The 115,343-nt window shown below is 41.5% G+C and carries 101 protein-coding genes and 3 tRNA genes (2 of these 104 only partly in view); 51 read left to right on the top strand and 53 right to left on the bottom strand.

The window, feature by feature from the left end; translation table 11 throughout:
* The 3 genes in view from MB09_RS11060 to MB09_RS11050 are tightly spaced (each overlapping or abutting the next) and all read right to left on the bottom strand, a layout consistent with a single transcriptional unit that may run on beyond the window.
* Nucleotides 1-134: the 5' end (the start) of an RsmD family RNA methyltransferase gene (locus tag MB09_RS11060; protein WP_045080978.1), read on the bottom strand. The gene continues 400 nt to the left of window position 1, outside the view; the window shows 134 of its 534 coding nt (coding positions 1-134); it begins with the start codon at nucleotides 132-134; its stop codon lies beyond the left edge, outside the window.
* Nucleotides 134-955 (bottom strand): DUF3822 family protein, encoded by an 822-nt coding sequence (locus tag MB09_RS11055; protein ID WP_052671357.1) that lies wholly within the window; start codon nucleotides 953-955, stop codon nucleotides 134-136. Before MB09_RS11055 ends, MB09_RS11060 begins: the two co-directional genes overlap by 1 nt.
* Complete coding sequence (locus MB09_RS11050; protein WP_045080977.1) at nucleotides 933-1,595, bottom strand: hypothetical protein; 663 nt, start codon at nucleotides 1,593-1,595, stop codon at nucleotides 933-935. Before MB09_RS11050 ends, MB09_RS11055 begins: the two co-directional genes overlap by 23 nt.
* A gap of 128 nt (nucleotides 1,596-1,723) precedes the next feature.
* On the opposite strand from MB09_RS11050, the gene MB09_RS11045 reads away from it, so the two are divergent.
* The 4 genes from MB09_RS11045 to MB09_RS11030 are packed head-to-tail and all read left to right on the top strand — an operon-like array spanning nucleotide 1,724 to nucleotide 6,150.
* Nucleotides 1,724-3,145 carry an ATP-dependent DNA helicase gene (locus tag MB09_RS11045; RefSeq protein ID WP_045080976.1) on the top strand — a complete coding sequence of 474 codons (1,422 nt, stop codon included), beginning with the start codon at nucleotides 1,724-1,726 and terminating at the stop codon, nucleotides 3,143-3,145.
* Nucleotides 3,146-3,151: 6 nt separating this feature from the next.
* A complete protein-coding gene (locus tag MB09_RS11040; RefSeq protein WP_045080975.1) occupies nucleotides 3,152-3,730 on the top strand; it encodes a DUF4126 domain-containing protein in 579 nt (192 codons plus the stop codon).
* 52 nt (nucleotides 3,731-3,782) lie between these two features.
* Nucleotides 3,783-5,597 (top strand): 3-deoxy-manno-octulosonate cytidylyltransferase, encoded by a 1,815-nt coding sequence (gene kdsB, locus MB09_RS16620; RefSeq protein WP_084709093.1) that lies wholly within the window; start codon nucleotides 3,783-3,785, stop codon nucleotides 5,595-5,597.
* A 16-nt stretch (nucleotides 5,598-5,613) separates the two neighbouring features.
* Complete coding sequence (locus tag MB09_RS11030; RefSeq protein WP_045080974.1) at nucleotides 5,614-6,150, top strand: 1-acyl-sn-glycerol-3-phosphate acyltransferase; 537 nt, start codon at nucleotides 5,614-5,616, stop codon at nucleotides 6,148-6,150.
* 92 nt (nucleotides 6,151-6,242) lie between these two features.
* On the opposite strand, the gene MB09_RS11025 is transcribed toward MB09_RS11030, so the two are convergent.
* From MB09_RS11025 to gcvT, 5 genes are all read right to left on the bottom strand, one after another.
* Complete coding sequence (locus tag MB09_RS11025) at nucleotides 6,243-6,965, bottom strand: YebC/PmpR family DNA-binding transcriptional regulator (RefSeq protein WP_045080973.1); 723 nt, start codon at nucleotides 6,963-6,965, stop codon at nucleotides 6,243-6,245.
* A 116-nt stretch (nucleotides 6,966-7,081) separates the two neighbouring features.
* Nucleotides 7,082-7,363 carry a 4a-hydroxytetrahydrobiopterin dehydratase gene (locus MB09_RS11020; protein WP_045080972.1) on the bottom strand — a complete coding sequence of 94 codons (282 nt, stop codon included), beginning with the start codon at nucleotides 7,361-7,363 and terminating at the stop codon, nucleotides 7,082-7,084.
* 71 nt (nucleotides 7,364-7,434) lie between these two features.
* Nucleotides 7,435-8,292 (bottom strand): sugar nucleotide-binding protein, encoded by an 858-nt coding sequence (locus MB09_RS11015; protein WP_045080971.1) that lies wholly within the window; start codon nucleotides 8,290-8,292, stop codon nucleotides 7,435-7,437.
* An 18-nt stretch (nucleotides 8,293-8,310) separates the two neighbouring features.
* Nucleotides 8,311-9,225, bottom strand: coding sequence for a glutaminase (locus MB09_RS11010; RefSeq protein WP_045080970.1), 915 nt, complete (start codon nucleotides 9,223-9,225; stop codon nucleotides 8,311-8,313).
* Nucleotides 9,225-10,307, bottom strand: coding sequence for a glycine cleavage system aminomethyltransferase GcvT (gcvT, locus tag MB09_RS11005; RefSeq protein WP_045080969.1), 1,083 nt, complete (start codon nucleotides 10,305-10,307; stop codon nucleotides 9,225-9,227). The genes MB09_RS11010 and gcvT overlap by 1 nt, the downstream gene beginning before the upstream one ends.
* Before the next feature lie 183 nt (nucleotides 10,308-10,490).
* On the opposite strand from gcvT, the gene MB09_RS11000 reads away from it, so the two are divergent.
* Complete coding sequence (locus MB09_RS11000; RefSeq protein ID WP_045080968.1) at nucleotides 10,491-11,852, top strand: NAD-dependent succinate-semialdehyde dehydrogenase; 1,362 nt, start codon at nucleotides 10,491-10,493, stop codon at nucleotides 11,850-11,852.
* 65 nt (nucleotides 11,853-11,917) lie between these two features.
* On the opposite strand, the gene MB09_RS10995 is transcribed toward MB09_RS11000, so the two are convergent.
* Together MB09_RS10995 and MB09_RS10990 are read right to left on the bottom strand one after the other, a co-directional pair.
* Nucleotides 11,918-15,007, bottom strand: coding sequence for a WD40/YVTN/BNR-like repeat-containing protein (locus tag MB09_RS10995; RefSeq protein WP_045080967.1), 3,090 nt, complete (start codon nucleotides 15,005-15,007; stop codon nucleotides 11,918-11,920).
* Between the two features lie 75 nt (nucleotides 15,008-15,082).
* Entirely contained in the window at nucleotides 15,083-15,841 is a 759-nt protein-coding gene (locus MB09_RS10990) for a LolA-like protein (RefSeq protein ID WP_045080966.1), read from the bottom strand.
* A gap of 113 nt (nucleotides 15,842-15,954) precedes the next feature.
* On the opposite strand from MB09_RS10990, the gene MB09_RS10985 reads away from it, so the two are divergent.
* Complete coding sequence (locus MB09_RS10985; protein WP_045080965.1) at nucleotides 15,955-16,842, top strand: DUF72 domain-containing protein; 888 nt, start codon at nucleotides 15,955-15,957, stop codon at nucleotides 16,840-16,842.
* Nucleotides 16,843-16,853: 11 nt separating this feature from the next.
* Here MB09_RS10985 and MB09_RS16415 read toward each other — a convergent pair whose 3' ends face one another.
* From MB09_RS16415 to MB09_RS10970, 4 genes are read right to left on the bottom strand one after another with little or no spacing between them, the layout of a single operon-like run.
* The gene (locus MB09_RS16415; protein WP_240484831.1) at nucleotides 16,854-17,411 is read right to left on the bottom strand and encodes an endonuclease/exonuclease/phosphatase family protein; all 558 of its coding nucleotides are present in this window, start codon (nucleotides 17,409-17,411) and stop codon (nucleotides 16,854-16,856) included.
* A 9-nt stretch (nucleotides 17,412-17,420) separates the two neighbouring features.
* Nucleotides 17,421-17,924 (bottom strand): hypothetical protein, encoded by a 504-nt coding sequence (locus MB09_RS16410; protein WP_240484830.1) that lies wholly within the window; start codon nucleotides 17,922-17,924, stop codon nucleotides 17,421-17,423.
* 24 nt (nucleotides 17,925-17,948) lie between these two features.
* On the bottom strand, nucleotides 17,949-19,232 hold the full coding sequence (locus tag MB09_RS10975; RefSeq protein ID WP_045080964.1) for a mechanosensitive ion channel family protein: 1,284 nt from the start codon (nucleotides 19,230-19,232) through the stop codon (nucleotides 17,949-17,951).
* The gene (locus MB09_RS10970; protein WP_045080963.1) at nucleotides 19,232-19,519 is read right to left on the bottom strand and encodes a DUF3817 domain-containing protein; all 288 of its coding nucleotides are present in this window, start codon (nucleotides 19,517-19,519) and stop codon (nucleotides 19,232-19,234) included. The genes MB09_RS10975 and MB09_RS10970 overlap by 1 nt, the downstream gene beginning before the upstream one ends.
* Nucleotides 19,520-19,624: 105 nt before the next feature.
* Here MB09_RS10970 and MB09_RS10965 point away from each other — a divergent pair, with 105 nt between their 5' ends.
* Nucleotides 19,625-20,548, top strand: a complete 924-nt coding sequence (locus tag MB09_RS10965) for a mechanosensitive ion channel family protein (RefSeq protein ID WP_045080962.1) — start codon at nucleotides 19,625-19,627, stop codon at nucleotides 20,546-20,548.
* Between the two features lie 67 nt (nucleotides 20,549-20,615).
* Here MB09_RS10965 and MB09_RS10960 read toward each other — a convergent pair whose 3' ends face one another.
* Complete coding sequence (locus MB09_RS10960; RefSeq protein ID WP_045080961.1) at nucleotides 20,616-21,356, bottom strand: SDR family NAD(P)-dependent oxidoreductase; 741 nt, start codon at nucleotides 21,354-21,356, stop codon at nucleotides 20,616-20,618.
* Nucleotides 21,357-21,419: 63 nt separating this feature from the next.
* The gene (locus tag MB09_RS10955; protein ID WP_045080960.1) at nucleotides 21,420-22,034 is read right to left on the bottom strand and encodes a M15 family metallopeptidase; all 615 of its coding nucleotides are present in this window, start codon (nucleotides 22,032-22,034) and stop codon (nucleotides 21,420-21,422) included.
* Between the two features lie 70 nt (nucleotides 22,035-22,104).
* Between MB09_RS10955 and MB09_RS10950 the strand changes: the two genes are divergently transcribed.
* A complete protein-coding gene (locus MB09_RS10950) occupies nucleotides 22,105-22,830 on the top strand; it encodes an SDR family oxidoreductase (RefSeq protein WP_045080959.1) in 726 nt (241 codons plus the stop codon).
* 1 nt (nucleotide 22,831) lies between these two features.
* Here the strand turns inward: MB09_RS10950 and MB09_RS10945 are convergent, their stop codons facing one another.
* The 7 genes from MB09_RS10945 to MB09_RS10915 all read right to left on the bottom strand — a co-directional run bounded on the left by MB09_RS10945 (nucleotide 22,832) and on the right by MB09_RS10915 (nucleotide 28,944).
* Nucleotides 22,832-23,197, bottom strand: a complete 366-nt coding sequence (locus tag MB09_RS10945; RefSeq protein ID WP_045080958.1) for a hypothetical protein — start codon at nucleotides 23,195-23,197, stop codon at nucleotides 22,832-22,834.
* A 195-nt stretch (nucleotides 23,198-23,392) separates the two neighbouring features.
* Complete coding sequence (locus MB09_RS10940; RefSeq protein WP_045080957.1) at nucleotides 23,393-24,235, bottom strand: OmpA/MotB family protein; 843 nt, start codon at nucleotides 24,233-24,235, stop codon at nucleotides 23,393-23,395.
* A 132-nt stretch (nucleotides 24,236-24,367) separates the two neighbouring features.
* Nucleotides 24,368-24,751: an HU family DNA-binding protein gene (locus MB09_RS15510; protein ID WP_052671356.1), complete on the bottom strand. Its 384-nt coding sequence runs from the start codon at nucleotides 24,749-24,751 to the stop codon at nucleotides 24,368-24,370.
* Between the two features lie 291 nt (nucleotides 24,752-25,042).
* A complete protein-coding gene (locus MB09_RS16205; RefSeq protein WP_045080956.1) occupies nucleotides 25,043-25,180 on the bottom strand; it encodes a hypothetical protein in 138 nt (45 codons plus the stop codon).
* 34 nt (nucleotides 25,181-25,214) lie between these two features.
* Nucleotides 25,215-26,138, bottom strand: a complete 924-nt coding sequence (locus MB09_RS10925; protein ID WP_045080955.1) for a mechanosensitive ion channel family protein — start codon at nucleotides 26,136-26,138, stop codon at nucleotides 25,215-25,217.
* 12 nt (nucleotides 26,139-26,150) lie between these two features.
* Nucleotides 26,151-27,977: an SLC13 family permease gene (locus tag MB09_RS10920; protein WP_045080954.1), complete on the bottom strand. Its 1,827-nt coding sequence runs from the start codon at nucleotides 27,975-27,977 to the stop codon at nucleotides 26,151-26,153.
* Between the two features lie 100 nt (nucleotides 27,978-28,077).
* Nucleotides 28,078-28,944, bottom strand: a complete 867-nt coding sequence (locus tag MB09_RS10915; RefSeq protein WP_045080953.1) for a sigma-70 family RNA polymerase sigma factor — start codon at nucleotides 28,942-28,944, stop codon at nucleotides 28,078-28,080.
* A gap of 131 nt (nucleotides 28,945-29,075) precedes the next feature.
* Here MB09_RS10915 and MB09_RS10910 point away from each other — a divergent pair, with 131 nt between their 5' ends.
* From MB09_RS10910 to MB09_RS10890, 5 genes are all read left to right on the top strand, one after another.
* The gene (locus MB09_RS10910; protein WP_045081000.1) at nucleotides 29,076-29,276 is read left to right on the top strand and encodes a FeoB-associated Cys-rich membrane protein; all 201 of its coding nucleotides are present in this window, start codon (nucleotides 29,076-29,078) and stop codon (nucleotides 29,274-29,276) included.
* A gap of 82 nt (nucleotides 29,277-29,358) precedes the next feature.
* A complete protein-coding gene (locus tag MB09_RS10905; RefSeq protein ID WP_052671354.1) occupies nucleotides 29,359-30,012 on the top strand; it encodes a hypothetical protein in 654 nt (217 codons plus the stop codon).
* 118 nt (nucleotides 30,013-30,130) lie between these two features.
* Nucleotides 30,131-31,879 carry a thiamine pyrophosphate-dependent enzyme gene (locus MB09_RS10900; protein ID WP_045080952.1) on the top strand — a complete coding sequence of 583 codons (1,749 nt, stop codon included), beginning with the start codon at nucleotides 30,131-30,133 and terminating at the stop codon, nucleotides 31,877-31,879.
* A gap of 16 nt (nucleotides 31,880-31,895) precedes the next feature.
* Nucleotides 31,896-33,404, top strand: coding sequence for an FMN-binding glutamate synthase family protein (locus MB09_RS10895; RefSeq protein WP_045080951.1), 1,509 nt, complete (start codon nucleotides 31,896-31,898; stop codon nucleotides 33,402-33,404).
* 30 nt (nucleotides 33,405-33,434) lie between these two features.
* On the top strand, nucleotides 33,435-33,890 hold the full coding sequence (locus MB09_RS10890) for a universal stress protein (RefSeq protein ID WP_045080950.1): 456 nt from the start codon (nucleotides 33,435-33,437) through the stop codon (nucleotides 33,888-33,890).
* 19 nt (nucleotides 33,891-33,909) lie between these two features.
* Here MB09_RS10890 and MB09_RS10885 read toward each other — a convergent pair whose 3' ends face one another.
* The gene (locus MB09_RS10885) at nucleotides 33,910-34,209 is read right to left on the bottom strand and encodes a hypothetical protein (RefSeq protein WP_045080949.1); all 300 of its coding nucleotides are present in this window, start codon (nucleotides 34,207-34,209) and stop codon (nucleotides 33,910-33,912) included.
* A 136-nt stretch (nucleotides 34,210-34,345) separates the two neighbouring features.
* Here MB09_RS10885 and MB09_RS10880 point away from each other — a divergent pair, with 136 nt between their 5' ends.
* The 3 genes from MB09_RS10880 (at nucleotide 34,346) to MB09_RS10870 (ending at nucleotide 37,271) form a co-directional block, all read left to right on the top strand.
* Nucleotides 34,346-34,630: a DUF1456 family protein gene (locus MB09_RS10880; RefSeq protein WP_045080948.1), complete on the top strand. Its 285-nt coding sequence runs from the start codon at nucleotides 34,346-34,348 to the stop codon at nucleotides 34,628-34,630.
* Nucleotides 34,631-35,323: 693 nt separating this feature from the next.
* Nucleotides 35,324-35,938: a YqaA family protein gene (locus tag MB09_RS10875; protein ID WP_045080947.1), complete on the top strand. Its 615-nt coding sequence runs from the start codon at nucleotides 35,324-35,326 to the stop codon at nucleotides 35,936-35,938.
* Between the two features lie 67 nt (nucleotides 35,939-36,005).
* A complete protein-coding gene (locus MB09_RS10870) occupies nucleotides 36,006-37,271 on the top strand; it encodes an MFS transporter (protein ID WP_045080946.1) in 1,266 nt (421 codons plus the stop codon).
* 2 nt (nucleotides 37,272-37,273) lie between these two features.
* Here MB09_RS10870 and MB09_RS10865 read toward each other — a convergent pair whose 3' ends face one another.
* The 3 genes from MB09_RS10865 to MB09_RS10860 form a co-directional block, all read right to left on the bottom strand.
* Nucleotides 37,274-37,843, bottom strand: coding sequence for a DUF4256 domain-containing protein (locus MB09_RS10865; RefSeq protein WP_045080945.1), 570 nt, complete (start codon nucleotides 37,841-37,843; stop codon nucleotides 37,274-37,276).
* Nucleotides 37,844-37,873: 30 nt separating this feature from the next.
* Nucleotides 37,874-38,050: a hypothetical protein gene (locus tag MB09_RS16200; protein ID WP_165586700.1), complete on the bottom strand. Its 177-nt coding sequence runs from the start codon at nucleotides 38,048-38,050 to the stop codon at nucleotides 37,874-37,876.
* A gap of 86 nt (nucleotides 38,051-38,136) precedes the next feature.
* Nucleotides 38,137-38,682, bottom strand: a complete 546-nt coding sequence (locus tag MB09_RS10860; protein WP_045080944.1) for an ExbD/TolR family protein — start codon at nucleotides 38,680-38,682, stop codon at nucleotides 38,137-38,139.
* On the opposite strand from MB09_RS10860, the gene MB09_RS10855 reads away from it, so the two are divergent.
* Complete coding sequence (locus MB09_RS10855; RefSeq protein WP_317619484.1) at nucleotides 38,642-39,439, top strand: Crp/Fnr family transcriptional regulator; 798 nt, start codon at nucleotides 38,642-38,644, stop codon at nucleotides 39,437-39,439. The genes MB09_RS10860 and MB09_RS10855 overlap by 41 nt on opposite strands.
* Nucleotides 39,440-39,454: 15 nt before the next feature.
* Here the strand turns inward: MB09_RS10855 and MB09_RS10850 are convergent, their stop codons facing one another.
* Nucleotides 39,455-40,330: a pirin family protein gene (locus MB09_RS10850; RefSeq protein ID WP_045080943.1), complete on the bottom strand. Its 876-nt coding sequence runs from the start codon at nucleotides 40,328-40,330 to the stop codon at nucleotides 39,455-39,457.
* Nucleotides 40,331-40,528: 198 nt separating this feature from the next.
* On the opposite strand from MB09_RS10850, the gene MB09_RS10845 reads away from it, so the two are divergent.
* From MB09_RS10845 to MB09_RS10830, 4 genes are all read left to right on the top strand, one after another.
* Nucleotides 40,529-45,631 carry a translocation/assembly module TamB domain-containing protein gene (locus MB09_RS10845; RefSeq protein WP_045080942.1) on the top strand — a complete coding sequence of 1,701 codons (5,103 nt, stop codon included), beginning with the start codon at nucleotides 40,529-40,531 and terminating at the stop codon, nucleotides 45,629-45,631.
* A gap of 35 nt (nucleotides 45,632-45,666) precedes the next feature.
* Complete coding sequence (tamL, locus tag MB09_RS10840) at nucleotides 45,667-47,931, top strand: translocation and assembly module lipoprotein TamL (protein WP_045080941.1); 2,265 nt, start codon at nucleotides 45,667-45,669, stop codon at nucleotides 47,929-47,931.
* Between the two features lie 115 nt (nucleotides 47,932-48,046).
* Complete coding sequence (msrA, locus tag MB09_RS10835; RefSeq protein ID WP_045080940.1) at nucleotides 48,047-48,586, top strand: peptide-methionine (S)-S-oxide reductase MsrA; 540 nt, start codon at nucleotides 48,047-48,049, stop codon at nucleotides 48,584-48,586.
* Between the two features lie 205 nt (nucleotides 48,587-48,791).
* Nucleotides 48,792-49,238, top strand: a complete 447-nt coding sequence (locus MB09_RS10830; RefSeq protein WP_045080939.1) for a cold-shock protein — start codon at nucleotides 48,792-48,794, stop codon at nucleotides 49,236-49,238.
* Between the two features lie 72 nt (nucleotides 49,239-49,310).
* On the opposite strand, the gene MB09_RS10825 is transcribed toward MB09_RS10830, so the two are convergent.
* On the bottom strand, nucleotides 49,311-49,544 hold the full coding sequence (locus MB09_RS10825) for a YtxH domain-containing protein (RefSeq protein ID WP_045080938.1): 234 nt from the start codon (nucleotides 49,542-49,544) through the stop codon (nucleotides 49,311-49,313).
* 330 nt (nucleotides 49,545-49,874) lie between these two features.
* On the opposite strand from MB09_RS10825, the gene MB09_RS16405 reads away from it, so the two are divergent.
* From MB09_RS16405 to MB09_RS10795, 7 genes are all read left to right on the top strand, one after another.
* Nucleotides 49,875-51,014: a GTP-binding protein gene (locus MB09_RS16405; protein WP_240484829.1), complete on the top strand. Its 1,140-nt coding sequence runs from the start codon at nucleotides 49,875-49,877 to the stop codon at nucleotides 51,012-51,014.
* 33 nt (nucleotides 51,015-51,047) lie between these two features.
* Nucleotides 51,048-51,977: a translation factor GTPase family protein gene (locus MB09_RS16400; protein WP_262987128.1), complete on the top strand. Its 930-nt coding sequence runs from the start codon at nucleotides 51,048-51,050 to the stop codon at nucleotides 51,975-51,977.
* Nucleotides 51,978-52,102: 125 nt separating this feature from the next.
* The gene (locus MB09_RS10815; RefSeq protein ID WP_045080997.1) at nucleotides 52,103-53,671 is read left to right on the top strand and encodes an SDR family NAD(P)-dependent oxidoreductase; all 1,569 of its coding nucleotides are present in this window, start codon (nucleotides 52,103-52,105) and stop codon (nucleotides 53,669-53,671) included.
* A 53-nt stretch (nucleotides 53,672-53,724) separates the two neighbouring features.
* A complete protein-coding gene (locus MB09_RS10810; RefSeq protein ID WP_045080937.1) occupies nucleotides 53,725-53,946 on the top strand; it encodes a VF530 family protein in 222 nt (73 codons plus the stop codon).
* 95 nt (nucleotides 53,947-54,041) lie between these two features.
* A complete protein-coding gene (locus tag MB09_RS10805) occupies nucleotides 54,042-55,595 on the top strand; it encodes a DEAD/DEAH box helicase (RefSeq protein ID WP_045080936.1) in 1,554 nt (517 codons plus the stop codon).
* A gap of 179 nt (nucleotides 55,596-55,774) precedes the next feature.
* Entirely contained in the window at nucleotides 55,775-57,121 is a 1,347-nt protein-coding gene (locus tag MB09_RS10800; protein WP_045080935.1) for a DEAD/DEAH box helicase, read from the top strand.
* A gap of 46 nt (nucleotides 57,122-57,167) precedes the next feature.
* On the top strand, nucleotides 57,168-58,100 hold the full coding sequence (locus MB09_RS10795; RefSeq protein ID WP_045080934.1) for an EamA family transporter: 933 nt from the start codon (nucleotides 57,168-57,170) through the stop codon (nucleotides 58,098-58,100).
* Nucleotides 58,101-58,245: 145 nt separating this feature from the next.
* On the opposite strand, the gene MB09_RS15930 is transcribed toward MB09_RS10795, so the two are convergent.
* On the bottom strand, nucleotides 58,246-58,401 hold the full coding sequence (locus MB09_RS15930) for a lmo0937 family membrane protein (protein ID WP_117624777.1): 156 nt from the start codon (nucleotides 58,399-58,401) through the stop codon (nucleotides 58,246-58,248).
* A gap of 228 nt (nucleotides 58,402-58,629) precedes the next feature.
* Here MB09_RS15930 and MB09_RS10790 point away from each other — a divergent pair, with 228 nt between their 5' ends.
* Nucleotides 58,630-59,685: an NAD(P)-dependent alcohol dehydrogenase gene (locus MB09_RS10790; RefSeq protein ID WP_045080933.1), complete on the top strand. Its 1,056-nt coding sequence runs from the start codon at nucleotides 58,630-58,632 to the stop codon at nucleotides 59,683-59,685.
* A 14-nt stretch (nucleotides 59,686-59,699) separates the two neighbouring features.
* Here MB09_RS10790 and MB09_RS10785 read toward each other — a convergent pair whose 3' ends face one another.
* On the bottom strand, nucleotides 59,700-60,134 hold the full coding sequence (locus MB09_RS10785; RefSeq protein WP_045080932.1) for a hypothetical protein: 435 nt from the start codon (nucleotides 60,132-60,134) through the stop codon (nucleotides 59,700-59,702).
* Between the two features lie 167 nt (nucleotides 60,135-60,301).
* On the opposite strand from MB09_RS10785, the gene MB09_RS10780 reads away from it, so the two are divergent.
* On the top strand, nucleotides 60,302-60,991 hold the full coding sequence (locus MB09_RS10780; RefSeq protein WP_045080931.1) for a DUF2461 domain-containing protein: 690 nt from the start codon (nucleotides 60,302-60,304) through the stop codon (nucleotides 60,989-60,991).
* A 74-nt stretch (nucleotides 60,992-61,065) separates the two neighbouring features.
* On the opposite strand, the gene MB09_RS10775 is transcribed toward MB09_RS10780, so the two are convergent.
* A complete protein-coding gene (locus MB09_RS10775) occupies nucleotides 61,066-61,470 on the bottom strand; it encodes a hypothetical protein (protein ID WP_045080996.1) in 405 nt (134 codons plus the stop codon).
* A gap of 188 nt (nucleotides 61,471-61,658) precedes the next feature.
* On the opposite strand from MB09_RS10775, the gene MB09_RS10770 reads away from it, so the two are divergent.
* Entirely contained in the window at nucleotides 61,659-63,209 is a 1,551-nt protein-coding gene (locus tag MB09_RS10770) for a bifunctional ADP-dependent NAD(P)H-hydrate dehydratase/NAD(P)H-hydrate epimerase (protein WP_045080930.1), read from the top strand.
* Between the two features lie 68 nt (nucleotides 63,210-63,277).
* On the opposite strand, the gene MB09_RS10765 is transcribed toward MB09_RS10770, so the two are convergent.
* Nucleotides 63,278-64,645 carry a TlpA family protein disulfide reductase gene (locus MB09_RS10765; RefSeq protein WP_045080929.1) on the bottom strand — a complete coding sequence of 456 codons (1,368 nt, stop codon included), beginning with the start codon at nucleotides 64,643-64,645 and terminating at the stop codon, nucleotides 63,278-63,280.
* 179 nt (nucleotides 64,646-64,824) lie between these two features.
* Between MB09_RS10765 and hutH the strand changes: the two genes are divergently transcribed.
* Together hutH and MB09_RS10755 are read left to right on the top strand one after the other, a co-directional pair.
* A complete protein-coding gene (hutH, locus tag MB09_RS10760) occupies nucleotides 64,825-66,333 on the top strand; it encodes a histidine ammonia-lyase (RefSeq protein ID WP_045080928.1) in 1,509 nt (502 codons plus the stop codon).
* Nucleotides 66,334-66,371: 38 nt separating this feature from the next.
* Nucleotides 66,372-67,259 carry a T9SS type A sorting domain-containing protein gene (locus MB09_RS10755; RefSeq protein WP_045080927.1) on the top strand — a complete coding sequence of 296 codons (888 nt, stop codon included), beginning with the start codon at nucleotides 66,372-66,374 and terminating at the stop codon, nucleotides 67,257-67,259.
* 11 nt (nucleotides 67,260-67,270) lie between these two features.
* On the opposite strand, the gene MB09_RS10750 is transcribed toward MB09_RS10755, so the two are convergent.
* Entirely contained in the window at nucleotides 67,271-67,648 is a 378-nt protein-coding gene (locus tag MB09_RS10750) for a hypothetical protein (protein ID WP_045080926.1), read from the bottom strand.
* A gap of 93 nt (nucleotides 67,649-67,741) precedes the next feature.
* A complete protein-coding gene (locus MB09_RS10745) occupies nucleotides 67,742-70,294 on the bottom strand; it encodes an ATP-dependent Clp protease ATP-binding subunit (protein ID WP_045080925.1) in 2,553 nt (850 codons plus the stop codon).
* 258 nt (nucleotides 70,295-70,552) lie between these two features.
* Here MB09_RS10745 and gyrA point away from each other — a divergent pair, with 258 nt between their 5' ends.
* Nucleotides 70,553-73,084: a DNA gyrase subunit A gene (gyrA, locus tag MB09_RS10740; protein ID WP_045080924.1), complete on the top strand. Its 2,532-nt coding sequence runs from the start codon at nucleotides 70,553-70,555 to the stop codon at nucleotides 73,082-73,084.
* A 10-nt stretch (nucleotides 73,085-73,094) separates the two neighbouring features.
* Nucleotides 73,095-74,354, top strand: coding sequence for a tetratricopeptide repeat protein (locus tag MB09_RS10735; RefSeq protein WP_045080923.1), 1,260 nt, complete (start codon nucleotides 73,095-73,097; stop codon nucleotides 74,352-74,354).
* A 68-nt stretch (nucleotides 74,355-74,422) separates the two neighbouring features.
* Here the strand turns inward: MB09_RS10735 and MB09_RS10730 are convergent, their stop codons facing one another.
* Nucleotides 74,423-75,172 (bottom strand): C40 family peptidase, encoded by a 750-nt coding sequence (locus MB09_RS10730; RefSeq protein WP_045080922.1) that lies wholly within the window; start codon nucleotides 75,170-75,172, stop codon nucleotides 74,423-74,425.
* A gap of 28 nt (nucleotides 75,173-75,200) precedes the next feature.
* Entirely contained in the window at nucleotides 75,201-76,379 is a 1,179-nt protein-coding gene (locus MB09_RS10725) for an acetyl-CoA C-acyltransferase (protein ID WP_045080921.1), read from the bottom strand.
* A 130-nt stretch (nucleotides 76,380-76,509) separates the two neighbouring features.
* Between MB09_RS10725 and MB09_RS10720 the strand changes: the two genes are divergently transcribed.
* Nucleotides 76,510-78,555 (top strand): HD family phosphohydrolase, encoded by a 2,046-nt coding sequence (locus MB09_RS10720; protein ID WP_045080920.1) that lies wholly within the window; start codon nucleotides 76,510-76,512, stop codon nucleotides 78,553-78,555.
* Nucleotides 78,556-78,658: 103 nt separating this feature from the next.
* On the opposite strand, the gene MB09_RS10715 is transcribed toward MB09_RS10720, so the two are convergent.
* The 8 genes from MB09_RS10715 to tsaD all read right to left on the bottom strand — a co-directional run bounded on the left by MB09_RS10715 (nucleotide 78,659) and on the right by tsaD (nucleotide 83,961).
* Nucleotides 78,659-78,732, bottom strand: a tRNA-Arg gene (locus tag MB09_RS10715).
* Between the two features lie 41 nt (nucleotides 78,733-78,773).
* Nucleotides 78,774-78,848: transfer RNA gene (locus MB09_RS10710), tRNA-Pro, on the bottom strand.
* A 60-nt stretch (nucleotides 78,849-78,908) separates the two neighbouring features.
* Nucleotides 78,909-78,992 (bottom strand) — tRNA-Ser (locus tag MB09_RS10705).
* 151 nt (nucleotides 78,993-79,143) lie between these two features.
* A complete protein-coding gene (locus tag MB09_RS10700; protein WP_045080919.1) occupies nucleotides 79,144-80,313 on the bottom strand; it encodes a class I SAM-dependent methyltransferase in 1,170 nt (389 codons plus the stop codon).
* Between the two features lie 3 nt (nucleotides 80,314-80,316).
* Complete coding sequence (locus MB09_RS10695) at nucleotides 80,317-81,411, bottom strand: AI-2E family transporter (protein WP_045080918.1); 1,095 nt, start codon at nucleotides 81,409-81,411, stop codon at nucleotides 80,317-80,319.
* A gap of 80 nt (nucleotides 81,412-81,491) precedes the next feature.
* On the bottom strand, nucleotides 81,492-82,136 hold the full coding sequence (locus MB09_RS10690) for a DUF4159 domain-containing protein (RefSeq protein WP_045080917.1): 645 nt from the start codon (nucleotides 82,134-82,136) through the stop codon (nucleotides 81,492-81,494).
* Between the two features lie 72 nt (nucleotides 82,137-82,208).
* A complete protein-coding gene (locus MB09_RS10685; protein WP_045080916.1) occupies nucleotides 82,209-82,922 on the bottom strand; it encodes a 16S rRNA (uracil(1498)-N(3))-methyltransferase in 714 nt (237 codons plus the stop codon).
* A 16-nt stretch (nucleotides 82,923-82,938) separates the two neighbouring features.
* Nucleotides 82,939-83,961 carry a tRNA (adenosine(37)-N6)-threonylcarbamoyltransferase complex transferase subunit TsaD gene (gene tsaD / locus MB09_RS10680; protein WP_045080915.1) on the bottom strand — a complete coding sequence of 341 codons (1,023 nt, stop codon included), beginning with the start codon at nucleotides 83,959-83,961 and terminating at the stop codon, nucleotides 82,939-82,941.
* Nucleotides 83,962-84,067: 106 nt separating this feature from the next.
* Here tsaD and MB09_RS10675 point away from each other — a divergent pair, with 106 nt between their 5' ends.
* A complete protein-coding gene (locus MB09_RS10675) occupies nucleotides 84,068-88,447 on the top strand; it encodes a translocation/assembly module TamB domain-containing protein (RefSeq protein WP_240484827.1) in 4,380 nt (1,459 codons plus the stop codon).
* Nucleotides 88,448-88,463: 16 nt separating this feature from the next.
* Here MB09_RS10675 and MB09_RS10670 read toward each other — a convergent pair whose 3' ends face one another.
* The gene (locus MB09_RS10670; RefSeq protein ID WP_045080913.1) at nucleotides 88,464-88,844 is read right to left on the bottom strand and encodes a RidA family protein; all 381 of its coding nucleotides are present in this window, start codon (nucleotides 88,842-88,844) and stop codon (nucleotides 88,464-88,466) included.
* Between the two features lie 123 nt (nucleotides 88,845-88,967).
* Nucleotides 88,968-91,679, bottom strand: a complete 2,712-nt coding sequence (locus MB09_RS10665; RefSeq protein WP_045080912.1) for a putative LPS assembly protein LptD — start codon at nucleotides 91,677-91,679, stop codon at nucleotides 88,968-88,970.
* Between the two features lie 218 nt (nucleotides 91,680-91,897).
* Between MB09_RS10665 and MB09_RS10660 the strand changes: the two genes are divergently transcribed.
* The 10 genes from MB09_RS10660 (at nucleotide 91,898) to bshA (ending at nucleotide 102,138) form a co-directional block, all read left to right on the top strand.
* Complete coding sequence (locus MB09_RS10660) at nucleotides 91,898-93,019, top strand: N-acetylmuramoyl-L-alanine amidase family protein (RefSeq protein ID WP_045080995.1); 1,122 nt, start codon at nucleotides 91,898-91,900, stop codon at nucleotides 93,017-93,019.
* 54 nt (nucleotides 93,020-93,073) lie between these two features.
* Nucleotides 93,074-94,024: an MlaD family protein gene (locus MB09_RS10655; RefSeq protein ID WP_045080911.1), complete on the top strand. Its 951-nt coding sequence runs from the start codon at nucleotides 93,074-93,076 to the stop codon at nucleotides 94,022-94,024.
* A gap of 3 nt (nucleotides 94,025-94,027) precedes the next feature.
* Nucleotides 94,028-95,359 carry a (Fe-S)-binding protein gene (locus MB09_RS10650; RefSeq protein ID WP_045080910.1) on the top strand — a complete coding sequence of 444 codons (1,332 nt, stop codon included), beginning with the start codon at nucleotides 94,028-94,030 and terminating at the stop codon, nucleotides 95,357-95,359.
* Between the two features lie 20 nt (nucleotides 95,360-95,379).
* Nucleotides 95,380-95,700 carry a nucleotidyltransferase family protein gene (locus MB09_RS10645; protein WP_052671353.1) on the top strand — a complete coding sequence of 107 codons (321 nt, stop codon included), beginning with the start codon at nucleotides 95,380-95,382 and terminating at the stop codon, nucleotides 95,698-95,700.
* Nucleotides 95,684-96,019 (top strand): HepT-like ribonuclease domain-containing protein, encoded by a 336-nt coding sequence (locus tag MB09_RS10640; RefSeq protein WP_045080909.1) that lies wholly within the window; start codon nucleotides 95,684-95,686, stop codon nucleotides 96,017-96,019. Before MB09_RS10645 ends, MB09_RS10640 begins: the two co-directional genes overlap by 17 nt.
* Nucleotides 96,020-96,022: 3 nt before the next feature.
* Nucleotides 96,023-96,457, top strand: a complete 435-nt coding sequence (locus MB09_RS10635; RefSeq protein ID WP_045080908.1) for an LNS2 domain-containing protein — start codon at nucleotides 96,023-96,025, stop codon at nucleotides 96,455-96,457.
* Between the two features lie 74 nt (nucleotides 96,458-96,531).
* Entirely contained in the window at nucleotides 96,532-97,323 is a 792-nt protein-coding gene (locus MB09_RS10630) for a (Fe-S)-binding protein (protein ID WP_045080907.1), read from the top strand.
* An 81-nt stretch (nucleotides 97,324-97,404) separates the two neighbouring features.
* Complete coding sequence (locus MB09_RS10625) at nucleotides 97,405-97,890, top strand: hypothetical protein (RefSeq protein WP_045080906.1); 486 nt, start codon at nucleotides 97,405-97,407, stop codon at nucleotides 97,888-97,890.
* 13 nt (nucleotides 97,891-97,903) lie between these two features.
* Nucleotides 97,904-100,822 (top strand): glycoside hydrolase family 3 N-terminal domain-containing protein, encoded by a 2,919-nt coding sequence (locus MB09_RS10620; RefSeq protein WP_045080905.1) that lies wholly within the window; start codon nucleotides 97,904-97,906, stop codon nucleotides 100,820-100,822.
* A 179-nt stretch (nucleotides 100,823-101,001) separates the two neighbouring features.
* Nucleotides 101,002-102,138: an N-acetyl-alpha-D-glucosaminyl L-malate synthase BshA gene (gene bshA, locus MB09_RS10615; protein WP_045080904.1), complete on the top strand. Its 1,137-nt coding sequence runs from the start codon at nucleotides 101,002-101,004 to the stop codon at nucleotides 102,136-102,138.
* 3 nt (nucleotides 102,139-102,141) lie between these two features.
* Here bshA and MB09_RS10610 read toward each other — a convergent pair whose 3' ends face one another.
* Nucleotides 102,142-103,596 (bottom strand): amidohydrolase family protein, encoded by a 1,455-nt coding sequence (locus MB09_RS10610; RefSeq protein WP_045080903.1) that lies wholly within the window; start codon nucleotides 103,594-103,596, stop codon nucleotides 102,142-102,144.
* Between the two features lie 133 nt (nucleotides 103,597-103,729).
* Nucleotides 103,730-104,233, bottom strand: coding sequence for a hypothetical protein (locus tag MB09_RS10605; protein WP_045080902.1), 504 nt, complete (start codon nucleotides 104,231-104,233; stop codon nucleotides 103,730-103,732).
* A gap of 132 nt (nucleotides 104,234-104,365) precedes the next feature.
* Between MB09_RS10605 and MB09_RS10600 the strand changes: the two genes are divergently transcribed.
* The 4 genes from MB09_RS10600 (at nucleotide 104,366) to MB09_RS10585 (ending at nucleotide 110,862) form a co-directional block, all read left to right on the top strand.
* Nucleotides 104,366-107,290 carry an FAD-binding and (Fe-S)-binding domain-containing protein gene (locus tag MB09_RS10600; protein ID WP_045080901.1) on the top strand — a complete coding sequence of 975 codons (2,925 nt, stop codon included), beginning with the start codon at nucleotides 104,366-104,368 and terminating at the stop codon, nucleotides 107,288-107,290.
* Between the two features lie 62 nt (nucleotides 107,291-107,352).
* Nucleotides 107,353-108,417 (top strand): chorismate synthase, encoded by a 1,065-nt coding sequence (gene aroC / locus MB09_RS10595; protein ID WP_045080900.1) that lies wholly within the window; start codon nucleotides 107,353-107,355, stop codon nucleotides 108,415-108,417.
* Between the two features lie 44 nt (nucleotides 108,418-108,461).
* On the top strand, nucleotides 108,462-109,907 hold the full coding sequence (locus MB09_RS10590; protein ID WP_045080899.1) for a dicarboxylate/amino acid:cation symporter: 1,446 nt from the start codon (nucleotides 108,462-108,464) through the stop codon (nucleotides 109,905-109,907).
* Nucleotides 109,908-110,058: 151 nt separating this feature from the next.
* Nucleotides 110,059-110,862: a hypothetical protein gene (locus MB09_RS10585; protein WP_045080898.1), complete on the top strand. Its 804-nt coding sequence runs from the start codon at nucleotides 110,059-110,061 to the stop codon at nucleotides 110,860-110,862.
* A 61-nt stretch (nucleotides 110,863-110,923) separates the two neighbouring features.
* On the opposite strand, the gene MB09_RS10580 is transcribed toward MB09_RS10585, so the two are convergent.
* From MB09_RS10580 to MB09_RS10570, 4 genes are all read right to left on the bottom strand, one after another.
* The gene (locus MB09_RS10580; protein WP_045080897.1) at nucleotides 110,924-113,800 is read right to left on the bottom strand and encodes a T9SS type A sorting domain-containing protein; all 2,877 of its coding nucleotides are present in this window, start codon (nucleotides 113,798-113,800) and stop codon (nucleotides 110,924-110,926) included.
* A 23-nt stretch (nucleotides 113,801-113,823) separates the two neighbouring features.
* On the bottom strand, nucleotides 113,824-114,237 hold the full coding sequence (locus MB09_RS16590; RefSeq protein WP_317619483.1) for a response regulator transcription factor: 414 nt from the start codon (nucleotides 114,235-114,237) through the stop codon (nucleotides 113,824-113,826).
* 21 nt (nucleotides 114,238-114,258) lie between these two features.
* Nucleotides 114,259-114,537, bottom strand: a complete 279-nt coding sequence (locus MB09_RS16585; RefSeq protein ID WP_317619482.1) for a response regulator — start codon at nucleotides 114,535-114,537, stop codon at nucleotides 114,259-114,261.
* An 82-nt stretch (nucleotides 114,538-114,619) separates the two neighbouring features.
* A protein-coding gene (locus MB09_RS10570) for a sensor histidine kinase (protein ID WP_045080896.1) crosses the window boundary here: on the bottom strand, nucleotides 114,620-115,343 show its 3' portion. Its footprint extends 638 nt past the window's final position; only the last 724 of its 1,362 coding nucleotides appear in the window; its start codon lies off the right edge, out of view — the gene reads right to left on this strand; the stop codon is at nucleotides 114,620-114,622.

The raw sequence follows: 115,343 nt of genomic DNA, 5'->3' as shown, positions 1-115,343 counted from the left end.
ATTTCATCAAAATAATACCGAACACGCAAAATATTGAAAAGCGCCTCTTTCGCAAAATCGGTCGTGGGACGCACGGGCAAGTTCTTAGGGGCCGTTAATCTTCTTCCTTTATATGTTCCCGAAATGATCCGCATTAAATTACGTTTTTTAGAATGAAATGGTTGTGTGGCCTATCGTTATCCAAGCTTCTTGTTGCAGTATAATTTGAATCCATAAATTCTAGATTGCGGATGTAGGTATACGCAATTTTGAAGTTGTCATCCTCCTTTTCAATTTCGCCACAAAGAATTACCGGGATATTATCTGAATCCAAGTGCAACTGTTCCATACAGAAAAGCGTATAATAGATAAAATCTTCGGGCGTTTTATAGGTATAGCTGTTGCAAAGCTGAAGTTTGCCGTTTTTCAAAACGATACAATCAAAACTGTTTTTCTGAAAGTGGAGGAATATTTTAGGAAGTGAGTAATTTTCCTCCTCTAAAATTGTTTTTAGCATTACGGTAACGGAATGGTAGTAGCTGAAAGAGCCGTACTTTTCAAAAAAGAAATTGTTGATGTTCATAAATGGCACATAAACCACCACGATGTTTTGGTTTTCAACCAAATCGTGCGCCATATAATCATTGGCCAATATTTTTGAATTGAACTTTAAATATTCGCTGGCCTTGGTTTCATCAAATAATGGTGCGGGAACCAAACTATAGACTGGAGTGGAGTAAACGACGGAAACTTCAGCGAATGCAGTATTCAAAATCTCATTTTTGAACATAATGGTTTCTATTTCCATTAACAGCTCCTCAGGTGTAGTGCTGTGGTCCAGCACGTTTTCCAAAAAGAAAACAGGCTCTTCGCTTGCTGGATTTGTCACCAAAAAAGAAAGCCCGTTCAAAGAGATTTGAACGGACAGTCTATTATTAATTGTATTTTGTATGTTAGTTTTCTTTTGCTGCATCATAGATTTTTGGCCAGTTTCCAGAAGTATTAACATCTTCCAGCGAACCTACTTTAATATCCGGTCCATTAACGCCATCAACAGATTGTACCTGCATTTCCTGGGCTAAAAGATCTTTGTCAAGGTCTCCCAATACTACCTTTTTTGAAACCTTTGCCTCAAAAACGGAATACGTGGCGTCGTTTTTAGTGATTTTCCCGGCTTTTAGGTCAAATTTGGCGTCAACACCTTCCACGGGCACATTCATCATTGTTTTGTATCTGTTTGTACTTCCGTAAAGGGAATCTTTAACGGGAGTGAATCCTAAAGTATCTATAAGAGATTCTTCAATAAAATAACCTTCGCTAATTCCAAAAGCCTTGTTCTTTGCAACATCGGCATAACTGGTATCACGTCTTTGGGTAATGGCAAACTTTGCGGTGTCAATAAAATTGATCAAACTGTCCCAATCGCCAGTAAAACTTCCCGTGATCTCTTTGTGGGCGAGTTCTGCGGCCTGAATGTCTTTCAAATTCTGAATTACTTTAACATAACGTGCTTCCTTAATTTTGTTGAATTCCACCGGGCCCATAACCGAGTTCCATAATTTCCAGCCCAAAAAGATGATGACAATCCAAAGAACAATCTGAATTACTAATTTCATTATTGATATTATTTAAGTGTTGATTTTACTAAAAGGTCTATCGCAAATCTACAATTTTTTTTTGTTCACAAAAGTATATTCCGAAAAAATCATACCTATCTTTAAACCCTCATTGACAGCAGCGAATGATGAATGTATCAGAATTTTACAGTTATTTAAAAAATGATTTTCCACATAACACAACCGCAAAGCAGGATATTGCACTTCAATTATTGGCAAAATTTGTGTTGGGTACAAACAAAAATGAAACCTTTTTGTTAAAAGGATATGCGGGAACCGGAAAGACTACGATTGTGGGTTCCTTGGTGAAAAATCTTTCCAAAATAAAAAAGCGTTCGGTGCTATTGGCACCAACGGGACGGGCGGCAAAGGTTATTAGCAATTATTCAAATAGACAAGCTTTTACTATCCACAAAAAAATATATTTTCCGAAAAGCGAAAAAGGTTCCGTTTCCTTCACATTACAGCAGAATAAACATCGCGATACTATTTTTATAGTAGATGAGGCCTCGATGATTCCCGATATAAACCAAGATTCAAAACTTTTTGAAAATGGCTCCCTGCTGGACGATTTGATGCAATATGTATATAGCGGCAATAATTGTAAGCTACTGCTCATTGGCGATTCGGCACAATTGCCACCGGTGCATTTGGATATCAGTCCCGCGCTGGATCCGCTTCTGCTCGAGAACCAATACAACCGCGAGGTAATAAAACTCGAACTGGATGAAGTGGTGCGCCAACAAAAGGATAGTGGTATTTTGGAAAATGCTACCCGAATCCGTGAGCGTTTGGACGACGAACTTTACGAGGCATTTAAGTTTTCGGGAGTAAATTTCGCCGATGTAATCCGCCCCGTTGACGGGCAGGAAATTATGGACGCCATAAACGATAGTTATGCTGCCTTGGGAAACGAGGACACCGTAATAATTGTCCGTTCAAATAAAAGAGCAAACCTATACAATCAAAGCATCCGCGAACGGATTCTCTTTCAGGAATCGGAACTTTCCGCTGGCGATTATTTAATGGTGGTGAAAAACAATTATTTTTGGGTGGACAATACCAGCGAGGTAGGATTTATTGCCAACGGCGATATTGTGGAGGTTTTGGAAATTTTCGCTTTCAAGGAATTGTACGGCTTCCGTTTTGCCGAAGTGAAAATGCGAATGGTGGATTACCCAAACATGAAACCTTTGGAAACAGTGCTTTTACTCGATACGCTTACTTCAGAAAGCCCATCGCTCACTTATGATGAATCAAACAAACTGTATCAAGAAGTGATGAAGGATTACGCGATGGAAAAATCCAAATACAAAAAGTTTTTGGCGGTTAAGAATAATAAGTATTTCAATGCGCTACAGGTAAAGTTCAGTTACGCCATAACCTGCCATAAATCGCAAGGAGGGCAGTGGAATACGGTTTTTGTGGAGCAGCCCTATCTTCCAAATGGCATCGATAAGGAATACTTGCGCTGGCTTTACACAGCCGTGACCCGTGCGCGTGAAAAATTGTATTTAATAGGTTTCAAGGATGAATTTTTTGTAGATTAGTGGCTCATGGAAAATCTGGAAATCCTCATCAGCTTATTTTTGGGCATTGGCTTGGCGGCCGCCGTCGGTTTCCGCGTTTTTTTGCCTCTGCTTGTGTTAAGTTTGGCGGGATATTGTGAGGTTATTACCTTAAATGAAAGCTGGCAATGGCTGGGAAGCCTTACCGCAGTTATAACGATGGGAGTTGCTACCGCTGTTGAAATTTTCGGATACTATATTCCTTGGTTAGATAATTTATTGGACACAATTTCCCTGCCCTTGGCCACATTGGCGGGAACCTTAGTGTTAGTGGCAACCATAACAGATTTAAGTCCCGTGGTTACGTGGTCTTTGGCTATCATTGCGGGCGGGGGCACGGCTGCGGCAATTAAAGGTAATGCTTCGGCCGCACGGTTGACGTCAACCGCCACCACGGCCGGCACCGCGAACCCCATTCTCGCCACGGTAGAAACGGCCATTGCAACCGTTTTGGCCTTTGCTTCCATATTTATTCCTATTTTGGCCTTTATCCTTGTTGTGCTTTTGTTTTTTCTAATATTCAGATTTTATAAAAAGCTTCGCAAAAAAAGATTGCCACCCGCTTAAACTTCTTATTTTTGAAATCATTTTTAAAAACTTCGACTTGAAAATAATAGCAATGATCCCCGCACGATACGGTGCGTCGCGATTCCCCGGAAAACTGATGCAGGACTTAGCTGGCAAGCCCGTAATAGTTAGAACCTATGAGGCTGCAAAAGCAACCAATCTCTTTGATGAAGTTTACGTGGTTACGGACAGTGAGGTGATTTTTCAGGAAATTGAGGCCAATGGTGGCAAGGCCATTATGAGCCAAAAGGAACACGACTGCGGAAGCGACCGTATTGCCGAGGCCGTGGAAAATATGGACATTGACATTGTGGTAAACGTGCAGGGCGACGAACCTTTTACGAGCCGTGAGGGTTTGGAAAAGGTTTTGGCAGTGTTCAATGAACCCGATGCGGATAAAATTGACCTGGCTTCCTTAATGACCGAAATTCATGATTGGAAGGAAATAAACGATCCCAATACCGTAAAGGTGATCGTAGATAAAGACAACTTTGCGCTTTATTTTTCACGGTCGCCGATTCCCTATCCCCGCGACAAAAACGTAGAGATTCAATATTACAAGCACAAGGGCATATACGCCTTCCGCAAACAGGCCATCATGGATTTTTATCACTTGCCTATGCGCTCCCTGGAAGCGGTAGAGAAGATAGAATGCATACGCTATTTGGAATACGGAAAAAATATAAAAATGGCAGTTTCAAACACCGCCGGCGTTGAAATAGATACCCCGGAGGATCTTGCCCGGGCGAATAAATTGCTCAAGGAAACGAAGCCGGATACCGTAAACAATAAATTCCGGAATTTCCCGATGGTGCCTAAAGTGGTATTCGGTGCGGGCTGTTTTGACCAGCTTACGTCCATTCTGGCTTCACAAAAAAAGGAAAATGCCCCGTTTATTTTTTTGGTGGATGATGTGTTTAAAGATAATGCTGAAATTTTAGACCGGATTAACCTTCGCTTTAATGACAAATTGATATTCATTTCGGCGGAAGAAGAACCAAAGACATCACAAGTTGATGATTTGGTAAAGGATATAAAATCCGAATTTACCCATACGCCCTCGGGCATTATCGGCATTGGGGGCGGTACTGTAATGGATTTGGCTAAGGCCGTTTCCATAATGCTAATAAACAAGGGAAGCGCTGCCGATTACCAAGGTTGGGATTTGGTAAAACAGAAGGCCGTTTACCACGTTGGCATTCCAACCATTTCTGGTACCGGTGCAGAAGTTTCCCGTACTACCGTGCTTACTGGCCCCGTACGTAAATTGGGCATCAATAGTGATTTCACACCCTTTGACCAAGTTATTCTCGATCCGGACTTAACCATCGGCGTTCCAAAAAACCAATGGTTTTACACCGGTATGGATTGCTTTATTCATTGCGTGGAATCGCTGAACGGTACCTTTTTAAATGCCTTTAGCCAAAGTTACGGCGAGAAGGCGTACGATCTTTGTTTGGAAATTTTCTTGGGCGATTCGCTTTCCGAAGAAGAATCACGAGCTAAATTGATGATGGCATCCTGGCACGGCGGTATGAGCATTGCCTATTCGCAGGTTGGGGTGGCACACGCCATGAGTTACGGTCTGGGCTACGTTTTGGGAACCAAGCACGGCGTGGGCAATTGTATCGTGTTTCAACATTTGGAGGAATTCTATCCTAAAGACGTAGCGCTGTTTAAGAAAATGGTTGAGAAACATAACATTGAAATTCCACAAGGCATCTGTAAAAACCTATCAAAGGAACAAATGGACACGATGATTACCGTGGCCTTGGGAATGGTTCCGTTGTGGGAAAACGCCCTTGGAGCAGATTGGGAGACAATAATTACCCCAGAGAAGCTTAGGGAATTATACCTGAGAATGTAATAAGAATACCATTTCAATGGGGCTAACAAAATTCATCTTTGAAAAATTAATGGGCTGGAAGATTGAAGGATCCTTTGATCCGTCAATTAAGAAAGCAGTCGTGATTGTTGTGCCTCACACTAGTTGGCACGATTTCTACATTGGTGCCTTTACCAGAAAAATTCTCAAAACCGAAATCAATTATATAGCGAAGAAGGAATTGTTCAAATGGCCCTTTGGATGGTATTTCCGATGGATGGGTGGCGCGCCTTTGGATAGAAGCCCGGGACAAAACCAAGTGGAGGCAATTACGGAAATATTCAATAAAAAAGAGGAATTTCGTCTGGCATTATCACCCGAAGGCACCCGAAAGAAAGTAACCGTTTGGAAAACGGGATATTATTACATTGCTTTGGCGGCAAACGTGCCCATCATTGCCGTTGCTTTTGATTACCTTACTAAAAAAGTAATTATAAATGAACCTTTTTATCCCACGGGCAATATAGACGAAGATACTTTAAAACTCCGTTCTTTTTATAGAGGAATTGTTGGAAAAAAAGCTGAATATTCTTAAAAAAGTGAAATAGCTATTTTTGAATAGCATCTTCTCAAAGTAAATTTCAAATGGTTTTGAATTCAATATAATTTCTAAACTGATAAATGGAATTATTCTTCAGAAGACTCTTCCATAGTGTGATAAACGTTCTGAACATCGTCATCTTCTTCAATTTTCTCAAGTAGTTTTTCTACGTCTGCGGCCTGCTCTTCGGATAATTTTTTTGTTACTTGGGGAATACGTTCAAAGCCAGAGGAAAGGATTTCTATTTTGTTTTCCTCCAAATAAGACTGGATTGCGCCAAAACTTTCGAAGGGCGCATAGATCATAATTCCATCTTCGTCCTCAAAAATTTCCTCGACTCCGTGGTCTATTAGCTCAAGTTCCAGTTCCTCAATATCAAGACCTTCTGGGTTTATGCGGAAATTACAGGTATGGTCAAACATAAACGACACAGAGCCTGAAGTTCCCAAACTACCATCACATTTATTAAAATAACTACGGATGTTTGCAACCGTGCGGGTATTGTTATCGGTGGCAGTTTCAATCAAAATTGCGATTCCGTGAGGGGCGTAGCCTTCAAAAAGCACTTCCTTATAATCGCCCAAACTTTTATCGCTCGCACGTTTTATGGCGCGCTCCACGTTTTCCTTGGGCATGTTCACTGCCTTTGCGTTTTGGATTACCGCGCGTAACCTGGAGTTGGCATCCGGATCTGGACCGCCTTCCTTCACGGCCATTACTATATCTTTTCCGATACGCGTAAAAGCCTTGGACATTGCAGACCAACGCTTCATTTTCCTTGCTTTTCTAAACTCAAAAGCTCTTCCCATAAATTATTATCTATTATTATTTTTTATTTTCTATTCTTAAAAAAGGTTCAAATATAAAAAAATCCAAAAACCAAATTGCAAAACCTTTGGAATTTGGTATCTGTAATTGGAAATTTCTAACCGATTAGATTGTCAATAATTTTGGCCAGTTCAAAATCCTTTTCGGTAACACCATCGGCATCGTGGGTGGAAAGATAAATCTCCAAAGAATTGTAAACATTGCTCCATTCGGGGTGGTGCTGTAGTTTTTCGGCTTCAAAGGCAATGCGCGTCATGGCCGAAAAGGCTTCCTTAAAATCCTCAAACTCAAAAATGGTATGCAGGGCACCTTCGTGGTAATCCCAACCTTCAAATTCCTTTAGTTTCTCGTTGATCTGTTTTTCTGATAGTGCTTTCATAGGTATTATTTTAGTTGTTGAGCCACGATATATCGTAGCTTTACTTATATGAGCCACGATAAATTGCGGCTTTACTTAATTGACATTATTTCTTCGTTTAGGCTGCACTCCTCAATTACCTCCGCAACCGTAATTTGATGTGTTTTCGGCAGTTTGTTGTGCTTTGGAAGAAGCGCATTGTACTGATCCTCATTACTGCTGAATACACTTTTAAAGATAGGCATTTTATCGCCTATTTTTGAAGTGATTTCCCTAAAAAGATCTTCGTGGTGCACCATATCGTTGCTCGCCAAGTGAAAAATTCCGCGCAGGGATTGGTTGATGATATAATGCACTTGTTGGCAAACTTTGTTTACCGTGGTTGCGGTGATTACCAAATTTGGGTACACCTCAAAGGCGGCTTGGTGACGAATGCATTGGCGAAGATGCAACACCTCGGGCGAATTGATTCCAAGGACCAGTGGTAATCTGAGAATGGTTGTTTGCAGCGGAATGGTTTCCAAAAGCAATTTTTCAATTGAAATTTTCAGTTTTCCCTTCTCGGTTTGCGAAATGGTAACGTCATTTTCATAGGAAGGATGCGCAAATTTTCCGTCGAAAACTTCAGCGGAAGAAACATATAGAACGGCACAATCTGCGTTGAGCAAGGCATAGTTTGCAATTTCTCTGTGGGCCACCAGCTGATTTTGTGAATCGCCGTCAATTGCTGAAATGATAACGGTGGGCTCAATGCTATTCAGCAACAAAAACATGGAATCCTCTTCAACACAAAAATTATGGAATACCTGATTCTCCGAAAAAGCCCCGTGCTGTTGACAATAAGTGCAGTGCACCTCAAAATAGGAGAGAAGCTCCTTGTAGAGGGCGTTGCCAATAAAGCCACTACCGCCCAAAATTAAAATACGTTGCTTTTTTTCTTTCTTCTTCATTAGAATCCCTTCCACATTTTAAAAAATGGACAGTTTCGTTTTTGTTGTAAACTGCTCCAGGGCCTGCATTCCCAAAAATGAATTGCCTTTTGGGTTGAGGGCCGGCGCCCAGGTTGCAATGGTAAAACAGTGCGGTAAAAGTGCCACGATTCCGCCACCCACGCCACTTTTGCCGGGCAAACCCACTTCAAAGGCAAACTCACCAGCTTCGTCATAAAAACCGCAGGTAAGCATAATGGCGTTGATTCGCTTTACTTGGCTGGAAGTTAAATGCTGCACATCCTTTATACATTTGCCTTTATGCGCAAAGACGAAAAAGGCATTGGTAAGTTGCCTACAATCCATCATTATGGAACATTGATGGAAATAAAAATCCAAAACGTCCTCAACTTTATTTTGAAGATTTCCGTAGGCTTTCAACAGATTGGCGGCTGCATAATTGTTGAAACCCGTTACACGCTCAGATTCGGCTATTTTTTCGTTATATGAAATGGTTTCATCGTGGGTCAATTCCCGAACAAAATTCAGAAAATCCTCCTTCGGATTTTTTAAGTGCGAAAGCAGTACGTCAGCAATTACGATAGCTCCCGAATTGATCAACGGATTTCTCGGGATGCCATCCTCAAGTTCCAAAAGAGAAAGATGGTTGAACGGGTTGCCGGAAGGCTCCACATCCACGCGTTTCCACAGATCATTTCCTACCAATTGAAATGCTTTGGCAAGCGAAAGCACTTTTGAAATACTCTGGATCGAAAATTTCTCCGAAGCATCACCCACCGAATAGTTTTCACCGGTAATCAATTGAAGGTGAATTCCCAGTTTGTTTTTTGGAACATTTGCCAATTCAGGAATATAACTTGCAATTTCACCCGTATTTTTGGTTTTTTTGAGGGAGGTGTGTATTTCTTCTAAAATGGCTTGATAATTCAACATTAACCTTTATAAAATGGGGTTTTTACAACCGTTGCTGCAACTGGTTTGTTTCTAATTTGAATAAATATTTCGCTACCGGGCGCACTATTTTCAGTAGTTACATAACCCAGTCCGATACCTTTGTTTAACGAAGGTGCCATCGTGCCACTGGTAACTATGCCGATATTTTTTCCGTCTTTATCAACAATTTCATAATCGTGGCGGGGGATGCCGCGTTCCTTCAGCTCAAAACCTATAAGTTTTCTTTTTACCCCTTCTTCTTTCTGCTTTTTCAGGTTTTCAGAATTGATAAAATCCTTTGTGAATTTTGTTATCCAGCCCAGACCTGCTTCCAAGGGCGAAGTAGTGTCATTAATATCATTTCCGTAAAGGCAGAAACCCATTTCAAGCCTAAGCGTGTCGCGGGCGGCAAGTCCAATCGGCCTTATCCCGAAATCCTTTCCTGCTTCCATCACTTTGTTCCAGACTTGTTCTACTTCAGAATTCTTGCAATAAATTTCAAAACCGCCACTTCCGGTATATCCAGTTGCGCTTATAATTACGTGCGCTATGCCTGCAAAATCGGCTACCTTAAAATGATAAAATTTTATGGCACTCAAATCTTCAGATGTAAGTGATTGCATAGCTTCCACAGCTTTTGGCCCTTGAATGGCCAACAGCGAATAATCATCGGAAAGGTTGCGCATTTCTGCGCCCATGGTATTGTGTTTTGATATCCACTCCCAATCCTTGTCAATGTTTGAAGCGTTCACAACCAATAAATATTTTCCGTCCTCAAATTTGTAAACAATCAAATCGTCCACAATACCGCCCGTTTCGTTGGGCATACAATTGTATTGGGCCTGGCCATCCACAATTTTTGAAATGTCGTTGCTACATACTTTTTGGAGTAAATCCAACGCGTTGGGGCCAGTAATTAAAAATTCACCCATATGCGAAACGTCAAAAACGCCCAAATTTTTGCGTACGGTTTCGTGTTCTGCATTTACTCCTTCGTATGAAACGGGCATATTGTAACCCGCAAACGGCACCATTTTAGCGCCCAATTGCTCGTGTATGTGTGAAAGTGCTGTGTTTTTCATAATCTTGCCCGCAAAGGCGGGTTGTTTTTGGTAATTAATTAAAATTTCAATTTACGCAAATGTATCACAATCCTTAAAAGGTAACGAGGGTTTCACAGGTTTATTTTTAACAATCGGCGCGTTAAAATCATCTTAATCGGATGCAAGGTTCTTAATGTTTTCAATACTTTTAAAAGAAAAACCATGGCCACAACCACTTCCATCAATCCTTATAACGGAAAGGAATTGAAATCGTATAAAAACCACACAAAAAAGGAAATTTCCGAAATTATCGATAAAGCAGACAAACGTTTTTACAGTTGGCGTGAAACATCTTTTGCCGAAAGAAAAAAGCTGATGTTGGCCGCCGCTGCAGAATTGAAAAAGAACAAAAGAGAATATGCTAAAACTATGACTTTGGAAATGGGGAAACCTATTTCGCAGGCCATTGCGGAGATTGAAAAGTGTGCGTGGGTGTGTGAATATTACGCCGAAAATGCCGAAAAGCAACTTGAAAATGAAGTAATAAAGACAGATGCCCACAAAAGCTACGTAAGCTATGAACCACTTGGTGTCGTGCTTGCAATTATGCCATGGAATTACCCCTTTTGGCAGGTCTTTCGTTTTGCGGCACCTGCGTTGATGGCTGGAAATATTGGAATTTTAAAACACGCCTCAAACGTTTTTGGAAGTGCACTGAACATTGAAAAAGTGTTTAAAAGAGCCGGTTTTCCTGAAAATTGTTTTACTACCCTTTTAGTGGGAAGTGAAGCCGTGGAAGAGATTATCGAAAACGAAAAAGTAAAGGCCGTAACGCTCACGGGTAGCGGTCCCGCGGGTTCTTCAGTAGCTTCCATTGCGGGGAAAAATATTAAAAAAACGGTATTGGAGCTCGGCGGAAGCAATGCTTTGGTTGTCATGAAAGATTGCGACATGGACAAAACAATTGACACTTGCGTGCAGGCCCGCTTCCAAAATACCGGGCAGAGTTGCATTGCCGGAAAACGACTGTTGATTGATGAATCAGTTGCCGACGAATTTATTGAAAAAATGCTGATAAAAGTGCGCGAACTGAAAAGTGGCGACCCTATGGACGAGGAAACCTATGTTGGCACTTTGGCAAGGGAGGATCTCGCTAAGGATTTGGAAAAACAGGTAAATGCATCGGTAAAAGCGGGGGCTAAAATTGTGATAGGAGGTAAGCGGCAAGGTGCGTATTTTGAACCCACGGTGCTTACAAAGGTTTCTGAAGAAATGGCTGCGTTTAAAGAAGAGACTTTCGGGCCGGCACTTTCGGTGACAACGTTTAAAACTGTGGGAGAAGCTATTGCGCTTTCAAATTCTTCAAAATTCGGTTTGGGCGTTTCCATTTTCACCAAAAATATTGAAGAAGCTGAAAAACTTGCGTTCCAGTTTGACGAAGGCGCGGTCTTTATAAATGAATTGGTAAAGAGCGATCCGCGATTGCCTTTCGGCGGAATTAAGCAGAGTGGTTATGGCCGCGAGCTTAGCGAGCACGGCATTCGGGAATTTGTGAACCGAAAAACGGTGTTTATCAATAAATAGAGAATAAAAAGCCACGGATGCACGGATTTTTTATAAAATTCGTGCATCCGTGGCAAAAATAAAGATTATCCTTTCTTCAAAAATTCTTCCTTGTTTTGAAGTTCAGGTTTTGGTATGTTGTTCTTTTCCAAAAAGGAATAAAACCTTTTTCCTTCTTTCGACATAATTTCCTGATAGCGCTTCTTCGCTTTTGAAAATTCATCGGAAATCAATTCATAATTGGCTTTTGAAGTTCCGGAAACCTTATTGAAATTTGTAGCAACATTGCTGTAAAGATCCGCCATTTTTTCGCGAAGCTCCGGGTCTGCGGATGCCACGTAATTATCCCCAGTTGTAATCACCAAATCCTTGCGTAGGTTTTCCAAAGCGTCAAATAATTTCTGCGCATCTTTTTTCCCTATTGGATTGTTGGCGATTACTTCCAAAGCTTTGGCTTGGGTTTCGTTTATTTCGTACACCATATAAGCCAAATCCTCTACCATTTCGTACAAGGTTTGGGTAAGCGCTTCCTGCTCTTTGCGTTGCTCTAAGGTAGTTACGGACTTGTCGTCGTATTTTAATTCAATTTCCTGGATATAGGTTTCATTGCCTTTCGTCAATACCACCTTGTATTTTCCCGCTGGTACCCTTGGTGCTGCAAAGCCGCCGTAAGCAAGGGTTTTGGCCTGTGCCACTTTGGGATTGGTTCCAGTGAAATTCCAAAAAACAGTGTTGATTCCCTTGGATTTGCCGGGAGCGATTGTGGTTATTCGGTTTCCATCCATATCTTGGATTTCCATTTCCATCTTTCCAAAGGTGTGGCGTTTTTTTAAGTAATAAACAATTCGGGCATTGGTATTTTTGTTGTCGCCCACAAATTGGGTCTCTGTGCCAAAACTGCCGCTAAAGCCACTATCTTCGGTCATTGTGAAAGGTTCTGTTTTAAAGAAATGAACCTCTCTATTTAGAATTTCGGGACTTAATTCGCGCAAGGGACTAATATCGTCAATAATTATTACGCCGCGACCGTGGGTGCCCATCACCAAATCATTCGTCCTTTTTTGGAGATCAATAAAATGAACGGCTACCGGAGGCATGTTATTTGTAAACTGCGACCAGTTTTTGCCGCCGTCTATGGTTACGTACAGCCCAAATTCAGTTCCGAGAAAAAGTAAATCCGCATTCACATAATCTTCCTGAATATTTCTGACGAAGGCTTTTTTATCAATATCATCTGATATGATAGATTTCCAGGTTTTGCCGTAATCGGTTGTTTTAAGTGCGTAGGGCTTCATATCGCCGGTAGTGTGGCCTTCAAAAACGGCGTAGGCGGTTCCTTTACCGTGAACGCTGGCTTCTATATGGTACACCCAAGTATTTTTGGGAATGCCCACGAGATTTTCGGTAAGATTCGTCCATGTTTTTCCGCCGTCGGTGGTGAGCTGCACATTACCGTCATCTGTGCCCACCCAAATAATATTTTGGTCCAGTGGCGATTCCGCAATCGTGAAAATTGTAGTGTGCTTTTCAGCGCCGCTGTTGTCAACGGACAGTCCGCCCGAGTTGGCCTGGTCTTGTTTGGTTTTATCGTTGGTTGTTAAATCTGGGGAAATGATTGTCCAGCTGTCGCCCATATCTTCGGAACGGTGCAAAAATTGGCTTCCCATATAAAACCTATCCGGAGCGAAATTGCTCACGGCCATAGGCGCATTCCAATTAAAACGGAGCTCTGGATCACCTTTTTTAGGTTGCGGTTGTACTGTGGTGGTCCTGTTTCGGTCCACATCATAGCGCCACACATTGGCCGCACCTTGCATTTCTGAATAAATAATGTTTTTTGTAGGATGTTTCAAAACCCGAAATCCATCGCCGTAGCCCACGCTGTTCCAATGGCGTGCAGAAACACCGCCGGGAGCAGAGGAGGGGCCATACCAGGAACCGTTATCCTGCAAACCGCCGTACACATTGTACGGTTCGGCATCGTCAACACTTATGTGATAGAATTGCGAAAGCGGAAGATTTTCAACGATCTCAAAAGTAGAGCCACCATTCCACGAACGGTACACTCCGCCATCTGTGCCGGAATAGAGTATGTCGCTATTGTTTATATCGAATGTTACGTCGTGAATGTCTGCGTGCATATTACCGAGATTCTTGAAGGTCTTTCCGCCATCGCGACTTATGGAGCCCGTTAAACCACCTTTCACCACAATATCGGGATTTTTGGGATCTACGGTTATACGCGAAAAATAAAATGGCCGAACAGTAAGGCCGAAATCGTTGTTTAAATGTTCCCAAGAATTGCCGCTGTCATTGGATCTCCACAGCCCGTTGGTTTCTTTTTCGCCAGTTTCAATAACCGCATAAATAACTTTGCTATCGCTTGGCGCCATTGCGATGCCTATTCTTCCAAGTTTTCCTGATGGAAGGTCGTTCGTCAATTTGTTCCAGGTTTTTCCACCATCCATTGATTTGTAGATTGCACTGTTTTCGCCACCGGAATTGAACCCCCAAGCGGTTCTTCGGAATTGCCACATGGAGGCAAAGAGTACATTCGGATTGTTGGGATCCATCAAAACATCAGAGACGCCCGTTGATGGCCCAACGTATAATATTTTGTCCCAAGTTTTTCCGCCGTCCGTAGTTTTATAGACGCCGCGATCTTCGCTGTCGCTCCAAAGTGCGCCCAATACGCCTACATAAACCTCATCGGTATTGTTTGGATTTAAAACGATGGAAGCAATGCGTTCGGAATTTTCAAAACCTTCAATTTCCTTCCAGTTATTGCCGCCATCGGTAGATTTAAAGAGACCATTTCCTACGGAAACGGAGTTTCGGGTCCAAGTTTCCCCAGTGCCCACCCAAATATCCTCATCGGGATTTTTGGGATCTAAGGTAATTACCCCAATAGATTGGGCGTGTTCGTCAAAGATAGGGGCGAAGGTTGCGCCACCATCGCCAGATTTCCAGACTCCGCCACCCGCTGCACCCGCATAGATAATACGTGCGTTGGTAGGATGGTTTTCAAGATCGTTGATACGGCCGCTCATAAGCGCCGGACCAATGTGCCGTGCCTTCATATTGCCGAAAAGTTCTTTTCCTTTTAAGGCTATATCTTGAGCGGGAGCCAAAAAACCTGAAAATATGAGAAGAAACGTAATGATAAAATGTTTCATTTTAGATGGGTTTAGTTTAACTAATGCGAAAAAAAAATCCCCGAGCAGGCAGGGATTCTTATCTAAAAAATTGTGTTATTCCTTTTTCTCCGTGTCGGTGGCTGTGGCCGGAAAAGCAAACATTGCAGCATCAACTTCAGGATTTAAAACAATTTCCTTGAGTTGGATTCCCTGACCGCCCATACTAAGCGCAAATGGAAAATATAAACCATTCACTTCTTGATAATCGCTCATGGTACTAACGTTCATCTGTCCTTTCATTGGGCCTTGTGCAATTTCACTTTCTGAAACAATCGGAACAAAAGTTTCTGTGTCAAAATAATAATAGCTCATATTCGGTTGTTCTACACCATCGACCATAATAGGAGACTGTGTTAATTTCATTTTATAGGTTTCAGTGCCATCCTTGGTTTCTTTTCCCATCAATTCCACGGTAAAACCCTTGTCTTTATAATTTAAAAATGGAGAAGGAAAATCCTTGGATTGCTTCTTCATATTTGCAGTCGCCTCGGCGTCGCTCTTTTCGGGTTGCATGGTCATAAAATTGGTACTCCACATAGTATCGCCATCAAAGGCCAATTGGGTTATCTCCTGGCCCTGAAAATTGATTTTTATCAGTTGTTTGCCATCTTTGGTTTGATAAACTTCTACGGGAATTTCCATTCCCTGAGCTTGTGCGGTTGCCGACATTTTTACGCCTTCCAGCTTTTCCCAAGCGGCTTTTCCGCCCGTGTTCTCAAAATAATTATTGATTATTTCATCTGCCGTCTGCGCCGTTACTGGAGCAATAACGGTTAATAATAGGGCGATGGTAAGTGTTTTAAAGATTTTCATAAATGATTTTTTAAGTTTCAGTAAATATAAGACTAACAGCTTTATAAAAAGTTACAGGCTATTATTTTTTTGAAATTTGATTTAAAAAGTATCTTTATGAAAACCTGTAAAATATGAAATTTGGAAAAGTAGAAAATCCCGATAATATAGACTTTACATTGCCCAAAGACCACCCGGGCACTAAAAAGATTCTGTCGAAATTTAAAAAATCCGGCTTTCCATATTTGTACGTAGGTTGTGCGAAATGGAACAAAGCGGATTTAAAGGGATTCTATCCCCGGGGTACAAAAGACGAGCTTACTTATTATTCCACCCAATTTAACAGTATTGAACTAAACGCCACTTTTTACAGAATTTTTCCGGCAGAGACCTTCGCCGGTTGGTATGACAAGACGCCGGATGATTTCAGGTTTTTTCCGAAATTATATCAGGGAATCTCCCACTGGAAAAGACTTCAGGATTGCGAGGACATCTTGAATGAATACATTCTGAATGCTTCAAATTTGAAAGAGAAACTGGAAATGCCCTTTCTGCAGCTTCCCCAAAATTTTGCACCGAAAAATATGGATAGGCTGGAACCGTTTTTTAAAATGCTTCCGAAAGATATCAAACCAGCGATAGAGTTTAGACACACTGATTGGTTTAACGATGAAGATGTAGCCGGAGGACTCTATAATATTTTAGAAAAACACAACATCACTAACGCTATTGTTGATACTGCAGGAAGGCGCGATTTACTACACATGCGGCTTACCACGCCCACAGCCTTTATTCGTTATAATGGCGCTAACCACGAAAGCGATTATACACGGCTTGATGATTGGATAGACCGCCTGGAAACCTGGATTGAGCAGGGTTTGCAAAACATTTACTTTTTTGTGCACCAAAATACTGAAAAGGCTTCACCCTTACTTTCGGCACATTTTATTAAAAAGGCGAATGAGCGGTTTGGAACTAATCTCAATATACCCAATATGGACAAACCAGATACTTTATTTTAATATTTTGAAATTTAAAGCTGAACCCGCTCTGCCTGCTCTTTTGCATTTTTCAATTGTTTTTCAGAAGGTTTTTCGGGTTGTTGCTCGGCTGCTTTTTCCGGCTCATAACTTAGTCTTGCGAAGGCTGGTAAATGGTCAGAATTTATATCTTCTCCAAGTTTAAGGGATATCAATCTGAATTCCGCCGAAACAAATATGTGGTCCAAGGGCCATCTGAAAATTACGCTATTGGCATTGTATGTATTGTATATTCCCCTCCCTTTTCGAGGATCCAATAATTCGCCTACGTTTTGAAATAATGCCGTGGTATTTGCCCAGGCTACATCATTAAAATCTCCCAATACAATAACTGGGTATTTTGATTCTCTGCTAAGATTGGCGATCTTCATCATTTCAGAATCCCTATCAGTAGAACGAGGATTGTGCTGTGGCATGGGTGGAGTAGGGTGTATGCTGTATAATTGTATAGTGTCACCTTTGGGTAGTGACATTTTGGTATGTATTGAAGGAATATCCTTATCTACCAAAAATTTCACTTCAGAATTTATCAGTCTGTATTTTGAATACATAACCATACCTTAGGTATTGGCCTGTGGCACTTTCACTTTGTATTCGTACGTATCGGATAGATGTTCGCCTATGTAATCTATCCAATTTTTAACAGTTTCAACCAAGAGAATTATGTCAGGATTTTTTTCCTGAATATCAGCCAATAACAATCCCCGCTCGTTATTGGATTGGAGCACATTTGCAGTATAAAGTGAAACGATACCTTCGGGATTTTTTTCTATACTGGTTAAAATATCTTTCGGGGCCAACGGAGTGTATGGATAGATTTTTGTTAACTGTACCAAGAGACAGGCAGTCAAAATTATAGTGAAGGCATAGTCACCCCACCATTTCACATCAAATCGCATAAAAAATACAACAAGCGCCACAAAGGTTAGAATTGTGAGCTGTATATGTGGAAAGTCAAACATTCGTATCCACCAATAATCTACCGCGACAAAGGGAAAAATGGTGAGCGTAACGGCCACCATTCCAAAAATATATAGGTACGTTTTAAAACTCTTTAAATCCAATTGATTTTTGAATTAAAGATAGTCTTAATTTTCCGAAACTTGGTTATGGATTGCTGAAGATAGATCTTTACCCGTTGGCAACTCAAACACTTCCAAATCAAAATAGGGTATGGCGGCCAGTAGATGGTCAAAAATGTCAGCCTGTATATGTTCATAATTTACCCAGCGCTTGTCTTTGCTGAAACAAAATATTTCAACGGGAATTCCCTTATCGGTAGGGGCCAAATGGCGCACCATTAAAAAAAGGTCTTTATTGATGGCTGAATTTTCATTAAGAAAAGCATCGGCATAATAGCGAAACACCCCGAGGTTGGTTTGGTTTCTCCCGTTTATCAATAAATCTTTATTGATTTCGTTTCGCTCGTTATATCTGTCCACATCCCGTTGGCGATGCTCCAAATAGGGTTTTATCAACTGAATTTTTTTAAGTCGCTCCACATCCTTTACAGAAAGGAATTTGATGGAGGATTGTTTTATATAGATAGAACGTTTTATTCTTCGACCGTCGCTTTCCTGCATTCCACGCCAGTTTTGAAAGGAGTCGGCAATTAGGCTGTAGGTTGGGATGGTGGTATAGGTATTGTCCCAGTTCTGTACCCTCACGGTGGCGAGGTTAATTTCGGTTACGTAGCCGTCTGCTCCAAATTTACTGAAGGTAATCCAATCGCCGATGCGCACAATGTCATTTACCGAAACCTGAATGCTCGCTACAAAACCAAGAATGGTATCCTTAAATATTAAAAGAATGACTGCCGAGGCCGCCCCAAGCGTTGTTAAACTTACGACCGAAAAACCGGTAAGGAGTTGCACGGTCCAAAAGATGCCAATACCCCAAGCAAAAATCATCATCACTTGCACGTAGCTTTCCATAGGCTTGTCGCGATAGTGCTCATTTTCTTCCAGATAATTTCGCGTGGTCCGAAGGATACTTCTAAAAATTAGCACGCAGAGAATGACCAGATATACCTTTGCCGCAATCTGCAGAAGGTTGGTCATAAATGGCGATTCAATAAAAATAATGGGAATGAGATACCAAACAATACCCAAGGGCAACAGATGTGCAATAAACCTCGGAAAATTACTTTTTACTAAATAATCGTCAAATGTGGTTTTGGTCTTATCGCTAAAAGCCCGAAAAATTTCAATTATAAATTTTCTGAAAACAATATCCAGAATGATAACGGCAGTAATAACAATGGCGCAATTTATCAGGACATTCAAAAAAATAGCCCATTCCACAGCCATACCTTGATTTACAAGATAGTTCTGAAATAGACAACTATAATCCTGAATTGCTTCCTTGTTCATTATAGATATTTACGTTCCACATAAAAAGGGCCGAAAGGCAGAACCGAGCACATTACAACTATGAACAAATCTGAAATGGACCATTTCAATTTTTTATACATATACAGGGCACCGCCCACATAGAGCACGAACAATACACCGTGCGCCATTCCTACTATTTGTACCATTTCCGGCATATGCCAAATATATTTCAAGGGCATTGCGATTCCCAAAAGTACTAGGAAAGAGATAGCTTCCAAGGTGCTGATTAATTTGAAGGATTTTACTGAAAGTTCCACAGGCGTCAATTTTTTTGCAAAGATACATGTTGCAGTCTGTTCCGCTACACTTTAAGATTTTTTTATGGGAAGAATTGTTTTGTGGAGAATTACTATCTTTAAAAGAAAAAATAGATGCTCCCACTTTTACAGTCGCCCGGCGAAACGATCCAAAATTCCCTACAAAACTATTACGAAGAATTCCTAAGAGTGCTTCCGCGCATTGCGCTGGCCATATTGGTAATCATCTTAGGGGTGTTGTTGGCCCAATTGCTCACCAATTTCTACAAGCGCCGATTTCAGCAAAAATCTGAGGATCCCCTAATGGCCAAATTCCTGGCCCAGGCCGTAAAGATTGTTCTGATCATAATTGCCATAATGCTTGCACTGAAGGTAGCAGGGCTGGATGGCATTGCAACCGGACTGTTGACTGCAGTTGGGGGAGGCGCAATAATTCTTGGATTTGCTTTTCAGGATATAGGGAAAAACTTTCTTGCAGGCGTCATCTTGGCCTTCAACAGACCATTCAATATTAACGATACGATAAAAGTTGATAACATTTTCGGAAAAGTAAAGGCTCTGAGTTTTCGCTATTCACACATAAAAACCTTTGATGGCCGCGATATTTATATTCCGAATAGCGATGTACTCACCAAACCTGTTGAAAATTTTACGGCCGATGGTTTTTATAGGGTCGATTTCACCGTAGGCATTGGGTATGAAGACGATATTGTGGCTGCTAAACAAGTTATCCAAGAAATTCTGGATAAAAACACTGAAATAATAAGCGACGAAACCCACGAGAACTTTGTTATAGAAGATGAACTCGCAGCCAGCACCGTAAACCTAAAGGTTTTCTTTTGGGTAGATACTGTGGATTATAGAAGAGCTTCAAGAGTGCTACGGGGTATGGTCATTCGCGAAGTGAAAGAGGAACTGTTTAAGAAGGGCTTCAATTTGCCTGCAGATATTAAGGAACTTAAAATCTACGGAACCGAGGATGCCATTCCTATCAAGTTCAGGAACAATCCAGAATTTCTTAAAGAGGGAGAGAAATAAAACTCCTCGCTCCGGTGTCTCTGAGGTTTAATTGCAACAAAGACACGGAGCACACAGAGATTAATAACTATTGCGCGGTGTACCCACCGTCCACGAGATAATAAGCACCTGTTACAAAACTGGCCTCATCACTGCAGATCCAATATACGAGATTGGCGACCTCTTCGGGTTTTCCCAATCGGCCAATAGGGTGCATTTGTACCAGTTGCTCCTGCTGTTCTTCATCAATTTGATCGAGCAAGGGCGTTTTAATATATCCCGGCCCAACGGAATTGATGCGCACCTTGTCCTTAGCATATTCAAGGGCTGCGGTTTTCGTTAAGCCTACCACGCCGTGTTTTGCGGCAACATAGGCCACGGAATTTGGCGAGCCCACACTTCCCAGGATAGAAGCCATGTTCACGATAGCGCCACCGCCGGCTTTAATTATTTCAGGTACCTGATATTTCGTGCCAAAGAAAACGCCATTCAGGTTTACGCCTATTACCTTTTCCCAACTTTCCAGAGGATATTCCGCGGTCTTGGCCATTTCCCCGCCTATACCGGCATTGTTCACCGCATAGTGCAACTTGCCATATTTTGCTACGGCTTGTTTTACCAATTGCTCACATTCCTTGGCTTTGGAAGTATCCGCCTTTATAAAAAAGGCCGTTCCCTTTTTATCCGTAATCTCTTTTACCACCTTCTTTGCGTCATCTTCGGCAATATCTGAAACTACCACATTTGCTCCATTTTCAGCAAATTTATGGGCGATTGCCCTTCCTAGACCGGAACCTGCTCCGGTTACTATTACTGTTTTGTTCTTCATAATATTTTGTTTTTTATAAAGTTACAGGTTAACCGGGGGAAAGTGTACTAATGAAATATTAAATCAATCGCAGGGTAGGGGAACATTTAAGGTTTTGTAGCTCCAATTTCTTTTATAACTGAAATGCCACCATTCCGTGCGGATGGTATTGAAGCCGAACATGCGCATACCGTCAATAAGCAGTTTGCGATTGGCGAGAATTTCCTTTGAAAAATTATAATTGTCAATATGCGCTTCCCTTCCAAAGTAATCATAGTCGCTGCCCATTTCCACATAGCAGCCTTCAAGGGTTTCCAAAGTAATATCAACCGCAGCACCTTTGTTATGGATAGACCCATTCCCGTACGGGTTACCCACGTAAGTTGGTCGAGGCACTTTTGCCCACATTTTTTTCTGTACGTCCAACGGGCGGTAGCAATCGTAAATTTTTATGCGGAAACCTTTTTCACAAAAGTATTGGTTGGCCTGCAAAAGAGCCTCGGCTACTTCGGGGCGTAGCAAACATTCGGCGCAGTCGTACAGGGTTTCTCCTATAAAATTGTTTGGCGTGGCGTAGCGTATTTCATAAACAAATTCCGTAGAAAGGTCTTTCAGGTTTACTAAGGATTCCTGAAACTTTTCTTCTGAAGAAAAACTGAAGAATAGAAAGGTGATAAGGGCAAGGGACAGAAACTTCATATTCCAAATTTAAGCAGAATTTAATAACATTCGCCTTGGCAATTGGTAACTTTGGAAAAAACGAAATATTATGAATGATTTACAAAACAAATCCGCACTTATTACAGGCGGTACTAAAGGAATAGGATACGGAATAGCCGAAGCACTGCTCAAGCATGGCATAAACGTGGCCATAACCGGAAGAACCAAAAAAACTGCTGAAGAAGCCTCAAAAAAACTGAACTCGCACGGCAACGACAGGGCACAGGCCATAGGATTGGAAGCCGATGTGCGCGACTATAAGAGCCAAGAACGTGCCGTGAAGGAAGTAGTTGCACAATTCGGCAGTTTGGATATTGTGATTGCCAATGCGGGTCTTGGCCATTTTGGCTCTGTGGAAGACCTCACCATCGAGCAGTGGAAGGAAACCATTGATACCAACCTCTCGGGGCCGTTCTACTCTTTAAAGGCAAGCGTGGACCAATTGAAAAAAAACAAAGGGTATTACATAAGTATCTCCAGTTTGGCGGGGACTAACTTTTTTAAAGGTGGAAGTGCCTACAATGCAAGTAAATTTGGCGTTACGGGTTTTACCCAGGCCGCGATGCTTGATCTGCGGGACCAAGGGGTGAAGATCAGCACTATTATGCCCGGTTCGGTTTCTACGCATTTTAATGGTAATGAACCCGATGAAGAAGATGCGTGGAAAATACAGATTGAAGATATGGGGCAGCTGGTTGTGGATCTCTTAAAAATGAATCCCCGCACCTTACCGAGCAAGGTTGAGGTACGGCCTTCTATGCCACCTTCAAAATAGTCTATTTGAAAGAAAACGATTGGGCCCAGGCACGAGCGTTTTCCAAATTATCAAAAAAAGCAAAACTATGGGGGAAGAGTTTTTGTTCTACAAGAGCTCTTTCCTTTTCTGCTTCCTGGGTTGAGACGATGGCCATTCCCTTTTTATTCCGCATCTTTCCATTTTTATAAATGTCCAGATCTAATGTATGTGGATATCTCCTATCGGCAATGACCACAAACGGTCTCTTGCCGAAATGTGCTTTGTAGTTGGCCCGGATCCAATCATTTTTTTCTATGTCAATATGCTGGTTTTCAAAGACACGCAGTATGGAATAGGTATCGTATAGATATAGTTCACAGAAGTCGGAAAGTAGTTTCTTCTCCATATTTTTCTAAAATCTGATATATTTATTAAAGATAAATATTTTTGTGATTGCTTTAACAAAACTGTTCTTTTTACGAAGACTTTAGAACTAATCCACTTTCAACAGAGCAAAATGTGGAAAGGATTATTTGGGGAAATAAAAAAGGCGATCTACTTTTCAATAGATCGCCTTTACCATAGTTATTTACTTTCTTTTTTAGTTGGCAGAAAGCAGGGCCAAGAATTTATCAAGGTTTGGCAGAATTACAATGCGCGTTCTTCTGTTCTTGGCGCGGCCTTCCTTGGTTTCGTTTTCGGTAAGTGGGTGATAGCTGCTACGTCCTGCGGCAATCAATTTTTCGGGAGCTACACCGTAGTCATCCTGCAACTTGCGGATTACCGCTGTGGAACGGTCCACGCTCAATTCCCAATTGTCCTTTATGTAAGCTCCTGGCTTTATGGTCTGGCTATCGGTATGGCCTTCTACCATTACCTCAAGGGCGGGCTCGCTGTTAATAACATTTGCCAATCGCTCCAATAATGGATTTGCCTTTGAATTTACACGGGCACTTCCCGAATTGAACAACAATTTATCTGAAATGGTAATCATTACCACTGTTTCGTCAATATCAATCTTGATATCATCTTCTTCACCTTCGCCAACCAAACTGTTGTCAAGGTTCTTTTTAAGATTGTAGGAAACAATAAGGTTCATTGAATCCTTTAGGGTCTTTGCCTGTGCCAATTCTTGGGGATCTACATTGGCGAGGGCTTTTCTCATTTTTTCCTTGTCATTTTCTGATACCACAACTCCTTCAATCTGCTGTAGGCGGTTGTTGTTACTGTCGGTCAACGACTGGATTTTTGAATTGTAACTAGCCACGCGCTCTTCAATTTTTGCGTACTTGGCTTCAATTTCTTCTTTTTCAAGCTGGGTCCTTGCTAGGGTAGAACGCGTATCATTATACTGGTTCTCCAATTCTACATACTTCTTTTTTGATACACAGGAGGTAGCAAAAATTGCTGTTGCCAGCATGGTTAGTGCAATAGCTTTTTTCATAATACTTAAGTTTTAAAGGTTTGTAATGCAAATATAAATGCACCTTCCACCAAAAAATTAGTTAAGGCATGCTATTGTTTTGTTAAAAGACACTCCGCAAAAAATTGGAATATTAGCCTCTAAGCGTATTGATTATTTCTCCAATTGAAGTGTCAGCCCCGTTTTTAACCATCTTTTTATTCGGCTGCCGGGCTGGAAGTTTATGTAGAAGCGCTCTGCTTTGGGCGCGGAAGTTGCTTGGGAGTCGGGGAGAGGTTTGGCGCTGAACCCAATTTTATACCTTCCCAAAGGGCCTATATCCACACTATTGCCCCGTTTCAGATGTTGCTGGAGTTTGCTGGATAGCGCCGTTACCACGCCAATTACATCGGCTTCGGAAAAGGCGCTTTCCTTGGTTATCTCTGCTGCCATCTGGTCTAGGTCAACAATTCCTTTGGAAATATGCTGCATAATATATTGCGTTTCTGCGGAATTCTGAGGATTCTTCCTGCGAACAATGCGGTACCCGATAGCCATATTGATATTGCTTTGTAGTTATTGATTTAATAAATATAGCGTAATATTTTGAAAATTATAGCGCAATATTTATAAAAAAATAGGCAATATTTTATAGAAAATAGCACAATATTTTATAGAACCTGGGGCGGGAACGAAAACGTCCCTGGTTATCTCCCAAAATTCCCCAGACTTGCGGTACGTTCTTTTTTAGCGAAGGAAATGTGGAAATAACAGAAGCGCTCCCATTTCCGGGAGCATTTCTTAATAGGAAAATTTACCGATACTTAAGCACGGCGACGATGGGGATGATCAGAAAACATCAAAAACGAAGCCCAACAACCAGTAAAGGATCAGAAAGACAACGATGGTGCCTATGCAGCCGCACTTGCCTCCGCCTATCTTCTTGGCACCCCAACCGGCGAGCAATATTCTTAGCAATTTTTTCATAGTTTATGGTTTTGAGAGGGTTATAATAGTTGATTTATTCCTTATCTCCAGGGTGACTATTGCCGTTGGAGGACTCTTCGCGCGGCGCCATCTGCAGTTTGTTCTTTCCAAAATCCAAGGTACGGATAGGGAACGGAATGTTGATGCCAGCTTCGTCAAAGTTTTTCTTGATAAGCTTAATGGCCTTGTGCTGCGCCTCCAGTTTGGGTTTTGGCTTGGTACTGTCAATCCAAAAACGGGTCTTGAAGTTGATAGAACTATCGCCAAATTCAGTATAGAAAAACTCAATCCCTTCGTTCTCGTGCTGCTCAAAGTTTTCTTTCATCAACTTCACCACCAAATCTTCAACCTGCTGCAGATCGCTCTCATAGCCCACCCCGCAGCTTACGTCTATTCGGGAACGCTTGGACCAGGAATAATTGGTGAAAGGATTTTCAATAAAAATGGAATTTGGGATTACCACATATTCATTGTCCGTCTGGCGGATGGTCACGTTTCTAAGATTTATTTCATCCACATAACCACTTTTTCCCTGGGCATCAATAAAGTCGCCAATGCGCACCTTCGGCAAAAACGAAAGCATAAGGCCCGAAAAGGTGTTGCTCAGCGTGCCCTGCAATGCAAGGCCTATGGCAAGACCTACAACCCCTGCCCCGGCAAGGACAGAGGTAAGTACCTTGTCCAGTTGCATAACGCCCAGTGCTACGAAAAAACCGATAAGAATGACCACGGCCTTTACAATCTTTGCCATCATTTGCCGGACTGACTCATCAGCTATTTTCCTGAAGAGTAATCGATAGGAAAGTTTACGCAGTCCTTGAGCGATAAAGTAGAAGATTACCATTACTAAAATGGCAACTATAAAATTGGGGAGTTTTAAGATGATGGCATCGAGCCAGCCATCAAGCTTGTCCCATAGGTTGGAAATTGAATCGTTTATTGAAAATTTCTGTGACATAATAATTATAGTTTAAAAGAGAGTGGAAAGCATAAAAGTACCCAAAACCCAAAGAATTAAGGAAAGTATGCCTCCAATTATAAAAAAATGTTTGAACTTATAAAAGCCCATGCCGTAAATTAATGTGTTTGTTTGGTAGCCCATAGGGGTAAAAAAACTAAAATTGGCACCAAAAAGAACTGCGAGAATAAACGGCTTCATCGTTAAATCGAGCCCTACGGCAACGGCTATGGCAATGGGCGTCATGATAATGGCAGTAGCATTGTTGCTCACCACACTGCTCATTAACATGGTAATCAAGAATATAAGGCCGATAACCACAAGATGGGATTGCCCACTAAGAATATCCAGCAGATGGTCTGAAATCCATTTGTCGGCTCCCGTATTGTTCATTGCTATTCCTAGTGGTATCATACCCGCCAAGAGAAAAATAACCTGCCAGTTAACGCGATGGTACACGTCGTTTAGATCTAGGCACTTAGTAAGCAATAATAAACTTACGCCGGTAATGGCACTTATTAAAATAGAAAGAATACCGCTTGCCGCCAATCCTATCACCAGAATAAGGATTACGAAGGAAAGCATTCGCTTTTGCGTATTTACGGAGGGCTTGGTTTTGTGCTCCCGAAGAATCGCCACGTTCTCCATATCATAGAGCTGGCTTATCTCATTCTTCGGAATTTCCACCAATAATCTATCCCCGGGCTTTAAGGTTATCTGCTCTATATCCTTTCGCACTAGGCGTTCCTTGGTATTACGGATGTTTCTCCTTTTTTTGATGGCAATGGGCAGGGCACTTTGGAAGGTTTGCTTTCGGAGTTGTTTCAATGTTTTACCAATCAAAATTGAACCAGGTAATATCAGCAGCTCCACAAATCCAAAATCGTCCTGTTTTTTTATGCTTTCGGGTTCATCGTCGTTTTCCAATGCTTGTCCTTTTTTGCTCTTTTCCTGAGTCTTATGGACGCTCAGTCCCTCGGCTTCATTCAGCTTTGCCAAATTTTCCAGATCGCACATCAGCAACAATTTATCGTTGGCCTTTAAGGTAATGTAACGCCCTGGGGCATTGGTTATCTGCTTACGTCGGGTAAGTTTAAGAATTGAAATTTCGGGATTGGTATATAGAAAGGTGTCTTCAATCTTTTTGTCGATTAAGTTGGAATCCTTATTGATTACAACCGTGGTCACGAAGTTTTCGAGATCGTACATATCGTGCAGGTTTTCCTTGGAATCCTTCGGAAGCCATCTAGAGGCGATCGTTACCACTACAATCCCCACGAGCAGAAAAATCAATCCAAAGAACGAAAATTCAAAGAAGCTGAACCTTTCCGCACCTAAATCGCGCGCCACGGAATTTACGATAAGGTTTGTGGAGGTTCCCATAAGGGTACAGCTTCCGCCTAAAATACCTGCAAAGGAAATAGGAAGAAGTAGCTTGGATTGGGAGACATTGAACCGTTTTGCCAATTCTGAAATGATCTTGATAAAAACGATCACAACGGCCGTGGTATTGATAAAGGCCGAAATACCGCCCGTAATAAACATAAAAACGGGCAACAAAAGAAAGAGTGGGAGTACGTGGAGGTTTTTGAGAAAGCGCGCCAAAGAAGCAATAACACCGTTATCTTCCAGCGCCAGGGCAATAATCATCAGCGATAGCACCGTTATGGTTGCCGTGTTTGAAAATCCGGATATGGCTTCCTCTGGTTCTACCAGACCGGTAAGTGCTAGCGAAGCGATAACAAACATCGCAATTTTATCTACTGAAAAGACTTCAAAAGCGAAAAGGAGAATGGTAACTAACAGAATAGAAAAAACGAGTATTATTTCTGTGGTCATTGGGTTTGTTGGTTAGTCTTATAAAGATAACCGCAGAAATAAAACTCGTTCCTAAGAATTTCATAAAATATTGGCGCCGCCAATATTTTTAACATTTAGTTTAGCCTAGATACTTCTTCAAGATGTGACTCTTGGAGGTTTGCCGAAGCCTTCTTATTGCCTTTTCACGAATTTGGCGTACGCGCTCACGGCTTAAATCGAAAGTGTCGCCAATTTCCTGTAAGGTCATTGGTGGCTGGCCGCAAAGGCCAAAATTCAATTTTACAACATCGGCCTCTCGCGGTGCCAATGTATCTAAGGCACGATTAATTTCAATTCTAAGCGATTCGTGCATCAGGCTCTTATCTGGGTTCGGGCTTTCCCCCGAACTTAGCACATCGTACAGGTTGTTGTCGTTTTCGCCCTCTTGGAAAGGAGCGTCCATCGAGAGACTTCTGGTGGAGTTTTTAAGTGAACTTTTCACCTTTGACTCACTGAAATCAAGCTCCTTGGCAATTTCAGCCGCGGTAGGTACCCGTTGAAATTTTTGCTCAAGGTGAATGGAGGCTTTCTTGATTTTGTTTATATCGCCAATTTTGTTCAACGGTAAACGCACCACGCGCGACTGTTCGGCAATGGCTTGCAAAATAGCTTGACGAATCCACCATACCGCATACGAAATAAATTTAAAGCCCCGGGTTTCATCAAACCTTTTGGCGGCTTTTACCAAGCCCACGTTTCCTTCGTTGATTAGGTCGGGAAGACTAAGACCCTGGTTTTGGTATTGTTTTGCCACGGAAATCACAAATCGTAAGTTTGCTCTGCTCAATTTGTTCAAAGCAGCCTGATCTCCTTCACGAATGCGCTGTGCCAACTCTACTTCTTCTTCGGCCGTGATCAAATCTATTTTGCTAACGTCCTGTAAATAACTGTTTAAAGATTTGGTTTCCCGGTTGGTTACCTGCTTCGTGATCTTAAGTTGTCTCATATATTCTCTCTGTTTTTAATAATAACACGGCATAGTAAGACATTTTAGGGTAATTTCCAAATAGTTAACAGAAGTTGTTAAAATTTGACTGCCAGTATTTTTTTGCATACATTACTGAAAAAAATATGAAAATGAACAAATTCTTATTCTTTGCGTTTCAGTTAATATTTGCATTGGGATACGCCCAAAAACCGACAGAAGTACCAAAACCGAGCGAACGGCCCATAGACATAACCGATCCAGCCGATATAATTATTTACATTATCCTACCTTTATGTGCCGTAGTATTCTTTTTGATTTGGAGAAGTAAGCGAAAAAAACGCAAGGAATAATTAAAACTATAAATACATTTATTGTAATCGGAATAGTAATTTTGGTGCAATAGTTGTAAGCGATATATAAAGTTTTATAGCAATGATAAAGAATTTTTTTTACCTCGGCTTTTTTTTGATGAGTTGTTCGTCTTTCTCACAAATTGAACTGCCCAATAACTCGGTACGTTTCAACGCTTCAGATTCAAACGTCAATAGTCCCACGGGTTTTGAAATCCCAGCGGTAAAAGCACCTTCACTTACCAATACTAAGAATCCGAATGCTCCCGATAATTCTGATTTGGGGAAGGAAAAAGAAAAGCAGATAGATATGCAAAACGGTGATGGCTTACTGGAATACAGTGGGACCAATAAAGCTCCAAAATATTTCTCAAAGGACAAAGAAGAAAAGCCTGAATACGGAAAAGATCAATATTTGGGAGACTTTAAAACCAAGGCAAAGAAAGCAACATTTATGTACCGCGATCACGAATTTGTGGATGGCGATATGATTCGCATTTATGTAAATGGTGAAATTGCCATACCTCGTGCAAGGCTGGAAGGGAGTTTTAGAGGTTTTGATCTGCCTTTGCAGGACGGCTTTAATAAGGTAGATTTTGAAGCACTAAATCAAGGTACATCCGGTCCCAATACAGCTCAATTGAATATTTACGACGAAGTAGGTAACCTCTTGGCTTCCTACGAATGGAATCTACTAACTGGCAATAAGGCAACTGCAATTATTGTTAAACAATAGCTTAAAGGAAGAAACTTAATCGCTTATCGTTAAATTTCCCTTAATAAGCGGAAATATCCTTTCATATACTTCAGTTTTCATTGGAAGCTTATTAATTTTAAGAAAAAATTACTTTCCAATGAATGTTTCTGAACAAATTCTTCAAATCTTAAAAGACATAGGTGTAAAACAGATTTGGGGCGTTACAGGCGATGCGTTGAATACGTTTACTGATGCCATAAGAGCCGATGACGCAATGCGATGGCTCGCGGTAAGGCACGAGGAAAACGGTGCATTTGCGGCGTGTGCCGAAGCTCAAATGACCGATAATCTGGCTGTCTGTGCAGGTACGGTTGGCCCTGGAACATTACATTTAATCAACGGGCTTTACAATGCCAAAAAGGAGCGTGTGCCGGTGCTTGCCATTAGTGGGCAAGTGGCACAGGTAAATCTGGGAACCAATTATTTTCAGGAAGTTGGTCTCACCAAAATTTTTGATGATGTATGCGCATACCAAGCAGTAATCCGTTCTGCGGAAGAGGCACCGCGCATTGTGCTGCGGGCTATCCAGATTGCCTTGGAGCGGCGGGCCGTGGTTCGGGTGGAGATTCCTGTAGATATTGCCAGCCAGAAAGCGAGTGGAAGTCATTACAAGCATCCCGTTTTCAGAGGAAATGCTACCCTCGTACCTTCCGAAGCCGATATCAATCAGATAGCGAGGGTTTTAAACGATTCGGAAAATGTTACCATCTTGGCCGGAGCTGGATGTAAGAAGGCGCGGGAAGAGGTTTTGGCACTTTCTGAAATGCTAAAAGCGCCAATTGTCCACACCTTGCGCTCTTCTGATATAATTCATAACGATGACAAAAACGTGGTGGGCCTAACAGGTTTAATAGGCAATCCATCCGGCTATCACGCTGTAATGAAAGCGGATGTCCTGTTAATGCTGGGCACCGATTTTCCGTATAGTAACTTTCTTCCAGAGAATGCCACCGTGATTCAGGTGGACAAGCGTGTTGAGAATATTGGCAACCGAATAAAGGTGGATATTGGCCTTCAGGGCAATTGTCTTGCTACGCTTCAAAAACTGAATCAGAAGATTGTGCCGAAGGAAAATTCGGAATTCTTGGACGGACTGGTTTCCAATTTTCAAAAGTGGAAAAAACAAAAGGCGGAAAGCAGTAGTCTGGAAAATGACGAAGAGCCGCTGCATCCACAACTTTTTATGAGTGCTCTTAATAGGAAGGCCTCCCAAGACGCCTGTTTTACGGTCGATGTGGGAGAGAGCGCCATTTGGGTCGCGCATCATTTAACCCTATCGGGCAACAGAAGATTGCTCGGTTCCTTCAACCATGGCAGTATGGCTGTGGGTTTTCCGGCAGCCATGGGCATCCAGTCGGTAAATCCTGAAAGACAGGTTTGGGCCATAGTGGGCGATGGGGCTTTCGGTATGTGTATGAACGATTTTATTACGGACGTTCGCTATAATTGGCCGGTAAAGATATTGGTCTATAACAACAGTCAGCTGGGTTTTGTAAAGATAGAAATGGAAGAGGCCGGATATGCAATGGCGGATGAGGCTTTGGGATTACAGAATCCAAATTTTGCCGAATATGCCAAACTTTGCGGTGTCGATGGCATACGTGTGGAGCACGCTTCAGACATTGAAAGGGCCATTGAGATGGCAATCGCCTCGCCTAAACCCTTCATTATTAATGCCGTTACCAATCCCGGGGAACTTTCACTGCCGCCACATATTACTTTGCAGGAAGCCTGGGGCTTCGGAAAATCCAAGGTAAAGGAAATATTGCTTTCAGTGGAAGGTGACAAAAACCAAAAAAACAACTTAATGGATGAGATAAAGGCATTTTTTCACGGTTCCAAATAATTTTTAGTATTAGATAATGAGAGAAGCAATAAAGTTTACGTTTATAGCCTTGGGAATAATCGCGATAATTACTTGCACGGCAATTTGGCCGGCGTACGGTTTTTCCGTCTTGGCCGCCCTTATTTTTGCGATAGGTATTTACGATTTATTTCAGAAGAAACACACCATTCTTCGGAATTTTCCCGTCTTGGGCCACATGCGGTATCTTTTGGAAATGATAGGGCCCGAAATCCATCAATATTTTGTAGAGACCGATACCGACGGCAAACCTATAGACAGAAATCACCGGACCTATATTTACGAAAGGGCAAAGCTGCAGAATGAAACCCATCCCTTTGGCACGGAGCTAAATGTGGAGGAGGAAAATTACAAGTGGATGAAGCACAGCATATATCCCACCAAACTTCTCGAGGAGCCTCCGCGCGTGCTCGTGGGAGGACCGGATTGCAAACAGCCTTATAGTGCGAGCATCTTCAATATTTCGGCAATGAGCTTTGGAGCGCTGAGCAAAAATGCGGTTATGGCCTTAAATCTTGGCGCCAAGGCGGGCAACTTTTTCCACGATACGGGCGAAGGTGGAATTTCAGAATACCATTTAAAAGGCGGAGATTTGGTCTATGAGGTGGGCACGGGCTACTTTGGTTGCAGAACGGAAGACGGAAACTTTTCACCTGAAAAATTTAAGGAAAAAGTGGCAATTCCGGCTGTTAAAATGATTGAGATAAAAATAAGCCAAGGCGCTAAACCCGGTCACGGCGGAGTGCTTCCTGCGGTAAAAAACAATGAGGAAATTGCAAAAATCAGAGGAGTAAAACCCCACACAACCGTGCTTTCGCCACCCGGGCATAGTGCTTTTGACGATGCGGAAGGACTGCTGAAATTCGTGCAACAAATGCGGGATTTGAGCGATGGCAAGCCCATTGGTTTTAAATTGTGCATTGGCAGCAAGCAGGAATTTCTGGACATCTGTGAAAAAATGGTAGAAACAGGTATAAAACCAGACTTTATAACCGTTGATGGCTCTGAGGGAGGCACGGGCGCAGCACCCATCGATTTTTCAAACTATGTGGGCATGCCTTGGGAAAAGGCACTGGTTTTTGTGGTGGATTCCCTAAGGGGATATAATCTAAAAAAGGACATTAAAGTAATAACCGCGACCAAAATCTTTACGGCTTTTGATATTTTCAAGGCACTCTCCATAGGCGCTGACATTTGCAATTCCGCAAGGGGTATGATGCTGGCTCTTGGTTGTATCCAGGCCTTACGCTGCGACAGGAACACTTGCCCCACGGGCGTTACCACCAATAATCCGAGTCTAATGCGAGGTCTGGTTGTTTCCGAAAAGTGGAAACGCGTTAAAAACTATCAGGGAGAAACCGTAAAGGAATTTTTGGAACTTTTTGCTGCCGCCGGCTGTAAAAAGCTTTCAGACTTAAATAGAAGTTATATCTTTAAGCAAGTGGAAACTGACATTATGTGTTATTCTGAAATTTATCCTCCGATTACGGAGGGACAGTTTTTATAAAATGAGTGAAACAACTAACAATTATAAAAGATGAAAAAGGTATTGATAGCATTGGACTACAACCCAAATTCCGAAAAGGTTGTAAATAAGGGAAAGGAACTTGCCCAATTGATGGATGCCGAGATTTGTTTATTCCACGTTTTGGCCGAAGTGAGGTATTACGGTATGCAATATGAACCAATTATGGGTTATGAAGGCTACGCATTTCCGGTAGATTTTAGGATACAGGAAGAATTTGTAAAAGTGGCAAAGGATTATTTGGAGAAAACAGCGGCGCATATTGGTGGAAATAATGTAACCACCCACTTAGCCGAAGGTGATACGGCTAAAAGCATTTTGGAATATGCGGAAGAATGGAATGCCGATGTGATAGTCATGGGCACCCATAGCCACGGCACATTGGAAAAAATATTTCTGGGTACCGTGGCTTCCAGCGTGTTGGAAAAAACAAAAATCCCGGTGTACATGGTGCCAACGGGACAATGAGAGCGCGTTAGGAAAAAAATTAAAGAGGTTTGTCTTGTTCCAGGTTTTCATTATCCTCACCGCCTTGGCTGAATAGTTTGTTCTCTTCATCGCGAAGGCCATTGCCTTTGTTTTTCTTGGCTTGTTCGCGGCCTGGCACATCCAGGTCTTCTCCAGCAAAATCTACTTTCTCCTTGCGGTCGCGAAGTTGCTGGTCATCACCACCGTCGCCGTGAATGTTTTTTTGGGAAAGAATGTCTTTGTCGTGTTCGGTTACATTTGGATTGTAGGGAAGTTTTTCATCTTTCTTTTTGCTTGTGTTTTTTTCAGAATTTTTCATGGTTTTTATTTTAAAGATATTTTAATTGAGATAAATACGCCTTGCATTTAACGTTTATTAAATAAAATATAACAGCCATTTAAGGTTTCCAGCTTAATTTGATACCTTCGCAATCTAACTTTTCAAATTAAAAAGAATGGCACTTTCAAACAACGATATAATGAAAAAACTACGCGTGGCCCATAAGCTGCGGGATGAGGATATTGTGAAAATATGTTCGTTGGTAGATTTTGCCGTAAGCAAGAGCGAGCTTGGCGCCATTTTTAGAAATGAGAACCATCCGAAATATATGGAGTGTGGCGATCAGTTTCTCCGGAATTTTCTGAATGGGCTGGTTATCCATCTGAGAGGGCCGATGCCCGAAAAGAAAAAACCTGCGGTTCCCCAGCCTAAAGTGGGGAAGGGGAAAGAAAAAAGCTGAATCAAATTTCTTCGATCCAGCCTTAGTCGCTTTTCAGTTTTATATGTTTCAATAAATGTATCTGCATGTTTTTCTGATTGTGGGATCTTCAAACAGGTGTTTGTTGGCGTTTAGATAATTCAACGTGTGCTGTTTTTGCGATCCGCATTTAATTCTCTTTTGAATGTTTCGTAGGGTTTTCATAGTTAATTGTCTTATTGGTTTTTGAAGTGCGTTATTTAAAACGTCTTTTCGAATTCCAAAGATGTGATTTGGAATTTATGGGTCTGTGTTGTCTTTCGTTGCTGTCCAATGTCCTCATGATTTGTGAATTTTAGTAGTTTGATAATTTGTTTTTAGTGAAATCTTCTTTTTAAATTCCAGGAATAGGCTTTAGAAGTCTTCATTTTTGATGTTAACTGATTGCTGTTTAAAGTTCTCATAATAAAAAGTTTTTATTGGGTTATATCTAAAAGACGCTACTATTGGAATATTGTTACAGTACTATGCAATACAGAGTAGTGATTTAACGGAACATTAACTTTTATGGTGAGATTTCAAAGCGATTTTCTAAGTGAAATGTTTAACATTCCATTAACCGCCAATGTATTGCCAAATGGTTGCAGTATAGGGGCTTTAGCTGTATATTTGCAGCGAGAACCCACATAAATGAAAAAGTGGTAATGGAGAATTATTAAAGGCATATCCCAAATTATGAATACCGTTAAAAAAACTGAAACAAATAAATTAAAGCGTACCCACCTATATTATAAATACACCGGATTTTACTCTTTTGTAGGGCAAAGCCTTAAAAAGGCAATCGTCCCAATTCTTTTGGTTATAGCTGCTTTGGTGGTGCTGGACCTTTACGTTATTGACTTCAGCAATCTTTTCACTTATATCACTGAAACTTATGCGCCCATAAATATCCTGCTTGTATTTCTGGCATCGGAATCGCTTTTGGGGCTTGTTCCGCCAGAGATTTTCATTGCGTGGAGCGATAAGATGCCACAGCCCTTGCTTTATTTAACCTTGCTTGCGGCTCTCTCTTACATTGGCGGTATCATTTCATACTTTATCGGAAAATGGGTTTTTACACTTCCCCGAGTATATAATTATATGGAGGGAAAGATGAAAAAACATTTAAAGCACATCCGCAAATGGGGAGGATTCCTGATTGTGGTTGGCGCGTTATTGCCCATACCTTTTTCCATGACCAGTATGGCTGCGGGAATGATCCACTATAAATTCAGAAACTATCTTTTGTTTGGCCTACTGCGTTTTGTGCGGTTTTATCTATACGCCATTGCCATATTCAGTTTGGTATAGTACTTTTGGAGGACCGGAGTATTTTCTTCGGAAAATCATCATCCTTTAAAAAATCCATTTCTTTTAAATGAAGAAAACCGATCCCTACGCCGCATTACGATTTCGGGAGTTCAATATTTTTCTTTTGGTTCGTTTTGCGATGGTCTTCGCCTGGAGCATGCAGTTTATAGTAATTGAATGGGAGGTTTACAGTTTGACAAAAGATCCGCTTTCCCTTGGTATAATAGGTTTGATGGAAGTGATTCCGGCAGTTGCCATGGCACTTTTTGCCGGCCATATTGTTGACCAAAGTGAAAAAAGGGGACTCCTTATAAAATGTATTTTTGGTTTTTCTGTCGTAAGCCTCGGGTTATTCCTATTGACTTGGCCTCGAATTGTTGCTGGCCTTTCTACCGATTTGGTCCTCTATTTGGTTTACTTTTTGGTTTTTCTCGGCGGTATTGTGCGCGCCTTTCTTGGGCCGACTATTTTTTCACTTTTTTCTCTATTGGTTCCAAAAAAGATATATCCAAATGCGGCAACCTGGAGCAGTTCGGTTTGGCAGATGGGCGCCGTTGTAGGCCCCGCTGCCGGAGGGTTTTTCATCCATTGGATTGGCGTGCATTGGTCCATGTGCTTTGTTTTTGCCTTCTCATTGATGGCGCTGATGCTGTTGCTCCAAATTCCGAAGAAACCTATACTAAATCCCAACCTGGGCGAACCAATTATGAAAAGTCTGAAAGAGGGGATTAAGTTCGTAAAAAATACACGGGTAATCCTTGGTGCCCTTACCTTAGATATGTTTGCGGTACTTTTTGGTGGAGCCGTGGCGCTGCTGCCCATTTATGCACAGGATATTTTAAAAGTGGGTCCCGAAGGTTTTGGGATTCTTCGGGCTGCTCCGGCTGTTGGAGCGCTGTTGATTATGTTTACCTCTGCCCATTTCCCGCTCAATAAGAATGCGGGAATGAAATTACTGGTAGCAATTTTTGGTTTTGGGGTATCTATAATTGTGTTTGGTCTTTCCACTTGGTTTTGGGTCTCGGTGATTGCACTCTTCCTGAGTGGTGTAACCGATGGTATTTCTATGGTAATCCGGCAGACTATTCTTCAATTGCGAACACCCGATGCCATGCGTGGCCGAGTGGCTTCGGTAAATTCTATGTTTGTGGGGTCGTCCAATGAATTGGGGGCGTTTGAAAGCGGGCTTACCGCCAAGTTGATGGGCACGGTAACTGCGGTAGTATTTGGTGGCGGAATGACGATTTTGACCGTATTGGGCACCGGATTTTTCTTTCCGAAACTTCGCAAGCTGGATTTACGAAAGGATTTGGAGGAACACGAAAAACAGTAAAACTATACCCGTAAAACGCCCCTAAACCCCCGTCCCGCATAATAAGATTGCACCCCGTTGTGGTATATAAACACAGTGTCGAAGCGAAAGTCGCCAAAAATTGCGCCGCCAAGTTTCCTAATTTTTTCTGGAGTTTTTAGCCAACTTGAAGTTTTGGTGTCAAATTTTCCCAATTGTTGTAATTCGCGATATTGCGCTTCGGTTAAAAGGTCGATGCCCATCTGGGAAGCCAAGCCTACCGCGCTGTTTTTGGGTTTGTGTTCTTTTCTTGCTTCCAAAGCCTCATTATCGTAACAAAAGCTTCTGCGGCCTTTTGGGCTTTCAGCGGAGCAATCGTAAAAAATATATTCCCCGGTTTTTTTATCAAAATCAACGACATCCGGCTCGCCGCCCGTTTCTTCCATTTGGGATAGCGACCAAAGTTTGTCTGGGTTGGCTTCCAATTTCTTTTGCACTTTTGACCATTCTAGCGCAGTATGTCGGCTCTTATTTTTCTCAAAACGGGTTTGTAGGGTTTGGAGAATTTTTTCGGTTTGTTGCTGGGTAAGTTGATTTCCTTTTTGTTTTGCCATTTGTAGAAAATTTTTTGCAGTTTTTCGGCACTATCCCTCCAAGTCATAAAACCATTCCTCTGCTTTTACGATGGCTTCGGAAATAGCCTTTTCCTCAGAAATTCCGCCCTTTTCCATCAATTGATGGGCAATCTGCAACGCCTTTTCGCGAACTTCGGGCGTGAGGTTTTCGAGTTTGGGCTTAAAATTTTCGAAGGTCCACTGCATCTTATTTCGATTTGTATTTTTTAACTGATTATAAATTTACAATGAATTTTTAATTTGAGGTTTAAAAAACTTTTTTCAATTAGCAATTACAGTTTAATAATCCGAAATGGATATGCTTCCTGCACATTTTTTAATTGTTCATCGGTAATCTTATCAATATCAGTTTTTAGGAATTCAGCTACGTAGGTTTCTCGCAGTTCAAAATACGCCTTCGCGATTTCATCCTGAACGGTAATGAAACTCTGGTATGGCGCCTCGCGATGTATCGATAGTGAAATGGAAGCTTTTTTTGGATTGTCTGATGCCTCGGCAAATTGTTCGCCTTTGCAATAATTGCAGGTTTTATCGGCGTTATTGTCTATAAATGCTTTCAGATTAGCCTTCAGTTCGTCAATATTGATGGGTGTTTCGTTCGCCATTATTTCACCTTTTTCATTAACCTGAATGGTGAAAAGATTATTTTTTTTAATGGGAATGTTACAGTCAGCACCGGGAGGACAGGCTTGTGGGAGATTTCGGGCTATTCCCTTGTCATTCGGAATCATGGATGTTACCAAAAAGAATATCAAAAGTAAAAAGGCAATGTCGGCCATGCTGCCGGCATTTACGGAGGGCGAGGTAGAATTTCTCATAATTGAAAATGGTTTAGTGTTCCCTACTTCAGAAAACAAAAAAAGTGCCACAAGTATTTTTGGGAAGGAAGTAGCGCTTTGCGAAGAATATCGTAATTTTAAAATCCAAGAAATTTTGGGCAATATGATTTCAGAGAAAAGCCAATTAGAATCCGCTCCATTTTATACCTATCTCAAGAAAACCGCGGGTATGAGCGACGACGAAATACTGCGCGTTTCAGCAGATTTAAAACGTTCAAAAATTGAAAAAAGCAATCTTTTATTGGCCAAAGGCGCCATTTGCAATTATTCTTTTTTTGTTGAAAAGGGACTGTTGCGTTCCTATACGCTCGATGAATCGGGCAAGGAGCACGTAATGCAATTTGCTCCCGAAAATTGGTTTATTGTTGACAGAAGCAGTGTATATTTTAATGATGTTTCGGAAAGTTATATTGAAGCAATTGAAGACACCGAAGTAGTTTTGATTGGCGAGGACTTCTTCAATAAGGCCAATGAAACCAGCCCTGCCTTTCGAAAATTCAATGATAAATTACTGCACAACCACATAAGGCATATGCAGAAGCGGCTCAACCTTCTATTGGGCGCAACTGCTGAAGTACGCTATCTAAGTTTTATTGAAATGTACCCCGACCTTTTGTTAAGGGTGCCACAGTGGATGATTGCGTCGTATTTGGGAATTACGCCCGAAAGCCTGAGCCGCGTAAGAAAGGAACTGGCCCAAAAAAACTTTAGGCCGAGTTCAGGATATCTATCGTAACTTGCTCTATTTTTTTTATTCCAAATACCCGAATTTCCCCATATTGAAATCACTTATAGCCTGCACCAGCTCTGCGCGGGTATTCATTACCAATGGGCCTTGGGCGGCTATTGGTTCATTTATGGGTTCTCCGCTAATTACCAAAACCACTGCGCTATCAAGGGCTTCAATAGTAAAATTTTCTCCCTCGTTCTCAAAAACACCCAGACCATCGGTTTTAATTTCCTCGGAATCGTTAACTTTTATATTTCCTTCTATCACCAAAATTGCCGTGTTATAGTTTTCAGGAAAATTAAAGGTTGCCCTTCCGCCTTTGTTCAATTTTGCATTTAGCATATGCACTGGAGTAAAGGTAAATGCCGGTCCCTTTTCACCCTGATATTCTCCGGCGATTACTTCCACTGTTCCCGCATTATCGGGAAGCGCTACCTTTTTCATTTGGGCATTGGTGATGCCTTGATATTTTGGAGCGCCCATTTTTTCCTTTGCCGGAAGGTTTATCCACAATTGCACCATTTGGAAATCGCCGCCCGCTTTGCTGAAATTCTCTTCGTGAAATTCTTTATGTAGTATTCCCGAAGCGGCAGTCATCCACTGTACATCGCCTTCCCCAATTACACCGCTGTTGCCGGCGCTGTCATGATGGGCAACGCTTCCTTTATAGGCAATGGTTACGGTCTCGAAACCACGGTGCGGATGCACATCTACCCCACGGGGTCGGTCTGTTGGCGGAAAGTAAAATTTGCTGTTGTAATCCATCATAATAAATGGATTCATTCTTTCAAAACCTTCGCCCAAGGCCGAAGGAATATATTGATGAACCCTAAACCCATCCCCAACCATATGGGGTCGGGGAGGAGTCAATACGCGTTCTAATTTTCTTGTTTTCATAATATGTTATCTTTTTTAATAGCCTAAAAGTATCGAAAACAACCCCGCCGAACATTGATGTATGATAAGAAAGGACTAATCTGTTCCCTCGTGAAATTACATTTAACACAAGTTTATGCCAAATGGCAGATAGTTAGGGAGATTAGCCGCAGTATTGATAGGGAATTTTTATATTTTTGAATTCTACCAAGACATGCTTTGGAAAAGAAAAAGGAAAAGAAAACCAAGACAAGAAAAAAGTACAGGTTTTTAAGAATTCTCGGAAGGATTTTCGCGGTTCTTATTATCCTGTTCATTCTGTTGATATTATTTATCCGAAGCCCGTGGGGACAGAACATCATCGTGCAGCAAACTGTGGATTATGTCTCGGGAAAGACCCACACCAAGGTTGAAATTGAAAAGCTCTTTATTACATTCGGCGGAAATATTATGCTGAAAGGGCTCTATTTGGAAGACAAAAAGGGAGATACCTTGGTCTATTCAAAATCGTTGGAGGCTGATGTGCCGTTGCTTCCCATAATTCGCGGCAACGGAATTGGCGTAGATTATTTGGAGTGGGAAGGCGTGCGCGCCAATATAGTCCGAAAGGATTCCATAAGCGGCTATAATTTTCAGTTTTTGATTGATGCTTTCGCTTCGGCCGATACTACAAATGTTGCAGCTGATACTACTTCAGCTCCGATGGATATAGTTTTGGGTGAAATATTCCTAAAGGATTTCGATATCGACTTTAATGATGCAGTACTCGGGATAGACAGCAAATTCAAAGTAGGTTCCCTTGCCCTTCAAATGCAAAAAACCGATTTGGAAAACATGGATTTCCGTGCCTCGGAAGCTTCACTTGCAAATGCAAATATAAAATACATACAATCTCCGGTACCCTCAACTGGGGAAGATGTGCCTTTGCCGTATTTGGCAATCGATGAACTTTCCCTAAAAAATGTTTTTGTGGATTATCAATCTTACGGCGATAGGATTGCGGCAAATCTGGAAATTTCAAATATGTACCTTGAATTGGAAAAAGCCGATTTAGCTAATAATGACATTGAAATTGGTGATTTTAATCTGAAAAATTCAATAGTTACCATACAAACGGAAACGGAAGTAAACGGCATTACCCAAAAAGTTGAGGATGTTAAGGAGGATGTAAAAGAAGATATTCAGCAATTTGAGTGGCCCGATTTTAAAATTTCCATTGCTGCGGTTGATATGGAAGGAAATAACATCAATTATTTTGTTGCGAATAATCAAGTAAAACCCAACGTTTTCAATCCAAACGCCATTGCGCTGAAAAATCTGAATCTAAAGGCAAACGACATTTTCCTGAAAGACAAAAAAGCCGGTTTGCAGGTAGATGCCCTTACGTTTGAAGAGGGTTCCGGGTTAAATTTAAAGGAACTTTCGCTGCAACTGAATGCAACCGATAATTTTCTTGAATTGAACGATTTAAATCTGGCGCTGAACGATAACAAACTAAATGGAAAATTGCGCCTTGATTATCCTTCATTGGCAGCATTGATTGAAAAGCCGGACCAATCCAAAATTGCTGTGGACTTGCCATCCTTTCAATTAGACTTAAAAGAAGTCTTTAAATTTCAGCCCGAACTTAAAAAGAATGAATATTTAAGAACACTCAGCAAGAAATATGTTACTGGAAATGTTGATGCCGAGGGCTATCTTTCGGCAATTGAAATTTCGCATATGCTCGTAAACTGGGGCAATACCACACGCATTTCTGCAAATGGTTTCATTAAAAATGCCACTAAACCTGACGAATTGCAATTTGATATTCCCAGATTTTCGGCCCAAAGCAAACGTGGCGATATTATTCAATTCATTAATGAAAAAGAACTCGGCGTAAGCCTTCCACAGAATGTTTCTCTTAAAGGAAGCGCTGAAGGGAATCTTGAAGATATTTATGCCAAAGCGCAGCTTACCACCTCGCAGGGAATTGCAATTATTGATGGACATTTCAAAAATGATTCCCAGATTGCTTTTGATGCGAATATTGAGATAAAAGAATATCAACTTAATGAATTGCTTCAAAATGAACAACTCGGCGCTATAAGCCTTAACTTAAAAACGGAAGGTTCTGGGAGCACAATCAATACTTTGGATGCTACATTGGATGCCACGATTAGCAGTTTTAAATTCAATAATTACGCAATAACCGATTTAGAGATAAACGGCAAGATTAAAAATGGCGAAGGCGAAATTGTATCAGATTATAAGGATGAGAATATCAACTTAAAGCTTAACGCCGATGTAGTTTTGGATTCTATTGCCCCTAGAGCTAGTGCGCATTTAAACGTGATAGGCGCAAATCTGCAATCCCTTGGTTTAATGGCTCGAGACGTACGGACCGCTTTTAAGTTGGATGCCGATTTTGAGGCCAACAAAGATGGTTTTGACGTCATCTCAACCGTAGGGGATGGGGTCGTGGTTTATGATGATAGAACCTATTTATTGGGCGATGTTTTGGCCACTGCGCACGTGCGAAGTGACACGACCTCTATCTGGCTTGACAATAAAATGGTGGAGCTCAGTTTGGAAAGCAATACCGACCCGGCAACCTTCAGCAGTTCGGTACAGCGGCATATTTCCAGCTATTTTTCAAAAAAAGTAGAATATGCTGACACTATTCAAAACCCCGTAAAACTTGACGTTAAAGGTCAAATTGTGGAAGCTCCGGTTTTGAATGAAGTTTTTTTGGTAAACGTAAAGGAATTGGACACCATAAAAATTGATGTCGCTTTTGACGAAGCCGCCCGAAAACTTAAGGCAGATATTACAGCGCCACATATCAATTACGCGGGTAACGAATTGGACAGCCTTGCCTTTTCAATGGATACCGACACCGATAAGTTTATCTTCGATTTAGGTTTCAAAAGTTTAAAAGGCGGTCCTTTGGATATACCCCAGACAAAGGTATCGGGGAATCTGCAAAACGGCGAGATGAACCTGAAATTTAATTCCATTTACAATGATACCACCCTCATAAACATTCAGTCGCAGATTACCGGAACTGCGGAGAGGCTTCGTTTTCACATTTTGCCGGACGATCTAATTTTGGACAGGAACGCTTGGCAAACCCCGGACGATAACGAAGTTATCATTACCAATAATGATTTGGAGTTCAACAATTTCCGGTTTACTCGTAATAATTCTTCGGTTACCCTTACCCATGAATTGCCAAATGTTTCCCAGAAGCACGCGGCCATTACTTTTGAAAATTTCAAATTAAGTGAAATCCTGAATTATCTCAACCCCGCCGAGGAGCTCGCAAAGGGAAATTTGAACGGCGATTTGGCAATTGTTGAACCCTTCGGGAATGCAGGGCTTTTAGCAGATATTTCAGTAGAGCAATTGAACCTGCTTGATGTGGATCTGGGCATATTGACAGTGGATGCAAAGTCAAAGGGAGGCAACAGTTACGATTTTGACCTCGCTCTAAAGGAAGGCCAAGTAGATTTGGATCTGACGGGAGATTATATTGCCACGCAAAACGATGCAAAGCTGAATTTGGACTTGGATATAAACCAGTTCCAAATGGCCGCTTTGGAAGGGTTTACATTAGGTGAAGTAAAAAATGCCGATGGAAGTTTTTCGGGGAAATTCACCGTAACCGGAACCACAACCGCTCCAAAATACGATGGAAGCCTGAATTTCAAAAACGCGGATTTTACGGTCACAAAACTGAATGCACCATTTACCTTACGTAATGAAAATCTGCGAATAGACAACAAAGGGCTTTATATGGATGGTTTTACCGTACTTGACGAAAACCAAAATAAATTGGTAATGGATGGAACCATCGGCACCGAAAAATTTATAAATCCTACCTTCAATTTAAATTTGAAAGCAAAGAATTTTCAAGTGCTCAACGCAACTAAGGACGACAATGATTTTGTGTATGGAAAAGCCTCCTTTGATGCGGATGCCAAGCTCACGGGCGATCTGCAAATTCCGAAATTGAACGCGCAGATAAATGTAAATGACGATACTGATATTACCTATATTCTTCCCTCCTCGAGCGTAGCAATTGAAGAACGGGACGGAGTGGTGATTTTTGTAAACCGTGAAAATCCGGATGCGATTTTAACAAGGAATGCTGAAAAAACAGCCCCTTTCACAGGTTTGGATGTAGATGCCTTTTTAAAGATTGGAAGGGCAGCAAAGATCACGATCATAATCGATCAGGAAACGGGTGATAATTTTGAAGTATTCGGTGATGGTGAGTTTGATTTCAATATGAACCCTAATGGAAGGATGACGCTGAGCGGCGTATATGAGGTGGAAGGTGGCCATTACGAGATGAACTTGTACAATCTCGTAAACCGCAGGTTTGAGCTTTCGCCCGAAAGTCGTATTAGCTGGTCCGGCGATCCCTTTGATGCAAAATTGGATGTGAAAGCCATTTATACGGTAAAAGCTTCCGCCTCGCCGTTAATGGCGCCCGTTACTTCGGGAGCCGATCCTTCGGTCAAGAATAAATATAAGCAGGTGCTGCCCTTCAATGTATATCTAAATATTGATGGCCAACTCACCCAGCCCGTAATCGGGTTTGACATAAATATGCCGGAAGACGAACGAGGCGCAATCGGCGGACAGGTCTATGGCAGGTTGCAGCAGCTGAACACCCAACAGGACGAACTGAACCGTCAGGTATTTTCACTTTTGGTGCTCGGCAGGTTTTATCCCGAGCCCGGTAGTGACGGCAGCACCGGAGGATTTGCCACCGTGGCGCGCCATAACTTGAACGACGCAATTTCGGACCAGTTAAATGTGTTTTCAGATAAACTTCTGGGTAATACCGGCGTGGAATTGGATTTTGGCCTGGACAGCTATACCGATTATCAGGGAGAAACAGCACAACAAAGAACCCAACTGGACATTGCCGCACAGAAAAAGCTCTTTGATGATCGGTTAATTGTACGGGTGGGCAGCGAAGTGGATTTGCAGGGAAGCAGTTCAAATAACGAGCCCGCACCCCTTATCGGCAACGTAACCTTGGAATATTTACTCACCGAAAACGGTAGATATAGGCTGAAAGGTTTCAGAAGAAATCAATTTGAGAATATCGTGGATGGGCAGACCATTGCGAGTGGTATAGCGCTGATCTTCACCCAGGAATTCAACAAATTTGATGAATTGTGGCAAGCCTTGCTTCGTGGCGAAACCGAAAAGGAAAAAGAGCAAAAGCGAATTTTGGAAGAACAGGAAAAAAAGCAGAAGGAAGCAGAAGAGCAGAAAGAAACACCTCAACCTCCAAAGGAAGAAAAAGAAGCCGAAAAAGAATAACTTAGATATAAACAGAAAAAACAGCGTCATTTTCAGTGAAGAAAATTTTTAACATAACAGTCCTTTTTTTAATCATACTCCTCGTGCTTCAATCCTGCGCGGTGAAGAAATTCATCCCCGAAGATGAGCGGCTTTATACGGGAGCTTCCGTGGAAATTAAGTCGGATTCCGTTATCGAAAATAAAGGAAACCTTGAGGCTGTTTTGGAAGAGGCCTTGCGCCAAAAACCGAATAAAAAGTTCTTGGGAATGCGCCCCGGCCTTCATTTCTATTACAAAATGCAACAGGGGAATCCGGGATTTATAAATCGCTTCTTTTATAAAAGAATAGGGCAGGAGCCCGTTTATCAAAGCGATGTGGAGCTTTATGAGGTTGAGGAAATATTGCGGAACAGAATGGAAAACAGGGGTTTTTTCTACAGTGAAATAAGCTCACAATTTGAAGAAAAGGAAAAAGAGGCTTCGGCAATCTATATGGTAAAGGCTACAACGCCATATACTATAGCCAGCTATCAGTTGGACTCGTTGCCCCAACCCGTGTATTCTGCCATTCAGCGAAGTGTAGCGGAAACAAAGCTGAAAAAAGGGATGCGTTTTGATCTTTCAAACCTGAAGTTGGAGCGGGAGCGCATAGACCGCGATCTTAAAGCGGTCGGGTACTATAATTTCAATTCAAGTTTTTTAATATTTGAAGCCGATACCAATCAATACGATAAAAAACGCTTCGATCTTTTTCTCCGGTTGAAAAAAGAAGTGCCCAAAATGGCCATCGTGCCCTATAAAATTTCAGAAATAAACGTTTATGCCAAATATGACAGTCAAGATTCCACGGTGACCGATGTTGCCCGCTTTAACGAAAAAAACTACATCAACAGCGCAGATTTTTTCAAACCGAAATATCTGGACCCCTTTATCACTTTGGAAGAGGGAGAACGCTACAGTCCCGAAGATTCCCGGAATACCTCCCGCCGTCTCTCTACCGTTGGCGCCTATAAGTTTGTGAACATTCAATATAAGGAAGTGGATTCGCTGTCCACGGATAGTTTGGGGTTTTTGCAGGCGAACATCTTTCTTTCGCCATTGAATAAGCGTGCCATTCGCGCCGAACTTCAAGCGGTAACAAAATCGAACAATTTTGCGGGGCCCGGCTTGGCGCTCACGTATAGCAACCGCAACCTGTTCAATGGCGGCGAAACCTTGAATACTACGGCGAGTTTTGGATATGAGGTACAAATGGGCAGCGGCAGCAATAGCGGAAATACAAGTATCAATATCGGGTTGAAATCTGAACTTATTTTTCCGCGCGTTATTTTCCCCATTAAAATTGATACGGATTTCTTTGAATATGCCATCCCGAAAACCAAGACAAGTTTGGGCGTGGATTACCTAAGCCGGACAAAGTTATACACCCTGCTTTCGGGCACCGCCCAGTTTGGATATATATGGCAGGCCAATAAATATGTTACGCACGAGATAATTCCCATTTCGATAAACTATACCAAACCTTCTAATACGACACCGGAATTTGACGAAATTTTAAATGAAAACCCATTCTTGAAACGAAGTTTTGACCAGCAGTTTATTTCTGGGCTAAACTATTCCTTTACCTATAACGGCATGGTGGATGCTTCCAAAAAGCACCAATTTTTTCTAAATGCCACGGTAGATGTTGCCGGAAACAGTATCAGTCTTTTTGGGAAAGAAAATGAAATGGGCAAGAAAGAATTTTTAGGATTGGAGTATGCCCAATTCGCGAAGTTTGATGCCGATGTGAGATACCATTTCAACTTTGGGAAAGAGCAGGTTATTGCAGCCCGGCTCTTTGGCGGCTATGGTTATGCCTATGGTAATTCTGATGTAATTCCGTATGTAAAACAATACTATTCTGGAGGGCCGTATAGCGTTAGGGCTTTTAGGATTCGCTCTTTGGGGCCGGGAACGTATAACGATGCCGACAATCCCAACAATAATTATTTTGACCAAACGGGTAACATACGTTTGGAAGCAAATATTGAATACAGGTTTCCCATAGTTTCCTTTTTTAAGGGCGCTGTTTTTGCCGATGCCGGAAATATCTGGAATTCAGAAGCCAATCCCACCTACGGCGGCACCGATAAATTCACTTCCAATTTTATAAATGAACTGGGCATGGGCGCCGGTGTGGGGCTGCGTGTAGATATTCAAGGCTTTGTATTGCGTTTTGATTTTGCCGCGCCCTTCCACGATCCGGCTACCGAAGAGGGCTTCAATTTTGATGTGAATGAAACCGTTTTCAATTTTGGAATTGGCTATCCCTTCTAAACTAATATTTCGGCATAAAATTAATGAAAAGCACAAAAACTCAGGTTTAACAATACTTTAGATAGTTACCGCAACGCAGTAATTATCTTTGGAAAGCCTATTAAAAAATTATGATATGAAAGAAGAAAATTTAGAACAGATGACCGTGGGAGGCGGGTGCTTTTGGTGCTCCGAAGCGGTTTTCGATGAGATAAAAGGGGTTGAGAAAGTGATTTCAGGCTATTCCGGCGGAAAGGTGCCGGGAACGCCGACCTACCGTGAAGTTTGCAGCGGCCTTACCGGCCACGCCGAGGTAATCCAAGTTTCCTTCGACCCCACAGTGGTTTCTTATGAAGACCTGCTCGTTATATTTATGACCACCCACAACCCAACTACGCTGAACAAACAAGGGGCGGATAGGGGAACCCAATATCGATCGGTAATCTTTTACCATAATGAAGAACAGAAAAAAATTGCCGAAACAGTTTTAAAAGAAATGGCACCCTATTTTGACGATCCGATTGTAACGGAATTGAGCCCTTTGGAAAAATTCCATCCAGCGGAAGCACACCATCAGGATTACTATGCCAACAACCAAGGCCAAGGTTATTGTACTGCAGTTATTTCGCCAAAACTTGCCAAACTTAGGGAAATGCACGCGGATAAATTGAAATAGATTTAAAAATAGCGCGAGCGAATACTTACGTTACAATACTTTAACCCTTTTTGTGATTTTAATCACTCCAATTACCGTATCTTTGGAAAAATAGGATGATTATTATTTAAAACCCATCTAGGTAAAACAATAGAAAAGAACATTTCATATAACTAATTCAAGAGTCATCTGCCCACGTGGATGGCTTTTTTTATTCAAAAAATACATGGCAAAATCGCAACAGACATATAGTAAAAAGGAAAAAGAAAAAGCAAAACTGAAAAAACGGGAAGAGAAGCAAAAGAAGAAGGAAGCTCGAAAAGCCGAAAAAACTCCGGGTATAGATTTCGTGTATGTGGACCATAACGGAAATTTGACCGACACTCCCCCAGATCCATCCTTAAAGCCTGAGATTGAGGCAGAAGATATAGTTCTCGGAATTCCGCCAAAAGAAGAGGGCGAGCGCGAGGCTTTTGACCCTGTACGAAACGGAAAAGTTTCATTTTACGATTCCTCCAAAGGTTTCGGGTTTATAATTGATGATGAAAATAATGAGAAATATTTTACCCACGTGAGTGGCATTATAGACGAAATAACAGAAAATGATGCCGTGTCCTTTGAACTGGAAAAAGGCCAGCGCGGAATGAACGCAGTAAAAGTTCAAAAAATATAATCTTCGTTATATTCTTAAATTAAAAAATCCCGCTTTTTGCGGGATTTTTCAATTTATAAACTCTCTAGCATTTTAATTTGCTAAATCGTTAGCTTCCTTTTTGGCAGAATTTTTAAGTTGGTCATATTTACCTGAAATGGTTTCTTCAACATCCTCTACCTTTTCCTTGATTTTTCTGCCAGTCTCGCTGGCTTTATCCTTTAGTCTTTGTTTTTCCTGTGGCGACATGTTTTTGTATTTCCAAAATGCAAATGCGCCCGCTGCTACTCCTAGCAGTGCTAATAATCCTTTTCCTTTATTGTTCATGTTGTTTTTTTTTAGTTTACGTGAAGATACGGCTTTACCTTACCCTAACATAATTATAAATTCACTTTAATAAATATTTAATAATAAAGGATTTAATAACTAAAAATATTCATAATGTTTCTGAACGGTTTGTCGAATAGGAAATTTATAATGTGTGTCATTTTTCAAAGTGAAAATAATTATACATTCAGATTTTCTTGAATTAATTCCTTAAATTTAAGAACCCAAAAAATTAAAAATAATATATGGACAACGAAAAATAGGCAAGTCCAAACCAACAGTGTTTGGCGCATTGCATCTGAAGAAGTACTAACCAAAATTTTTAAACAGATGAAAATATATGACGACAAACACATCAAAAACGTAGTCTTTGTAGGTGCCCACAATAGCGGGAAGACTACTCTCGCCGAAACCATGCTTTTTGAAGCTGGGCTCATAAATCGGCGGGGCACGGTTGAAAACAAGAACACAGTTTCGGATTATCACGAAATTGAGCACGAGCGCGGCAATTCAATCTTCGCCACCCCGCTCCATACCGAATGGCGCAATTTCAAAATTAACATTATAGATACGCTTGGCCTGGACGATTTCATTGGCGAAATCATTTCCTCCATCCGCGTGGCAGATACCATTGTTATGGTTCTAAATGCACAGCATGGCGTGGAAGTAGGCACCGAAATTATTTGGAACTATATTGACAAATTCCACAAGCCCACCCTTTTTGTAATAAATCAAATAGACCATATAAATGCCAAATTTGAGGAAAGTCTCAAAAGCATAAAAAAGTTGGTAGGCAAGAATGCTGTGCAAATACAGTATCCTTTGCTATTAAATGGTGCGCAGTGCATTATAGACGTCCTAAAAATGAAAATGTACAAGTTTAAGCCTCAGGGTGGCAAACCAGAGAAGCTCGAAATTCCGAAAGATCAAATGGAATGGGCCAAGGAACTAAATAACGAATTGATAGAAAAAGCTGCCGAAAATGACGAACCATTGATGGAGCTTTTTTTTGAGAAAGGCACCTTGAACGAAGACGAAATGCGACAAGGAATAAAGGCCGGAATGCTGAACCACGAACTCTTTCCCGTATTCTGTGTATCCGCCTTAAATGATATGGGTACCGGAAGATTAATGGGCTTTATAGACAACGTAGCACCTTCTGCGGCCGATTTAACGCCCGAACAAAGTATTGATGGCGAGGAAATAATTGCGTCCAAAGAAAACCCCACGGTGCTCTTTATTTTCAAAACGGTTTATCAGCCCAATTTAGGCCAGATTACATTTTTTAAGGTTATAAGTGGAGAAGTCAAATTGAATGACAAACTCATAAATTCCAGAAACGATGAAACCGAAGTAATCAACCAGCTTTTCATTATGGATGGAAAGGACAGGCAACCCGTAAATAAACTAACAGTGGGAGACATCGGCGCAACGTTGAAATTAAAATATACTGAAACGAATGACACCTAAACCGCTGCGAAATTTCCCGTTACCGTAAAACCGATCAAATTTCCACCTTCAAAAATCAAAAAAGCGGTTTTTGCAGTGAATACAAAAGACGAGGAAAAACTGAGCGAATCGTTAAGGAAAATACATAGCCAAGATCCTACCGTACAAATTTCCTTTTCTTCGGAAGCGAAACAACTTATTTTGTCGTGTCAAGGAGAACTCCATTTAGCTACCATAGACTGGACGCTGAAGAATATTTATGGGGTAGAAGCACGTTTCGACAAGCCGAAAATAGCTTTCAGGGAAACCATTCAGCGATCTTCCACTTCTAATTACCGACATAAAAAACAATCCGGCGGTTCTGGGCAGTTTGCCGAGGTTCATCTAAAGATTGAACCTTGGTATGAAAATATGGAGGAGCCCCAAGGTTTTAATATTAGAGGCAAGGAAGAAATGGATCTTTCCTGGGGTGGGAAATTAATTTTTTACAATTGCATCGTCGGCGGCGTGATAGACCAGCGCTATCTGCCTTCCATAATGAAAGGTGTTTTGGAAGTTATGGAAGAAGGTCCGCTCACCGGTTCCTACATACGGGATGTTCGGGTCATGGTCTATGACGGTAAGATGCACTCTGTGGATAGCAATGATATTTCCTTTAAAATTGCTGGCGCACACGCTTTTAAGGAAGCATTCTTAAATGCCAATCCCAAACTTTTGGAACCGGTATTGGAACTAACCGTAAAAGTTCCGGAGGAAATGGTGGGCAATGTAATGACCGACTTACAGGCGCGACGCTCCATGATACAAGGAATAGAGAGCAATAACAATTATCAAGTTTTAAAATGTTTGACACCAGAAGCAGAACTCTATAACTTCTCTACAGATTTGCGTTCGCTCACCCAGGGACGGGCTACTTTTAAATCTTCATTTTCAATGTATCAAGCTGTTCCTGCCAATATTCAAAAGGAGTTGGTAAGTAAATAGAAAACTGGCTTATACTATTTGGGGCAAAATGTTTTCCACGTTCAAACTGTGAGTATATTTGCCGAAAATTTAATATGTCACAAGAAAAAGTGTCAGAGATTAAGCTTGCCGTTGGGAAAGATGGGATGGAGGCAGTGCCGGACATTTCTGGATTGGCTAAAAACGGAACGATAGATGAAACCGAAATAGCAAGGTGTATTGCCATTCTGGAATATTTGAACAGCAATACCGATCAAATATTTGAAATTCCCAAGGAACAGCGCACGGCCTTAATAAAGGCTTCGGGACAGCTTTCGAGACCGAACCGCGATGAGTTTTCCCGAAGAAAAAAAGATGCAAAAAAAGCCGAAAAACGAAAACAGGCAAATAAGGATCGAACCGCAAGAAAAGAAACCGGTATTAGAAGCGCGCGCGAAAACATAGTTTTTGTAGCTCCAAAATTGCTTCAAACCTCGGAACTTTCTTCAAAAAAAGAACTTGAACTTGAAACCCCGCGCAATTGCTATGTCTGCAAGACACTTTATACCAAGCTTCATCACTTTTATGATACTATGTGTACCGAGTGTGGCGATTTCAATTATGCAAAGCGTTTTCAAAGCGCGGATTTAACTGGACAAGTTGCAGTGCTAACAGGTTCCCGCTTAAAAATCGGTTATCATATTTCTTTGATGCTGCTTCGGGCGGGCGCTACCGTGGTCGCTACCACGCGGTTTCCGGCAGATTCGGCCTATCGCTTTGCACAGGAAGAAGATTTTCATCAATGGGCAGACCGTTTAAAGATTCACGGTCTGGATCTTCGGCATATTCCGAGTGTTGAAATTTTCTGCAATTATATTGAGCAGAAATATGAAAATCTTGACATACTTATTAATAACGCCGCCCAAACCGTGCGAAGGCCCGCAGCTTTCTACCAACATTTAATGGCCCGGGAAGAGATGCCTTTGGAGGAACATCCGCAATTTGTGAAGGATTTGCTCAAAGATCACATCAATTGTTTGCACGAATTAAAAACCATCAGTACAGAGATGGTGAAAAATTCAAATAAAAATTTACCCGTAACTTGGCATGGTGCAGAACCGGGAATCGGCATTCGAGCTTCGGCAAAACTCTCGCAGATTCCTTATAGTTTTGACAATTCCTTGAGCGCAAAGGAAGTATTTCCCGAAGGAAAATTGGATGCGGACTTGCAACAAGTCGATCTTCGAAAAACCAATAGCTGGCGTTTAAGGCTTGGTGAAATTGAAACTACGGAAATGATTGAGGTTCAGTTAGTAAACTCAATTGCGCCTTTTGTGCTTTGTAACCGTTTGGGCGAAATTATGAAGAAGCAAAATACAGGTAAAAAGCACATTATAAATGTTTCGGCGATGGAAGGGAAGTTCCATCGTTTTTTCAAGGAAGATCGCCACCCACATACCAATATGGCCAAGGCCGCCCTCAATATGTTGACGCATACGGCAGCGGGAAGCCTTGCAAAGGAAGGAATATATATTAATGCAGTTGATACGGGTTGGGTAACCGACGAAGATCCGGTAGAGCTGGCAAAGCGTAAAATGGAGCTGCACGACTTTCAACCGCCGCTGGATATTGTTGATGGGGCGGCCCGCGTAATGGATCCGTTAATTGATGGTATAAATACCGGTAAACACTGGAGCGGAAAGTTTTTAAAGGATTATAGGCCAATAGATTGGTAGTTCTTTTCAGAATAAAAATGAAAGACTAAGCGAAACAATTATTACAAATTATTATGGATAACCAACAACCCAATAATCCTTTGCACGGTATTAAACTTGCGGATATTCTTGAATTTCTGGTTGATTACTATGGCTGGGAGGTTTTAGGTGAAAAAATAAGGATCAATTGCTTTAACAGCAACCCTTCCATCAAATCGAGCTTAACATTTCTTCGAAAAACCCCTTGGGCCCGAGATAAAATAGAACAACTTTATCTCAAGACAAAGCAGAAATAAACCATCGGAAAATTCCTGCATAATAAATTTCTTAAAACTTCGTCCAAAACCTACAAAAGGGTGTAGTTTTGCAAAACTTAAAAAATGGGGTTTTTATGACAGAGATACAAGACGCAATTCAAGAAAAGAAAACAGATAAAGAGCTTTATAGCTACCAAAAAGGAGCGATTGATAAGATTTTCGAGAAATTTGAGACTGCGCCGGATGATTATCATCTGCTGTATCAGCTTCCTACTGGCGGTGGAAAAACGGTAATATTTTCTGAAATAGTCCGTCAATATTTAAAGATCCACAACAAAAAAGTGCTTGTGATGACCCATCGTGTGGAGCTTTGCAAGCAAACTTCAGAAATGCTTACCAGTTTTGGGGTGGTAAACAAAGTGGTGAACAGCACTGCAAATCTCGATGATCAAGAAAAGTACAGTTGTTTTGTCGCGATGGTGGAAACGCTTAATAACCGTTTGAACGATAATAAATTGGACATTTCGGATATAGGCCTTGTTATCATTGACGAAGCGCACTATAACTCATTTACAAAACTTTTCAAATTTTTTGAAAAGTCCTTTATACTTGGTGTTACAGCTACTCCTTTAAGTTCCAATCGTAGCCTTCCTATGAAGGATAATTATGACGAACTCATTGTGGGCGAAAGTATTCAATCCTTGATCGAAAATGAGTTTTTGGCTGAAGTGGAAGTCTTTCAATACAATATGGGGCTAACTTCACTGGAGATTGGCTCCAATGGTGATTATACCGTAAAATCCTCGGATGATCTTTATTCCGCCGTCGGAATGCTTGACCAATTATACCAAGCATATTTAAATCATTCTAAAGGGAAAAAAACCCTGATTTTTAATAACGGTATCAATACTTCCATTCAAGTATATTATCATTTAAAGGCCGAAGGTTTGCCCATTATGCACTTGGATAATACGGCTACCAAAAAACAGCGGAAACAAATTTTGAAATGGTTTCGCGATACGCCGGACGCTATTTTAACTTCCGTAAGTATTTTGACCACAGGTTTTGACGAACCTACCATTGATACCATTATTTTAAATAGAGCAACCCGTTCCTTGACGCTTTATTTCCAAATGATTGGTCGAGGTTCGCGTATTTTGAACAATAAATCGAAATTTTCCGTGATTGACCTTGGGAACAATTATCAGCGTTTTGGCCCGTGGGAAGCGCCTTTGGACTGGCAGGCAATATTCCGCTCCCCTGATTATTATATGGACAGACTGTTGAGCGATGAGGAATTGGAAAGCCATTTCAGGTATGAAATGCCCGATGAGCTACGCGCTGAGTTTGCCAATAGCAAGGAAGTGTATTTCGACATAAAGGAAACTTACCAAGAGGCAACCTTTAAAGGTGAATCGAGCAAAGTGGTTTTGGAACGGTCTATTGCACAGCACGCCTATATTTGTATAGAAAACAGCGAAGATGTTTACGATGCGCTTGGATTGGCAAAAATGCTGGGCGACGATATAGATCACCGAATTGAGAAGTACTCGCAGTGCATCAGTAAGAGCACCCACAATTTCATCAGCTGGTTGAAAGACGATTATCGCCTAAAATTACGCAGTTATCTGCGGGATAATTTTGATACCGTTTTTGAAGAGATTCACGGGCATCCGCCGGAGGATTAGGGTTCGAGATTCAAGATTCAAGGTTCAAGATTCAAGATTTAAAATTCAAAATTCAAAATTTAAGATTTAAGGAGGGATTTTAAGTTTATAAGAATTAAAAGTTCAATCCACAAATCCCGAATTAACGAATCCCAAATCCCCAATTAACAAAGCGTTATATTTACAACAAACTTTTTTCCATGGAATCATTCAACGAGTTTAATATTTCCAACCAACTGCAGTATGCCATCGCCGATTTGGGTTTTGAAAAACCCACGCCCATACAGGTGCAGTCGTTTTCGGTAATCATGTCGGGGACCGATATGGTCGGGATTGCGCAAACGGGAACGGGAAAAACATTTGCCTATATGCTCCCCATTCTTCAGGATTTGAAATTTTCGAAGGAAATAAACCCGCGCGTTCTAGTAATGGTTCCCACTCGGGAGTTGGTTTTACAGGTGGTGGAAGAGATTGAGAAATTTGGAAAATATTCATCAATTAGAGTAATCGGGGTTTTTGGCGGAACCAACATCAACCGCCAAAAGGAAGCCGTTGCCGAAGGAGCCGACATAATCGTTGCCACTCCGGGGCGATTGTATGATTTGGTGGTAAGCCGCGCGCTTCAGCTAAAGGCCGTAAAAAAAGTGGTAATTGATGAAGTGGATGTAATGCTCGATCTGGGCTTCCGGTTTCAGCTTACCAATATTTTGGAGCTGCTTCCCAACAAGCGCCAAAACATTATGTTTTCGGCAACGATGACCGATGATGTAAATGTGTTTATCCACGATTTCTTTATTGCGCCTACTACAGTATCGGTGGCGGTAAGCGGAACGCCATTGGAGAATATTTCGCAATACGCTTACAAGGTTGAGAATTTTTATACAAAAGCCAATCTGCTGAAACATTTGCTTCAGAATGAAAGCGATTTCAAAAAAGTACTCGTCTTTGTTCCGAATAAAAAAAGTGCCGATTTGCTTTTTGATATTTTGGATGAATTCTTCGGAAGTGAAGTTGCCGTAATCCACAGCAACAAAACACAGAATTACAGAATCCGTTCCATAGAAAACTTCAATGCCGAAAAAACGCGAATCCTCGTAACGACCGATGTTATGGCGCGCGGTTTGGATTTGGACCAGATAAGCCACGTTATCAACTTTGACGTGCCCAACTTCCCCGAAAACTATATGCACCGCATAGGCCGTACCGGAAGGGCAGAGCAGGAGGGAACTTCCATTTTGCTCTACACCGAAAAGGAAGAGGATGCAAAGGCGACTATCGAAACCTTGATGGATTTAAAAATTAAAGAATTTGAATTTCCAAAAGAAGTAAAGATTTCAAAACAGCTCACCTTTGAGGAAAAACCCCAAATAGTTGAAATCAATAACCCCACCAATGTAGAGGAAGCTGGACCCGCTTTTCACGAGAAGAAGGAAAAAAATAAAAAGGAAAATCAGGGAGGTTCTTACAAGCGCGTAATAAAGCAGAAGTACAAAAAGCCCAAAACCAGAGGCGATAAAAATTTTAGAAAGAATAAACGTGGGAAATAAATTCCTAATTTCAAGTACCAAACCAAATTAACCACAAACGAAACCCTTGAAGCCAGAAACAAGAAACCCCGTTTTAATAATTCTTGCCTTTTTCTCCATTTACGTTATTTGGGGAAGTACGTATATGCTCAATAAAGTGGCCGTTGCGGAATTGCCGCCGTTTTTTTTGGCCTCTATTCGTTTTACCTCCGCTGGACTTCTTATATTTATAATTGCCAAAATTATGGGGAAAAGCCTTGCCATTACCCGAAAGCAATTTATAAATGCATTTATAGTGGGCGTGTTGTTTCTTTCCTTTGGAAACGGCATTATTGTTTGGGCACTAAAATATGTAGATAGTGGGTTTGCTGCCTTGGAGATTTCTGCGCAGCCTTTGGTGGTTTTGCTTCTTATGTGGCTACTACAGGGCAAGCGCATCAAGCCAATGTCGTTGGTGGGTGTGGGCCTGGGAATTATAGGAATTTTTCTGCTCGTTGTACAAAAACAACTCATTGCCCAAGAGGGAACGGTATTGGGAATGGTGATGATATTTGCCTGTATGCTCAGTTGGGCCTACGGCAGTCTTTTCGTGGGTAAAGCGGATCTTCCCAAGAATTTCTTTGTAAATACCGGATATCAAATGTTTACTGCGGGAATTACCCTTGCCGTTGCTAGTTTTCTCTTTGGGGAAGAATGGATTGCGCCAAAGCAATGGGAAGCCCCCGTGCAATGGAGTATGGTATTGCTGATTATTTTTGGGAGCATCGTGGCCTTCACTTCCTTCAATTATCTGTTAAAAACGGTATCACCAGATAAGGTTGCTACCTCCACCTATGTAAATCCTATTATTGCCCTGATTTTGGGCTGGTATGTTTTAAATGAAGAAATTACTACCCAATCCATTGTAGCAGCAGCCGTGCTTTTAACCGGGGTATATTTCATAAATACAAGCAAGACAACCCTTACTCTGCCTCGGTTTTCGGGAAAGATTAGAAAGTAATCTATACGTATAACAATTTCAATAGTATAATAATCATTTTCTCAAGTGCAATGCCCTGTAACGGAGTATTTTGAAATAAGACTTCGAACCAGAATTATAAAAAAACAGGATTTTTAAACTAAATTAAAAACCCTGTTTAAGCTTATTAAACCTTGCGGCCACTAAGTAGTTTGTAGATTACCATAATTACTGCAATTACCAGCAATATGTGAATTATTCCGCCAATGGCAGGAAATATTAAAAACCCGAATAGCCAACCGATTACCAGTAAGACTACAATTATCCATAAAATGTTACCCATGATTTTGTTTTTTTGTTAGTTAGGTGAATGTATCGGTTTTACGTCATTTTTCTTGACTTATTTACATTTAATCATAACTCATTTAAAAGTGAAGTAGCCAAAGGTATTAACACGGCCTTAACCTGAAATAACTTCAAGGGTGAATATCTTTACGGAAATAAATCGGATTGTGCTGATTAAAAATTTTGGCACACATAAATTATAAATCCTAAAAATATAAAACAATCAATGACTACAACTGTAAAAGCATACGGCGTAAAAAGTGAAAAAGCAGAACTTAAACCGATGGATATAAAGCGCCGTGAGACGGGCGACGATGATGTGGAAATAAAAATCACCCATTGTGGGGTCTGCCATAGTGATATTCACACCGCGCGTAATGAGTGGGGTGGAAGCACCTATCCCGTAGTGCCCGGCCACGAAATAATTGGTCGTGTTACAGCAGTTGGAAAAAATGTCCATAATTTCACGGAAGGTGATATTGTGGGAGTAGGCTGTCTAGTAGATTCCTGCCAAACCTGCGCACAGTGCAAAAACGATTTGGAACAATTCTGTGAAAACGGAGCTACCTTTACTTATAATAGTGCGGATAAACATTTAGAAGGCCAACAAACCTATGGCGGATATTCAACAGATGTTGTAGTAAATAAAGAATTTGTACTGCATATTCCAAAAAACTTGGATCCGGCCGGAGCAGCACCTTTATTGTGTGCGGGTATAACCACCTGGTCGCCGTTAAGTCACTGGAAGGTGAAAAAAGGTGACAAGGTGGGAGTAATTGGCCTTGGAGGTTTAGGTCATATGGGGATCAAATTTGCTAATGCTTTGGGAGCTAATGTTGTAATGATCACCACTTCACCGTCAAAGGCGGAAGATGCAAAAAAGCTTGGCGCGCACCAAGTGCTTATCAGCAAGAATGAGGAAGAAATGGCAGAGCATCGAGGCAGTTTTGATTTGATTCTTAATACAATTCCCGTAGGCCATAAAATGGATCCATATATAAATCTATTAAAGGTAGATGGAACGATGGTGCTTGTAGGAGCGGTAGAACCTTTAGAGCCTTTCCACGGAGGTGGTATTATTATGGGTCGAAAGCGCATAGCAGGTTCGTTAATAGGAGGCATAAAAGAAACCCAAGAAATGCTCGATTTCTGCGGAAAGCACAATATTGTTTCTGAAATTGAGATTATTGATATTAAAGACATTAATGACGCATACGAACGCGTTGTAAAGGCTGATGTGAAATATCGTTTTGTTATCGATATGGCTTCGCTTAAAAACTAATCTTTGGTTTGTTCTTAAGTAAGCCACCCATTGCGTGCCGCGCCCATACTATAGAAATATTCAAAAATTGCAAGTGCGATTACTATGAGCGGCATAAAAAGCGACTGCGGCCCAAGCTTTTCTATAGTGCCCATAGCAAATATCCAATATAATTGCAGAATTAGCACAGCGATTAAGGAGAGCAGGAATACAGCAACTGCCAATTTTTTACGCATCAGTAGAAATACACTTGCCAATAGTCCGGTAATAACTGCGAGTCCATACACATACATACTCCATATTGGAGCGCTGGCCATAATCTCCACTTGTTCCTGAGGAAGAGTGGCCCTTACTTCGTCGGTTATTAGGAAATATTCGTAGAGCCACAAATAAACTCCTATTAAATTCCATAGTAGGGCAAAAACGGCAATAATCCAAAATGCCGTATTTGGTTTTGTAGTCGTATTCATATTTAGTTGGCTTTAATGTTGTTGATGTAAATTTAGAGTTTTTTCCTGTAAAGTGTATTATGTAATTATCTTTATCAAGAAAAGGATTGGTTTTCAACTCATAATTTTCATAGTTATCCTAAAAGGTGAACCCCTAACATTTCATATCTTTCCACAAAATCTGAAATATGACTCCAGTAATTCCCAAAACGGCCTTCGATTTTCTATTAAGACTAAAAGAAAATAACAATAGAGAGTGGATGCAGGAACATAAAAAAGAATATTTGGCCAATGAAAAGGCGCTGAAGGAATTTTATGCCGCAGTGGAAAAGGAACTAAATACCACAGATGAAATTGACAAAATCAAAATTTTTCGTATCAATCGGGATGTACGGTTCACCAATGATAAAACACCGTATAATGTGCACCGGAGCGTAAGTTTCAGTAGGTCAGGAGCGCACCGAAGAGGTGGCTATTACTTGCGATTGGAACCTGGTAATAGTTTTATGGCGGGTGGTTTCTTTGATCCCAACCCCGCAGATCTTTTAAGAATACGCAAGGAGTTTGAAATGGATAGTTCAGAAATACGCGATATTTTGAATAAAAAGGAATTCAAAAAAGCATTTGGGAATTTTAATCAGGAATATGCTGTAAAGACCGCGCCCCAAGGATTCAGCAAAGACGATGAAAACATAGATTTAATACGTTTAAAGAGTTACTTCGTAAACCATCCCTTTACCGATACGGAAGTATTTTCACCCGATTTTAAAGAGAAGTTGATCTACCATTATCAACTGCTGCGGCCATTCTTCAACTATATGAGCGATGTTTTGACAACAGATTTAAATGGGGAATCCATTTTGGAGGGTAGCCGGTAGCACGGTTTTGCCGATAGTAGTAATCTACTTCGATAAATCAATTTCAAGATTACTACCAACCCTACAATATTATATTATGCAAAATCGTATTCCAAAAGCTGGATATTGCTTTTCAATCGTTCCTTAACTATGTCCATCATCCGTTTGTTCAGCGCAGATGAGTTTTGGGTATAGATTTCAAATTCCTCCAGCGTAAACTGACCTATGATGATGCCTTTGAGCGAATTCCGAAATTTCATATCCTTATGGATAGCGTTTTCTATATAATCCAACCTCTTTTCTATGGTAAGGTCGTAAAATACATTTTTGTGTTTTGCCACATAATTCCGAAAAACCGCCAACAAAAGTTCATTCTGAAGCTTTGCGACAGGCCTCAAGGTTTTATTCTGAAAACATTCATCGGCAGACATGGTGGGGTTAATTTTGGCCGTGGGAATTTCTGGGCGCATACGGAGTAGTAAACTATCTCGTGTTTCCATTGTATGGTTTTTTCTAAAATTAGAAAGAATTAAAGGCATTTGGGCAGCATTCACAATTAGTTATAAACGTTCTTTTCAACAATGCCGATGAAGTTGTTATCTTTGGAAAAAACGGTCGCTCCTCGGACCTTTTACGATTAAGAAAACATGACGGAAGCCCATAAGTCGCAAAAAATTGAAATAGAAAGATGAAAATATTTTCAGCAGAACAGTTATACGAAGCCGATAAAGTAACGGTTGAAAAGCAACAGATAACTTCAGAAGCCCTGATGGAGCGGGCAGGAATACAAATATTCAATTGGCTGCATCAACGCTTGAATGGAGCTCCCGTGCCCATTCGCATTTTTTGCGGAATTGGCAACAATGGCGGCGATGGGCTGGTAGTGGGGCGTATGTTGATCGAGCACGGATATAATGTAATTGTCTATGTGGTAAATTGCAGCGACAAGCGCTCGAAGAACTTTCTGCTCAATTACGATCGAATTAAAAACGTAACCAAAAAATGGCCCATCCTTATGAAGGGGGAGGATGATTTCCCTGAGATAAATGCCGAGGATATAATTGTGGACGCCATCTTTGGAATAGGATTAAACCGTTGCCCGGGCGGCTGGGTAAAGAAACTCATTCAATATTTAAACGAAAGTAGCGCATTTAAACTGGCCATTGATATTCCCAGTGGATTATATCCCAATGCGCCATTGGAAGATACGGAAGCGGTACTGAAAGCAAACCATACCCTCACCTTCCAAACCCCCAAACTAGCTTTTTTTCTTCCAGAAACGGCGCCTTATGCATCAAATTTTGATGCGTTCGAGATAGGATTGGATATCGAATTTCTGCAAACAACTGAGCCCTTGGCGCAACTTATTGGGAAATTGGAAGCACAGAGATTCTACAGGCCAAGGGAAAAATTTGACCATAAAGGAACTTACGGCCACGCGCTCATTGTCGCGGGAAGCTACGGAAAAATTGGCGCCGCAGTTTTGTCAACCACCGCTGCATTTAGGATTGGAGCAGGGATGGTTACCGCTTTTGTTCCCAAATGTGGTTATTCTATATTGCAGACCACGGTGCCTGAGGCCATGGTTGTTACCGATAGCGAAAATGATTATTTAACGCAGCTTTCCATAGAATTTGAGCCTTCCGCAATGGGCATAGGAATGGGAATCGGTAAAAAGGAAGCTACGGTCAAGGCTCTGGATGGAATCCTCAAAAGTAAAAAAGATATTCCTATGGTGTTGGATGCCGATGCCTTGAATATTCTTTCGGAAAAGAAATCAATGCTGAAACTGCTTCCGAAGAATACGATATTGACCCCACATCCGGGAGAACTGAAAAGACTGATCGGTGACTGGAAGAATGATTACGACAAGCTTGAAAAGACAAGGCAATTTTCAGAAAAATACGAAGTAATAGTAATTATAAAAGGAGCTTATACCGTCACGGTTTATGGGGAGAAGCTCTATATAAATACCACGGGCAATCCGGGAATGGGAACTGCCGGAAGCGGCGACGCCCTATGTGGGGTAATTACCGGGTTGCTTTCCCAGGGATACGATCCCTTGCTGGCCTCTGTATTTGGAGTATATATGCACGGCCGTGCGGGCGATATTGCCGCGGGACAACTGGGTTATGAAGCGGTGATGACCGGTGATGTTATTGACAATCTTTCGGAAGCATATCTGGATTTATTTGCTAGACAGGAACCAAGCACAACGGAACCGGATGAAAAAAAATAGCCACATATTCAAAAGTATCTTAAATATTACTTTTGAATATGTGGCTTAAAATTATTGGCTGGCAATTTTTACAATAGCCCGTCAAGCAGCGTTCTCAGTGCTGGGTCCGATGGTCTTGGAGCGTCGGCAGAAACTATATTTCCCTGGGGATCAATTAATATAAATCTTGGGATTCCAAGAATTGCATATTCCTTCACAAATTTGGAATTCCAGTTATTGTCCGCTATAAGTTGGATGCCGCCCAATTCTTTTTCAGAAACCATTGTTTTCCATTTTTCGTAATCCTTCGGTTCATCTATGGATATGCTTACAAAAGAAACTGGCTTGTTGTGGTAATCCTTTTCTACCTCCTTTAAATAGGGAATTTCACGAATACAGGGCCCGCACCAGGTTGCCCATACATCAATATAAACATATTTTCCCTTTAAGCTTTCCAAGGAGGTAAAACCGTCTTTATGATTTTCAAAGGTAAAGGTGGGTGAGGGGTTTCCCTTAGTTATTGCTTTCAGTTGGTTGTAGCGTTTAGTGAGCATCGCCAAGTTTTCAGCGCTGGGATTACTGTTTTTGTATATATTGAAAACTTCGTCAAGACTTTCATTTGGCTTTAGGCCATATTGCAAATAGGATGTCATTATTTTGTCCTTAGCATAACCATCGGGAAGACTTTCATTTACTTTTTTCAAATAAAGAACGGCTTGGTCTGCGTTTTCATCCTTTTCGGCCTCTGCGCTCGCCAGTCTGTTGAAATGGGTGTCCAAAAGATTCTGATATGCTACGGAATTACGATAGGCAAGGGTGTCTGCATAATCTATATTTTTTAATTCGTCATAAAAATTATCGGAAATCTGAAAATCGTTCACGCCACTGTAATAGCGATGTGCCTCGGCGTAGTTTTCCAGCATGATAGCACGGGAATAATTGTCTTCCACGGCCAGTTTTTTCTTGAAATTTTCGTTGGAAATTTGATTGGCCGCAAATAAGCTATCATAGCTTTTCTGGTTGTTATCCAATTTCTGGAAAAAATTCGTCTCATCTAAGGAGAACATATCCTTGTAATCCAGATTCTGCTCGTTCCAGAGATATTTGGCGGCCAAAAAGTCATTGATGTTTCCCAAATCGCCGGTATATTTAAGGGTTTCATCAAATTCACTGGCATCTAGGACTACGGAAAGGTTTTTTCCTTTTTCCAAATAAATTCCTGTGCGTTCGCGGCCTACGTACATTTCATAAAAGCCATCATTTTTTATGTACAGCGTATCTTGGAAGGTTCCGTTTTCACTTATTGGCATACGCTTTTCAAAATCGTTGCCGCGCACAAAAACTGTTTCTGCGGTATTGTTTTCAACCGTACCGCTCAAAATTGCGTATTGGTTTTTCTCTTCCTGCGTGCAGGCTATCGCCAAAAGCATTATAAGAAGTAAGCTTATTTTTTTCATTTCCTTGTTTTAAAATTTTAGGTAAAATTACGTATGAAATCTACATTTCAAACAAATCGCTGCGGTTATTTTAGGAAATTGGGTTTTTGGCGGATAAAAAAGTTCGCACCGCTTTTGAAACGAAGAAAGGTGGCAGGGCAATTAAAAAACAGTATTTTTGTCCTTAGAATTTCTTCCTAATGAAAACACATTATATTAGTTCAGAAATCCTGGATCTTTCCACGATCAAGGATATAATTGAAAACCATAGCCATCTTGCCCTTTCCGAAGAAGCCCAATTAAATATCAAGAAATCCAGGGAATATCTTATTGGTAAAATGAAGAATAACCAAACCCCTGTCTATGGAATAAACACAGGGTTCGGCTCTTTGTGCAATGTGAAAATTTCTTCAGAAAATCTCTCAAAATTGCAGGAAAATCTGGTTATGTCCCACGCTTGTGGAACCGGGGAATTTGTCCCGAAACCGATTATAAAACTGATGCTCCTGCTAAAAATACAATCGTTGAGTTATGGTTACAGTGGCGTGCAGATTGAAACCGTGGAACGACTGATAGATTTCTATAACAATGATATACTGCCAGTGATTTATTCCCAAGGTAGCCTAGGCGCCTCTGGCGATTTGGCGCCATTGGCGCATCTATCGTTGCCGCTTCTAGGCAAGGGAGAGGTTTATTACGGAGGCGAGCGCGTGCAAGCCGATAAAGTGCTCAAGAAATTCAACTGGGAACCAATAACCCTACAAGCCAAAGAAGGCCTTGCCCTGCTGAATGGTACACAGTTTATGAGCGCTTACGGAGTGCACTGCCTTTTGAAAAGCTATAAACTATCCTATCTAGCAGATTTAATAGCAGCCGTTTCCGTTGATGCTTTTGACTGTAATATGAGTCCTTTTAATGCATTGGTACATTTGGTGCGGCCACACCGTGGACAGGTAAAAACTGCCGAAAGAATATTGGAATTTTTGGAGGGCAGCGAACTCGGCCTTTCCGAAAAGAAGAACGTACAGGATCCTTATTCTTTTCGATGCATTCCACAGGTTCACGGAGCAACAAAAGATACCATACATTTTGTGCACAAAACTTTTAAGACAGAAATTAATTCGATAACCGATAATCCGAACATTTTTGTAAAGGAAGATGTTATTATATCTGGTGGAAATTTTCACGGTCAGCCTTTAGCCCTTGCATTGGATTATCTAGCGATTGCACTGGCCGAATTAGGAAATATTTCTGAAAGAAGAACATATCAATTGGTTTCCGGACTTCGGGAATTGCCCGCATTTTTAGTAAATAATCCGGGCCTAAATAGCGGTTTTATGATTCCGCAATATACGGCAGCGAGCATAGTGAGTCAGAACAAGCAATTGGCCACCCCGGCATCTGTGGATTCCATTGTTTCGTCCAACGGGCAGGAAGATCATGTGAGTATGGGTGCCAATGGAGCAACTAAGTGTTTGCGAATTGTGGAAAACCTGGAAACCATCCTTTCCATAGAATTAATGAATGCCTCTCAGGCATTAAAGTTTCGGGAACCGAAGAGATCATCACCTTTTGTGGAATCTTTTCTAAAGCCATATCGATCCATTGTTCCTTTTATAGAAGATGATAGGCTCCTTGCGGATGATATCCACGCCAGCATAGCGTATATCCAATCCATGGATGTGGACGGGGAAATACTTTTTGAATAAAAGTGGTATCTTGGTAATTCCTATAAGTTTTTTGGACTATGAAATCTATTATTACAACCGTTTTGTTTTTTATTGGAGCATTTGCAACATTGGCCCAGAACTATAAACCTATTTTGGATTATCGCAATGAGTGGCATTTTACTACATGTGATTTTGGATGCTATACCGATAAATATTATACGGATGGAGATACTTTGGTTGGGGGAAAAATATATAAAATATTGGAAGGATACCATTTTATATCCCGAACTTTCCTGTTACGGGAAGAAGTTTCCGAAAAAAAATTATATTTTTTGAAAATTCGCCCTGGCGGCGGTACAGAAGAATTTCTGTTATATGATTTTACGCTTGAAGTAGGCGATACCATCAATATGCTAAATCCTATCACCCCGTTTCCTCAAGATGGTGGGTATTTTAGATTAGACTCTATAGTTCCGAGACCGTTGGTAGATGGGATTAATTATGATCATTTCTATTTTTCGCCCACTCCCACAAATTCCAATAGTACAGAAAATGCCATTTGGGTAGAAGGGGTTGGCTCTCTTTCATTGATCAATGCACCCGGTGGTCATCCTGACCTTATCGGCGTAGGAGCTTTAAGTTGCTATTTTAAAAACACAGAGGTTTTTTATTCAAATTTAGATTCCATTGACGACTGCGTGCCAGTTTATATGAACCTTCCCGAGCGAATGCTCAGGGAAGTAATTATCTCAAAATCCAATAGCAGCGACATTTGTTGGCTGAATAATGCGATGCATGTGAAAGAAGCGAATGTCTATGATTTAAGTGGTAAAAAATTAATGACCATACAAAATAGTTTTAATCAAAAAATGACTATTGACCTATCCCGCTTTAATTCAGGAATGTATATTATAATAGCCCGGGGAATGGGAGATATTAAACGAACTTTTAAAATCGTTAAATAGAAAGAGTAACTTTAGAAATCGTTGTTTTCAATAAGATTATTGACCCAATCTTTTGCTTCGTCCAAATTAGAAAAAATTTCCAGCGGCTTTTTTAGAAAGAGTTTTTCAATCTTTGAATTTCTCAATTTCTGCTCATCATCCGCTACTACGGCAAAGGCCACGAGGTTTTTTATTTCGGAAGTTTTCAAATAAACCATTGGATCTACGGCATAACTGTTTTTGCGGTAGGTAATATAACCAAAGGGTCTGTTGAAAAAATAAGTGTTGGCCACTTCCACAAGATCATCGTTATGTTCCGGTCTAACCGTAGTGCCCTCATTCATTATGGCAATAACGAAATTCCTAAACACATTGATTTCTCCGAAATCATAAAATAATCTTTTAATCATGGATGAAAAAGTTCACTCTAAGTTACGGAAATTTAATGCTTTATAAAAATATGATTTTCAAAAATTTGCTTCTTGAAACCAAAAGAAAGAAACCTACGATTCCGTAGGTTTCTTTTGCTTCTTGATTTTAATGGTAAGTTCATCAGCTTTTTCGTCAAAATCCATGGTTATGGAATCTCCTTCCTGCAGATTACTTTTTATAATTTCCTCTGCCAGCGCATCTTCAATATACTTTTGGATGGCTCTGTTTAACGGTCGAGCTCCATACTGTTTGTCGAAACCTTTATCGGCTATAAAATCCTTTGCTTTATCAGTCAGTTTCAACTCATATCCGATATCCGAGATACGCGCAAAAAGCTTTTTAAGCTCAATATCTATAATTTTATGGATATCCTCTCTTTCCAGTGCGTTGAATACCATAACATCATCTATTCGGTTTAAAAATTCAGGAGCGAACGTTTTCTTTAAGGCATTTTCAATAACACTCTTGGTGTGCGAATCTTCCTGACTCTTTTTTGCAGCCGTTCCAAACCCTACACCTTGTCCAAAATCCTTTATCTGACGGGCGCCAATGTTGGAAGTCATAATGATAATCGTATTTCTGAAATCAATTTTTCTTCCTAGGCTGTCCGTTAAATAACCGTCGTCCAAAACCTGCAGCAGCATATTAAACACATCGGGATGTGCTTTTTCTATCTCATCCAGAAGTACAACTGCGTATGGCTTTCTTCTTATTTTCTCGGTAAGTTGTCCGCCTTCTTCATAACCTACATACCCGGGAGGTGCCCCTACCAAGCGCGAAATGGCAAATTTTTCCATATACTCGCTCATATCGATTCTGATCAGAGCATTGTCTGAGTCAAAAAGTTCTCGGGCCAAAACTTTTGCAAGTTGTGTTTTTCCCACGCCCGTTTGGCCCAAGAAAATAAAGGATCCAATAGGTTTGTTGGGATCTTTTAATCCCGCACGGTTTCTCTGGATGGCTTTCACAACTTTAGCTACCGCTTCGTCCTGGCCAATCACTTTTCCTTTAATGCGATCTGGTAGGGCAGCAAGTTTTTTGGTCTCCGTCTGTGCGATTCTATTTACGGGAACGCCCGTCATCATCGATACTACTTCGGCAACATTTTCCTCGTCCACAGTTTCCTTATGAAGCTTTGAGTCCGCTTCCCATTTTTCCTGTTCGGTTGCTAGCTCTTTTTCTAAATTCTTTTCATCGTCCCGCAGTTTGGCAGCTTCTTCATATTTCTGTTTTTTTACGACAGTATTTTTAAGCTCACGCACTTCTTCCAATTGTTTTTCAATTTGCAAAATTTTATCAGGAACGTGAATATTTGTAATATGCACCCGCGAGCCAGCTTCATCCATGGCGTCAATTGCCTTGTCTGGTAAAAACCTCTCGGTCATATATCTATTTGTAAGGGTAACGCACGCTTTTATTGCTTCATCAGTATAAATTACGTTGTGGTGCGATTCGTATTTATCTTTTATATTAGTAAGAATTTCTATTGTTTCCTCCACGGTTGTGGGTTCCACTAAGACCTTCTGAAAACGTCTTTCCAAAGCGCCGTCCTTTTCAATATATTGACGGTACTCATCAAGAGTGGTAGCTCCTATACATTGAATTTCGCCTCTTGCCAAAGCTGGCTTGAACATATTTGAAGCATCCAAGGAGCCCGTGGCACCACCGGCACCCACAATGGTGTGGATTTCATCGATGAATAAAATGATATCATCATTTTTTTCGAGTTCATTCATCACAGCTTTCATACGCTCCTCAAACTGTCCTCTGTATTTGGTACCCGCCACAAGGCTTGCCAAATCAAGTGTGACCACACGTTTGTCATAAAGAATTCGCGATACTTTGCGCTGAATTATGCGCAGGGCCAAACCTTCGGCAATGGCAGATTTACCCACCCCGGGTTCGCCAATCAACAATGGGTTGTTTTTCTTTCTTCGGCTCAAAATTTGTGAAACGCGTTCTATTTCCTTTTCGCGGCCCACAACGGGATCGAGCTTGCCTTCCTCGGCCATAGCGGTCAAATCCCTCCCAAAGTTATCCAAAACCGGAGTCTTGGATTTCTTGTTCGTTTTTGCCGAGGTGCCGGAAAATAGGTTGTCCTTGCCGGCATCTTCGGCCGAAGTGTCATCTTCATTTGGAAATGACTCAGCACTAGGCGTGTCTATATAATCGTCATCGTTTGTAATCATAAGTTTAAATTGATCCTTAACCACATCATAGTCCACCTTCATTTTGTTCAACAATTTTGTCGTCGGATCGTTTTCGTTCCGAAGAATACACAACAGCAAATGCGCTGTGTTAATGGAATTGCTCTGGAAAAGCTTTGCTTCCAAAAAGGTAGTCTTCAGCGCCCTTTCCGCTTGACGGGTTAAATGTAGGTTCTTCTTATCGTTTGTATTTGTAGTAATGCCGGGGTTGGCTGGACTTAGAATTTCCACTTTTCTTCTTAAGTGATTCAAGTCAATGGCCAATGCGTTGAGAATGGTTACCGCCTTACCGTTACCATTTCTTAAAAGCCCGAGCATTAAGTGCTCTGTGCCAATAAAATCGTGGCCTAGGCGAAGGGCTTCTTCTTTGCTATAGGCAATTACATCTTTTACTCTTGGGGAAAAATTATCATCCATATTTAAAATCCTCTCTTCTTAATATAAGTACTAAATTAACCAAAATAGGACAAAAACTGTTCCTCTTTGATATCATTTTAGTAAAAGGACAAAATATATAGTGGAATTCAAAGGATATTCCAGGATACTTATTAACGATTTCACCCCCTAAATTTGTTAATAAATTCGTGAATAACAGCTGTCAAAAACCCCTGTTAAACCTAGGAAAAAGTGTATCTTGCTCCATTAGTTCAACAACGATAATTAAACCTATTTTTTATGGCTGAAGGTGATAAAATAATCCCTATTAACATTGAAGATGAAATGAAATCTGCCTACATCGATTATTCGATGTCGGTCATAGTGTCACGTGCGCTGCCAGATGTTCGCGATGGAATGAAACCCGTTCACCGAAGAGTTTTGTTCGGAATGCACGAACTGGGCATTAGAGCTACGGGCGCACATAAAAAATCTGCGAGAATTGTGGGAGAGGTTCTGGGTAAATATCACCCACACGGTGATACCTCAGTTTACGATGCGATGGTACGGATGGCCCAGGAATGGAGCCTGCGCTATTTGCTGGTGGACGGCCAAGGTAACTTTGGTTCGGTTGATGGAGATAGTCCGGCGGCGATGCGATATACGGAAGCGCGAATGCAGAAAATTTCTGAAGATATGCTCGCCGATATCGATAAGGAAACCGTGGACCACCAATTGAATTTTGACGACACCTTGAAAGAACCCACCGTGCTTCCCACTCGTGTCCCAGGATTATTGATCAATGGGGCCTCGGGTATTGCCGTGGGTATGGCTACCAATATGCCTCCACACAACCTTACCGAGGTGGTAAACGGAACGATAGCATATATAGAAAACAACGATATTGAAATTGATGAGCTTATGCAGCACATCAAGGCCCCCGATTTTCCAACTGGTGGGATTGTTTATGGATATGAGGGAGTGCGCGAAGCCTTCCATACTGGTCGTGGTCGCGTGGTAATGCGGGCCAAGGCCAGTTTTGAGGAAGTAAATGGGCGGGAGTGTATTGTAGTTTCTGAAATTCCATATCAGGTAAATAAAGCGGAAATGATCAAAAAAACCGCTGATATGGTTAATGAGAAAAAAATAGATGGCATTTCAAACATTCGCGATGAAAGTGATAGAAAGGGAATGCGCATTGTTTACATCTTGAAGCGTGATGCAGTTCCAAACATTGTTTTAAATACACTATATAAATACACGGCATTACAGTCAAGTTTTAGCGTAAACAATATTGCCTTGGTAAAGGGAAGGCCGCAAATGCTCAATTTAAAGGAGTTGATCCATTATTTTGTGGAACATCGCCACGAAGTTGTGGTGCGCCGTACTGAATATTTGCTGCGTAAAGCAGAGGAACGCGCCCATATTTTGGAAGGTTTGATTATAGCTTCAGATAATATAGATGAAGTAATTAGGTTAATCCGTGCTTCTTCCAATGCAGATGAAGCAAGGGAGCGCTTAATGGAATCCTTTAAACTTACAGAAATACAGGCCAAAGCAATTGTTGAAATGCGTCTCCGTCAATTGACGGGGCTGGAGCAGGATAAGCTTAGAAGCGAGTATGAGGAATTGATGAAGACAATTCAAGATTACAAAGAAATTCTTGCCAGCAAGGATCGCAGAATGCAAATAATAAAAGAAGAGCTTGAGGAAATTAGAGCAAAATATGGGGATGAGCGCCGTTCCACTATTGAATATGCGGGTGGTGACGTAAGCATTACCGACTTAATTGCCGATGAGCAAGTTGTTTTGACCATTTCGCACGCGGGTTATATTAAGCGTACATCGTTATCAGAATATAAAACACAGAATAGAGGAGGAGTGGGGCAAAAAGCCTCGGCCACCCGCAACGAGGATTTTCTTGAACACCTTTTCGTGGGGACCAATCATCAATATATGTTATTCTTCACTCAAAAAGGTAAATGTTTCTGGATGCGCGTTTTTGAAATACCCGAGGGCACACGCACATCAAAAGGAAGAGCGATCCAAAACCTGATAAACATCGAGCCGGATGATAAAGTTAAAGCGTTCATTTGCACCCAGGATTTGAAGGACGAAGATTACATAAACAGTCATTATGTGATTATGGCCACCAAAAAAGGCCAAGTAAAGAAAACGCCGCTGGAGCAATATTCAAGACCACGAACCAATGGTATTAACGCAATTACTATCCGTGAAGATGATGAATTGCTAGAGGCCAAACTAACTACAGGCGACAGTCAAGTTATGCTTGCTGTTAAATCTGGAAAAGCCATACGTTTTGAAGAGGAAAAAACCAGACCTATGGGTAGAAATGCATCCGGCGTGCGTGGAATTACCTTGGGCAGCAAAAATGATGAAGTAATAGGAATGGTTGCCGTAAATGAAGGCGATTCCGATATATTGGTAGTTTCTGAAAATGGCTATGGCAAACGATCGTCCATTGAAGATTACAGAATCACCAACCGCGGAGGAAAAGGTGTGAAAACCATTAACATTACCGAAAAAACCGGTAAATTAGTAGCCATAAAAAATGTAACCGATGACGATGATTTGATGATCATCAATAAATCTGGAATTGCAATTAGAATGGCCGTTTCAGACCTTCGAGTTATGGGCAGGGCTACACAAGGCGTGCGATTGATTAAGGTAAGGGAAGATGATGCCATTGCCGCTGTTGCGAAAGCAATGAAGGATGAAGAGGAAGTGGATAAAGACATCGAAATAACAAATGACGATAACGATGGCACTACTCTTGATAACAATGAAACTCAAACCGAAAATAACGAATAAACTTTAACACATGAAAACACGAATTTTAATAACAGGACTGGCTTTCGTTTCTGCTATTTCATTTGGACAAAAAAAGGAAATCAAAAAAGCTGAAAAAGCCATAAAATCAAATGAGTACAGCGAGGCACTGAACTATCTCAACGAGGCAGAGCCCATGCTGGGAAGCGCAGATAATGAAATGAAGGCCCAGTTTTATGCAGCTCGCGGACAAGCATTGTTAGGTTCCGGATCAAATGATTTCTCAAAACAGAAACGGGCTGCTGAAGCTTTTGGTGAGGCACTAAAACTGGATCCCAATATGCAGACTCAACTAGCGGAACCCTTACAAAATTTGAGAGCTAGCCTGATAAATGGGGCCGTAAAAGACCAAAATGCAGGGGAATATAAAATGGCTACTGATAAACTATATACCAGCTATCTAGTAAGTAATGATCCTTCAGATTTATATTTTGCAGCCAGTAACGCAGTAAATGGAAAAGATTACGCTTCAGCATTAAAATACTACCAAATGTTATTGGATACTGGTTATACCGGTGAAACAGAAGAATTTGTAGCCACTCGTAAGGAAACTGGTGAGGTTGAGGCGTTTGATAACGAAAACCTTAGAAACATTGCCGTGAAATCTGGAGAATTCATTAAGCCCGAAGAAAGGGTGACAGAATCCAGAAAAGGGGAGATTTTAAGAAATATGACTCTTATTTATTTGGAAGAAGGAGATACTGAAAAAGCTACGGCACTTATGAAGGCCGCCCGCGAAGAAAACCCAGATGATATATTTTTGATGCGCGCAGATGCAGATATGAGTTATAAAATGGGCGATGTAGCACGGTATAACGAGCTAATGAACAAAATTGTCGCTTCCGATCCTGAAAATCCCGAAATTTACTTTAACCTGGGTGTAGGTAGTGGGGAAATAGGAAAAAATGATAAAGCTATAGAATACTACGAAAAGGCTTTGGAATTGAAACCCGATTACGAAGCTGCACTTATCAATATCGCTGTTTTAAAACTTGCTGCAGAAGATAAGTTGGTAGAAGAGATGAATAGTTTGGGGAACTCCAGAGCAGATAATCAACGTTATGATGCCTTGAAGGAGGAGCGTAAACAAATTTATAGAGACGTATTACCTTATTTAAACAAGGCTTTAGAGCTGAACCCAAATAACCCAGAAGTTGTAAGAACTATGATGAACATTTACGGTCAATTGGCGGATGATGCTAAATACAAGGAAATGAAAGCTAAATTGGAAGCCTTGGAAAAACAAGGATAAGCCCGTATAAACAATATTGAAAATAGGAAGAAAGCCCCTTTAAATAGGGGCTTTTCTTTTTTTATATTTTAAACAATTCTTTTAATTACACGTAATTTATGAGTGTGACCGCGCATTTCATAATTGAAAATACCGCTGTGGTCCAATCTATCAATACGTACCTTACCGTGGGCGTGGATGATGTAATTCTCTTTCATTATGATACCAACATGCGTAATTTTCCCTTCCTCATTGTCAAAAAAAGCCAAATCGCCCGGTTCGCTTTCTTCAATAAAACTCAAAGCTTCCCCTTGCGTGGCTTGTTGGCTAGCGTCACGTAGCAGTTTGTAACCGTTCAGTTTATAGACCATTTGTGTAAAGCCACTGCAGTCAATACCAAACGGAGTTTTACCTCCCCACAGATATGGAGAATTTAAGTAGAGCAACGCGGTTTCAATTATATGTTCTTTCGGAAGAATTCCAGAAATAAGCTTACCTTCAAAATGGTGCTTTAAAAATTCAGAGGAAGAGATCGTGCTTCCCAAACAAATCGAAAACAATTGATTGTCCTGCGACGTAACAAAATCAACCAAATCTGACGAAAGTTTAAGTTCTTTCCTTTCAAAATCTGTATAATTTTCTTCGGAAATGGATACGTATTGTTTGTTGTCTATCCAGCCTTCATAATTATCAAACGCCAAACGGATGCGGCTCCATTTCTTTCGGACTTCCAAAATTTTGAAATGCTCGCCGTAAAGTACTTGGGTCACCATTTCACTCGCGTCGGAAGCCTCGGCTCGAAGCGGGACAATACTTAAATTACTGATGCCGTAATCCATTCAGAAACTATTCAAATAATTACGGTGTTTAGACTCTTTCAATAACCATTGCAGATGCCCCGCCGCCGCCATTACAGATTGCCGCAGCACCAATTTTGGCATCGTTTTGTTTTAAAACATTTAGCAGTGTGATCAAAATGCGGACCCCACTACAACCAAGGGGGTGGCCCAAGGAAACAGCACCACCGTTTACGTTTACATTGCTATCGTCCAATCCCAAAATTTTCATATTGGCAAGACCCACCACAGCAAATGCTTCATTGAATTCAAAATAATCTACATCCTTAATATCGATTCCCGCTTTGGCAATTGCTTTTGGAAGTGCCTTTGCTGGTGCAGTGGTAAACCACTTTGGTTCCTGTGCGGCATCAGCGTAGCTTTTAATGTAGGCCAAAGGGGTTAAGCCCAATTCTTGTGCTTTTGCCTCACTCATTAAAATCATAGCGCCGGCACCATCATTAATTGTGGATGCATTTGCCGCAGTAACGGTTCCGTCTTTTGAAAAGGCAGGGCGCAGGGAGGCAATTTTGTCCATCTTTACGTTTTTATATTCTTCGTCTTCAGAAACTGTCACCGGCTCCCCACGGCGCTGTGGTACCTCGACGGGAACAACTTCATCCTTGAATTTTCCATCTGCCCAAGCTTTTGCCGAGCGCTCGTATGATTTTATAGCAAACGCATCCTGATCTTCACGTGAGAAATTATATTCGGTAGCACAAAGGTCTGCACAGGTGCCCATGGCGTTGTGGTCGTAAGCATCTACGAGACCGTCTTTTTGCATTCCATCTATCAATGTAGCGGGACCAAATTTTGTTCCGTTCCGCATATGCACATAATGGGGGATATTGCTCATGCTTTCCATTCCGCCGACCACAATCACCTCGGCATCGCCCAAAGCAATGGCCTGGGCGGCTTGCATTACAGCTTTCATACCGGAAGCACATACCTTATTAACCGTTGTTGCGGGAACGGTATCCGGAATTCCAGCCCCCAAAGCAGCTTGACGTGCCGGAGCCTGGCCCACACCGGCCTGAACCACATTGCCCATATACACTTCTTGAACCAATGAAGGGTCGAGATTAATTTTATCCAATGCTCCTTTTATGGCCGCTGAGCCCAATTGGGTTGCGGTTAGTGAAGAAAGACTTCCCATAAAACTACCTATGGGGGTTCTGGCTGCGGATACGATAACTACTTTATTGCTCATGCTACTGTGTTTTATATTTGAAATAAGGACTGCGAAATTACGGATTTCTAACTTAAATATCAATCTTTGCAAGTATTGCTTTTGGGATAACTCATTCCTTATTTATACCTTTACTTTAAGTTATCAATTTATGAAGAACCTTTTTTCCTTCTTTGCGAAAAACCAGTCTCTTATTTTTAAGGTTTTCCTATTTATAGCTTCCACGCTTCTAGTAATATATTTTCTTCCGAAAGGCGGACAGTTTAAGTATAATTTCCAAAAAGGAAAACCCTGGCAATATGAAAATCTGTACGCTCCCTTTAGCTTCACCATAAAAAAAGATGAAGATACTTTAAAGAAAGAGCGTGAGGAGATACGTGGAAACACCATACCTTATTTTGAATATGATGCTGAAACAGCAGCGCGCGTAGCTGAGGATTTTCGCGAAAAACTTGAAATTAGATATGTGGACAGTCTTTATAATACGTCTCGCAAGACTGTGGAACGGTTAGGGGAGTCGTTATTAAACGAGGTATATGAAAATGGCGTTACCGATGAAATTTACAATTACGAAGATGGCCGACTCATCTATTTAAAAAATGGCAACGAAATCGAGGAGCGCAGCTATTCGCAGTTGTTCAAGAAAGAAAATCTAAACAAAAGAGTAAGGGATTTGGTAGAAAAAAACAATACTGAAGACGTTCAAGTATTGCTTTACAATCTTCTTAATGATGTGCTTCAGCCCAATGTAAAGCTTAATACCCGTTTAACAGAAGCAGCGATAGAAGCCGAGATCGCGGCTCTCAACCCCAATCGGGGTATTATTGAAAAAGGAGGAAGAATAATTGCAAAAGGCGAAGTGGTTGAGGGCGATAAGTTTCAGATTTTGAATTCGTTGAAGGCAGAATTTGACAGTCAAATTTGGAGCAAAAATAACTATCTGTGGCTCTTGGTGGGCTATTCCATGTTGGTTTCATTGGTGTTTTTGATGCTTTTCCTTTTTCTGAAAAATTACAGGCCGGTTATTTACAGCAATAATACCAAGGTAACTTTTATATTTTTCAACATACTTTTAATGGTCTTTCTCACCACGTTGGTGGTTAAAGTGCACGCCGATTATGTGTATGTGGTTCCAATATGTATTCTGCCCCTAATTTTGAAGGCGTTTTTTGATCCACGCGTTGGGCTTTTCGTACACGTTCTCACCATTCTGCTTTTGGGTTTTATAGTTCCCAACAGTTTTGAGTATATGTTTCTTCAGTTTATTGCGGGTATTGTGACCATTCTAACTGTTTCTGAACTGTACAAAAGAGCCAATCTGTTTATATCGGTAGGACAAATAACGTTGATCTATATTCTTGGCTACTTCGCGTTTTTCGTGATACAGGAAGGAAATATCCAGGCCATGCAATGGCAGAACTTCCAGTATTTTATTCTTTGTGGGTTGGCAACCCTCTTTGCCCATCCGCTGATTTATTTTTATGAAAAGATCTTTGGATTGGTTTCCGATGTTTCGCTGCTCGAGTTGAGCGATACCAATTCCAAATTGCTAAAAGAGCTATCAAACAAAGCTCCCGGTACTTTCCATCATTCCTTGAACGTTGCAAATTTGGCCGAGGCAGCTGCCAATGAAATTGGCGCGAATAGCATGCTCGTTAGGGTAGGAGCGCTATATCACGATATCGGTAAAATGCTGAACCCAACAATGTTTACCGAAAATCAGGCAAATTCAATCAATTCGCACAACGAGTTGGATCCAAAGGAAAGTGCCCAGATAATTATAGATCATGTAATTAAGGGTATTGAAATAGCCAGAAAAAACAATCTTCCGGATAGAGTGATCGATTTTATCCGCACCCACCACGGCACCAGCTTGGTATATTATTTTTATAAGAAGGAGCGTGAACAGCAAGGACAGGCCAATAAAGAAGATTTTATCTATCCAGGGCCCATTCCCTTTTCTAAGGAGACCGCTATTTTAATGATGGCTGATAGCGTGGAAGCTGCCAGCAAAAGCCTAAAGGAACCTTCGTCCACAATTATAGATGAGTTTGTGGAAAAGATAATAAACAATCAAATGGCGCAAGGGCAGTTTTTGAATGCGAATATTACCTTTAAGGAAATTGAGACCATAAAAAAGGTTTTAAAGAAGAAGTTGAATAATATTTACCACTTAAGGGTAGAATATCCGGAGTAATGTTTTATAAAAACAAAAAATCCCCTATCTATCCAGCTGGGCAGAGAATAATATATATACTAAATACTTCATACAAAAAATCCCCTATGTAGGGGATTCGATGTGATCGCGTCAGGATTCGAACCTGAGACCGTCTGCTTAGAAGGCAGATGCTCTATCCAGCTGAGCTACGCGACCAATTAATAAACCAAAAAACCGAACTATGTGTCCGGTTTTTGTCGGGGTGGCAGGATTCGAACCTGCGGCCTCCTGCTCCCAAAGCAGGCGCGATAACCGGGCTACGCTACACCCCGTGAACAGCAATTATCTATTGTTCACTGTAATTTTGGAGTTTTTTTGTCAACTCTATAATGCGGAGAGACAGGGATTCGAACCCTGGCGACGGTTGCCCGTCGACAGATTAGCAATCTGCTCCGTTACCACTCCGGCACCTCTCCAGTTTTTTATGAACGTGTCATCCAAAATGCGGTTGCAAATGTAAGTCTTCAAATGTAATAACGCAAACAAAAAATTGCCTTTTTTGCAGATATATTTTAAAGCGGTTTAAATCAAGTATATGCCGTTTAAGCAATTTCGAAATATACTGTTTTAAACTTTTGAACAAATCAACATTTCCTTTTTATCGTCCAAATTGGTTTCAAAAAATAAATAAATTTCCCCTCCATCGGCAATTTTCCACTTTTTACGAAGTGTTTCCACACTTTCCGGAAAGTTTCTAGTAGCAATATTGGCTTTCTTAAAATTCAAAGCCGCACGCATTTGCTTTTTTGAATAGGGCACCGTTTGCTCAATTGAAAAACGCCTTCCGGGGAAATCAATTAAATCTTCGCCAGTGTAGAGATGGGTATTTTTATGAAGCTTGTTCACTTTTAATTTTTCGGAAACCATATCAAACGCACCACTTTTTAGGATTGCCGCATTGGGTTCGTAGAGGTATTTTTGGGGTAAGTCGTAAGTTGCCATAGCTCGTTCGTTCCAATCAAAATCAAATGTTTCGGCGCCCTTTTTGGTAAAATTGACGGTTTTTACTTTTAGTGCGCCCGAATTCTCCTTTTGAAGTAGCCACAGTAATTCCTTAACCTCATTGTCCACCGCCACGATGTGAATCTCAGAAATGGGCTGCAATTCATTTAAACCTACCGAAATATCAAGCATAGGGGAGGTTTTCAAAAGAAATTGGTTGCAGTTTTTTAATATTTCTGAAATATTATTGGGTATGTTCGGTTCACAGTCCGACAAAAAGAAAACCTTGCCCTTGCTATCGTGGCGGCGGGAGGGGTCTGCATATATCACGTCATATTTACTGTTCAAGGCAGTTTGCAATCCATCCGCGGCGTGGCAATGGATGTTTTCCTTGCCGAAAACACCAAAATTGTGTTTTGCTAATTCTGCGAGATTTGGATTGGTCTCAAAATGGTGGACGGTTTTGAATTTTTCAGCAAAATAAAAGCTATCTACGCCAAAGCCCCCAGTAATATCCGCTATCGTTGTTCCTTTGACCAGCGATGCCTTGTATTTTGCGGTAATTTCCGAAGAGGTCTGTTCCAGATTCAGTTTTGGTGGAAAAAGGATATTCGCGGTGTTGAACCAAGTGGGCAGCTTTTTCTCTATTCTCCTTCGGCTTTCAATTTGTTGTATGAGCTCTTGGATGGAAACATTTTCAAAAGGACTTCCCGCGAAGGCGAGTTCGCTAATATTGCCTTCAAAATCTCGTATAAATTCTTGGATTTCTTTATTTAACAGCGGTGTAATGGGCAAGGGTCAAAGATTATGGGTGAGGCGCTTGACGATTTTGTATTCCGAAAGAAATTCCTTGGCAACCACTTTTAGGGCGGTGTAGGTTGGCACGGCGAGAATCATTCCCGGAATGCCAAAAACGAAACCTGCGGTTAGGATAACGATAAAGATTTCCAGCGGATGCGAGCGTACACTATGCCCGAAAATAACGGGTTGCGAGATGAAATTATCAAAAATCTGTGCCACGGCATAACCCCCGGAAGCAATAAATAAAAGCGGCAAAAGCCCCGATGAAAAATCAGCGCCCAGGTTATTGGAAACTATAACGAGCAACATTAAAACCCAGCCGATTATGGGGCCCAAATAAGGTACAATATTTAAAAATGCGCAAATCAAAGCTACGGCCACGGCATCGTTTATGTCCAAATAGAGCAGCAACACGGCATAGAACAGCGAAAGGATAAAAATTTGGAGCAGCAGGCCGATAAAATATCTTGAAAGCAATTCCTTGATTTTTATGAGAATTCGCTTAAATTTCTGTTCGTCGCCACTTTTTGCGAAAACCAAAACGGACCGCGCGATTAGACTTTCGTCCTTCAAAAGAAAAAAGGAAATGAAAAGTACCGAGAATATTCCAACGATGGTTCCGGCGATATTTCCGAAGAAAATATCTATAAAGCTGGGAATGATTTCGACGTCCAAGTTCTGCACATAGGTGGTGCGCTTAATGGCCTCCACCAGTTGAAAATGATCTACGCCCAGATAATCGCTGGCCTGGATGTTCAATTCGTTCAAATCGCGTTTTACCTGCTCAAAATCTATTTGTGAAATATGCTTGCCCTGCTCAATAATGATAGGAACAAAAATACTGAGCACCAGGCTGATGGATCCAATAATAAGCAATAAGGTAATTACCGAAGCAAAGGTGTTTCCAAATTTCAGTCTTCTTTTTAAAAAGATAACAACGGGCCGCCCAATAAGTGACAGCACCAAGGCAAGGCCAATGTACAGGATGAGTGCCTGGATTTCGTATACGAACCACAGCAAGATAACTATGCCCACCAGTACTGCGAGGGCTCGTAAAATACCAACGGTTATTGCAGCTGCAGATTTTTTCACTTCGTAAATATACTACATTCCAAAGTACGAATAATCAAAGTTTTGTTAAGGATGTTGGGGTAGGTACTGTCAGAGCAATTTTAGTTTTCAAAGACATATTTGACAATATTGGCGCCCATCTGCAATGCCTTTAAGCGAACTTCTGCGGGGTCGTTGTGCACTTCGGGGTTTTCCCAACCGTCTCCGAGGTCCGTTTCAAAGGTGTAGAGCAATACCAATCTGTCTTCCACAAATATGCCAAAGGCCTGTGGACGGCCGCCGTCGTGTTCGTGGATTTTTGGCATTCCCTGCGGAAATTTATAAACGTAACTGAACATCGGAAAGTTGGCTGGAAGTTCCTTCAATTCTTTATTGGGGAAGATTTTCACGAGTTCCTTTCGGATGTATTGGTCCATGCCGTAGTTATCATCTATATATAGAAAACCGCCGCTCATCAAATAGTTTCTGAGATTTTCAGCCTCTTCGGAAGAGAAAAAAACATTGCCGTGCCCCGTCATATGCACAAAGGGGTAGTCAAAAATATCGACACTTCCCGGCGTTACGGTCTGAGGCTTCTCCTTAATGACGGTACTGATGTTTTGGTTGCAGAATTTCAACAAATTGGGCAGGGCCGTCGGGTTTGCGTACCAATCGCCACCGCCACCGTATTGCAGCAGCGCGATTTCCTGAGCTGACAGGCTTCCGATAAAAGCAAAAAAGAGAATTGAAAAAAATATTTTCCGCATAGATTTCAAAAGTACAAATTCAAAGAGAATATTTATGGACCAAAATCCAAAGGTTTTTTAAACTTTTGGGGTTTAATTTTCATTTACGAATGCCACGCTGTGGCAGGCCACAACGGCCGCGGTTTCGGTGCGCAAACGGCTTTCGCCCAAGCTAACAGGTACAAAGCTATTCGCCTTTGCAAGTTCAATTTCCTCAGAAGAAAAATCGCCTTCGGGACCGATGAGAATTAGGACGTTTTTTTTGGGAAGCAGGGTGGATTTCAACGATTTTCTATCGGTTTCCTCACAATGCGCAATAAACTTTAAATTTTCCGAAGATTTCCCGGAAGTGATAAAATCCTTGAATGAAACAGCTTTATTCAAAACGGGAAGATATGCTTTCAGCGATTGTTTCATCGCACTTTGCAGGATTTTTTCGTAGCGTTCGGGTTTTATCGTTTTCCGTTCACTGTGGTCGCAGATTATTGGGGTGATTTCTGAAATGCCTATCTCCGTTGCTTTTTCCAAAAACCATTCGTAGCGGTCGTTGAGTTTTGTGGGAGCCACAGCTAAATGGAGGTGATAGGGAAGGGGTTGCTGCGTTTCTTCGGAAAGAATTTTTACCAAACAACCCTTTGGATTTGCGTTTAAAATTTCCGCAGAAAAAAGAGAACCTTTTCCATTGGTGATGCTGAACGTATCGCCTTCCTTCATTCGCAATACTTTTACAATGTGGCGGCTTTCCTCTTTGTCAAAGATTATTTCTTTGGTAGATTCGGAAATATTTGGATTGTAAAAAAGCTGCATTTGTTTTTATCGATTGTTAAAACTTCATCCGCGCCGAAGCTACCACATTATTTTCGGCAAAATTCTGGGTCTTGAATTTCAGTTCGCCCACCATGGCAATCATAGCCGCATTGTCCGTACAAAACTCAAATTTGGGGATGTGGGTTTTCCAACCGTATTTTGTTTCGGCCTCCTTTAGCGCTTTGCGTATTCCGCTATTTGCAGATACGCCGCCACCTATGGCCACTTCCTTTATTCCGGTTTTTTTGACGGCATTTTTCAGCTTGTCCATTAAATAATCTACAATGGTAAATTGAATACTGGCACAAATATCTGCTATATTTTCTGAAATAAAATCAGGGTTTTGGGCCACTTCCTTTTCAATAAAATAGAGCACGGAAGTCTTTAAGCCGCTAAAGCTGAAATCCATGGGCCCCACTTTCGGTTTCGGAAATTTAAACGCTTTTGGGTTTCCCTGTTGGGCGTATTTATCTACCAAGGGACCGCCGGGATAGGGCAGGCCGAGGATTTTGGCGCTTTTGTCAAAGGCTTCGCCCACGGCATCGTCTATGGTTTGGCCTATTATTTCCATTTCAAAATATTCGGTCACTTTCACAATTTGTGTATGGCCGCCGCTAATGGTCATTGCCAAAAAAGGAAAATTGGGAGCCGTTTGTCCTTCGGCCTTAATAAAATGTGCCAAAATATGGGCTTGCATATGGTTTACATCTATCAACGGAATGCCCAGACCCAGCGCCAAAGATTTTGAAAATGAGGCGCCTACAAGCAAGGAACCCATCAAGCCGGGCCCGCGTGTAAAAGCAATGGCTGATAACTGATTTTTATCGATATTTGCCTTATGCAACGCTTGGTGTACCACGGGAACAATGTTCTGTTGATGGGCCCGCGAGGCAAGTTCGGGCACCACCCCGCCATATTGTTCGTGAATTGCTTGAGTGGCAACAACATTGCTGAGTATTTTGGCGTTGTTGATTACGGCTGCGGCTGTATCGTCGCAAGAGGATTCAATCCCAAGAATGTAGCAGTTTTTCTGTGTCAAAGTGAAAGGGGTATATTTATTGGTTGTAAAATTAAAACTTTAAAAGCGTATCAAAAAACTTCGGAAAATAATAGTTCGCACCTTTGTAATCATTGTATTGCTGCTCGTGCTTATAGTGATTATTTTTTCCATTCCATCGGTTCAGACCTGGGTCGCAAAAAAAGTAACGACCAATTTAAACGAGACCTACGGCACCGACATCCACATAAAACGACTTGGCTTGAACTGGAAAGGAGAGGTGGATATCCGGGAGGTTTACATTGCAGACCATCATAACGATACCTTGATTTACAGCAAGGAGGTACAAACCAATATTATAAATTTTCAGAACATGGTGCAGGGCGATCTCGGTTTTGGCGATATAGCGCTGGACGAGGCGAAACTGTATGTGAAAATTTACAAAGGTGAAGAATCTGACAACCTTTCCATTTTTGCAAAAAAGTTTGATACGGGAAAGCCCAGCACTTCGCCTTTTTCTCTATTCGGGAACGATGTACAGCTCACCAATAGTCGTGTAAAGATCATCAATGAAAATCTGGAGAATCCTGATATTTTCATTTTAAACAATGTAAATATTACCGCCAATAATTTAAAAATCAACGGGCCGGAGGTACAAGTGAACATTGAGAATCTTTCGCTCGTCGCTGCCCGCGGCTTTGTGATAGAAGATATGCAGGCCGACTTTTCCTATACCGAAACCAACATTACCTTAAAAGATCTGAATTTAAAGACCACTGAGTCGCAGCTAATAGGAGATGTAGATCTGGATTATTCCAAAAACGGAATGGCAGATTTTGTCAATGATGTTGTGATAACCGCAAATCTGAAGGATTCAAAAGTGGCCACAAATGATTTGAACGATTTCTACAATGAATTCGGCCCGAATCAAATAATCTTCTTGGATGCAGCAATGAAGGGCACCTTGAATGATTTTACGGCAACCGACGTAAATTTCAGGACAGGCCATACAAACATCAAGGGCGATTACGCTTTTCAGAATATTCTAAACTCCGAAAATGGCTATTCCATAACGGCTACCAATCATTACATTGCCACAAATTATTACGATTTAAGAAGATTTATGCCGCGAGTTTTGGGTAATGTTGTTCCTGCTGAGCTCAAGGAACTCAAAAACTTTAACCTTAGCGGGAATACTTCGATCGTTGGGGATGAATTAAATACAAAAAGTAATTTGCAAAGCGGGATTGGCCAGGCTAAGCTCGATTTGAAAATCGGCAACATTACCAATATTGACTATGCCTATTATCAAGGAAACGTAGTGTTGCGAAACTTCGACCTCGGGAAAATAGCAAAGACCACTTCGCTCGGAAAGATGACCGCCAATTTAGATTTTGACGGCCGCGGGTTTGATAAGAATACCGTTAACACGGAGGTTTCGGGTACGGTATCTTCCTTCAATTTTGAAGGTTATAACTATCAGAACATCACGGTTTCGGGAAATTTGAAAAACCCATTATTTAATGGCGAGCTTTCCATTGACGATCCCAATTTGAAACTCGATTTCAAAGGGCTCATAGACGCCTCTGCCGAAACCAACCATCTGGATTTTGAAGCAGACGTGGAGTATTCAGATTTGAATAAACTTAACCTGATAACGCGCGATAGCATTGCGGTATTTACGGGAAAAGTAGTGGTGGATATGGACGGCAGCACTATTGATGACGTGGTGGGCACTATCAATTTCAGCCAAACCTTTTATCAGAACGAAAGGGAATACTACTATTTTGACGATTTCACCGTTACTTCATCTTTTGACGGGCCCGTTCGCACCATTGAAATAAATTCCCCCGATATTATGAACGGGAAGATTTCGGGAGAATTTCTTATTGAGGATATCCCCAATCTTTTCCAAAACGGGATAGCCAGTATTTATGCCAATTATATTCCGCAGGAAGTAACCACCAATCAATACATAGAATACGAATTTGTGGTGTATAATAAAATCGTGGATGTATTTGTGCCGCAATTGAAGTTAGGGGACAATACCAGGGTAAAGGGATCGGTTTCTTCTGATCAGTCAAAGTTTGAACTCGATTTCCGTTCTCCGGAAATTCTTCTATTTGATAATTATATCGGTGAATTAAACATTCAGATAGATAATGATAATCCATTGTATAACACCTATATATCGGCTGATTCGGTTTATACGGGATTTTACAATATTAGGGATTTGAATGTTATCAATAAAACCTTGAATGATACTATGTATGTGCGTTCCGAATTTGCCGGTGGGCCCAAAAAGGAGGATTTATTCAACCTTTCGCTTTACCACACCATTAACCCGGCGGGTAAATCGGTTATTGGCGTAAAAAAATCTGATATCACCTACAAGGGAAATGTTTGGTATTTGAATGAAAACAACAACCGTCTGAACAAAGTGGTTTTTGATGATAATTTTCGGGAAGTCCGCATAGATTCACTGGTACTGAGCCATAACGATGAATTGATACAAATGGCAGGCGTTCTACGCGATTCCACTTACAAGGATTTAAAGGTTCGGTTTAAGGATGTGAACATCGGGAACATAACCCCAGAGATTGATAGTCTGCGGCTGAAGGGAAACATGAACGGCAAGTTTGATTTTCTTCAGAAAAACGGTGCGTATTATCCCAACAGCGCCGTGACCATTGACGATGTAGAGATTAATGAGATTCCCTTCGGAGATTTAAATTTGAAAATAGACGGAAACGAAGATCTTACAAAATACCGCATAAACACTTCGCTTATTAATAATAACGTGAAATCAATTAATGCCGTGGGCGAAATTGACGTTTCGCCACGAAATCCCCAAATACAACTCAATATAGATCTAAACCAGTTTAATATGCAGGCCTTCAGTCCGTTTGGCGCCGATGTTATTACGGATATCCGAGGATTGATTACGGGGAATGCCAGAGTTTCCGGCAATTACAAATCACCCGATATTTTGGGTCGTTTTACCTTGGAAAACAGCGGTTTGAAAATTCCCTACTTGAATACTGATTTCAATATTGAAAACGGCGCACAAATTATTGTAACCAAGAATAAGTTTGAAATAGACGGCACCCAGATTACCGATACCAAATATGGAACGGTTGGCGTGCTCTATGGAAATGCAACCCATACCAATTTTAGTGATTGGGAATTGGATCTGCATATTGAAGCTCCCGAAAGACTAGTTGTTCTGGACACTCCGCCCGAGGAGGACGCCCTTTATTATGGCACTGCCTTTATAAGCGGAAGGGCGGACATCACGGGGCCCATAGATGAATTGGTGATAGACGTGGATGCTACAACCCAGCGAGGCACTACTTTTAAAATTCCCATTAGCGATACTGAATCCATTGGCGATGATTCCTTTGTGCATTTTCTTTCACCAAAGGAAAAGGAGGCGCGCAACAATGGGGAAGTTCTTTTTACCGAAGAGGTAAAGGGACTGTCGCTAAATTTTGAATTGGACATCAACAAAAATGCGGAAGTGGAAGTGGTTGTGGACCAAGAGAACAATTCGACCTTGAAGGGCCGTGGTGCGGGAATTCTTCTTATTGAAATAAATACGAATGGAAAATTCCAGATGTACGGCGATTTTCAGGTTTACGAAGGAGAGTTCGATTTTAGATATGGAGGTATTATCCAAAGAAATATTGGAGTTGTGCCCGGCGGAAATATTACGTGGGATGGAGCTCCCGAACGAGCCAATCTAAATTTGAGCGCTGTTTATAAAACGCAGGCAAATCCTTCGGTTTTGCTAGACAATCCCTCCATCAATACAAAAATACCTGTGGAAGTTTATGTAGATCTGGATGGAGAACTCGCGCAACCCGAGCTCAGTTTTGATATAGATTTTCCGCGTGTTAGTTCCACTCTGAAAAGTGAGTTGCAGTACAAACTCCAAAACCAGGAACAGATGCAGAACCAGGCTTTATTTTTGTTGGCTTCCAACTCATTTGTGAGCGATAATTATGCTGGGTCAAACGCCTTTGCCGGAACCGTTGCCGATAGGGTTTCTGGATTGGTAAACAATCTGTTTGCCGATCAGGATGGGAAGTTTCGTGTAGGTCTGGATTATTCCGTGGGCAATAGAACCCCGAACCAAGAAACCTCAGATAGATTTGGCATTACCCTTTCCACACAAATTAACGAACGTATTTTAATCAATGGCAAAGTGGGAGTGCCAGTAGGCGGGGCCAATGAAACCTCGGTGGCTGGCGATATTGAAGTGCAATGGCTTATAAACGAGGATGGAAGCCTTCGGATGAAATTCTTCAATAGGCAGGCAGACTTACAATTTATCGGGGAAGACCAGATATTTGAACAAGGTACAGGAATTTCCTATTCGGTAGATTTTAATACCTTTCAGGAGCTTTACCGCAAGCTATTCAACAAAAAAGTAACCATTGATACAGAATTGCCAGTAATACCGGATGATAATACCTATCCAGTTGACTTCAAGCCACAGGCTACACCAAATGAAGAAGAAGATTAGTATCTACAACTTCTGTTTAAAGTGATGCAATCACTGAAATTTCAACATTCACGAACTTAGGAAGATTTGCAACTTCCACAGTTTCCCGGGCGGGAGCAGTGGCTTCATTAAAATAGGTGCCATACACTTCGTTAATAGCTGCGAAGTTGTGCATATCACTGATGAAAATCGTTGATTTCAATACGTTTTCAAAACCCATTCCCGCTTTCTCAAGAATTGCCTTTAGATTTTCCATAACCAATTTCGTTTCAGTTTTGATATCATCGGTAACCAAGTTGCCGGTTTTGGGGTCTATGGCAATCTGCCCAGAGGTGTAAAGCATATTTCCCTTTAAAACGGCTTGGCTATAGGGGCCGATGGGAGCGGGGGCGTGGGGGGTGGTGATTATTGTTTTCATAGTTTTGGGTTAATGGGTTATTAAGTTAATGTGTTATTGCGCTTAGAGGTTAGTAATACGAATTTTATACATTTAATTTAGACTTTTAAATTATGAATGACATTTTCTTGGAGGTTAAAGAGCCTACAATCGCTTATCGCTCTCGCGGCGCTTGTCATATTTAATGTCACTTAGCACCGAAGATTTAATACCGATAAAGAAGTACCAGGCCGTATTTATGCTTCCGATGGGCGTCCAATTAAAACTCATTTGCCAACTCTCCAAATCGCGCTGGAAACGGAACTGTGTGAGGGTAACCCCATTGTTCTTAAAGTCGTAACCAGAAGAAACCCCAACGGTCCATCGTGGCGCCAGCTCCATATTGGTGCTTACCATAAGGGATTGGCTTGAAATTTCATTTTGACGCTGCGCATTTCCATAGGTTATGGTATAGGCCAGGCGCATATCCCAAGGAATTTTGTAGTTATACCAATCTATATTGGTCTTATCTACATCTTCATCATCCTCTTCATAGATCTGGCCATCATAAATATCGGCCGCATCGCCAAAGAGATCGTCCGGGCGACCGCCATTTCGGAAGGTTTCGTTATCTATCCGGTCTAAATTCTTTCTGCCGCTCCCATCAAAATCCTTGCTAGAGAAGGAATAATTGATGCTCACATTGGCATTGGTAAGCCGGAAAAGACTGCCGCCATTGTCAATATTGAAAACATCAATTTTTTTATTGTTATTGTCCAGCGCATACGGATCCAAAGTTCCACTGAAGTTGAAATCGAGCTTCGGCACTATGGGAATGCTTCCCGTAAACTGCAACGGGCTCCACCGCAACGAATCGCCCGCAAGATTATAGGCTGTAGAAAAATTCAGGTTGTTTAGCAAAGTCACCTTCTTTGGTTCCAGGGCAGTGGTATCGCGATCGCGGATTTTAGCCTCAAAAGTGTTGCTCAGCGACATTCCAATACTGCTGGAATACACCTTATTTGGTGGCCCGTAAAGTGTGTTTTCAAAACGGGAATACTCCACTACTTGGGCAGCTTCATCGGCAGTTTGTGGAATGATGAATTCATCGTAATATCTATCAAAAGCGGGATTTATATTGTAACCAATGGAAGGGCGGACTACGTGGCGGATGGCCTGGATCTTTTTATCCTTTCCGAAATTGAAAAGTCCGTAGAGAGTGGTTCCCAAACTGGTCGAAAAATTATAGGTGCGATAACTCTCAAAACCGGAAACCGTATCTTTTACAATACCTCCCAAACCATTGTTCACCGTTCGGTCATAGCGCTGTCGTGTACTCTTCAAAACCCAGGTTTCGCGGTAATTGGTACCTGCAGAGGCACTTAGATACTTTAATATTTTAAAATTTGTGGTAATGGGAATGTTGTGCTGGGCGCCAATTTGTGCATTGTTGAACATTTCCGATTTAAAGAAAAGCGAATCTGTTGTTTGGATGCGGTTTTCGGCGGAAAGATCGTACTGAAAGTTTATGTTTTGAATAATGCCTTTTTTGGTACCGTCTTTTGGGGCAAAGGGGTAAATTCTGGAAACGCTGGTATTTAAATTTGGCAATGACATTGAGATTTCCTGCGTATTGGTATTTTGTGAATGCGTTGCGGCCACGGCGAGATTCACTTGCGGCTCGCCCTCAAACGTTTTAGAATAGGAAATAGAGGAACTCAAGGTATTGACCAGGGCGCTGGCATTATTGGTTTGATTGATGGACTGCGTAAAATACTTGCTGCTACCAATATTCACCGAAGCCGAAAAACGGGAGCTGGGACTGCTCTTTATATCTTGGGAATGCGACCACCGAATGTTGTAGATACTAGTTTCATTAAAATCAGGAAATCCGCGCTCTTCCTGCACAAGTTTTTCAAAACGCGCGCTCACATTTCCCTTAAATTTATAACGAACGGCATACGATGTTTCTCCGCGAAGGGCATAGCTACCGTTTGTGTAATAATCACCCAAAAGACTTAAATCCAAGTATTCATTAATTGCGAAATAGTAGCCGCCATTCTGAAAAAAGAAACCGCGACTGTTGTTTTCCCCGAAGGAAGGAATTATGAAACCAGAAGTACGGTCCTCAGTGAGCGGAAAATAAGCAAAAGGCAATCCCACCGGCGTGGGTACGTCGGCAATGTACATATTGGTCAGGCCAGTAACCACTTTCTTTTTTGGGACAAATTTTGCCTTTCGTGTATAGAAATAATATTCAGGGTCGTCTATATTTTTTGAAGTGGTGAACTTCACGTTCCTAAGATATACCACAGAGTCGTTTACTTTTTTGGTAACATCGGCAATTACCCTAAACCCGTTTTGTTCCGTCCGACTGTTGTAAACCAGAGCTTTTTCGGTATCAAAATTATAACGGATGGAATCGGGCTCCACTTTATTGGCAGCCTGCACAAACACGGGGCGCTGGCTATAGATGCCCGCGCTGTCAATTCCTTTGGCATATACTTCGTTCTTATTATAATCCAGGATTATCAAACCTGCATCTATCCGCATATCGCCATAGATGATGTAGGCATTGTTATACATATATACTTTGTTTTCCTTTCGGTTCAGGAATACATAGTCTTCGCCGTAATAATCCACAACATCTGTCAAGGTTTCTTTCTCGGGCTTAATGGTGTCTGTCCTTACAGTATCTTGGGCCTTTTCATTAACCTCGGCTATAACGGGTTTTAGGTTTACCGTAATTGTATCGTCCTGAGTAGTTTTGGGCAGCTTGGTTTCATTCTTTGGCGGGACGTCCTGCGCATGCACAAGAGTGCCGCAAAGTAGCAGAAATGTTAAGAAGATTGTTAAGTAATGCCTGTTTGTCTGCAATGCTTAGATGCTATTATTTTGTAGATTTGGCTCAGTATTTGAAACGGTCAAAAATAAACATATTTTTTCGGGTACGTTTTTTTAAATCATTTTTTTAAAATATCAAATTTTCCCAATCGTTAGTGGTTGTATAAAATGCCCATTAACTATTTGCAAAACAATAAAGGATGTACAATTTGGACAGACAATTTTTCTCTTTATCAAATATTCTTTTACAGATGAAAACGAAACTTTTTTCTTCTTTCGTATTAATTATCGCAGTTTCAAGTTGTCTTTTTTCAGCTTCGGCCGCTGAAAACCCAACGAAGCCATTCGTCGTGGTATTGGATGCAGGCCACGGGGGTCACGACCACGGAAACAAAGGAAACGGTTATAAGGAATCTGAAATATCGCTTAACATTGTCTTAAAAATAGGCGCAGAGCTGGAAAAACTTCCTAATGTAAAGGTAATCTACACAAGAAAGTCCGATGTTTTTATTGAGTTGCGGGAGCGGGCTGCAATTGCAAATAAGGCCGATGCAGACCTTTTTGTTTCGGTACACTGCAATGCCCATCACTCAGACGCATACGGGGCAGAGACTTTCGTGCTTGGACTTCACAAAAGCCAAGCCAATTTTGAGGTTGCAAAAAAGGAAAACGAGGTAATTTATTTGGAGGACAACTATCAGGAAAAATACGGCGGCTTTGATCCAAATGCGCCGGAATCATTGATAGGTATGGTGCTGATGCAGGAAGAATATCTGGACCAAAGCATTCTATTGGCCAGTTTGGTGCAAAACAACGTTATAAATAATCTAAAAAGAAAAGATAGGAGCGTTAAGCAGGCTGGTTTCTGGGTACTTCATAATACCCATATGCCGAGTGTTTTGATTGAAACGGGATTTCTTACCAATAAAAGCGAGGGCGCTTATTTGAATTCCGCCAAAGGCCAGGCCGAAATGGCGCGGGAAATTGGGAATGCCATTAAAGCTTACATAAACAGTCTTTCCGTTGCTACCGAAAAAATAAAGGATCCTGAAATTGAAAAGATTCAGGTGGAAAAAACCATTGAATCCACCAAGGAAGACATTTACGAAGGTGTAACATTTAAGGTACAATTGGCCGCTACCAGTAAAAAATTGGATCCAAAGCCCAGCAACTTTAAGGGACTCAAAGATGTATCGCGTGAAAAGGAAAGCGGTCTATTTAAATATTATTACGGTGATACCTCCGACTATAAAAAAATTCAGGTGATGAAAACCTTTGTGCAGCAAAAAGGATATCCTTCGGCATATATTGTAGCTTTTAAAAAAGGAAAGAAAGTTAATCTACCCGAAGTGTTAAAATCGAAAGCCAATTAGCGTGCATTCTTTATATTTATCCTTTAAATTTGTTCACAATCTAAAAATATACATTTGAAACTATCGAAGGAAGTTAAAACCGGAATCCTCGCCATAGGAGCTATATTGCTGTTAATCTTTGGTTACAGTTTTTTAAAGGGCACCAATCTACTCGACAAAAACAGGGAATTCTACGTAAAATATGATAACGTTGAAGGTTTGGCCCAAGCTGCGCCTGTTACTATCAATGGTCTTACCGTGGGAAAAGTGCAGAACATAAGTTTTGCCAATTCCAAAGGAAGTCTGGTAGTGAAATTTACTGTAGAGAAAGATTTCGACTTTTCAAAAAACAGTATTGTCAGGATATATAGCACTGGCCTGATCGGAGGAAAATCGCTCGGAATTTTTCCACAATATGATGTAAATAACATTGCAAAAAGTGGAGATACCCTGAGAGGTGATGTGGAGGATGGCATGCTCACCGCGGTTACGAAAGCCCTTGGCCCATTGGAGAAGAAAGTAAACAACACCCTGGCCACCGTGGATACGCTTTTATTGAGCATAAACGCTATTGTAGATGAACAGACCCGTCAAAACCTACAGGAGGCCATCGCAAATTTGAATACCACCCTCAATTCCTTCGCAGGGGTTTCTGAAAATCTAAACAAAATACTCTCAAACAATACGGGTAAATTGGATAACACCTTTACCAATCTGGACAAGACTGCAGGCAACCTTTCAAGACTAACCGATTCGCTGGCACAGCTGGAAACAGGTAAATTGGTCACTGATCTTCAAAATGTAGTGGACAAAATGGATAAAATTGTAGCGGGTGTTGATAATGGCGAAGGTTCTATTGGGAAACTGTTAAAAGACGACAAACTATACGAAAATCTGGAAGGGGCATCGAGACAGCTTGAGCAATTGCTTCAAGATGTAAAACTAAATCCAAAACGTTATGTGCACATTTCAGTTTTCGGCAGAAAGAACAAAGAATACGAACCACCAGCCAATCCAGACGAGTAACCTATGCAATACATTCCGAACATACTTTTTTTGATAGCCCTTGCCGCTGGTGTGGGATATTTCACAATTAACATTCGCAAGATAATCCGCAACATCAAACTTGGCCACGAAGTAGATGCTTCAGACCATACTTCGGAAAGATGGGGCAACGTATTGCGCATTGCGCTGGGACAGTCAAAAATGGTGGTCCGTCCCATTCCGGGGCTCCTTCATATTCTCGTTTACGTAGGGTTTATTATTATAAATATTGAAGTGCTTGAAATTATTATTGACGGCATTTTCGGAACCCACAGATTGCTTTCCACCGTGCTGCCCCTTGGGCTGTATAATTTTTTAATCGCTTCCTTTGAAATTTTGGCACTGCTGGTTTTAATGGGGGTCATTCTTTTCTGGACCCGAAGAAATATTCAAAAATTGCGAAGATTTTGGGCAAATGAAATGAAGGGCTGGCCTAAAAATGATGCCAATTATATTCTTTATTTTGAAATGGTCTTAATGATTCTATTTTTGACCATGAATGCTGCAGACCAACAATTACAGGCATTGGGCGCGGCACATTATGTAGAGGCCGGATCCTATCCCGTAAGCCAGTTTATAGTGCCGTTTTTGGATAATCTCTCTGAGGCCTCCCTGATTGCCATAGAGCGCGGTACGTGGTGGCTCCACATCTTGGGAATACTTGTGTTTTTGAATTATTTATACTTTTCAAAACACCTTCATATTATCTTGGCTTTTCCAAATGTTTATTTCGGAAAAGTGGTTCCAAAGGGGAAATTCAAAAATCTGGAATCGGTTACCAACGAAGTGAAGATGATGATGGATCCAAATGCCGATCCCTTTGCCGCTCCCGCGGAAGGAGCCGTCGAAGCCCCTGCCAAGTTTGGCGCCAGCGATGTAATGGATTTGAGCAGGATTCAATTATTGAACGCATATACCTGTACCGAGTGCGGCCGTTGTACGGATGAATGCCCCGCAAACAACACCGGGAAAAAACTTTCGCCACGTAAAATAATGATGGATACCCGCGACCGTTTGGAAGAAATAGGAAAAAACATCGACCAAAACGGCGAGTTCAAACCAGACGGAAAACAGCTGTTGGACGATTACATAACCCGCGAAGAACTTTGGGCCTGTACCACCTGCAACGCCTGTGTGGAAGCTTGCCCCGTAAGTATTGACCCATTGAGCATTATTATGGATATGAGGCAATATTTGGTTATGGAACAGTCTGCTGCCCCAACAGAGTTGAATGTTGCCATGACCAATATAGAAAACAACGGCGCGCCCTGGCCATACAACCAAATGGACCGGTTGAACTGGAAGGATGAAAATTGATTGAACCTATTTAAAGAGAAGTGAAAATCATTGAAGAAATAAAATCCAAAAAAGAGGATTTTCGATCCTTATGTGAAAATCATAAGGTTGGAAAACTATATGCCTTTGGTTCTTCTATTCGTAATGATTTTTCTGAAAGGGAAAGCGACATTGATTTATTGATTGAGATTAACGTTGAAGACGCAATGGAACGCGGTGAAAATTTAATTTCTATTTGGAATAAGTTAGAGAGCTTCTTTCAAAGAAAAGTAGATTTATTGACCTATAAATCAATCAAAAACCCAATCTTAAAAAGAAATATTGATGCTACCAAGATATTAATATATGAAGCTGGAAGTTGAGAAATTCTTGATGGATATTTCCTTATCAATAAATTTAATTGAAGAATTTATAAGTGATATTGATACTTTTGGCGATTATGAAGAGGATATCAAAACCCAAAGTGCTGTAGAACGGCATTTGGCAATTATTGGTGAAGCCTTAAATAAGCTGAAAAAAATTGACAACGATTTAATCATTGAAAATGAAGCTGAAATAATTGCAATGAGAAATAGATTAGTTCATGCCTACGACAGTATTGACTCATCAATTGTTTGGGTGATTATTAAAAAACATCTTCCAAACTTAAAAAATGAAGTCGATGTTATTCTGAAAAAATAAAACATGAAAAAAGAAGAAGTAGAAAAAATGCTGCACGACAAAGTAGAAAAGGGCGAACTCGTAAGCCCGATTCTTCCCGAAGGGATAAAAAACTACTTGATTGATATTGACGGCACCATTACTGAGGACATCCCAAACGAAGAGCCCGAAAGGATGGCGACTTGCAAGCCATTTCCCGATGCCTTAAAAACCCTGAACAAATGGTACGACGAAGGCCATATTATCTGCTTTTTCACCTCCCGCACCGAAGCCCATCGCGAAGTAACGGAAACGTGGCTTAATAAACATGGTTTTAAATACCACAGCATGTTGATGGGAAAACCCCGTGGCGGCAACTATCACTGGGTGGACAACCATTTGGTAAAGGCAACCCGCTACAAAGGAAAATTCACCGATTTAGTGGAGAAAGAAGTAACTATTGAAGTATTTGAAGATTAACAAATATACCCCAGTTCTAAAGGGAGCCTTCGGAACAGCTCCCCTTTAGGGGCTGGGGGTAAAAACATAAACAAATGAGTGAACCAATAAAAGTCCCAACAATGGCCGAATATATGGCCCAAGACAAACAGCCCGAAGTGCTTTTTTGGGTAGGTTGTGCGGGAAGTTTTGACGATCGTGCCAAAAAAATAACGAAAGCCTTTGTAAAATTGTTGAACAAAGCAAATATAGATTTCGCAGTTTTGGGAACCGAGGAAAGCTGTACCGGCGACCCGGCAAAAAGGGCAGGAAACGAGTTTTTGTTCCAAATGCAGGCCATGACCAATATTGAGGTGCTCAACGGCTATGGAATAAAAAAGATTGTAACCACCTGTCCGCACTGCTTTAATACCATCGGAAATGAATACCCTGAACTCGGCGGCAAGTATGAAATAATGCACCACACCCAATTCTTAAAAGCGCTTTTGGATGAGGGCAGATTAAAAGTGGAAGGCGGAAAATTCAAGGGGAAGAAAATAACCTTCCACGATCCGTGTTATCTTGGTAGGGCAAATAACGAATACGAAGCCCCAAGAAATTTACTTGAAAAACTGGAGGGCGAATTGGTAGAGATGAGGCGAAACAAAAAACACGGCATGTGTTGTGGTGCGGGCGGAGCCCAAATGTTTAAGGAACCCGAACCAGGAAATAAGGACGTAAACGTTGCCCGGACGGAACAAGCCATGGAAGTTTCGGCAGACATAATTGCTACCGGTTGTCCATTTTGTATGGTAATGATGACCGACGGCGTAAAAGCGAAAAACGCAGAAGACAACGTGCAGGTAATGGACGTTGCCGAAATGATTGCAAATGCAGAAGATTTATAAAAACCAATAGATTGTTTTTTCCACGTCTTGGAGCGAAGTTGAAATGAACAAGTAGGAATGAAACAATAAGACTGATTAATAATGCTGACAGATTTTAAAAACCTACCCGATGATTCCAGAATATGGATCTATCAGGCCAATAGAAAATTGAGCGACGATGAAGTTGCGGAAATTGAAAAACTTACAGAAGAATTTTTGACCAAATGGACCGCCCACGGAGCCGAACTTGAGGCCGCCGTTGAAATAAAATACAACCGTTTTATCGTAATTGGCCTCAACCAGGCAAATGCTTCAGCATCGGGCTGCAGCATTGATGCCTCGGTACATTTTATCCAGTCGCTACAGGATAAATTTGATGTTGACCTTTTGGACAAAATGAACGTGACCTTTTATTCAGGAGAATATATCGCTTATAAACCCTTGGCGGATTTCAGAAAAATGGCAAAGGACAAATCTGTTTCAAAAAACACCATCGTCTTCAACAATCTCGTAAATACCAAAGCCGAATATCTTGAAAATTGGGAAGTTCCCGCACACGAAAGCTGGCACAATAGATTTTTATCATAAAATAAAATTACTTATGAAAAAATTTGTGTTCACTACAATACTGGCGTTTGCTTGTCTTTCTTCCTTTTCGCAGGATAAAAATCCACTTATCGTAAAAAACGATTTTCAGAACCAAAAAAAGTGGGTCGATAGTATTTATGATTCTATGACTTTGGAAGAAAAAATGGGCCAACTTTTTATGGCAGATATTTTTTCGAGCGACCCGAAGGCAAAAACCGATAAAATAAAAGACCTAATAACAAACTATCACTTGGGAGGGATCATTTTTTCCAAGGGCGGTCCCGTGCGCCAGGCAAGGCTGAACAACGAATTCCAAGCTCTTGCAAAAGTTCCTTTAATGATTGGTATGGACGCTGAATGGGGCTTAGCCATGCGGCTCGATTCTACCTATGCTTTTCCGTGGAATATGACGCTCGGCGCCATTACAGACAACAAAATTGTGGAGAAAATTGGCCGCCGCATTGGCGAGCAGTCCAAGCGTTTGGGCGTACACATCAACTTTGCGCCGGTTGTGGACATAAATACAAACCCGAAAAACCCCATTATCGGCAACCGGTCCTTTGGGGAGGATAGGGACAACGTTACCGAAAAAGCGCTCGCGTTTATGAAGGGCATGCAGAGCGCCGGTATTATGGGCAGCGCCAAACATTTTCCGGGCCATGGCGATACCGATATGGACAGCCACAAAACCCTACCGACGGTAGATTTCACGAGAGCGCGATTGGATACTTTGGAGCTGTATCCCTACAAAAAACTTATAAATGAAGGGCTAAACAGCGTAATGGTTGCCCATCTTAACGTGCCTTCGTTGGAAATACAGATGAATTACCCCTCATCACTTTCCTCAAAGGTGGTGACTGATTTGTTAAAAAATGAACTTGGTTTCAACGGGCTGATTTTTACCGATGCCCTGAATATGAAGGGCGCTTCCGATTTCAAAAAACCCGGGGAAATAGAACTGGCCGCATTCCTCGCCGGAAACGATGTGCTGTTGATTTCCGAAGATATTCCGAAGGCCATGGAGTTTCTTATCAATTCCTATAATGAAGAAGTTATTACCGAAAAACGTTTGGCGTACTCCGTAAAGAAGATTCTTTATGCAAAGTATAAGGTGGGTCTTAATCACTACCAGCCTGTAAAAACCGCCTATTTATATGACGATTTGAATTCGGTGAACGACGATGCCCTTTACGAGGAAGCGATGGACAATGCGCTTACTGTTATTAAAAACAATCGCGCCATTCTTCCCATAAAGGATTTACAGGAAAAAAAGATTGCCTACATAAATTTTGGCGATGATTCGGGCGAAATTTTCCTCAATGAATTGAAAAAATACGGCGAAGTAGATTGGGTAAAAGCAAACGGTCTCGACGATTATATCCAGAAACTGAAAAGCTACAATTACGTGATTATCGGGTTTCACAAAAGCAATGACAACCCTTGGAAGAAGTTTGAGTTTTCTGAAAACGAGCTCGTGTGGCTTTATGAAATTGCCCGCACAAACACCGTGATTTTAGATGTTTTTGCCAGACCGTATGCAATGCTCGACTTAAAGACCACGGCCAATTTTGAAGGAGTGGTAATGTCTTATCAAAACAGCGAGATTTCCCAAAAACTTTCGGCGCAGCTCATTTTTGGCGCACGGGAGGCCAAAGGAAAACTTCCCGTCTCTTTAGGTGAGGATTTTCCCTTGAATACAATTCTGAAAACAAAATCCCTTCGCAGACTACAATACGGAACCCCTGAAAGCGTGGGCATCAACAGTTATAAGTTGAAAAAAATCGACTCGCTTGCCACTTTGGGAATACGTGAAGGCATGTACCCAGGAGCCCAAATTTTGGTCGCCCGAAAGGGAAAGGTGGTCTATCAGAAAAATTTTGGATACCACGAATACGCTAATAAAATTGAAGTAATGGACAGTACCGTTTACGATTTGGCTTCGCTCACGAAGATTTTGGCATCCTTACCTTTGGTAATGCAGCTCGTGGACAAGAAGGAGTTGGGTATGAATACGAAACTTTCAGAAATGCTTCCCGAGTATAAAAATTCAAACAAAGCGAATATTACCTTAAAGGAAATGCTCTCGCACTACGCGCGTTTAAAGGCCTGGATACCTTTTTACAGATATACGCTCAATGAGGATAAAACGGAAGTTTCCCCAAAGTATTATTCAGATATTCCCGATAAGGATTTTAACGTGCAAGTGGCCCAAAATCTCTATATGCGCCGCGATTATATGGATACCATTTTTAAAACCATCCGCGAAAGCGACCTGAATTCAAGGCTTGAGTATAAATATAGCGATCTGCCATACTACATTTTGAAACGATATTTTGAGCGAAAATTCGGCAAACCGATGGAGCAAATTGTCCAGGAAAACCTTTACGAATCCTTGGGCGCAAACTATATGACGTATCTACCGTTGGAAAAATTTTCAAAAGACAATATTCCGCCCACGGAGCAGGACAATATTTTCAGAAACCAGAAAGTTCAGGGCTATGTGCACGACCAAGGCGCTGCGATGCTTGGCGGAGTAAGCGGCCATGCGGGACTGTTCAGCAATGCAAATGATGTGGCGAAAGTCATGCAAATGTATCTTTGGAAAGGATTTTACGGCGGCAAACGGTATTTTGATCCCGATGTTTTGGATCTTTTCAATACCTGCTATTACTGCGATAAAAACGTAAGAAGGGGCGTGGGTTTTGACAAACCGCAACTGGGCACTTCGGGGCCAACCTGTGGCTGCGTTTCCATGACCAGTTTTGGACATAGCGGCTTTACCGGCACCTTTGCCTGGGCAGACCCCGAGCAGGAAATAGTTTACGTATTTCTATCAAACAGAACATTCCCGGATGCGGAAAATCGAAAATTGATAAAAAGCGATCTGCGCAGCAAAATACAGGAAGCCATTTATGAGGCCATTGATTACTGAAAATGGACTAAAGGGGTACAAGACCGCTTCGCTACAGGAAACAAGACGGATTTTGATAAAATTAGAGATGTAAAGATGAAATTGTCCAGTTTCGTTTTAGTGTAGTTCCTCTTTTAAAAAAAAGCAACAAGCCGTCCTGTATCCCTCAGTCCTGAGTCTTGTTTCAAAAATAAAAAAATATGAAAATAGCAATAGTATGTTACCCAACCTTCGGAGGAAGCGGAGTAGTGGCCACCGAGCTCGGCTTGGCCTTAGCCGAACACGGTCACGAAATTCATTTCATTACCTATAAACAACCCGTAAGGCTTGAACTGCTTTCAAAAAACATCCACTTTCACGAGGTTTCAGTACCGGTGTATCCATTATTCCATTATCAGCCCTATGAGCTTGCGCTCTCCAGTAAATTGGTAGATATGGTAAAGCTGCATAAAATTGAGGTGCTGCACGTGCATTACGCCATTCCCCATGCGTATGCGGGCTATATGGCAAAAAAAATGCTGGAGGAAGACAACATCTACATCCCAATGGTCACGACGCTCCACGGTACGGATATTACCCTTGTGGGCAACCATCCTTTCTATAAACCCGCCGTTACTTTCAGCATAAATAACAGCGATGTGGTAACTTCGGTTTCCAATAGTCTGAAGGAAGACACCCTACATCTTTTTGATATAAAAAAGGAAATCCACGTGGTGCCCAATTTTATTGATATTCCAAAGAAAATAAAAACCTATACCGACTGCCAGCGCGATTTGATGGCGAAACCCGAGGAACGGATTATTACCCACGTAAGCAATCTTCGGAAAGTGAAACGCGTTACGGATGTAATTGAGGTTTTTGACCGGATCCAGAAAAAAATTCCAGCAAAGTTAATCATCGTGGGCGAAGGACCGGAAAGGGAAGCATCGGAACAGCTATGCGAACAAAAGGGAATAGAGGAAAAAGTACTCTTTGTAGGCAATAGCAATGAAGTGGACAAAATTCTTTGCTTTACTGATCTTTTCATTCTTCCTTCCGAAAAGGAGAGTTTTGGGCTTGCGGCCCTGGAGGCGATGGCCTGCGGCGTCCCGGTTATTTCGAGCACTACGGGCGGTTTACCGGAAGTGAATATTGAAGGCGTAAGCGGTTTTTTAAGTGAAGTAGGTAATGTGGAAGAAATGGCGGAAAACGCCTTGAAGATTTTGGCTTCTGATGAAGTCTTAGACAAATTCAAAAAACAGGCCGTTGAATCTGCGATGGTTTATGATACCAAAAAAATTGTTCCGCTGTATGAAAAATTATATGAAGAAGCTATTTTTCAGAAAAACCATAGCTAAGGTCTAATAATTCTTTTCAATAAACTTCATTGCATTTCCGTGCATTACGCGCTCCACTATTTCAGAAGCGTCTATTCTGTTGAAATCTTTTAACACGATTAAGTTTTTTGAAAGATAATCCTGTGCGTGGTTTAGCATTTCTTCGGCTAAGTCCTTCATATTTTCAGCGGTCCAGAGCCCATTTATAGGATTTACGATTCCGTCAAAGTCACTGCCGATACACTGTATTCCCCAGCAAAACAGGCCATCCCTGTCCAAAACCTCGGCTATGTGCTGCACTTGTCTCCAAACCAACAAGGCTTTTTTTCGCAATTGTTTTCTTTTGTTCGGAAAGAATATTTTACTTTCTGAAATGGCCTTGCTGCTGCCTATGCGACGTTCGTCCAATTGGATTCCGAAAATACCGTTACTGCGTGCAATGCGGATGAATTCCTCATCATAAAAATTGATGTCGATATCGCAAAACCAATCCTCGTGCTCAGGAATATCGGTCTTGTTCCACTGCACAATCGAGTGCTTTCCGTTACACGCACCATGACTGGCAATTACGGGAATATTTTCCGAGGCGTACTTGGTGTCAAGCAAATGGTAATAAGCTTTTCGCGAGGCCGTGCTCAAATGCTTCACATCAATCGGGATTCGTTTTCCTTCAGTATTATCCAGCAGCAAATCTATAGCCTCAATCCCAAGCTCGGTGAAACCCGTATTTAATCCACGGTCCTGATTTTTCTTTAGCATTCCTATGGAAATACTACGTGCGTGGCCACAAAGTTCATTGTAAAAATGATGGGCGAGCGTGACGAACAACGGGCGATGTTCCCAATTTTTGATAGCATTTATATTACCAATTACCTCAGTCCTGCTGGCCATATCTTTAGTCATGTCCAGCCCCGTATTGAAACTGTGCCCTCCCTCGATGGAAAGAATGATGTTTATAATTTTTTTGGAATCGGTTTCCGCGGCGAAATTATTTTCAATATCCTTAAAATTTCTGACCAGTCTATAGGTATAGATTTTTCCGTCAACAGTCACCACTTGATTATGGAGCTGTTTATAATACTGGTATTCATCCATCAAATCGGCAAAATAATCATTGTTGCTGCGGATGTAATCCATTCGCGACTGGCTAATGCTGGCGGCTAGATTTACCAGCACGTCTGTTACGCCTTTAATTCCCAAGATTTTCTTTCCGAAGAAATGTTTTTCAAAAGGATAGAGGGAAACGATTACCACCTTGGTATTAGCCTTGGCGAGCGCCGTTAAATCGGTCTGTGTGAATTTGGTGAGCGATACCATCCTGTTTACGAACTTTTCCAAAAAATTTGGCGGACTGTAGTGCCAAATGGAGTTTTTCCGATTTGGGTCCTGGGCGTTTTGTTTGGGCGGTTTATACTTAAAGCTCTTGCTATACGGCTTCAGGGAAGGATGGCAATGTATATCCACATAGTGCTTTTTCATATTGCATTTTATTGAATTCTATAAAATTGCAACAAAATGTGAACTTATGAAACAGGATTTTTCCTGTTTATTTAAAAGGGAAATGCCCCTTTTTTATGTGGGGCATTTCTTTCAAAATAAAATATATATCTCCTTAGAATTGATAACGGGCACTAATTCCCACATCAAAATTAACGTCATCGCGATAATTCAAATTCACTTGCGGTCTAAAGTCGAAGGAAACCAGCAGTGGGAAATCAAAGCTGTATTCTATACCCACATCACCGGTGAAAAACACAAAGGCTTCAGAATCCTTGCTTCTGTAATATGGAGAATCATCATCATCATAATACCGGTCATAGCTTTCAATACCTGCACCCAATCCGGGGCCGGCATACCAGTTGAAACCCCCGTCAATATTCCATACCCATTGGTAGATTCCTGTAAATTTTACGTCGTCCCAATAGCGTTCGCTGTGCCAAGCCAGTCCTAACTCCAGCCTGTTGTTATCGCCAAGTGCGCGTTGGTAGTTAACCTCGGGACCAAAACCGTTGCTTTCACTTAGACGAATTCCAATTGCGTTTTTGGAAATTTCCTGCGCCTGGCCCTGGAATCCTAAAAGGACAATTGCAATAATTAAAAAAGCTGCATTTTTCATAATTCTTGATTTTAGTTTAGATGTAGTAAATGTAGTGGTATTATAGCGTGCCAATCGTTAAGGCGATGCTAATCCATACATCAAATTTTACAAAGTTTTGTTAAGGAAGTTTTTTACATTTACAGCAAGGCAATGAAAGAGCAAATTCAAGTTTTTCAGAAAATATTCAATGGGGAAATTTTTACCGATTCCCTCTACACAGCATTATATGCCACCGATGCTTCGGTGTACCGGAAAATTCCACTCGCGGTAGCTTATCCCAAAAATGACAGGGGAATCAAGCAGCTCGTGGCCTTTGCGGAAGAAAATAATATTTCACTCATTCCAAGGACCGCTGGCACCTCCCTTGCCGGGCAATGTGTGGGCGAGGGAATAGTGGTGGACGTTTCAAAACATTTCACTCAAATTCTTGCAGTGGATAGGGAAAACCGAACGGTTACGCTCCAGCCGGGCGTAATTCGCGATGAATTGAACCAACGTTTAAAGCGGTTTGGGCTCTTTTTTGGTCCCAACACTTCCACCAGCAACCGCTGTATGATTGGCGGAATGGTGGGCAACAACAGTAGTGGGACCACCTCCATTCAATACGGCGTAACGCGCGACAAGGTTTTAAAACTGAAAACCATTCTTTCCAATGGCGAGGAAGTGGTTTTTGAACCGCTTTCAAAAGAAGATTTTTTGAAGAAAACGGAAGATAATTCCTTGGAAGGAAAAATCTATAAAACCCTTTACAATGAACTGCGTTCGGAAGCGACCCAGCAAGAAATTTGGCGGGAATTCCCAAAATCCGAAATTCACCGAAGAAACACGGGTTACGCGGTTGACAGTTTGTTGCATACGAATGTTTTTGGCGATTTTGATGAAAAAATCAATCCGTGCAAACTGCTTTGCGGCAGTGAGGGCACGCTCGCTTTTACCACTGAAATCACGCTGCAATTAGACCCTCTGCCGCCACCGTTCACCGCTATGGTAGCCACCCATTACAGCACTCTGGAAGCTTGCTTAAACGATGTGGTAGTCGCAATGCAGCACAACTTGCACACCTGCGAAATGATGGACGACGTAATTCTGGACTGCACCAAAAAAAGCAAGACCTACGAGCCCTACCGTTTTTTTGTAAAGGCCAATCCAAAGGCAATCCTGCTTTTGGAATTGAAGAGCGAATCCGAAGACAACCTACAGGAGCAGATAGCCGCGTTGCAAAAATCGCTCGCGCTTTCCAAACATAGTTACCACAGCCCAATCCTGCGCGGAGCGGAAATTGAAATGGCACTCGAACTGCGCAAGGCCGGCCTCGGGCTGCTCGGAAATATGGTCGGCGACCAAAAGGCTGTTGCGTGTATTGAAGACACAGCCGTGGCCTTGGAAGATTTGCCCAGTTATATTTCGGAATTTTCGGCTTTGATGAAAAAGTACGGGCAACAAGCCGTTTATTATGCACACGCCGGCGCAGGGGAGCTCCACCTGCGGCCAATTTTGAATTTAAAGGAAAAGGAAGGGTTGGATTATTTCCGAAAAATCACGACAGACGTGGCCATCCTTTGCAAAAAATACAAAGGCTCCTTTAGCGGCGAACACGGCGACGGGATTGTGCGGGCCGAGTTTATTCCTTTGATGATAGGCGAGAAAAACTACGAACTTTTAAAGCGGATCAAATCGGCTTTTGACCCTCAAAACATTTTCAATCCGGGAAAGATTGTAAATGCTTATAAAATGGACAAATCGCTTCGGTACGAACCGGGCCGCGAGGAGCCAAAGGTTGAAACGCTGATGGATTTTGGCGATTACCAAGGCATACTCCGGTTGGCCGAAAGCTGCAACGGCAGTGGCGATTGTCGCAAAACCTCAGATTCGGCGGGAGCCATGTGCCCCAGCTATCACGCCACAAAAAACGAAAAAGATACCACCCGCGCCCGCGCCAACGCGTTGCGGGAAGTTTTAACCAATAATGAGGCGGTCAACAAATTCAATTCCAAGGAATTAAAGGAAGTTTTTGACCTCTGCCTTAGCTGCAAGGCCTGTGCCAGCGAATGCCCTAGCAATGTGGATATCAGCACGGCGAAGGCGGAATTTTTATATCAGTACAACAAAGCGAACGGGGTAAGTTTTTCAAATAAACTCTTCGGAAAAAGTACAAAACTGAATAAGATGGCTTCCAAATTTCCCAAGCTTTCCAATTGGTTTTTTGCGAATGGCTTCACTTCAAAAATTATAAAAAATATAGGCGGCGTACATCAAAGTAGATCCCTTCCGAAGATTTCAAATAGAAGTTTCAGTAAGGAATTAGAAACAATTAAAAATGAATATGTTACGATAAATAATAAAAACAAAAAATTAATACTATTTATAGATGAATTCAGCAATTATTTGGATGCCGAAATTGCCGTGGATTCGTTTTTACTTTTAAGCGGTTTGGATTATGATGTAGATGTAATTGATTCTTTGGATAGCGGTCGCGCCCTGCTGTCCAAAGGTTTTTTGGAAGAAGCGAAATTGGAAGCGAACAAAAACATTGCATTTTTAAAACAAAAAGTTTCAGAAAATGTTCCGCTTATTGGCATTGAACCCTCGGCAATCCTGTCCTTTCGCGATGAATACCTGCGATTGGCGGACGATAAAGCTTCGGCGGAAACCATTTCAAAAAACACATTTTTGATTGAGGAATTTTTGGCTGCCGAAATTCAAAGCGGAAATATTTCCGCGGCACAGTTCACTTCCGAAGAAAAACAGATTAAAATCCACGCTCACTGCCATCAGAAATCACTGAGCAATCTTAAAGTAACTTTCAACATATTAAACCTTCCCAAAAATTATAAACCTACCATTATTCCTTCGGGCTGCTGCGGGATGGCTGGCAGTTTTGGGTATGAAAAGGAGCATTTCGACGTGAGTATGAAAATAGGGGAGTTGAAGCTATTCCCGGCAGTGCGAAAGGCTTCCGAAGACACCCTTATTTCGGCTAATGGCACAAGTTGCCGACATCAAATTTTGGACGGAACGGGCCGGAAAGCTTTGCATCCGGTTACGATTCTTAAAAATGCGCTTCTTCAATCCTGAATTTTAAACCTTGAATCTTGAATAATTAAACCCGAAAGTTTACATTTGTTCAAAACACATCTATGGCGGGCAATTCCTTCGGAAAAATTTTTAAACTCACCACCTTTGGCGAATCGCACGGAGCGGCCATTGGCGGAATCATAGATGGCTGCCCCGCCGGACTTTCTCTCGATTTTGAAGCAATCAATCGTGAAATGCAACGCCGCAAACCCGGGCAATCTGCAATTGTTACCCAACGGAAAGAAGAAGACGAGGTAAAGTTCCTCTCAGGAATTTTTGAAGGTAAAACCACTGGCACGCCCATCGGTTTCCTCATTGAAAATACCGACCAAAAAAGCAAGGATTACAGCCATATAAAGGATATTTACCGTCCGTCGCATGCCGATTTTACCTATGATAAAAAATACGGAATCCGTGACTATCGCGGGGGCGGCCGTTCCTCGGCGCGCGAAACTGCTTGCAGGGTTGTGGCGGGAGCAATCGCAAAACAGTTGTTGAAAGGCATCAAAATCACGGCATACGTTTCTTCTGTAGGCGAAATGGAACTTACAGAACCTTATTCCGAAGTAGATTTTTCAGAAATCGAAAAAAATCCGGTGCGATGTCCCGATGCGGAAATTGCTTCCGAGATGGTAAATTACATAAAATCCATTCGAAAAGAAGGCGATACCGTTGGTGGAACTGTTAGCTGTGTTATCCAAAATGTGCCCGTCGGTTTGGGAGAACCGGTTTTCGACAAACTGCACGCCGAGCTTGGCAAGGCAATGCTTTCCATAAACGCCGTAAAAGGTTTTGAATACGGAAGCGGTTTCGCAGGAACAGCAATGAAAGGCAGTGTCCATAATGATTCATTTAAAGCGGACGGCAGTACAAAAACAAACCACAGCGGGGGAATTCAGGGCGGTATCAGCAATGGGCAAGATATTTATTTTAAAGTGGCTTTTAAACCCGTTGCAACCATTATGCAAAAACAGGAAACCATTGATAACAAAGGAAACAAAGTGACGGCAGAAGGCAAAGGCCGCCACGACCCCTGTGTTGTACCGCGAGCCGTGCCTATTGTGGAGGCAATGGCAGCGTTGGTCATCGCCGATTTTTGGTTGTTAAGTAAAATTTCGAAAATATAAAATCTCAAGTCTAATATCTCACGTCTAAAATCCATCACCCAACTATGAAAAAACTCGCACTTCACTGGAAAATAATCATCGGACTTGTTTTAGGGATCATTTGGGCGTTGCTCAGCAGCCAGTTGGGGTGGAGTGAATTTACGATAGACTGGATAGCACCCTTCGGCAAAATTTTCATCAATTTGTTAAAATTGATTGCCGTGCCTTTGGTCTTGGTTTCCATTATCAGCGGAGTGGCAAATATTGGCGATCCCTCAAGCCTTGGGAGAATGGGAGGGAAGACGCTTTTGGCGTATCTCATTACAACGCTTTTCGCAGTGAGTTTGGGCCTCATGTTGGTAAATGTCATTCAGCCCGGAAAATTGATTGACGAACAAAGCAGGATCGATAACCGGATAAGTTATGAAATTTGGTCGGCCTCAGAAGGCCACGAGGTAAAGGACGGCATCAATTATCTGCAGGATCCGGCATTTTTTGAAAGGGCCCAGAAAATAACAGACCTCTCTAGAGGGGAGCTGAAAGATGCCGCCGTGGCGGAAAAGATGGAGACCGCCCAAAAGACCAAAGAAAGCACCCCGCTGCAACCTTTGGTTGATATAGTGCCCGAAAACTTCTTTTTTTCGTTGACTGACAATGGATTGATGCTGCAGATTATTTTCTTCGGAATATTCTTCGGGGTCTGTCTGCTGCTGATTCCGAATGAAAAGTCAAAGCCCGTGACCGATTTTATGGACAGTGCCATGGAAGTTTTTCTAAAAATGGTCGATTTGGTGATGCAGGCCGCTCCTTTCTTCGTATTTGCACTTCTGGCAGGGGTTGTGAGCAAAATGGCGGGCGACGATATTGGAAAGGTATATGAAATATTTAAGGGATTGAGTTGGTACTCACTTACCGTGTTTTTGGGGCTTATGCTGATGATTTTTATCGTCTATCCTTTATTGATGAAACTTTTTGTAAAGAAAATTCCTTACAAAGGTTTTTTTAAGGCGATGGCTCCCGCACAGACTCTGGCATTTTCAACCTCGAGCAGTGCCGCAACCTTACCGGTAACTATGGAATGTGTGGAGGAAAATCTGGGGGTCGATAAAAAAATAACCAGCTTTGTCCTCCCCATCGGCGCAACGGTAAATATGGACGGAACCTGTTTATACCAGGCCGTAGCTGTGGTCTTTCTTGCCCAATTGCATATGATTGATTTAACTCTCGGCCAACAATTAACTATTGTACTTACTGCAACATTGGCATCAATTGGTTCTGCCGCGGTGCCAAGTGCTGGATTGGTAATGCTTATTATCGTACTGGAATCGGTTGGGTTGAATCCTGCGTGGATTGCGATAATTTTTCCGGTGGACCGAATCTTGGATATGTTCCGTACCGTGGTGAACGTTACAGGAGATGCCACGGTGTGTTCCATCATCGCAAAAGGCGAGGGAATGCTGGATTATGTGCCGCAAGACAATCCTTCCGAAACCTTTGATCTGGATTCATAATTATTTGGGTTTAGATTTTTATTTTGAGCTAGCGACAAAAATAATTTGGCGGCAAAATTTTTATTTTCTATCTTAGATTTCTCCCCGAAAATTTAGACCCAATCTATATTTTTGAATTTCATCTTCTTAGCTATGCTTAAAAACCATAGTTATGAAAAAAACAACTCTATTTTTTGTTGTAGCTTTTGGAGCTACCACTGTTTTTGCCCAAGTTGGCATTGGTACAACTACCCCTTCGCCTGCATCTATGCTCGAAATAGCTGGCTCTTCTGATGGGGGTACGACCTACAAGGGTTTTATGCCGCCGCGGGTGCCGAGTATTGCGGCGCGGGATGCTATAAATCCCGGATATTCCGATTATGGCTTGATGGTTTTTGTGATGGATTTGCCAAACAATAAAGGAATTCTTCAAATTTGGGACGGCGATAGTTGGGAAGATATCCACCCGGTAACTCTAGCCAGCCCCGTGGCCTGGATTAATGAGTTTCATTATGATAACGCGGGAACTGACACAGGTGAGTTTATTGAAATAGCTGGGCCAGCTGGATTGGACTTGTCAAACTATTCCATTGAGCTTTATAACGGATTCAATGGTCAGGTCTATAACACCCAAACTCTTAATGGAAATGTTATCCCAAATCAATCCAACGGAATTGGTACTGTAATTATTTCTTATCCAACAAATGGAATCGAAAATGGTTCTCCTGATGGAATCGCCTTGATTGATTCTGGCACGGTTCTTTATTTTATTAGTTATGAAGGATCCTTTACTGCTACAACCGGTACGGCAGCAGGTATGACCTCCGTAGATATTGGAGTGACTGAATCCGGATCGGATCCTTCGGGTTTATCCCTTCAACTTACGGGAACCGGTAATCACTATTCTCACTTTATTTGGAGCGGACCCTCAGCGGAATCACCTGGAAATATCAATTCTGGTCAGACTATAAATTAAAAAGCAGGCCCCAAAAAATTCGGAGCCTGCCTTATCAACTAAATCTAATTATGAAAAATAATTAGTTCTTAACAATCTTAAACGTGCCAACTTCTCCGTTTACGGAAACTTTCATAATATAAGTTCCCGCAGCAAGGTTGGATACATTCAGTTCCATCGCATTTGAAGTGTTTTTCAATTCAAGCACTTTTTGGCCCAACATATTTAATATAGTCACTTCTTCAATGGTAGCCTGTGCCTTTAGATTGAGCACGCCAGTTGTTGGATTTGGATAATAACTGAAGCCTTCAATAGTATTGTCATCAGTTCCAAGTACGGTTGCATCAATAGTTATATCAGTTATTCCGTCAGTGTTCAATACAAACACATAATAGATTTGATTTGCCAAGGTGAAAATGGAAGCCGAAGTTCCCGGACCGCATTGGTTAGTGTTTTGTGGCACCAAGGTCAAATCGGTTTCCGAGGCATTTTCATCGGCTGCGGTGTAAAAAGTTACCGAGCTCGCCCCCGCTGGGGAAACGATGGTGGCCTCCGCATTTCCTGCAACATTGGTGGTAAATTTATACCAAACGCCATTGGCACCGGTTAAATCGCAATCCGAAGGATTTCCGTTTTCCGTTGTTGCTGCTGGCATCGCTACGGCCGGATCGGTATATGGAAAACCAACTTGATCCACATCAATGGCATTGGCTATCATATCATTTGGTGGTGGCACTGGAGCACAGTCCACATTTAGGGTGAAGTTTCCGGTAGCGTTTAAGAAACCGTGAACCAAAATATAATAAGTTGTGTTTCCATCACTTTGGAAAGAAACTTCAGACTGAAGTCCGCAAGCATCATCGTTAGCGGTTTCGCAAACTAAAGCGCCGCAAGTTCCCGAATAAACAGTCAATTTACTGTCGTAATCCGTGCCGTTGCAAAGTGAAATGGTATAATCTGTAACCAAACCACTGTTATCGGTAAACTCATACCAAACGCCAGGCCCGGTAATATCAACACCGCCACAGGCTGGGGCAGAGGCATCGAAAGTGGCATTGGCAGTTGTTCCGGTAACGGTTTCGCCACAAGCTATCGGCAAGGCGTTTTCGCATTCATCGTTAATTGCAAGGTCCTCACAGCTTACCGCCAAGGTAAAGTTGCCATTGTTGGAGCCAAAGCCTTCAACCATAATATAATAGGTAGAAGTGCCATCGGAAAGGAAAGTAAGTTCTGACTGAACGCCGCAACTATCGTCGTTCATCGCAATTTCATTGGCAAGGGTGCAATCCTCAAAAATCCTAATTACGGTATCAAAGTCGGTACCCGCACAAAGGGAAAGAGTTACAAATTGTGAAGTGCCGTTGCCAGTAAAAGAATAAAATTCATCGTTAGCAGGATTTCCTCCGGAATCGGTATCGTTAATGGTTTCGTCCGTAATTGTGTCGCCACAGGCCACGGCTATTGCGTCGCTGCAATTGTCGTTTCCGTTATTGTAAAGATTGTAGCGCGAAAAATATCCGTCATAAAATCCGACTACGTTTTGGATATCCTCTCCCACAAATGGATTAAAATCAACGGAGGAGCTGCGGAAGGAGCCCATAGTTAAAATCTGGTTGCTATTGTTGAAATGCACCTGTGGCACATCCTCGGTATTGTCGCCGCCAGTGGTCCAATGGTTTACATATTCCCCGGCGGGGGTTATTTCCAATAGGAAATTATCGGTTTTTCCGTCTGAAGTGGTTAGGGCTTCCGCAGCACTATTATCGAAATCTGTGGTGCCGTTGAAAGAACCCGTCGCGAAAAGATTTCCGTTGAAGCCTTCGGTTAAATCGTAAAAATGTTCCAGATCTGTGGTTTCTCCACCCAAAACGTAGCTAAAACTATAATTCCCATCCGTATCAAACTTGCTCAAAAATGCATCCCAAGGGCCGTTTGAAACTTGGGTGTTAGTACCGGCCGTAGGGTCTAAATCGACCGTGCCAGAGAACATTCCTTCCACATAAACTCCAGAGGGCAGATCGTGAATGGATTTGAAAACGTCCAAACCAGAGCCACCAAACGCTTGACCCCAGATATAATCGCCATCCGAAGAAAGTTTTGCCATAAAAAGATCATCGGCTCCGTTTGAGGTAAAGGTTGAAGTTCCGGCATTTGGATCTAAATCAACCGTATTTCGGAATCTTCCACCGATTAGGATATCTTCATTGGCATCAAATTCCATATCAACTACATCTACAATCCCGGTAGAACCAAAGGTTTTTACCCACACAAAATTTCCATCGGTGTCCAATTTCAACAAAAATCCATCGGGAGAGGAGCCTCCATTTGTTGAAAATAATTCAAAAGAAGTATTTGGGTCCGGGTCAAAATCGGCATATACAAAACTTCCGCCAATATAAACGTTTCCGGCACTGTCAACCTCTATGGATTTGGAATCTTCGTTTACGTTTGCGCCCGCAGGATTGCTCACCTGCTTTGCCCAAACAAAATCGCCATTGCTATCCAGTTTTATGATGAAGCAATCACGGCTCAAAAAGGGCGATAATTGTTCCAATAAAAACACGCCCGGTCCCGGATCGGCATCAAAGGCCATGGCGGCTCTACCTTGAAAATAGCCTGTTATATATAGATTGTCGTTACTGTCCACTGCCACATCTACGGCCACATCATCTGCTGGACCTCCAAAACTTTTTACCCACACGGGGTTTCCGTCGTTGTCATATTTCGCCAAAAAACCATCAGCATTTCCTCCAGCCCAGGTCACCGAATTGCCAATAGTGATGGTTCCCGAGTAAATACCTGATGCATAAACATTGCCCTGGCTGTCCATGGCCGAACGATAGGCAAAGTCAATGGAGCCGTCGCCAAAAGTGGTTGTTCCAAAATACTCCTGTGCCGTTGTGGCTGCCCCCACGAGCAGTAGCGACAGCAAAAGCACCGTTTTTGTAATTGTTTTCATTTTCAAATTGTTTTAGTTACTAATTATTTCTGCGTTTTTATTTTGAATTTCATACCAATCCCGCGAACACTGTCTATGCTTATGTTGGGATCGTCCTGAAGCCTTTTGCGCACACGTGTTACGAACACATCCATACTTCTTCTGGAGAAAAAATCGGTTTTGTGCCATACGTGCTGAAGAATATCTTCGCGCTTGATGAGTTGATTTCTGTTTGAATAGAGATAATAGAGATAATAGAGAAGCCGCGCTTCCTTGTCGGTTATTTTTTGGGTGTTTCCGGCGAGGCGCAATTCGAGCTTGGCAGGGTCAAAATTATATTTTCCAATTTTGATGGTGCCGTCCTTTGGCAAGTCCTCGCGCTCCGTATGTTGCTGCGCTGCACGGGCCATAATATTTTTTATACGAAGAATAAGTTCCTCGGCCTCAAACGGTTTCACGATATAATCATCGGCTCCCAGTTACAATCCTTTTATGCGGTCTTCCTTTGTTTTTCTGGCAGTGAGAAACAGAAAGGGTATTTCTGGGTTGATTTCAATAATTTTATCCGCCAAGGAAAAACCATCCATTACGGGCATCATTACATCCAGAATGCAGAGGTCAAAACTTCCATTTTGAAAACGCTCAAGCCCCTCACTTCCATCTTTGGCCCAAACCACTTGAAACTTGTTCAGCTCCAAATACTGCTTCAGCATGGTGCCCAAATCTATATCGTCTTCTGCTAAGAGTATATTTTTCATCTGTATAAAATATTTGAGAAATAGGAAGATGGAATGTCCAGATTTACATCTTCGTTTGGTTTACAATCTGTTAATGGACATTTCATACCAATGGAATTTTAATGGTGAATATTGAACCTTTATTCGCGTCGCTTGCTACCGAAATGCCACCGCCGTGTGCCGCAATTATTTGTTTTGTATAGTATAAGCCCAATCCAAGTCCTTTATAATTGTGGGTGTCCTTTTCGCTGATGCGGTAAAATTTTTCAAAAATGAAGCGTTGGTATTTAGGTGAAATACCGATGCCGTTATCCTTGATTCTTATAAAATGTGAAGAATCCTCCTTGTCTATCCCATAATGGACGGAAAGCTCGGTTCCCCCGTATTTTATGGCGTTGTTGAGTATATTGATAATGGCAGTGCTCAAATAAAATTTATCGGCTTCCAAAGGAATTCCGGTGCTTTCAATATTTCGGTTTAGGGTAATTTCCGAAGCGGGAATGGTGAGCATATAATCGTCCAACAGTTCATTCATAAAGATGCTCCCATTGAAACTTTCCTTTGAAAGTTGGATTTGCTGATACCCTAAACTGCTCTGCAAAACCTGGTCTATCAATTTTTGAAGCCTTGTGTTCTGCCTATCTATAACCTGTACCGCGCCGTCCACGATTTCCGTGTTTCCTTTTGCGTGCTCACTGGTAAGGGTTTTGGTGGCCAGCGAAAGGGTAGAGAGGGGCGTTTTTAATTCGTGGGTGATGTTGTTGATGAAATCGGTCTTTATTTCAGCCAAACGTTTTTGTTTCATCAAATTTTGGATGGAATAATAT

The organism is Aequorivita vladivostokensis, assembly GCF_000952855.1.
Lineage (GTDB): Bacteria > Bacteroidota > Bacteroidia > Flavobacteriales > Flavobacteriaceae > Aequorivita > Aequorivita vladivostokensis.
This window is presented reverse-complemented; position numbering and strand designations above follow the sequence as displayed.

Coding starts and splice junctions, on each gene's coding strand:
- MB09_RS11055 (WP_052671357.1), bottom strand. CDS start 955: ATGATGCAGCAAAAGAAAACTAACATACAAAATACAATTAATAATAGA.
- MB09_RS11050 (WP_045080977.1), bottom strand. CDS start 1,595: ATGAAATTAGTAATTCAGATTGTTCTTTGGATTGTCATCATCTTTTTG.
- MB09_RS11045 (WP_045080976.1), top strand. CDS start 1,724: ATGAATGTATCAGAATTTTACAGTTATTTAAAAAATGATTTTCCACAT.
- MB09_RS11040 (WP_045080975.1), top strand. CDS start 3,152: ATGGAAAATCTGGAAATCCTCATCAGCTTATTTTTGGGCATTGGCTTG.
- kdsB (WP_084709093.1), top strand. CDS start 3,783: ATGATCCCCGCACGATACGGTGCGTCGCGATTCCCCGGAAAACTGATG.
- MB09_RS11030 (WP_045080974.1), top strand. CDS start 5,614: ATGGGGCTAACAAAATTCATCTTTGAAAAATTAATGGGCTGGAAGATT.
- MB09_RS11025 (WP_045080973.1), bottom strand. CDS start 6,965: ATGGGAAGAGCTTTTGAGTTTAGAAAAGCAAGGAAAATGAAGCGTTGG.
- MB09_RS11020 (WP_045080972.1), bottom strand. CDS start 7,363: ATGAAAGCACTATCAGAAAAACAGATCAACGAGAAACTAAAGGAATTT.
- MB09_RS11015 (WP_045080971.1), bottom strand. CDS start 8,292: ATGAAGAAGAAAGAAAAAAAGCAACGTATTTTAATTTTGGGCGGTAGT.
- MB09_RS11010 (WP_045080970.1), bottom strand. CDS start 9,225: ATGTTGAATTATCAAGCCATTTTAGAAGAAATACACACCTCCCTCAAA.
- gcvT (WP_045080969.1), bottom strand. CDS start 10,307: ATGAAAAACACAGCACTTTCACACATACACGAGCAATTGGGCGCTAAA.
- MB09_RS11000 (WP_045080968.1), top strand. CDS start 10,491: ATGGCCACAACCACTTCCATCAATCCTTATAACGGAAAGGAATTGAAA.
- MB09_RS10995 (WP_045080967.1), bottom strand. CDS start 15,007: ATGAAACATTTTATCATTACGTTTCTTCTCATATTTTCAGGTTTTTTG.
- MB09_RS10990 (WP_045080966.1), bottom strand. CDS start 15,841: ATGAAAATCTTTAAAACACTTACCATCGCCCTATTATTAACCGTTATT.
- MB09_RS10985 (WP_045080965.1), top strand. CDS start 15,955: ATGAAATTTGGAAAAGTAGAAAATCCCGATAATATAGACTTTACATTG.
- MB09_RS16415 (WP_240484831.1), bottom strand. CDS start 17,411: ATGTATTCAAAATACAGACTGATAAATTCTGAAGTGAAATTTTTGGTA.
- MB09_RS10975 (WP_045080964.1), bottom strand. CDS start 19,232: ATGAACAAGGAAGCAATTCAGGATTATAGTTGTCTATTTCAGAACTAT.
- MB09_RS10965 (WP_045080962.1), top strand. CDS start 19,625: ATGCTCCCACTTTTACAGTCGCCCGGCGAAACGATCCAAAATTCCCTA.
- MB09_RS10960 (WP_045080961.1), bottom strand. CDS start 21,356: ATGAAGAACAAAACAGTAATAGTAACCGGAGCAGGTTCCGGTCTAGGA.
- MB09_RS10955 (WP_045080960.1), bottom strand. CDS start 22,034: ATGAAGTTTCTGTCCCTTGCCCTTATCACCTTTCTATTCTTCAGTTTT.
- MB09_RS10950 (WP_045080959.1), top strand. CDS start 22,105: ATGAATGATTTACAAAACAAATCCGCACTTATTACAGGCGGTACTAAA.
- MB09_RS10945 (WP_045080958.1), bottom strand. CDS start 23,197: ATGGAGAAGAAACTACTTTCCGACTTCTGTGAACTATATCTATACGAT.
- MB09_RS10940 (WP_045080957.1), bottom strand. CDS start 24,235: ATGAAAAAAGCTATTGCACTAACCATGCTGGCAACAGCAATTTTTGCT.
- MB09_RS15510 (WP_052671356.1), bottom strand. CDS start 24,751: ATGGCTATCGGGTACCGCATTGTTCGCAGGAAGAATCCTCAGAATTCC.
- MB09_RS16205 (WP_045080956.1), bottom strand. CDS start 25,180: ATGAAAAAATTGCTAAGAATATTGCTCGCCGGTTGGGGTGCCAAGAAG.
- MB09_RS10925 (WP_045080955.1), bottom strand. CDS start 26,138: ATGTCACAGAAATTTTCAATAAACGATTCAATTTCCAACCTATGGGAC.
- MB09_RS10920 (WP_045080954.1), bottom strand. CDS start 27,977: ATGACCACAGAAATAATACTCGTTTTTTCTATTCTGTTAGTTACCATT.
- MB09_RS10915 (WP_045080953.1), bottom strand. CDS start 28,944: ATGAGACAACTTAAGATCACGAAGCAGGTAACCAACCGGGAAACCAAA.
- MB09_RS10910 (WP_045081000.1), top strand. CDS start 29,076: ATGAACAAATTCTTATTCTTTGCGTTTCAGTTAATATTTGCATTGGGA.
- MB09_RS10905 (WP_052671354.1), top strand. CDS start 29,359: ATGATAAAGAATTTTTTTTACCTCGGCTTTTTTTTGATGAGTTGTTCG.
- MB09_RS10900 (WP_045080952.1), top strand. CDS start 30,131: ATGAATGTTTCTGAACAAATTCTTCAAATCTTAAAAGACATAGGTGTA.
- MB09_RS10895 (WP_045080951.1), top strand. CDS start 31,896: ATGAGAGAAGCAATAAAGTTTACGTTTATAGCCTTGGGAATAATCGCG.
- MB09_RS10890 (WP_045080950.1), top strand. CDS start 33,435: ATGAAAAAGGTATTGATAGCATTGGACTACAACCCAAATTCCGAAAAG.
- MB09_RS10885 (WP_045080949.1), bottom strand. CDS start 34,209: ATGAAAAATTCTGAAAAAAACACAAGCAAAAAGAAAGATGAAAAACTT.
- MB09_RS10880 (WP_045080948.1), top strand. CDS start 34,346: ATGGCACTTTCAAACAACGATATAATGAAAAAACTACGCGTGGCCCAT.
- MB09_RS10875 (WP_045080947.1), top strand. CDS start 35,324: ATGAATACCGTTAAAAAAACTGAAACAAATAAATTAAAGCGTACCCAC.
- MB09_RS10870 (WP_045080946.1), top strand. CDS start 36,006: ATGAAGAAAACCGATCCCTACGCCGCATTACGATTTCGGGAGTTCAAT.
- MB09_RS10865 (WP_045080945.1), bottom strand. CDS start 37,843: ATGGCAAAACAAAAAGGAAATCAACTTACCCAGCAACAAACCGAAAAA.
- MB09_RS16200 (WP_165586700.1), bottom strand. CDS start 38,050: ATGCAGTGGACCTTCGAAAATTTTAAGCCCAAACTCGAAAACCTCACG.
- MB09_RS10855 (WP_317619484.1), top strand. CDS start 38,642: ATGCTGCCGGCATTTACGGAGGGCGAGGTAGAATTTCTCATAATTGAA.
- MB09_RS10860 (WP_045080944.1), bottom strand. CDS start 38,682: ATGAGAAATTCTACCTCGCCCTCCGTAAATGCCGGCAGCATGGCCGAC.
- MB09_RS10850 (WP_045080943.1), bottom strand. CDS start 40,330: ATGAAAACAAGAAAATTAGAACGCGTATTGACTCCTCCCCGACCCCAT.
- msrA (WP_045080940.1), top strand. CDS start 48,047: ATGAAAGAAGAAAATTTAGAACAGATGACCGTGGGAGGCGGGTGCTTT.
- MB09_RS10830 (WP_045080939.1), top strand. CDS start 48,792: ATGGCAAAATCGCAACAGACATATAGTAAAAAGGAAAAAGAAAAAGCA.
- MB09_RS10825 (WP_045080938.1), bottom strand. CDS start 49,544: ATGAACAATAAAGGAAAAGGATTATTAGCACTGCTAGGAGTAGCAGCG.
- MB09_RS16405 (WP_240484829.1), top strand. CDS start 49,875: ATGAAAATATATGACGACAAACACATCAAAAACGTAGTCTTTGTAGGT.
- MB09_RS10815 (WP_045080997.1), top strand. CDS start 52,103: ATGGAGGCAGTGCCGGACATTTCTGGATTGGCTAAAAACGGAACGATA.
- MB09_RS10810 (WP_045080937.1), top strand. CDS start 53,725: ATGGATAACCAACAACCCAATAATCCTTTGCACGGTATTAAACTTGCG.
- MB09_RS10805 (WP_045080936.1), top strand. CDS start 54,042: ATGACAGAGATACAAGACGCAATTCAAGAAAAGAAAACAGATAAAGAG.
- MB09_RS10800 (WP_045080935.1), top strand. CDS start 55,775: ATGGAATCATTCAACGAGTTTAATATTTCCAACCAACTGCAGTATGCC.
- MB09_RS15930 (WP_117624777.1), bottom strand. CDS start 58,401: ATGGGTAACATTTTATGGATAATTGTAGTCTTACTGGTAATCGGTTGG.
- MB09_RS10790 (WP_045080933.1), top strand. CDS start 58,630: ATGACTACAACTGTAAAAGCATACGGCGTAAAAAGTGAAAAAGCAGAA.
- MB09_RS10785 (WP_045080932.1), bottom strand. CDS start 60,134: ATGAATACGACTACAAAACCAAATACGGCATTTTGGATTATTGCCGTT.
- MB09_RS10780 (WP_045080931.1), top strand. CDS start 60,302: ATGACTCCAGTAATTCCCAAAACGGCCTTCGATTTTCTATTAAGACTA.
- MB09_RS10775 (WP_045080996.1), bottom strand. CDS start 61,470: ATGGAAACACGAGATAGTTTACTACTCCGTATGCGCCCAGAAATTCCC.
- MB09_RS10770 (WP_045080930.1), top strand. CDS start 61,659: ATGAAAATATTTTCAGCAGAACAGTTATACGAAGCCGATAAAGTAACG.
- MB09_RS10765 (WP_045080929.1), bottom strand. CDS start 64,645: ATGAAAAAAATAAGCTTACTTCTTATAATGCTTTTGGCGATAGCCTGC.
- hutH (WP_045080928.1), top strand. CDS start 64,825: ATGAAAACACATTATATTAGTTCAGAAATCCTGGATCTTTCCACGATC.
- MB09_RS10755 (WP_045080927.1), top strand. CDS start 66,372: ATGAAATCTATTATTACAACCGTTTTGTTTTTTATTGGAGCATTTGCA.
- MB09_RS10750 (WP_045080926.1), bottom strand. CDS start 67,648: ATGATTAAAAGATTATTTTATGATTTCGGAGAAATCAATGTGTTTAGG.
- MB09_RS10745 (WP_045080925.1), bottom strand. CDS start 70,294: ATGGATGATAATTTTTCCCCAAGAGTAAAAGATGTAATTGCCTATAGC.
- gyrA (WP_045080924.1), top strand. CDS start 70,553: ATGGCTGAAGGTGATAAAATAATCCCTATTAACATTGAAGATGAAATG.
- MB09_RS10735 (WP_045080923.1), top strand. CDS start 73,095: ATGAAAACACGAATTTTAATAACAGGACTGGCTTTCGTTTCTGCTATT.
- MB09_RS10730 (WP_045080922.1), bottom strand. CDS start 75,172: ATGGATTACGGCATCAGTAATTTAAGTATTGTCCCGCTTCGAGCCGAG.
- MB09_RS10725 (WP_045080921.1), bottom strand. CDS start 76,379: ATGAGCAATAAAGTAGTTATCGTATCCGCAGCCAGAACCCCCATAGGT.
- MB09_RS10720 (WP_045080920.1), top strand. CDS start 76,510: ATGAAGAACCTTTTTTCCTTCTTTGCGAAAAACCAGTCTCTTATTTTT.
- MB09_RS10690 (WP_045080917.1), bottom strand. CDS start 82,136: ATGCGGAAAATATTTTTTTCAATTCTCTTTTTTGCTTTTATCGGAAGC.
- MB09_RS10685 (WP_045080916.1), bottom strand. CDS start 82,922: ATGCAGCTTTTTTACAATCCAAATATTTCCGAATCTACCAAAGAAATA.
- MB09_RS10670 (WP_045080913.1), bottom strand. CDS start 88,844: ATGAAAACAATAATCACCACCCCCCACGCCCCCGCTCCCATCGGCCCC.
- MB09_RS10660 (WP_045080995.1), top strand. CDS start 91,898: ATGAAAACGAAACTTTTTTCTTCTTTCGTATTAATTATCGCAGTTTCA.
- MB09_RS10650 (WP_045080910.1), top strand. CDS start 94,028: ATGCAATACATTCCGAACATACTTTTTTTGATAGCCCTTGCCGCTGGT.
- MB09_RS10640 (WP_045080909.1), top strand. CDS start 95,684: ATGAAGCTGGAAGTTGAGAAATTCTTGATGGATATTTCCTTATCAATA.
- MB09_RS10635 (WP_045080908.1), top strand. CDS start 96,023: ATGAAAAAAGAAGAAGTAGAAAAAATGCTGCACGACAAAGTAGAAAAG.
- MB09_RS10630 (WP_045080907.1), top strand. CDS start 96,532: ATGAGTGAACCAATAAAAGTCCCAACAATGGCCGAATATATGGCCCAA.
- MB09_RS10625 (WP_045080906.1), top strand. CDS start 97,405: ATGCTGACAGATTTTAAAAACCTACCCGATGATTCCAGAATATGGATC.
- MB09_RS10620 (WP_045080905.1), top strand. CDS start 97,904: ATGAAAAAATTTGTGTTCACTACAATACTGGCGTTTGCTTGTCTTTCT.
- bshA (WP_045080904.1), top strand. CDS start 101,002: ATGAAAATAGCAATAGTATGTTACCCAACCTTCGGAGGAAGCGGAGTA.
- MB09_RS10610 (WP_045080903.1), bottom strand. CDS start 103,596: ATGAAAAAGCACTATGTGGATATACATTGCCATCCTTCCCTGAAGCCG.
- MB09_RS10605 (WP_045080902.1), bottom strand. CDS start 104,233: ATGAAAAATGCAGCTTTTTTAATTATTGCAATTGTCCTTTTAGGATTC.
- MB09_RS10600 (WP_045080901.1), top strand. CDS start 104,366: ATGAAAGAGCAAATTCAAGTTTTTCAGAAAATATTCAATGGGGAAATT.
- aroC (WP_045080900.1), top strand. CDS start 107,353: ATGGCGGGCAATTCCTTCGGAAAAATTTTTAAACTCACCACCTTTGGC.
- MB09_RS10590 (WP_045080899.1), top strand. CDS start 108,462: ATGAAAAAACTCGCACTTCACTGGAAAATAATCATCGGACTTGTTTTA.
- MB09_RS10585 (WP_045080898.1), top strand. CDS start 110,059: ATGAAAAAAACAACTCTATTTTTTGTTGTAGCTTTTGGAGCTACCACT.
- MB09_RS10580 (WP_045080897.1), bottom strand. CDS start 113,800: ATGAAAACAATTACAAAAACGGTGCTTTTGCTGTCGCTACTGCTCGTG.
- MB09_RS16585 (WP_317619482.1), bottom strand. CDS start 114,537: ATGAAAAATATACTCTTAGCAGAAGACGATATAGATTTGGGCACCATG.